Here is a 115,343-nt window from a genome sequence, read left to right as displayed (position 1 = left end):
TAGAATCTCTTTTTTGTTAACGCTTGGTTGAAAGTTGAAATCAAATTCTTCAAGTGATGTCCGTTTGGGAAAGTGTGCGCGCTGGATGACACGTTCCACAGTCTGATTCGTTTGAAAGTCTAATTCTTGATTAGTTAATTCTAGAAGAGCTTCTGTTAAAGAAAGCTCATCCCGATTGGCAATTTCAATATAGTTTGGCACATATTCTCTCATATGTTTTAAATTCAAGGCCTCTAGATTATTTAATAGCTTTTGATAGTTACTGCTCATTCGAAGGCACCTCCAGTAAATCATATTGCTTTAAACTTCGTTTAATATGTTCTTGGATGTCATCTTCTTCTTTGTGGCTCATGACATCTGATTTAAGTATCTGAACCAAATCTTCTTGGTTATAGTTCAATCTTTTTGTGGTAAGTGGGTGCGAACGAATCTGTTCTCCGTTATAATAAATGTGCACGTACTCTTCGTTTTCGGAAAGATCCAAGTCAACTTCTTTTCCGATATAACGAGGGTCTACAGAGTACCTACATTTGCGGAAAATGACCATTGCTTCCTTTGTGACTTTACGGCGAATAGAGTCTTCAAAATAAGGATTTAACAAGTCATCTTTTAGCTTATGGAGGTGCTCTTTTTCATTAATTTTCCAAAGTATATCAGGAATCTCGTCCGTTGCTTGAGACACTTCCGAATTTAATTCATCACAAAGTTCGTCAACGATTCGAATGAGGTCTGTCGAATCATAAAATTCATGATTGTAAACCCGTAACCGGTCCATTGTTCTGGCGAGAGCTTCTACGCTGCCTTTTGTTTGGGGGCGAAAAGGACGACAGACCATTGTTCTGAACCCTGCATCTTTACTAAAAGAATAGAAGCGATCGTTTAAATGAACCTGAGAGAATTGAGTTCGTGACCGGTCGACGACAGTTTTCATATTATCGAACCATATTTCTTCTGGAACACCACCGGTGTGATAAAAGGCATCATTCATGCACTCAAACAATGTATCTTGTTTACGATCAAAGGTAAGCGTAATAAATTTCTTCTTTGAGTAGGGCAATATATAAAGGAAAATATTAAAGCGGAAGACTTCTCCCTGACTGCTTATCAGTCGCATTTCTTCTTTCCAATCGATTTGTGCTGAAAGACCAGGCGTATATTCGACGCGTACCGTTGCTTTCTGTATCCGTTCTTTTTTCACTTCTCGGCAATAGTCTCTAACAAGACTGTAACTCCCATCGAACCCTTTCTTTTGTATGAATTTGAAGATACTTTTAGCGGTACATTGATCTTCTAACTTAATATCTATGATTTGTTTGAATGAATCTAATTTACTCGGATATGTCCTCCTTGTTTTAGGTTTATTACCTTGTAACGCTTCTTCATACGCTGCTTTAACCGTACGATAGTCACATCCGTATTGTTCCGCTAACGCAGTATAATTGGGCTTTATGCCATCAATCATATGTTTTTTCACTCCTTCTCTGATATCTCTTCTCATTCCTATTCCACTCCAATTCTATAGGGGATAAGAAGAGTATATAAAAAATGTAGGAAAACCAACAATTTTACATTGTCATTTTCCTACATTTTATAACTGTTCTTTACACATAACTACAGGGTGATAATATGAAACAACCAACTATAAGCAGACTAGCCGGGTTGCTTTTGATCATTGTCTTCTTTTTAAGTGCGTGTCACTCTCAAGAGGATGAGGCGGCACCAAGCGAAGATGGCGAAACAGGGAGCAACTTTATTTTTGAACAAATTCCTCTAGACAAAGAGGAATTTCGAAAAATAATTGGATGGAAATCAACTGAAGAAGTAATCGTTCAAGCAGGCGGTGTAGAAGGAGACTCATTGTATTCTTTTAACATTCTGACCGGCGATTTTGATTTGTTTTACGAAGTAGATTCTTTTATCCTAGCCTCCAGAATCGTGATGGAGGAAGAAAAAGTCATTATCCAATTGGTAAAAGACGCCAACTCCTCCTTGATCGTCGTGAACTTCAAAGGAGACGTTTTACAAGAATTGGAAATTCAATCCAGCGGATTTGTTGATATCAACGTCAATGCCCAAAATCCTTCTTTAGCTTTTATCTCTTACTATGAGGGTGAAAACAATACAGCGGTCTATAATTGGAATATGACCACTAATGAATATACAGAAGTCGAGTCAGCTTCTTTAGAGCCTAAATGGTACTCGGAAAATCTGTATCTGTTTATTGATAACGGAGAAGATTTCTCTTTAGAAACCGGAGAACTGTATATGGGAGACATCCGAAGCGATGAAATTTTATTGTTGGATTCCTATGCCTCTGATTTTTATTTGCATGAGGATTCTTTTATCAAATTTACCCCCTCAGACTTCAATGAGCAGGAAATTATGTTGACCTACCAGTATCCGTTTTTGGTAGATGCCGGGTTCATGGTTGTTCCTAAAGTAACGATGAATGAGAGGATTATATTCCCTTATTTGACACAAGCTGTGAGGGATTCAGCTATCTACGGTATTTTTGCACAAGAGGCTGTTTCATTGGAAGAAGAAGCAGGGAAGTTTATGTTTTCAGAAATCGATTTTGAGAATGGGAAATTGAATGAAATCGTTAAAGTACCGGAAAATGCACCAATATTGATTTCTGAAAATGGCAAATATTGTTTATTTGGATGGAGCTATGAAATGCTGATTGATATCGAAAATCAACAATTGTATGAAATGCTGTCTCTTTAATGGAAAGGTTCTCTTTTGGAATCAAAAAACCTCTAGTAAATTCATTCATTCTTGTGTAAAATCATAAGTGAACAAGGATGTGTAAAGAAAGGGGTTCATTAGATTTTGGATACAAGTACAGTGATTAATTATATTTTATGGGGATTTGTCATCGTTTGGGCAATTTATGAATTGGTTCAATACTGGAGACGCAAAAAAGCCTCTGTAGAGCTGGATCAAGAAGATTTCAGCAAACGATTGAGAAAAGTCCAATTGGTCGATGTTCGGGAGAAAGATGAATTTGATGCAGGACATATTCTTGGAGCACGGAATATTCCTTACTCAACGTTCAAGCAACGAATCAATGATTTCCGTCGCGATCAACCGATCTACCTTTACGATGAAAATCAAGTAGTCAGCAAGCGTGCTGCTTTGAAATTGCGCAAAGCTGGTTACACAGACATTTACACCTTAAAAGGCGGATACAAAAAATGGACTGGAAAAATCAAACGCAAAGCTAGATAAAATAGACTTAAAAATGAATCTTGATAGTGTTATGGAGTTAGGGCATTTTGTCCTGACTCCTTTTTATTCATACCAGCCTTGATGTCCTGAAATCAAATGGCTTCTTCTGATAGCTGTTCCCCCGGGAGTCAAGCTGCTGGCATGAATCAGAGAAGTATAGCCGTATTTGTTTCGTATCCGATCGATGGTCAGTTCCAACTGTTCTTGCTGAAGAGTCTTCTCCGGGTTCTCAAATAAGCTTAACTGTAAATGAGATTTGAATTGGATTTTCCCGCATTGAATAGCAAGAGTACGAACGGGCTGATTTCGATAATGCGTTCGAAATAAATACAAGCAGGTATCGATGATTTTTTTACTTGCCGCTGTAGGATAGATGGTAGTTTGGTGACTAAAGCCTTTTTCTAAAATGTCTCTAGAGAACCCTACTGTCAAATGCACCATCCCGGTTTCAGCATGGTATTTTCTAAGCCGAGCAGCCACTTGGTCAGCCATTTCGCGAATGACAACTTCAATTTCATAAGTTGCAGTATAATCTCGGTCCAGAATCTGGCTCTTTCCGTAAGAATTAGAAAGAGGGATATATTTTTCAGATAAAACACTGTGGTCCACACCATGAGCATGGTAAAAAAGCTGTTCGCCAATAACTCCGTGGATTCGTTTAAGAGACTTTACGTTATATTGAGATAATCCGTAAACCGATTCGATCCCTAACCGGTACAAATTTTTAGCTGTGCGATTTCCGATACCCCACATATCTGTAATGGGGCTGATTTTCCATACGGTGTGAGGGACATCCTCGTACCGCCATTCTGTTATGTACGGTGAAAAGTCTTTAGCTTTAGTGTCTAAAGCTAATTTAGCTAAAAGGGGATTGTCTCCAATACCTATAGCTACTACAAGTCGAAAACGATCCCAAATCTTACGTTGGATTTTTTCAGCGATCTCCATGGCAGTTCCATGCAAAGCATGAGAGAAACTAACGTCTAAAAAGGATTCATCTATACTGTAAATATGTAAGTCGGATTCCGCCACAAATTCTTTGTAGACTTCATTGATCAATCCATGTTTATGGCAAGATAAAAATACATAAGAGGAGGTGCGGATGTTTTTTTGGACTTTTTCAAGCAATTAAACCTAGTTTCTTTCTGTAATCAATCGGACTGAGACCGCCTAGAGACAATTTTATTCTTTTGTTATTGTACCAATGCAGGTAATCATCAAGTAGTTCAATGAATGCGTCAATTGAAATATTGTCCCATTTAAAGCCATAGAAGAACTCATTTTTAAGTCTACCGAAAAACCCTTCGCAAGCCGAGTTATCCGGTGAACATCCTTTTTTAGACATGGACTGTGTCAAACCGTTGGTTTTAATCCTTTCAATCCAACCTGGCCATCTGTAGTGAGCTCCGCGATCAGAGTGTATGATTGGCTTTGAATTATCAGCGAGTGTATCAAGTGCCTGATCAAACATACTATTAACGAGCTCCGCATTTGGTTGTGTACTGATAGTCCAACTAACTAAGGCCCCGTCAAAACAATCGATAATGGGCGATAGATAGACTTTTCCGGCGGGAATACGAAATTCTGTAATGTCTGTCAACCACTTTTTGTCAGGTGCTTCAGCTTTGAAATTTCGTTGAATAAGGTTAGGTGTCGCGGGAGTAATTTCACCTGCATATGAACTATATTTCTTTTTAGTTACTGAATGAACAATGAGTTTTTCTTCCTTCATAAGCCGTCTAACAACTTTCTCGGAAACAACAATATTTTGCTTTTTTAGAACGTCATGCATACGACGATAGCCATACGTACGACGACTTTCAATAAAAATATCTTTAAGCATTACCCTTAGATCAGCATATTTATCCGGAAGCTTAGCCTGACTTCTGTGGTAATAATAACTACTCTTAACTAAATCCAAATTCTCTAGTAAAAGTGCCAATGGATAAAAGGTTTTTAATGCATCAATCACTCTTGTTTTTTCCTTGTTGGAGAAATGTTTTGGATTGATGCCCCATTCTTTTTTACAAGTTCGGCAGACTTTTCCAAGATATCTTTTTCCATTCGTAGTCGATAAACTTCTTGTTTTAAAACATCAACTTCATTTTTCAACCCTTCTAGTTGAGGGCTATCAGGCATATTCGTCATATTAGGTGGAAGCTCCTCTCCGATGAGCTCCTCTTTCCAATCATAGAGCGTTTTACGGGTGACCTGCAGGCGCTCAGCAATTTTGTGGACAGAGGTTTCTCGGCTCACAAGATGGATAACGGCCTCTTTTTTCTGCTCTTGAGAATAGTTTAACTTACTTCGCCTGATTTTACGAGCTTCAGGTGCAAGTTCTTTACACCAATCGCTAAGAATGTTTCTATCTGGATAACCCAACATGCGAACAGTTCTAGAATAATTGCGACCGTATTCGATATAGTGATTAACAGCAAACTGCTTTTCTTCTTGCGTAAATTCACGTTTTCTTTTTGAAGTCTTAGAAAGATCACCATTCTCTTCATATTCCTTAAACCATTTGTATAAAGCTTTTGAAGAAGGATAGCCTAATTCATGAATGACTGACGCCAAAGAGTGTTCGTATTTGATGTAAAGTTTTACAGCTTTCATTCTTTCTTCGTAAGAGTACATGGACATTCTCCTGACTTATAGTTGTCCAAGATTATGTCCGCACCTCCAGATTGCAGGGTGAAAGTACACAACTCTGCGGACGGCAAAATGCAATATAAAAAGCCATTGCAAGGCACCTGAAAATCCTCTAAAGTTAGAGTTCCTACACTTTAACTGGAGGTATGAAAGGTATGCTCACAATGACTGATATTAATACTATCAAAAATTTAAGGAATAATCACGATAAATCGATTGATCACATAAGAAAAGAACTTGGAGTGAATTGGCGTACAGCTAAAAAATACGCTGATGGCAATAACTTTCCAAAGAAGAAGAAAATAGAAAAAACAGGCATGATGTATGAAGAAAAATGGGGAGATATTTTAACCTTATGGCTGGACGAAGATGCCAAGTTGCCGAAGAAAAAACGACGTACTAACGTAGCTTATCACCGTGAATTGAAAGAACTTGATTTCCCGGGGTCCTATCGGACTGTTTGTGTATTTGTTCAAGACTGGCGTTCTACTCACAACGATAAAGGCGCTGTAGATAAAGGATTTGAACGTCTGGAACATCCCCCAGCAGATGCACAGCTGGACTTTGGAACGATGGAAGTCGAACATGAGGGGGCATTTAAAGATGTCAAAACCTTGGTAATGACCTTCCCGTTTAGTAATGTAGGTTTTGCGGTTGCGTTACCTGCAGAGAATCAGGAGTGTTTATTTGAAGGCATGACTCAATTGTTTCATCAAATCGGGGGTGTGCCGAAAGTCATTCGAATTGATAATATGTCAACGGCCGTAACGGAGAGAAAATCTAAATATAAACCTGCTGTACTAACTGAGGCTTATCTTCGATTCGCCACTCATTACCGTTTCAACACGCAAGTATGTAATCCGCGCAGCGGAAATGAAAAAGGAAGTGTTGAAAACAAAGTTGGGTATATACGCTATAACTTTTTCCCTACAAGCCCGTCAATGAAAGATTATGCTTCTTTAAATGAGAAATTGAGAACACAACTAATTGAAGATAGAGATCGAAATCATTATGAAAAAAATGTCTCCATCATTGAGCTATGGGAAGAAGAAAAAACTGAACTACTGGCTCTTCCGGATGTACCTTATCCCGTCTTTAAAGAGATCGAATGCAAGGCAAACAAGTATAACGAAATCAAACTCGATCAAACACTCATTCACGTGCCTAAGGCACGAAATCACACTAAGATATTTGGTGTATTAACAGCTGAGACTTACACATTCTACAGTGGATCTGGTGACATAATAGCTGAAGGTGATCGCCCTTATATGTTTAAAAAACGACCGATTGACTGGTTATCTATCTTATTAGACTGGCGTAAAAAACTCCGTTCAATGGAGTACTCACGTTACTGGAAATATTTACCGGAGCGGATCAAATTATACTTAACTCATAATGACTGGAAAGTCCAAGCTGAACGTGTCGATATCCTTATTAATTTACTCGTCACTAAAGATATGAAACAAATCAACGAAAGATTCTATGAATTAATAGGGGTCGAACCGAGTTCGGATTCTTACAATGTGGATTGGAACAGTTATGACGCATTAGGAATTTTTCCCAAGGAGGTAGTATAAGTAATGGATCAAGCTTACTTAGAAGAACTGTGTAAAAGCCTCCGGCTCTCTCATATACCAAAAGTCATTGATACGGATGGATTTGATTCTAAAGAGGACTGGTTACTTTTTCTTTTGAAAAATGAACTTCGAAGTCGTGAAGAAGCGAAAACGATACGGCTCTATAAACAATCAAAGCTGCCCTGTAGGCGGACGCTATCCACTTATGAATGGCACAACCAGATATCGCTTCCCAGTCCGACAACTAAAGAGGAACTGACTAGTCTGTCTTTTATCAAACAATGCCAAAACGCTGTTTTCGTAGGAACACCTGGTACAGGAAAAACTCACTTGGCATGTGCCTTAGGCACATTAGCTACAGAAAACGGCATAGATACACGCTTCTGGCGCGTATCTGACCTAGTCAGCGAACTAGAACGTCAATGGAAAAATAACACACTAGATGCTTTTAAAAAACGTTTTGACAAGGTTAAACTGATTATTTTAGATGAAATGGGGTATGTTCCGTTTACGAAAGAAGGAGCGGAACTTCTATTTCAGCTAATTAGTGATTGGTATGAGACGAAAAGCGTCATCATCACCAGTAATCTAGAATTTAGTCAATGGAATAAAGTGTTCATTGACGCTCGTCTGACAGCCGCATTGGTTGATCGACTGATTCACCATGCTCACATATTAAGCTTTACCGGAGAGAGTTTTCGACTAAAGAATGCACTATCCAAACACAAATAACTAAAAGAATCTTTCAGGTGCAAAATTGTGTAGTTTATCGCTGCAATGTGGAGGTGCGGATGTTTTTTTGGACTTTTTCAAGCAATTAAACCTAGTTTCTTTCTGTAATCAATCGGACTGAGACCGCCTAGAGACAATTTTATTCTTTTGTTATTGTACCAATGCAGGTAATCATCAAGTAGTTCAATGAATGCGTCAATTGAAATATTGTCCCATTTAAAGCCATAGAAGAACTCATTTTTAAGTCTACCGAAAAACCCTTCGCAAGCCGAGTTATCCGGTGAACATCCTTTTTTAGACATGGACTGTGTCAAACCGTTGGTTTTAATCCTTTCAATCCAACCTGGCCATCTGTAGTGAGCTCCGCGATCAGAGTGTATGATTGGCTTTGAATTATCAGCGAGTGTATCAAGTGCCTGATCAAACATACTATTAACGAGCTCCGCATTTGGTTGTGTACTGATAGTCCAACTAACTAAGGCCCCGTCAAAACAATCGATAATGGGCGATAGATAGACTTTTCCGGCGGGAATACGAAATTCTGTAATGTCTGTCAACCACTTTTTGTCAGGTGCTTCAGCTTTGAAATTTCGTTGAATAAGGTTAGGTGTCGCGGGAGTAATTTCACCTGCATATGAACTATATTTCTTTTTAGTTACTGAATGAACAATGAGTTTTTCTTCCTTCATAAGCCGTCTAACAACTTTCTCGGAAACAACAATATTTTGCTTTTTTAGAACGTCATGCATACGACGATAGCCATACGTACGACGACTTTCAATAAAAATATCTTTAAGCATTACCCTTAGATCAGCATATTTATCCGGAAGCTTAGCCTGACTTCTGTGGTAATAATAACTACTCTTAACTAAATCCAAATTCTCTAGTAAAAGTGCCAATGGATAAAAGGTTTTTAATGCATCAATCACTCTTGTTTTTTCCTTGTTGGAGAAATGTTTTGGATTGATGCCCCATTCTTTTTTACAAGTTCGGCAGACTTTTCCAAGATATCTTTTTCCATTCGTAGTCGATAAACTTCTTGTTTTAAAACATCAACTTCATTTTTCAACCCTTCTAGTTGAGGGCTATCAGGCATATTCGTCATATTAGGTGGAAGCTCCTCTCCGATGAGCTCCTCTTTCCAATCATAGAGCGTTTTACGGGTGACCTGCAGGCGCTCAGCAATTTTGTGGACAGAGGTTTCTCGGCTCACAAGATGGATAACGGCCTCTTTTTTCTGCTCTTGAGAATAGTTTAACTTACTTCGCCTGATTTTACGAGCTTCAGGTGCAAGTTCTTTACACCAATCGCTAAGAATGTTTCTATCTGGATAACCCAACATGCGAACAGTTCTAGAATAATTGCGACCGTATTCGATATAGTGATTAACAGCAAACTGCTTTTCTTCTTGCGTAAATTCACGTTTTCTTTTTGAAGTCTTAGAAAGATCACCATTCTCTTCATATTCCTTAAACCATTTGTATAAAGCTTTTGAAGAAGGATAGCCTAATTCATGAATGACTGACGCCAAAGAGTGTTCGTATTTGATGTAAAGTTTTACAGCTTTCATTCTTTCTTCGTAAGAGTACATGGACATTCTCCTGACTTATAGTTGTCCAAGATTATGTCCGCACCTCCTGTTGTGTAGAAAAGTCTTGCAAAATACAAATCCATTCACTTTTAAATACAAACCCATTCTAGGTTCCACGATTTGGATAGGAGAATGTTTAGGAGTCTCAAACCGACGAGATCCTGTCTTAATGCGGTATTCTTGTTTTACACGAGGTGAAGCAGCTAAAACTAATCCGCCGTTCTCTTCAGGTTTACTCATGACGAAAATATAAGCTGTTAAGGGGTGCATTCCTCGTTTAACGGCCTCTACGGAAGCAAAAAAGGATTTGACGTCAATACATAAGATGTCTCGCCGCGGCTCTTTTGAATAATCGATGGTAATCATTAAACACACCTCTTTATGTATTTTAGAGAGAAAGGGTAAACTCAAATTTCCAAAGAACGTTTATTTTATTATACGAACATGTGTTCGTTTTGTAAAGAGAAGAAATACGCTTAGAAAGAACAGTTGGGAATTTATTCTTTTACGGATAAGCATTCGAGGAGATTATTTTTTTAAACTGAACGAATCAAATCAGTTTTTTCGTTGATAGACAAGCTGGTGACAGGTTATTCGAGGGTAAATCATAGTGGATATATGGTATAATTGTGTAGAAAATAGAAATGAAACAATATTCAACATCAAAGATAAACATAAAGCAGATAAGAGAAAGGTTATTGAGTTTCCTCATTTGACCGTTACATTGTTTTTCTGGAAGAAAATTGAGTATTGAAGTACAAAGGAGTGTTACTCATAAAGACTAAGATACTTGTTATTGCGGGACCGACAGCAGTAGGGAAAACGAGTCTGAGTATTGAAATGGCCAAGGCTTTAGACGGAGAAATCATCAGTGGGGATTCCATGCAGATCTATAAAGGATTGGATATTGGAACAGCTAAAGTTATGCCAGACGAGATGGAAGGAATCCCTCATTATCTCATTGATGAAGTAGATCCCAGCGAGAGTTATACGGTCACCGATTTTCAAAAAAGAGCTAAAGGTTTGATTGCAGATATCACATCTCGAGGGAAGATCCCGATCATTGCAGGAGGTACGGGGCTGTACATTGAATCCCTGCTTTATGACGTGAGTTATGGAGGAGAAGGAAAGACCGACGCATCTTTCAGGAAAGAACAAGAAGCTCTAGCGCAGCAGAAAGGGAATCTTTATCTGTGGGAAACGTTAAATGAAATAGATCCTGAAGCGGCTAAAAAAATTCACTTTAATAATCAACGCAGAGTAATCCGAGCTTTAGAAGTGTATCATGTTACGGGGCAGCCTTTTTCTGCTTACCAAAATGAACGGGAAATAAAAGAAGCTGTTTATGACGCGAAAATCATCGGCTTAGATACTGACAGATCTGTTCTTTATGAACGCATTAATTTGAGAGTAGACCAAATGAATGATGCTGGATTAGAAAAAGAAGCACGTTTTTTATATGATGCCAACTTACAAGATACACAAGCTGCTAAAGGAATCGGCTACAAAGAGTGGTTTCCCTTCTTTGAAGGTCAACAGACAGAACAAGAAGTCATTGAGCAAATCAAGCAGAATTCTAGACGTTATGCAAAAAGACAGTTAACCTGGTTTAGAAATCGAATGGAAAAGGTTAGTTGGTGGGATTTGGTAAAACATCCAACAGATTTGGAAAAAGTTCTTGCAGAAGCTGAAACTTTTTTACGAACTACCTAGTCAGATCAGTTGAAATTATAAAAGGAGTGTTTATATGGAGACGCAAGAGAAAGCTGAGCGAGTCATATTAGTTGGTGTCCAGACTACTGAAGCAGATTACAGTTTTAATTATTCGCTAAAAGAATTAGAACAATTAACAGAGACTGCTCAAGGGATAGTTGTCGGACAAATCACTCAAAAAAGAAGCCGTGCTGATTCACGTACTTATTTGGGGAAAGGAAAAATAGAAGAACTGATGCAGCTGGTGGAAGAGTTAGAAGCAGATACAGTCATTTTCAACCATGAATTGACTCCAGCTCAAACAAGAAATATCCAAGATGCGGTAGATACAAAAGTTATCGATCGCGTGCAGCTGATTCTAGATATTTTTGCGATGCACGCCCAGAGTAAAGAGGGTAAATTGCAAGTAGAGCTGGCTCAATTGCAGTACCTCTTACCAAGATTGGCTGGTCAAGGGGTCAATTTGTCCAGATTAGGTGGGGGAATCGGAACGAGAGGTCCAGGGGAAACGAAATTAGAAACGGACAGACGTTACATCCGCAACCAAATCACAGATATTCGTCGAGAGCTTTCTGAAACGGAAAAGCATCGTGCTCGGACAAGAAAACAGCGACAAGAAAGCAATGTATTCCAAATCGGATTGATTGGTTATACCAACGCGGGGAAATCGACCTTACTGAATAAACTGACGAATGCAGAAACCTATGAAGAAAACAAATTGTTTGCTACTTTGGACCCGTTGACAAGACAACTGAAATTGCCAAGCGGCTTGAACGTGACGATAACAGATACCGTTGGGTTTATCCAAGATCTGCCCACGCAATTGATTGAAGCTTTCCATTCAACGCTTGAAGAAACCAGGGGAGTCGATTTATTGCTGCATGTGGTAGATGCATCAGCTGAAAATATGGTGGAACATGAACGAACAGTCATGAACTTACTGATTGATCTGGAAATGGATCATTTGCCGCTGTTAACAATCTACAACAAAAGCGATTTGATTACTGAGCCATTTTATCCAGATTATTTCCCTAGCATTGTGATGTCAGCTAAAAATGAAGCCGATATTCATTTGTTGTTGGATCAATTGATGGAGAAAATTGAAGAAATCATGGAGCCGTATCGTGTAGAAGTCCCGGCAGATGAGGGAGATACGTTGATCCAGCTGAAACAAGAAACTCAAATAGCTACGCAAGTTTATGATGAAGAGAAAAATGTATATGTGGTAAAAGGCTACGCTAAAGCGAAGTCTAAATGGATAGGAGAATAGAAAAGAGAATGAGTTGGAAGAATCAATTTGCGCCAGAATTGCAAGAACGAGTCAAAGAAGTGGAAGAAAAAATTCAACCTATCTTAGCTCAAATACACGAAACAGCTTTAAGCAATCAAAAGAAAGTCTTAGACAGTTTCCGTAAAAAACAAGTATCCGATCACCATTTCACTCCTTCAACAGGATATGGTTACGATGATTTTGGTCGTGACACGCTCGAGGAAGTGTACGCTGATGTATTCAAAGCTGAAGCAGGTATCGTTCGACCGCAGCTTATTTCAGGGACCCATGCGATCAGCACGGCTTTATTTGGAGTTATGCGCCCAGGGGATGACTTACTGTATATCACTGGCCAGCCGTACGATACTTTGTTAGAAGTTGTTGGTGTAACAGGGAACGGTATCGGGTCTTTTAAAGAATACAACATGGGTTACGATGCTGTGAATCTTTTAGAAGATGGCAGTGTTGATTTTGAAATGGTGAAAGAAAAAATTACGCCTGCTACAAAAGTTATTGCGATCCAACGTTCACGCGGGTATGCCAGTCGACCTTCATTTACTGTCGCTCAAATTGAAGAAATGATTCAATTTGTTCGGGGTATTGCTCCAGATGCGATCATTTTTGTGGACAATTGTTATGGAGAATTCGTAGAAGAAAAAGAACCCATAGAAGTGGGCGCAGATTTAATGGCCGGTTCGTTGATTAAAAATCCGGGAGGCGGATTGGCTAAAATCGGCGGGTATATAGTGGGACGTTTAGACTTGGTAGAAGCATGCGGCTATCGATTGACTTCTCCGGGTATCGGTCGTGAAGCGGGTGCTTCTTTATACAGCTTGCCTGAAATGTACCAAGGGTTTTTCATGGCCCCGCATACGGTAGGTGAATCGTTGAAAGGTGCTGTTTATACAGCGGCTTTATTAGAGACCTGCAACGTTTCATCCACTCCTAGATGGGATGAAAAACGTACGGATCTGATTCAAATGATTTCACTAGGTGAAAAAGAAAAGATGGTTCAATTTGCTCAAACGATTCAAAAGTACTCCCCAATCAATGCTCATGTAACACCGATTGGAGCTTACATGCCTGGCTATGAAGACGACGTGATCATGGCGGCTGGTACTTTTGTTCAAGGTTCAAGCATTGAATTGACTGCGGACGGTCCGATTCGTGCGCCATACACATTGTATGTCCAAGGCGGGCTGACTTATGAGCACGTCAAATTGGCTGTAACAGCAGCTGTTTCTGAATTGTACTTTGAAAAATAAGTCAAGTAAAAGACTGGTCGCTTTTGACCAGTCTTTTTTTGTCGTCAGTGCTTATTCCATGACAGATCCGTCTTATCTATGTTAGGTTAATAATAGAGAAAAAACAGGAAACAGCAACAAAAAACACAAAAAATAATAAGGAGTTTGTTTACAAACCAATGAAAAATCATACAAAACAAGAAATCATGGAAATTGCAAAAGAAGAAAACGTCCGCTTTTTACGTCTAATGTTCACGGATATTGATGGAGTTATCAAAAACGTGGAAGTGCCTATCAGTCAATTGGAAAAAGCGTTGGACAATAAGATGATGTTCGATGGTTCTTCAATTGATGGATTTGTGGCGGTTGAAGAGAGTGATATGCAATTACGACCAGATTTATCGACTTGGCTTATTTTTCCGTGGGATACAGAATATGGGAAAATTGCTCGGTTGATTTGTGATGTATACAACCCAGATGGCACACCGTTTTCTGGAGACCCGCGTTCTAATTTAAAGCGTGTGTTAAAAGAGATGGAGAACGAAGGGTTCACAGAATTCAATTTAGGACCAGAGCCTGAATTTTTCTTATTCAAGTTGGATGAAAATGGAGAGCCGTCTCATCGATTGAATGACCATGGAGGCTATTTTGACTTAGCACCTACTGATTTAGGCGAAAATTGTCGTCGAGACATCGTGTTGCAGTTGGAAGAGTTAGGCTTTGAGATTGAAGCTAGTCACCATGAAGCAGCTCCTGGACAACATGAGATCGACTGGAAATACGCAGATGCTGTAGAAGCATGCGACAACATTCAAACTTTTAAATTAGTGGTAAAAACTATTGCGCGTAAGCATGGACTTCATGCATCCTTTATGCCAAAACCGATTAATGGTGTGCATGGATCGGGAATGCACTTCAATATGTCTTTATTCAATAAAGACGGGAATTCTTTCTATGATGAAGCAGATGAAATGGGACTCAGCAAAACAGCTCATGAATTTATTGCAGGTCTTTTAAAGCATGCTAAAGCCTATACAGCTATTTGCAATCCTACAGTGAATTCGTATAAACGATTGACACCAGGGTTTGAAGCTCCGGTTCATATTGCTTGGAGTGCGAGCAACCGCACACCATTGGTACGTGTCCCAACTTCAAGAGGAATGTCTACACGAGTAGAATTGCGCAGCGTTGATCCAAGTGCCAATCCTTATCTTGCGCTGGCTGTTTTGTTAAAAGCAGGTCTAAGCGGTATCCAAGAAAATAAAGTCGTGGCAGATCCAATCGGGAAAAACATTTACCAAATGAGCTCGACAGAACTTGGAGAACAAGACATTGAACGACTACCGGCGACTTTATATGAAGCTGTCAGTCATTTGAAAAAAGATTCATTGATGAGAGAAGCGATGGGAGAGCATATGTACAACAACTTCATTACCATTAGAACGCAAGAATGGATAGAGTACAATGAGCAAGTCTCTCCATGGGAACAAAAGAAATACTTTAAACGATAAATGTTGATTAAATAAGCTTTACTAAAACAAGTTGTTTTAGTGAAGCTTATTTTTTTGCCGTTTTTCCCTAGTTTTTAGTTAGAAAATTGAGGTTTGGGATATTTGACGCCTAATCTTATTTGGTAACTCACAACAACGCTGTAACACTTAAAGTGGTATAGCTAATAAAAAGGAAGCTAGATTCGGAACTAAAAATCCTTTATCATTATTTAAGTTCGTTATTCCATGTCAGAAAACCTTACATAAAATAAAAAAAGTTGTTGACATGAGCTTTTCGAACTGTTAATCTGTTAAAGTAATTGAGAGGAGGACAAAAATGAAAGAAAAAGAATTACGCAGGTCGATGTCTGTTTTTCCAATTGGTACAGTTATAAAACTGACTGATTTGTCTGCCAGGCAGATACGGTATTATGAAGAGCAAGATTTGATTCATCCTCAAAGGAGCGAGGGGAACAGACGGATGTATTCTTTGAATGACATTGATGTACTCCTCGAGATCAAGGATTATTTGGCTGAAGGAATTAATATGGCAGGTATCAAGCGCATTTATGAACTACAAGAGAAAGAAAAAGAAGAGAAATCGAGACAAAGTGAAAAAACATTAACAGATGATGATGTAAGAAAAATTTTATACTCTGAATTTTTATCCATTAGCGGCTTGTCTCCTAAAGATAAAAATAAATTGATGAACAACCCATTCCGGAATCAACACTAAAAAATAACCTTTATAAGGAGAGAAGCTATTATGGTAAAAATAACGAAAGAACACATTGAACAAACTGCAAAAGAAGAGGATGTACGATTTTTACGTTTGATGTTTACAGACATTTTAGGAACGATCAAAAACGTAGAAGTTCCCATCAGTCAATTAGAAAAAGTCTTAGACAATAAAATGATGTTTGATGGTTCTTCTATTGAAGGATTTGTACGTATCGAAGAAAGTGATATGTATTTACGTCCAGACTTAGATACTTGGTTGATTTTCCCTTGGGGAGCTGGAGAAGGAAAAGGAAAAGTTGCTCGTTTGATTTGTGATATTTACAATCCAGATGGCGAACCTTTTCTAGGGGACCCGCGTGCGAACTTGAAACGCGTATTAAAAGAGATGGAAGAGTTAGGATTTACTGAATTCAATCTTGGGCCAGAACCAGAATTTTTCTTGTTTAAATTAGATGAAAATAATGAACCAACGCTGGAGTTAAATGATCATGGCGGCTATTTCGATTTAGCGCCAGTAGACTTAGGAGAAAATTGCCGTCGTGATATCGTATTGCAATTGGAAGAATTAGGATTTGAAATTGAAGCCAGCCATCATGAAGTGGCCCCAGGACAACATGAAATCGATTGGAAATTCGCTAATGCTGTTGAAGCTTGTGACAACATTCAAACCTTTAAGTTGATTGTAAAAACAGTCGCTCGTAAACATGGTCTGCATGCAACCTTTATGCCAAAACCTTTATTTGGAGTTAATGGTTCAGGGATGCATTTCAACTTATCTCTTTTTACAGAAGAAGGAAACGCCTTTTACGATAAAGATGGTGATATGGAACTGAGCGACACAGCTCGTGGATTCATTGCCGGCGTCTTAAAACATGCTCGGGCATTTACGGCTGTCTGCAACCCAACAGTCAACTCATACAAACGTTTGGTCCCGGGTTATGAAGCTCCAGTTTACATTGCGTGGAGCGGACGCAATCGCTCACCATTGATCCGTATACCGGGTTCTCGAGGAATGTCTACACGAATCGAAGTGCGCAGTGTTGATCCAAGTGCTAATCCTTACTTAGCTATGGCTGCTTTATTGAAAGCTGGATTAGATGGAATCAAAAATGATTTAGAGTTGCCAGCACCGATTGACAGAAATATTTATGCTATGGATGAAGAAGATCGTCACGATAATGGTATTTATGACTTGCCATCTACCTTGATGGAAGCTGTTAAAGAACTATCGAAAGATGAGATTATCAAAGATGGTTTAGGAGAACACATCTACAACAATTTCGTAGATGCGAAAAGAGTAGAGTGGGATGCATTTCGTATTCAAGTTTCACAATGGGAAAGAGAACAATACTTAAAATTGTATTAAACAAAAAGCGTACGAATGATTATCATTCGTACGCTTTTTAGATGGAAATGATTATTTTCCTAAAACTGCCAAAGCCAGCGCTTGTTGGATCGTTTCGATGTGTTTATCCTTTGTGAACTGCAAACTGACAGCAGGTTCAGCTGCGCTAGAAATGAAAATATTCAATTCAGCGTCTAGATCAAAATGTCCTGAAGTTTCTACCGAAAAACGACTAATGGATTGATAAGGCAGTGAATTATAAGTTGTTTTTTTACCGGTCATTCCTTGTTTATCGACAATAATCAATCGTTTGTCGGTAAAGACAATTAAATCACGCACTAATTTAAACGCTAAATCAATATCTTCGGAATCTAAGATCACACTGCCTAATTTCTTGCGCGCATCCTCCGCACTGACGTTGCTCGCATTGCCCATTATTCCACCAATTAATCCCATTTCAACACACTCCTTCAATAATAGTCTCTCTTAAAGTGTATTATAACAAAAGACGTCAAAGAAAAGGAGAATAAAAAGAAGCTTCTATATCGACAGAAGCTTCTTTTGGTATATCGAGTTAGTTATAGAAAGAGATGATCAAATGGTCCATTCTATTTAAGGCGGTTATTATGTCATCGTATTGATAGATATGTATTTCATCACCAAAGTGTAAACTCACGCAAAAGCCTAAACTATTATAAGTCAATTCCAATTTGTATCCGTTGAGTTTCATGCTGTATATCGTCAATTCCATGTAGAAGCTCCTTACTTTATAATTATTTTCCTATTATACACATAAATGTGTCCCAATTATTTTAAGTATTTGTTAAGTAATCATGTACGTATGATTATAAGGATAATTAAGCAAATGAAGAAAAGAACTCATTTTAAACTAGGAGTGCTTTTCTGATTACTATAAGTCAATAAAGGAGACCCTAGCTTAATAAAAACTAGGGTCTATTTTTATTTTGTCTTATGTTTAGATTTTGAAGCATCTATGCTTGAACCTACAGCTATACCAAGTGCTATGCCTAGAGCGATCCCGATAGCCAAATTGTCGAATACTAAACCTAAAGCAGCTCCGATAGAAATACCCAGCGACAGACCTATGGCAAGAAAAGAGCTCTCATCTTTTCCAGTATCGTGATTTTTTGACTCATCATTTTTAGGATCTTTCATAGACAACCACTCCTTATAGTGTATAGTCTTATTTTACCATGTTGGCGAGTGTAGTCTATTAATACACTTACAGCATAACTTTCTTATGAGGCATCTTTCTACCTTTATACTCAAAAAGCGAGTTGAAGGGAGTCGGGGTCTTTAAAACCTTAAATTTTTGTACGACTAATTGATTACGATCATTGTTAGTGAACTGAATGGCGATATCTGTGTGCAAAGATACTTCATAAAGAAAATTAAAAGATTTCTTTCCGGCAATCAAACAATTGAACTTTTGTTGATTGGACAGCAAAGTAAATCTGCAGAAGGGATGGCCGTTTTTAGTATTGATGATTTTAATGTCAGATACGACTTTTCCTGTAATAATAGAAGTGTTCAAATGAGACGCCTCCTTTTCGATTTTATTATACGAACGTTTGTTCTGTTTGTAAAGGAGATGATGTTAAAAAAGCTATTAAAATAGATAGTCTGTTCACATTTTATAACTATTCTTAATTCACTCATTGAGGCGAAGAATAAAATAAAAAACATTTTTTACATATTTATAAGTTTTTTGTGTCAATGATAAATGAAAATGTCCCGATTTTATTCAAATTTGAGTTAGGTTCACTGTCATTATTTCGTTGATCCTATTCCTGGCAAAACTACCGCGCTACGCTTGGTAAAGTTGATTCAGGAAATGGCTTCGAAAACCACGAAGCCATTTTCTGAATCAACTGAAATTAGCGTTCTAAATCTATTTTCTAGTTAAAAACTTGTATTCATGTTCTAGAATTGGTTTTCAGAGCTTCCTTTTGGTTTTTCTTCCGAAGATAGCGATCATAAGATGCTTTTTTCCAAGGATGGCTCATTGGAGGGATATGCACCTGCATCTTTTTACGTTCGATTGGCTTATCGAATTCTTTTGAAACTTTTTCGTGAAGCGGAATTTCTTTTAACATGAAAAGTGAATCCTGATGACTAGCATACAGTTGATTTTCTTTAGTATGAATAATCATTAACTTCGTTTTTGGGGCCAATAAGACGTGCTGATTTTGATTATATAAATGATATAACTTGTTCTGATATTTGAGTGCGTGTCCCTTCTGGACAACTCGGTGTGAAAAGCGAGCCAGTATATAATCTAAATGGATATCTTTTGGTAGCTTTTCAAAAACACTTTTGGTATCGTTTAGCTGTAAAGCAAATTTGGCGTTATATGTAGGAATATAATGTTTCAAAAATTGGTTTGCTTCTTCAATGGATTGGATATTTTTTAAGGCCATTTCATTTAGGAGACGATCTTGGAGGGTATTCCATAATCGTTCAATTCTTCCTTTTGCTTGAGGAATACTTGTTGTGGTTAACTCTATTCCCAAGTTATGGCAGGCATATCCATATTGTGTAAAAGTGTCCTTCTCTTCTGAAGGGCTCTTTTCTTGTTTATAGTGAAAGATGGTTCGATTATCCGTCAAAATATTATACGGAATACCGTAGGTAGTCAGACACTGATGTGTTACTTCGTAATAGGCATCTAATGTTTCTTCTTTATCAAAGTAAGCCCCAACCACGATTCCAGTGGCGTCATCTATAGCAGCGTGGAGATGCGCATATTTTCCGTTTTGAAACCAATCGTGTCTTGAAGCGTCCATTTGAAGCTGTTCACCTTTATATTTCTTTCGTGAGCGGCTAGGATGAGCTTTCACAGGATCTACGTATTCTAATTCATTTAAAACTTGGCTCTCTTTCTTTGTTAGTAGTTGGTCAGACCGTTCTTTCTCTTTTAATTCTTTGCGCTTCGTTCGTTGTGTTTTTTTAGAAGCACGAGGAGAAAGAATATGTTTTTGATATAATAAATTGCGAACGGTCGTATAAGAGACGGTTACTTGTTCTTCCTCCTGCAGTTTTTCTGTAAAATGGAACAAATTAAAACCATCATATTTCTTTCTGTAGAGTCGAATAATCTTTTGTTGGGTTTCTTTTGACAACGTTGTAGCGGGAGTTCGTCCCTTGTTCCCATGCTTAAAACCTTTTTTTCCTTGCGTTTTATAGCGATTAACCAATCGGTTAATCTGCCTACGGGATAAATCTAGTTCAATCTCTGCCCGCTCCTTTGAACACTGACCATTACATACTTTTTTTATGACTTCATATTTTTTGTTTTCAAACATAGTTAATTCTGCTCCCATTCTATCTCTCCAATCCAATAAGATTAGAGTAACGTAGTTATGGGACATTTTCATTTGTTATTTATTAAGACATTATCATTTGTTAATGACAATTTTTTACATATTTATAAGTTTTTTGTTGACTTTTTATTCATTATTGCCTATAATAAATCTTGTCGCTGGTTAAACAACTTGTCTCAGTAGCTCAGCAGGATAGAGCATTCGCCTTCTAAGCGAACGGTCGGGGGTTCGAATCCCTCCTGAGACGTACTAATGGGTCGATACATAATGTTAAACAAAATTCAGCCCGAAATAACCGTAAAACAACCATGCGTTTAAGAACCTCACTTATGAGGTTCTTTTTTTTTATTTATATGTCATCTCATGTTCTAAGCAGCCGGTGCTTTAGTAATGAGTTAAACGTTTATAAGCCGAATTAATTGGAAATACACCCTTTTTTTGATATGATAAAAGTGAATTAAAAGAAAATCCGTTGAAGAAACTAGGGGGATGGTTTTATGGGATATAAGGCAATAGATGGTTTTTTATCGGCAGAAGAAGCAGTAGATAAAATAAAAGATTTAGTAGATTTGGGGTACGATGAAAAAGATATTACCGTTTTGACCAAAGAAGAAAATAAAGAACAATTAGAAAGAAGAACATCAGCAAAGATAGATACAGTTACGAAGAATGAAGACAAAGGTATGTTGGATAAAATAAAAGAGACTTTTGGAAGTAGCAGCAGTGATAAGAAAGATCCATTAGGGGCATACGATTTGGATGAACCTTCTCGCATAGAGTATAACGAGGTTATTTATGATAACGGATTCGTCCTTCTTGTAGAAGATAAGACAAGTTTTACAATGGGAAGAGAAACTCAGACAACTCAACCTTCTGAAAATACTAGTATGACCAGTGGGGAAACAGGAGACTTCAATGAGACTCCCGGAGGCGTCAATCCGCTTATTCCAGGTACAGGAATGGCTGCGGATAACGCCATTACTAGAAGCTCAAACGACATTCATGCTTCAAGTAAAGGAACATCAGATGTTCAAGATAAGTTCAATCATACATCTGATGAAAGAAACCGAGATGCTGACGAGGAAGTACGTGATATCGAAAATCACGAAGTTACGCAAGCTAACGAGAAGTTGAATCGCGAGGGATTGACTGATAATTCTGTTGACTCCAATACGCCGGGTGCCAGCATCGACCCTAAAATTCCGCCTCAAAGCTTAGAACCGATGGATATAGACAGTAATCCTCTTCAAAATGATCAGACAACTGCATCAGAGTATAAAGATAAATAAAAGAAAGGAAAGCAGGTGAGGAAGATGATCAGGATGATCATGGTATTTACTTTCAGCTATATCGGCGTTTATTTTTCTCTGCTGTTATCTTTAATTTACTTTTTAAGACCGAAAAAAAGAACTAAAAAAAAGAAACAACGACATCGTTAAGGAAAATAGTGTACTGAAAAGGAATTCTTTTGAATCATCACTTCAAGAATTCCTTTTTTTGGTATAATAAAACCAATACATAAATAAAAAACAAGAAGGTAATTATTGGAGGAGTAGTTATGACAAATAAAGAAATCAAACGAGAAGCAAAAGCACGATTATCAGGCAATTGGAAAATAGCCATATTGAATTTATTTGTAGTAGGAATTTTAACAACGATTATTAACGAGGTATTACTTGGTGTAACAGGTATCGGAGGAGGTTTTGCTGATATAATGTCAAGTATATCTGATCCATACGCTATCGGAACTGAAACTATATCGCCTGCAGCAAGTATTTTTGCGTCTTTTGGTTCAATAGCAGTAAGTTTTATTTCCGCTGTATTTGCAGTGGGATATGATTGGGCATTATTGGATATGGTCGATGGGGAAAAGCTGACGGTAGAAGGAATATTCCAAACAGCCAATTCGAAACGTTTTTTTAAAGTTATTGGAATTTCTATTGTTACAGGATTATTCGTGTTCTTTTGGAGTTTATTACTTGTGATTCCCGGAATTGTTAAAGCTTATAGTTACAGCCAAGCTTACAATATTTATAAAGATGACCCTGAAGTAGATGTTGTTGGGGCTATCAATCGAAGCAAAGAATTGATGAAGGGCAAGAAATGGAAATTTTTCATTTTACAATTTTCGTTTATCGTGTGGTACCTTATTCCTGTAGCATTATTTTTAGCCTTTATTTTAGGCAGTGTCAATACGATCAGGTATCAATTTCAAGAAGTCAGTATATATGCGAATGATGAATTCGTTGGCTTTTTATTAGGTATGCTTTTAGTCGTACTGGCTTTTGGTTTAGCCATGTTTCTTATATCACTGTACGTTGAACCTTACCGTAGAACAGCTGCCCAAATTTTCTATCGGGATTTAGTAGGGTACCCAGAGTTGGATGCAGACGAAGGGATCTACGAGGAACAAAAGACATATGCAACAGAACAAATTGACCCTTATGAAGAAACAGAAGAATCTTCTTCATCAGATGATCGGTTAGATCGATTTTAAACTAAAAAAGTCAGCTCAAAGGGGAGTTTAGAACCTTTGAGCTGACTTTTTAGCTAGTTGGTTGTGTCTTAGTTCATACTTAGAAACGGATGGAAGATAAGGGATTTGAACCCTTGCACGACATAAATCGCCTAACGGTTTTCGAGACCGTCCCCTTCAGCCGGACTTGGGTAATCTTCCGAAATTTTTTTACAAATCGATTATAACGTGAAGAAAAAAAGTTGACAATAAGCTAGAGGGTATTTTATTTTGAAGATCAAATAATCTAAGGTATAATCAGTTTGAAGTAAAAAGAGAACCATTGTTTCTTGATTGATAAGCTTTTATCTGGAGAGGGGCAGCATACTTTAGGAGGAGATTAGAATGAAAAAGTGGTTATTATTATTGGGGGCGTCGGCATTCCTTGCAGGATGCGACATGATGGGTGGCGCGACTGAAGAATCACAGCCAAGCTAATCTTCAGAGTCAAGTGCAGAAACTTCTGAATCGGCTAGTACAGAAGAAAGTTCGCAAGCATCTTCGTCTGAAGCGTCATCAGAATCCAGTTCATCAGAAAGTGCAAGTGCGTCAGGAGAAGAGGTTACTACACAGTTTCCGCTAGTTCCGCAAAAATCTGAAATCGACAAAGGGTTCACACTAGAAAATGATAAACTATTGCAAGAAATTCAATTGAGAATGAGTCAAACACCTGAATTGGGTATTGAAAATGACGTAGCCATTCACTTTACAGGATTGTTTTTAGGCGAACAAGGACAAGATAACGTCCAAGCGGTATTTATTGTTGTAAATCGTACAGATATGGCAATGACAAACATTGATTTAACTGTCAGCATGAGTACTACTGATGGGGCCGTTATTCTAGACAAAGCTCCGTTTACTCTGACAGAAGATTCATTTGGTATTTTGGAACCAGATACAGTAATGCCTGCTTACTTTACAGTTCCGATGGAAAATCAAGAAACATTCTTTAGTGTCAACGATTTATCAAAAGTTACTTACTCAATCGATTCGTTCGATTTTGATGAAAGATAATCGTTCAAGAAAAGTAAAAGTCTGGAAGATAATTTTCCAGACTTTTTTTGTGTAAAAAGCTATACATACGGGTAAATGAGACAGGTAAGTGAGAAGTTTTTTGTAAAAAGGCGAGTAATAGTGTACTATTGAAGTATATGATTTATAAACACATTGTTTGGGGGAAAATAAATGACTTTTAAGTGGAAAGAAATATGGACCATTCCGAACCTATTGTCCATTATTCGTTTGATATTAGTTCCAGTATTTATTTCTTATTATTTAAACGCTGAAACTATAAATGATTACAGAATTGCTGGACTGATCATCCTTTTCTCTGGTGTAACAGATTTAATAGACGGTATTATTGCGAGAAAGTTTAATCAGATAACAGATCTAGGGAAATTGATTGATCCAGTAGCAGACAAAGTAACTCAAGCAGCCATTGTATTTTGTTTGATGGTTCGATATGAATACATGTGGATTATTGTATTGTTATTTGTGATAAAAGAATTGTCTATGCTGGCATGGAATATCGTGTTGATTAAGCAGCATAAAAAATTGGATGGGGCATTATGGTACGGGAAGGTATCTACAGCTGTTTTTTATGCATGCATGACGATTTTAGTGGCATTTCCAGATTTAAGCGCAGCTTTCGCGAACAGTTTAATGCTGATTACTGGATTTTTCTTACTGCTTTCTTTTGTGCTCTATACAAAAATATTTCTGCACATGCATCGTACAAACATAAATGAATAAGAAAAACGACTGAGACGTTTGAACTGCCCCCTGTCTACTTGAGAGGGGGCAGTTGAGTTAACGTTCCAGTCGTTTTTTTATCTCTCTACGATTTCACCGGTTTCAGCATTTAACACGATATCATCATCGTCTTCTTGAGAATCCTCTATACTGATTTCATAAACGGTCATCCCATTGTCTGTTTCCAGTTGCCATTCGTCTACGTATCCCGAATTCACTTCTTCTAAAGCTGCGGTCATGGCTTCTTGAGGAGTTAAAATGTTGTCTAGTGTTAAGGCTTCGTTAGAATCACTATCGTCTTCGCTATCTGATTCACTGTCAGAAACTTCTCCTGTAGCAGCATCTACTGTTAGTCCATATTCACTGGTGTCATCGAAACCGTCAAAATCGTACTCGTATTTGCCGGAATCTTCGTCAAAAGTAATGGATTCAATTGAAGTATTAGGGTGATTTTCATTGTAAATAGCTACAGCATCATCTAAAGAAACGTCAAATTCTTGTTCATTGATTCCTTGCCCAGTTGCTGAATTAAAAGATGTTTCTTCAGAAGAAGCTGCAGATTCAGAGCTTGACTCTTCTGTTTCAGTGGTCTCACTAGAAACTTGTGAAGAACTGCTTTGTTCCTCATCAGCTGTTTGGGAACCACATGCGCCTAGAATTCCTGTGCTGACCAACGCTAAAAATGTAAGCTTTGTTTTGTTTGTCAATGTCCTCATCCTTTCGTTTATCATAGAAATATACGCTTCTTTATACAGAGTATAACAAGAACACTTATCTCTGAACATTTAACTGCTTCAAACATTTTTGAGCCATTAGATAAGCAGCAAAAGTGAAATCAGACAAAAGTAGGAGTGCATACTGCGTGTTTTTATCGTACAATCATTGTAAGATAATAGATAAGGCATTTAGAAAAAGAGGTTTGATGTATGAATTACGTAAAAAACTTCCGCTTAAATTGGTTTGATTTATTAACGGTGGCGGGATTGGTAGTAACAGGTTTATTCATTTATTTAGGGTATCACAATGGGATATTTGATTCTCGTGAAAGTTTAATTGAATATGTAGAAAGTTTTGGGGCGCAAGCCATCATCGTTTTTATCTTCATTCAATTTTTGCAAGTGATTCTCCCGATATTGCCTGCAGCAGTAACCTGTGTAGCAGGAGTGATTCTGTTTGGTCCCGTATGGGGAATATTTTATAATTATGTAGGGATCTGCATAGGGTCTTTCGGAGCTTTTTTGATTTCTAAACGGTACGGACAGCCGCTAGTAGAAAAAATGCTGAACGAAAAGATTTTCAAAAAATATTCCAAATGGTTGAATGACAGTAAAGTTTTTGACAGAGTTTTTGCGATCGGGATTTTTGGTCCGTTAGCACCAGATGATGCTTTATGTTATTTAGCTGGACTGACTCAGATGTCCTTAAAGAAATTTGGGTTGATTATTTTATTTGGTAAACCCATTCCGATAGCATTGTATAGTTTAGGATGGTCTACCATCGTGAACTGGCTTGATTTTTTCTAAAGCAAGTTTAAAAGAAGGAGGGTACAAATGGAAAATGCAGAACGTTTTCTGGCAAGTTTCAATCGTATTCACAATCATCTAAGCTTTTTGAGCAAAGAAAATGAATACAAAAAGCCTTTCTATCATTTATTGGATGAAAATGAGCACCGAAACAGCGGAGTAAAAACGTATAAGAATGATTTGCAGATATTTGCCGACTTGAGAAATGTTTTGGTACATAAGAAGCTGACTGTCAATGAATATTTAGCAGTACCGACAGATAAAGTCGTTGAGCGAATCGAGATGATTGAAGCAGAAATCAAAAGTCCGCCTAAAGTGTATCCTGCTTTCAAAAGAGAAGTTGTTTATTTCCAAGCAGACGATTTGTTTACTACAGTGTTGGAAACGATCAAAAACCAAAGAATCACCCACTTCCCTGTCTATAAAAAAGGGAAACTATTAGGATTATTGACTGAAAATGGAATAGCTTATTGGTTAGCCAATCATTCGGAGCTGTTGACGACGGATCTGCGGCAGAGCACCACAGAAGAAATTTTGATAGAAGATTCAAAAAGTAATAATTACTTGTTTATTAGAAAAGATATGAGTGTAGACGTTGCTGCTGATCTGTTAAAAAATGATCGCAAACTAGACGCCTTGTTGATCACTGAAAATGGAAAAGTTTCTGAACATCCGATAGGGATCATTACACCGTCCGATTTGTAAAATTATTCCAGGTCGTGAAGGGTTTTATTTGTGCTTTTCCTTTTAGTGAGATACAGTTACTTTATGGAGGAGAATTAAGCAAGTGTTTTTCTTACATAAAATAATGTATTGATTCGAGGAGGAATGGAGAATGAATAAAATTGGTATCATCACAGGCAGTACACGTCAAAATCGAGTGAGTCCGCAAGTTGCAGAATGGGTAAAACAAATCGGAGATCAGCGCGGTGATGCGGAATATGAGATTGTTGATATCAAGGATTTTAATTTACCTCTATATAATGAACCGATATCAGCTGCCTATAGTACAGATTATCAAACGCCCGAGGCAAAACCTTGGTCCGAAAAAATTGCTAGTCTAGATGGGTTTGTTTTTATCACTCCAGAATACAATCATGGCATCACGTCAGCATTAAAAAACGCAATCGACTATTTGTATACTGAATACAATAACAAAGCTGCAGGAATTGTCAGCTATGGCTCATCTGGCGGGGTTCGTGCAGCTGAGGCTTTACGAATCGTTTTGGCAGAACTTCAAGTAGCAACTGTTCGTACACATCCAGCGTTATCTTTATTTACGGATTTCGAGAATATGTCAGTGTTTAAACCTCAAGAATTACATGTTGAGACTGTAAATACGATGTTGGGACAAGTTAATGCCTGGTCCGGAGCTTTAAAAACACTTAGAGGATAAAGTTAAAAAGTATAAAAAAGCAGATTCGTCTGCTTTTTTATACTTTTTTTATATAGAAAGAAAATAGAAATAAGTATTATTTGAATAGAGAAGAGAGATGTGATATATTTATCTCGAATTAAAGATAAATAATTTTTAACTATTTAGTTAAAGGTGATTTGACTAAAAGGAGAGAGTGAAATGACCAGAGAAGAATTATCCTTAAAAGCTCTTACGGTAATGCTGAAAGCTTTCCAAAGCACACAAGATGTCATTAAACAAGATATGACAAAGTATGGATTGAATCCTACAGAATTTGCAGTATTGGAATTGCTTTATTCAAAAGGAGAACAACAAATCCAGCACATTGGAAAAAGAATCTTGCTGTCCAGCAGCAGTATGACCTATGTCATTGATAAACTAGAACAAAAAGGGCATATCGAACGCAAGCCGTGTGCAACAGATCGAAGAGTGATCTTTGCACACATTACTGAAAAAGGAAAAAACTTTATGGAAGAAGCTTTTCCACTACACGAAAAAATGATCACCGAATTGTTTTCTGTCCTTACGGAAGAAGAATTGGAGACGGTTATTCCTTTAGTCAAAAAAGTAGGGATAGCAGCAGCGGGACAAAGCACAAAAAATAAGTAAACTTGATACTATGAAATAGATAGGAGAGGTTATATTGGCCAAACAAACAATGGGCATTCATCACATCACAGCTATTGTAGGACATCCGCAAGATAACCTTGATTTTTATGGATCAGTTTTAGGATTAAGGCTGATCAAAAAAACTGTCAATTTTGACGACCCAGGGACTTATCACTTGTATTTTGGAAATGAAGGTGGAGAACCTGGGACGATCATTACTTTCTTTCCGTGGGAAAATTCGCGTCAAGGAAAAATAGGCGACGGACAAGTAGGCGTAACAGCTTATCTTGTACCAGAAGGTTCGCTGGAATTTTGGGAAAATAGATTGACAGACTTTGAAATTGAGGTTAAAAAGACGACACGTTTTGGGGAAGAATATTTAACCTTCCAAGATCCTCACGGCTTAGAATTAGAACTAGTGGCGAGAAAAGGCGGAGTTGAGAATCCTTATGTCTTTAACGACATTACAAAAGATGTAGCCATCAAAGGTTTCGCAGGAGCTACACTTTATTCTTCGACACCATCTGAAACAGCTGCTACATTAAAAACGGTTATGGGGCTTGAGAAAGCAGGAGAAGAAAATGGGCTGGTTCGATTTACAGCTCCTGGAGAGATCGGAAATGTGATTGATTTGAAGAATGTTTCTGTCGGAAAAGGCGAAACAGGAGTTGGAATGGTGCACCATATTGCCTGGAGAGCCAAAGATGATGATGAATTGTTAGAGTGGCGAAAGTGGGTAAGTGAAAATGGTTTTTATCCTACCGAAGTAAAAGACCGCAATTATTTTAATGCTGTTTATTATAGAGAAAGCGGCGGGATCTTATTTGAAATCGCGACTGATGGGCCCGGATTTGCTCATGATGAGTCATACGAAACGATGGGTCAAGGATTGATGCTTCCTGCACAATACGAAAATCACCGCGACCAGTTAGAAACCCATCTCACTCCGATTCAATTACGTGAGATCAATCCTAAATAGAGTAAAGAAAGGAAGAGGACATGAAACATTTATTTAAAGAAAGAGTTAGTCCTTCTAAACCAACGTTTTTGTTGTTGCATGGAACTGGTGGAAATGAGCAGGATCTATTGCCTCTAGCACAAATGATCGATCCTGAAGCTGCAGTTTTGAGTGTGCGAGGAAACATTCTTGAAAATGGCATGCCTCGATTCTTTAGACGACTGGCTGAAGGAGTTTTTGATGAGCAAAATCTGGAAGAAGAAACAAAACATTTAGCAGATTTTATCGATGAAGCTGCTGCACAATATGGATTTGATCGTTCAAATGTGATAGCCATTGGATATTCAAATGGAGCTAATATTGCTGGAAGTTTACTGTTCCGTTATCAAAATGTATTAAAAGGAGCTATTCTGCATCACCCTATGGTGCCTGTTCGAGGATTGTCTTTACCAGATTTGAAACAAGTGCCTGTTTTCATCGGGGCGGGAGAAAATGACCCTATCTGTCCTGCTGAAGAAAGTAAAGAACTAAAAGAACTATTAGAATCAGCAGGAGCTGAGGTTGAAATTGATTGGGGACAAAACGGTCATTCACTGACTCAGTCAGAAATAGAAGCTGCTCGTTATTGGTACATGAAGGAATTTTAATCGTAAATATAAAAACTGAAAAAATGCAACAACGAACAAAAAACACTGCAGCTGTAGAAATGACTCTACACTAGCAGTGTATTTTCTATATTTTGAAACAAAGAATGGAATAATTTAAGCGGTAAATGAGGGTTTAATATTAGAGAAACGAACGTTATTTTGTAAAAAATTAAAATTGTGTTATAATAAAAGAGGAAATCAATAAAAGTAATTTATTTTTTTGAGTTACGTTCTTAGAGTTGAAGAAATGAGGGGATTAAATGGGTAATAAAATTACCAAAGAAATTCAATCGTTAGTCGAAGTGGAACTTAGAAAAGGAGCCAGCAATTCTAGGATTGCAACGCTTCTAGGCGTGCCTTATAACGAAGCCGTTGAGATGATTGAAGAAATCAAGTTGTCTTTCAAGCCGGATGTTGGAGATAAAATTATTTTTACTTTCCGAGATGAAAAAATGGCAGGCGTCATCATCAAGTTATTAAAAAATAGTGCAGTGGTCGACATTTCGTGGGATCTTTCTTCTGAAAAGATGAAAGACTTAATGGAAGACAGAACCATCGTAAACTTTAAAGATATCGAACAAACGGTTTTATAAAATATGCAAGAAGTTGAATGGATCACATTCAACTTCTTTTTTTGTATTCTAAAAAATGTGAAAAAAGGCTTTGCTAACTGCTTTACATCAGACTTTTGCTAAAAAGAAAACATCTGAAAAAGTAGTTTGTGAACAAAAAGTTTCGGTTTATTGTTGACAGGCTATCTAAAATAGATTAATATTTTGATTGTCAAACAGTTTGATGTTCAAACTAAAATTTAAAACTGAATAACATTAGATGGGGGGAGCGATGTGGACAAAATAGTCAACGAGATAAATCCGTACTTGGTCAGTATCTTCAACGAAATATTGATTATCGAAGAGAATGCTTTAAGAGGCAGCCGGTTCAATGATTTATCCATTAAAGAAATGCACACAATCGAAGCCATAGGAATGTATGGAGAACATACTACTTCTGAAGTAGCTAAGAAAACTTACGTAACTGTCGGGACATTAACAGTCTCTATAAATAACCTAGTGAAAAAAGGCTATGTTGAACGTTTAAGAAGTGAAGAAGACAGAAGAGTCGTACGACTTGGATTGACAAAAAAAGGGCGTCTACTTTATCGCCTGCATGATAAGTTCCATCGTGACATGGTCAGAGAAACACTTACTGACTTGAGCGATGAAGAGGCTCAAGTACTAGTGAAAGGTTTGAGAAATTTACATTTATTCTTGAACCGGATAAAAGAATCCTTATGAGAACAGAGTTGAGTGGAATGGGAACAAAAATAGTCGGTACTGGAAGTTATGTACCCGAAAGAGTCATTTCCAACGAACAATTAGAATTGTTTTTAGAAACTTCTGATGAATGGATCCAAAGTCGAACAGGCATTAAAGAACGCCGGATCAGCGATACAGAAGATACTTCAGATTTGTGCGCTAAAGCAGCTAAACAAATTTTGGCGAATGCTGGAGTTGATGCAAAAGAAATTGGTTTTGTTATCGTTGCAACGATGTCGCCGGATTATCTTAGTCCTTCTACAGCAAGCTTGGTACAAGACAAGATAGGTGCTCATAGTGTGATGTCATTTGATGTCAATGCGGCTTGTTCTGGATTTATTTATGCTTTGTCTATAGCGGAAAAGCTGATGCAATCTGGTAGTTTTCGTTATGGTTTAGTTTTAGGCGGAGAAGTGATGTCTAAAATTGTAGATTGGAATGATCGTAGTACAGCTGTCTTGTTCGGAGATGGAGCAGGCGGGGTATTGCTTGAACATACTTCAGAAGAATCCTTTGTATTAGGGGAAGACATCCATGCAGATGGAAGTCGTGGAGAAGCACTCACTGCTGGAAAAGTTGCATTTTCCGAAAAGTGGGGGCCACAGACTGCAACGCCGCTTGATTTGTTGCAAATGGACGGCAGAAGCATATTCGACTTTGCTATTCGCAGTGTTCCTAAAAGTATTATGGATTTAACTGAAAAAACAGGTACTCAGTTTGAAGAGGTAGAATGCATTATCGCTCATCAAGCTAATTACCGTATCTTAAAAGCGATCGCTAAAAAACTAAAAGTTCCAGTGGAATTATTTGCATCAAATATCCACAAATATGGGAACACCTCAGCAGCAAGTATTCCGATTTTGTTAGACGAATTGGTCGCTGGAGGCGAATTAGTTCTTGGAAGCAAGAAGAAAGTGATTTTAACTGGTTTTGGAGGCGGATTGACATGGGGCTCTATGTTGATTCAGCTATAAAAAAATAAAAAAAACATACATTAATGGAGGAAACAAAAATGACATTTTCAAAAATTCAAGAAATTATTATGGACCAATTAGACAAAGACGAGGAAGAAGTACAATTAACTACTAACTTCCGTGAAGATTTAGAAGCAGATAGTTTAGATTTATTCCAAATCATCAACGACATCGAAGATGAATTTGACATCAAAATCGAATCAGAAGAAGGATTGAACACTGTTCAAGATATCGTAAACTTCGTAGAAGCAGAAACAGCTAAAAAATAAACTCTACATATAGAAAGAAGGAAGTATCTGTATGCAGACAGAATTAATTGAAAAACTGGGTATCAAATACCCAATCATTCAAGGCGCAATGTCTTGGGTAGCTAATCCTAGTTTGGTAAGTGCTGTTTCAAATGCTGGAGGTTTAGGAATTCTTGCATGTGGTCATGCTACAGGAGAGACTGTTCGTGAATTGATTCATGAAACGAAAGCCTTGACTGATAAACCATTCGGGATAAACGTATTACTCCTTTCGCCATATGTAGAAGACGTTGTAAAAATCGTGTGTGAAGAAGGTATAAAAGTGGTTACTACTGGTGCAGGTTCGCCAGGCAGATATATAGCACAATTCAAAGCAGCTGGGACCGTTGTTATTCCTGTAGTCGCTTCAGTAGCATTAGCGAGACGTATGGAAAACGAAGGAGCAGATGCCATCATTTGTGAAGGTATGGAAGCTGGGGGTCACATCGGTAAAACGACGACCATGAACTTGGTTCCTCAAGTAGTAGATGCTGTGAGTATTCCAGTCATTGCTGCTGGAGGAATTGCAGATGGACGAGGCGTTGCGGCTGCTTTTATGTTAGGCGCATCAGCGGTTCAATTAGGGACACGTTTTGTAGTAGCACATGAAAGTACAGTTCACCAAAATTTCAAAGATGCTATTCTAAAAGCAAAAGATATCGACACCGTAATTACGGGACAGATAACAGGGCACCCTGTACGTGTTTTGCGTAATAAATTGACGCGTCAATATCTAAAAGTAGAAAAAGAAATAACAAGTGATGAAAAGCCTGATTTTGATCGTTTGGAAGCGATGGGTAAAGGGGCTCTGAAAAGAGCTGTTATCGATGGCGACAAAGACACTGGTTCATTCATGTCTGGTCAAAGTGCGGGATTAGTGAAAAGAGAACAAAGTTGTCATGACATCATTCAAGAATTGATGAACGATTACAAACAAATCATTATGAGTCAAGTAAGTATGTTATCTAATTAAAAATGGTTTTACCTATAGAATCATGATCATATTAGCTAGAAAGCTAAAAGGAGTTCTTTTTGCTTCCCTTAGTTTTCTAGTTCTTTTTTTAGGGAGCGAAACGAATGAAAACAGCAATCGTGTATAGTGGACAAGGAGCTCAGTATGCTGGCATGGGAAAAGACTTGTATGAACAGTATGACAGCGTCAAAGAAGTGTTTGCACAAGCTAGTGATACTTTACAGTTGGATATGGCGGCTCTTTGTTTTGAAGAAAATAATTTATTGAATCAAACCATGTATACTCAACCAGCCATTTTGACTGTCAGCATGGCGATTGATGCGTTGTTGGCTGAAAATGGAGTCAAACCGGATATCGTTGCGGGATTAAGTCTAGGGGAATACAGCGCTTTTGTTAAAGCGGGTGTGCTGTCTTTTCCTGAAGCATTGAAACTGGTTAAAAAACGAGGTCAATACATGACAGAAGCTATCCCTTTAGGTGAAGGAGCAATGGCGGCTGTTATGGGATTGGACCGCAAAATTATTGAAGAAATTTGCCAGGAAGTGGCTTTAGAGCATGGAGTAGTTTCTCCGGCTAACTACAATATGCCTGGTCAAATAGCTATTGCTGGCTTAAAAGTCCCTGTAGAGATAGCGAGCCAACGATTGAGTGAAGCGGGCGCTAAAAGAGTTGTTCCTTTAACCGTCAGTGGACCTTTCCATACAAGTTTATTGGAACCAGCGGCTAAGCAATTGGAAAAAGAGATTCAATCTTATCAAATCAATGATCCTTCGATGCCGGTCATCAGCAACACTACAGCTAGGCCGTTTGAAGATGCTGCTCACATAAAAGGTTTGATGGTCAAACAAGTGATGTCTCCAGTTTATTGGGAGGACAGCGTTCAAAAAATGATCGAACTAGGGGTCGATACATTTATTGAAGTTGGTCCTGGCAAGACACTAAGCAGTTTCATCAAAAAAATCGATCGATCAGTGAATACGATGAACGTTGAAAACATCAAATCATTTGAAAAAACACTGCAAAAATTGACCTAAATCAATGATTGCAGAAAAAGGATGAGAATATGGAATTAAAAGACAAAACAGTCATTGTTACGGGGAGTTCTAGAGGAATCGGGAAAGCTATTGCTTTAGAATTTGCAAAAAAAGGCGCTAACATCGTATTAAACGGTCGTAAGCCTATTGAAGAAAGTTTAATAGAAGAATTGAAAAGTTTTGGAGTAAAGGTTCACTCTATTTTAGGGGATGTGAGTGATTTTGAATTTGCTCAACAACTGATTCAAGAAACGAAAGAAGTTTTCGGCAGTGTGGATGTACTGGTCAATAACGCTGGAATCACAAAAGATATGTTATTGATGCGAATGACGGAAGAAGATTTCGATCAAACTATCGACATTAATTTAAAAGGTACTTTTAATACAATACGTCACGCTTCAAAAGTTATGCTGAAGCAAAAAAGTGGCACCATTATTAACATGTCCAGTGTTGTCGGGTTAGTTGGAAATGTTGGACAAGCAAATTATGCAGCAAGTAAAGCAGGGGTTGTAGGGCTGACAAAATCAGCGGCACGCGAATTAGCAGCTAGAGGAATCTCAGTTAATGCAATCGCTCCTGGCTTTATCGAAACAGAAATGACGGAAGTCCTTTCTGAAAAAATGAAAGAACAAGCTATCAATCAAATTCCATTAAAACATTTTGGAAGCGTAGAAGAAGTTGCTAGAGTAGCAGTCTTTTTAAGCGAAAATCGTTACATTACTGGTCAAGTCATCAATGTTGATGGTGGAATGGTAATGAACGGTTAATAAAAAGGAGGACAAATACTTATGAATCGTGTAGTGATTACAGGAATGGGTGCAGTTACTCCATTAGGAAACTCTGCAGATGCTTTTTGGGAAGGTCTAAAAGCAGGGAAAAATGGAATTAAAGCCATCACAAAGTTTGACGCTAGTGAAACTGGAATTTCAGTAGCCGGTGAATTGAAAGATTTTGATCCGAAAGAATTTATGGACCGCAAAGTAGCAAAACGAATGGACGAGTATTCTCAATTTGGTGTAGCCGCAGCTGTACAAGCCGTTGAAATGAGTGGAATCGACACAGAAAAAACGAACATGGACCGTTTTGGTGTTATCGTAGGTTCTGGTATCGGTGGTTTGAACGCGATGGAACAACAAATCATTAAAATGCATGATAAAGGACCTCAACGCGTAGCTCCTTTGTTTGTACCAATGGCTATCGGTAATATGGTTGCTGGAAATATCTCTATCGCTATAGGTGCTAGAGGAATCAATACTTCAATCGTAACGGCTTGTGCATCTGGAAACAACTCTATCGGTGAAGCATTCCGTAACATCAAACATGGATATTCAGATGTTATTATTGCAGGTGGAGCAGAAGGTACGATCAATGAAATCGGAATCGCAGGATTCGCTGCTTTAAAAGCATTATCAACAAGTTCAGATCCAGATCGTGCTTCTATTCCTTTTGATAAAGAACGCCATGGATTTGTTATGGGTGAAGGTGCCGGAGTATTGATGTTGGAAAGTCTTGATCACGCACTAGAACGCGGAGCAACCATTTACGGTGAGATCGTAGGTTACGGAGCGACTGGTGATGGCTACCATATGACAGCCCCCTCTCCAGACGGAAGCGGCGCAGGTCGAGCAATGAAATTGGCTATGGAAGAAGCAGGCATCACGCCAGCAGATATCGGCTATATCAACGCTCACGGAACCAGTACACCAGCTAACGATTCATCAGAAACTCAAGCCATCAAATATGCTTTTGGTGACGCTGCTAAAGACGTGGCTATTTCAAGCACGAAGAGTATGACAGGCCACTTATTGGGTGCAGCCGGCGGAATTGAAGCAGTAGCTTGTGTGAAAGCTCTTCAAGAAAATTTCCTACCTCCAACGATCGGATTACAAGTGCCAGACGAAGATTGCGATCTGGACTACATTCCAAATGTTGGAAAAGAAAAAGAAATCCAATATGCCTTGAATAATTCACTAGGGTTTGGCGGGCACAATGCAGTCACACTCTTCAAAAAGTGGGAGGGCAAGTAAATGGATTTTAACCAAGTAAAAGAATTAATACATTTGATTGATCAATCATCTTTAAAAGAATTCCATTTGCAAATGGATAACGTAAACGTACAAATGAGTAAAAACTCGCATGCGCCTGCAGCACAACCAGCAGTTGCTGAGCCGAAATCAGAATGGACACAATCAGCTCCATCTGTAAACATCAGCTCTTCCATCGAGAGCAGCGAGACTTCTGCGCTTTCATCTTCTTCCAATGCACAACCAGAAGTTACTGCAGGAGAAGCAGTATTGTCTCCTATCGTAGGAGTTGTATATTTATCACCTGAACCAGGCAAACCCAACTTTAAAAAAGTTGGAGACACGGTTCAAATTGGTGAAACGCTTTGTATTGTAGAAGCAATGAAAGTAATGAACGAAATCAAGAGCGAAGTAGAAGGTACGATTACTGAAATAATGGTGGAAGACAGCCAAGTTGTAGAATACAACCAGCCATTATTCAAAATCGGATAAGACAGACAACCATAAAGCTGTATTCTTAGGAGGAAAAAAACATGACTAAATTGAACATTGCAGAAATTCAAGAATTGATTCCAAACCGTTACCCAATTTACTTCATCGACAGAGTTGACGAAATGACTCCAGGGGAACATGTATTAGCATTAAAAAACGTGACTATCAACGAAGAAGTTTTCCAAGGCCATTTTCCAGGAGAGCCTGTATTACCAGGAGTTTACATCTTAGAGGCATTAGCTCAAGCAGGTTCGATTCCTCTATTGACATTGGACAAATTTAAAGGACAAACAGCGTATTTAGGCGGAATGAATAAAGTTAAATTCCGTAAAAAAGTTCAGCCGGGTGACCAATTGATGTTGGAAGTCCACATTGTGAAACTTAAAGATTATGCAGGAATCGGTAAAGGTGTAGCTTATGTAGACGGCAAAAAAGTTTGTGAAGCTGAATTAACTTTCATCATAGGACGTTAAGCCTATGTTGAATAAAATTCTAATTGCAAATAGAGGCGAGATCGCAGTACGTGTCATTCGTGCGTGTCAGGAAATGGGAATCAAAACTGTTGCTGTCTACTCAGAGGCGGATCGTGATGCTTTACATATGCAATTAGCTGATGAAGCGATTTGTATTGGACCGGCTAAAGCAACTGATTCTTACTTGGATATGCAATCCATATTGAGCGCTGCTGTCGTAACAAAAGCGCAAGCTATCCACCCTGGATTTGGTTTCTTATCTGAAAACAGCACGTTTGCTACGATGTGTGAAGAAATGAATATTATTTTTATTGGACCAAAACCCGTTACCATCCATCAAATGGGAGACAAAGCAAATGCTCGTGAGTTAATGATTGAGGCAGGAGTTCCTGTCATCCCTGGAAGCGATGGATTTATTCGTACGATAGAAGAAGCAAAATCCGCAGCTGAAAAATTGGGTTATCCAGTTATGTTGAAAGCCAGTGCGGGTGGTGGAGGAAAAGGCATGCGTCGAGTCGCTGATCCAAGTGAATTAGAGACCGCTTATGTCAATGCCAAATCCGAAGCGAAAGCAGCCTTTGGAAATGACGACATGTATATGGAAAAAATCATCGAACACGCACGACACATAGAAGTACAGATTCTAGCCGACAACCATGGGAATGTGATTCATTTAGGGGAACGTGATTGCTCTTTGCAACGTAAAAACCAAAAAGTCATCGAAGAGGCTCCTTCAGTGGCAATCAATGAAGAACAAAGACAGTTGCTGGGTGAAACGGCTGTTAGAGCTGCGAAATACGTAGGTTATCAGAACGCAGGAACGATAGAGTTCCTATTAGATGTAGATGGCAACTATTATTTCATGGAAATGAATACGCGTATCCAAGTAGAGCATCCCGTTACTGAAATGGCAACTGAAGTCGATATTGTTAAACAACAAATTTTGATTGCCTCAGGAGAAGTCTTGTCTCTCCAACAAAAAGATGTTAGATTAACAGGGCATACAATTGAATGTCGAATCAATGCGGAAAACCCTGCTTTTAACTTCGCTCCATCTCCTGGCAGATTAGATTATTTGCTGGTTCCGTCAGGTGGTTTGGGACTGCGAGTGGAAAGTGCCATGTATCAAGGAGCAGAGATTCCTCCATATTATGATGCCATGATCGCAAAAATCATTACCAAAGGGTCAAATCGAGAAGAAGCGATTGCAAAAATGAAACGAGCATTAGGGGAATTAGTTATCGAAGGAATCATCACAAATCAGTTTTTCCAAGAAGATTTGTTGAACGATGAGAAGTTTGTCCGTGGAGAATACGATACAAGTTATTTAGAAACTGACTTTCTGAAGCATTGGGTTCCGCGTATAGAATAAAAAACGAACCGAAGAGAGCAAGAATTTTTCCAGAGGTGATAATGTGAAACTGTTTAAAAAGAAACGAGTGTATATCCCCATTCATGTGGATCGAACACAACAAGAAGATACAACAGTTCCTGTTGTACCAAATGGAATGTTCACTAAGTGTCCTCAATGTCAAAAATCTATTTATACAAAAGATTTAGGTCATGATAAAATTTGTCCTGAATGTGGATATTCTTTTAGAATATGCGCAACAGAACGGATTGAATTGATTGCTGACGAAGGAAGTTTTGAAGAGTGGGACAAAGAAATGGCGTTATCAAACCCGCTAGATTTTCCAGGATATGAAGAAAAATGGAAACAAGCACAAGTAAAGGCGAACACAAATGAAGCCGTGGTCACAGGTAAAGCAACTATAGATGGGCATCAGACCGTTATTTGTGTAATGGATTCAACTTTCATCATGGGAAGTATGGGACAGATCGTTGGTGAAAAAATCACTCGAGCTGTAGAGCGCGCAACCGCAGAAGAACTGCCGGTAGTGATTTTTACGGCTTCCGGTGGTGCTAGAATGCAAGAAGGGATCATTTCTTTGATGCAAATGGCTAAAATCAGTGGAGCAATCGCTCAACACAATAAAGCTGGTCTGCTGTACATTACCGTCTTGACTGATCCGACTACCGGAGGAGTTACAGCTAGTTTTGCCATGCAAGGAGACATTATTTTGTCTGAACCTAGAGCATTGGTTGGATTTGCCGGAAAACGAGTGATTGAGCAAACAATCAAAGAAACTCTACCAGATGAATTCCAATTAGCTGAATCGGTTATGGAAAACGGGTTTATTGATAAAATCGTTCCACGAAACGAATTAAAAAACACGTTAGGTAAATTGTTAAAATTACACGAAAAATAAAGCTTTTAGACAGCGTTGACAAAGAAGGTGCACTTAGAAAATGAAAAAAGCTATTGATATCGTAGAACGCTCACGAAGAACCTCTCGACTAAACACTTTAGAGATCATTGCTGAGGTTTTCGAGGATTTTTTAGAGTTTCATGGAGATCGGTTATTTCGTGATGACAAAGCTATTGTTGGTGGAATCGCCACACTGAACGGTCAAGCTGTGACGGTGATCGGAAATCAAAAAGAACATGATTTGAAGGAAAATATTCGAAGAAATTTTGGTTCTGCTCATCCTGAGGGTTACCGTAAGTCCTTGCGTTTGATGAAACAAGCAGAGAAGTTCAATCGTCCAGTTATCAACTTCGTCAATACTGCAGGAGCATATTGTGGAGTGGAGGCTGAAGACAGGGGACAAGGCGAAGCTATCGCTCGAAATCTGCTTGAAATGAGCCAGTTAAAAGTACCTATTCTTTCTATTATATTGGGAGAAGGCGGCAGTGGCGGAGCCCTTGCATTAGCCATGGGAAACGAAGTATGGATGATGGAAAATTCTATGTATTCAGTATTGTCTCCTGAAGGTTTTTCTTCTATATTATGGAAAAACGCATCAAGAGCTAAAGAAGCTGCAGAAGTTATGAAATTGACGCCAGAAAATTTAATGGAGTTGTCAGTTATTGATAAGATCCTTCCAGAGTCTGAAAATGAAATCGACTTATCTAATGAAGAGATCTTGTTGACGATGAAAAAAGAGATCACAGACTTTTTAAAGAAAATGGCTCCAAAGACTTCTGAAGAATTGATTCAAGAAAGATATGAAAAATTCAGAGCTTTTTAATTGTATAGCTTATCCTATTGAGGTCAAGACAGTCGTCTTGGCCTTATCTTTTGATTTAAAATCCTTACATATGGATTAACGGAAAGATTTTTGTGTGTTAAACTGAGACTATTGAATTGAAAGTTTCTTTCAGTCATTTATACTATGATTCGGATAGACCATATAGTATTGAAAAGTAGGTGAAATATGGGAGAACGAATAGACTTTCCAAAAAATTATGAATTGTATCTGAGAAAAGCTGTCCACAAATTCCAAGAAGGAAATATGGTAGAAGCTTGCACGTATTTTGAAGAAGCTTATGCAATCAAACAAGAGTCAAGTATCAATGCCATGTATGTCTCTGCACTTTTTCAACTAGAACGATATAAAGAAGCACAAGAAATTGCAGAAGATAAACTTGAACTATATGAGAGTGATGATAGTTTATACAGCTTATATACGACTATTTTAATCAAAAACCATTCCTTTAAAGAAGCTGAACTCATTATTCAGCGAAAATTATCGCAACTGAACCAAACTGCTAACAAAGAAGTATGGCATACTGCTAAATATGTTTTAGAACACGAACAAAATAGGCACAAGCAAAATGAGAAAAAGAGAAACCAAGAGTTGTTGAAAGAAATTTTAGCGATGGGAGACAAATCTTTTGAACATCAGGCTGCTTTAATCAAACAAATGCAGGAAATGAGTAATGAGTGGTATACGCTAGGTGCTAGAAGTGTTTTGCGCAACCCTTTTGTAAATGAAATCGTAAAAACGACTGTTTTAGAGCATTTAGTAAGAGAAGGTGTCACTGAAGAATTTGAAATGTATTGGTTTGATCAACGTCGATTTGTTGTTCCAGCAGATCAATCGTCTTTAGAGGAAAATAGGCGATTTAAAGAAGTCGTTCATTTATTGAAAGAAAAGTTTGAAGATGATAATCCGACTATGTATCAAGCACTGCTGCAAGAAGTAAATCTGCATTTTCTGATGTTGTATCCTTACATTGAAGAGGTGGTAACAGACGCCAGCAAATGGTTAGGGACATGTTTTAATCAGTATGATGCTTATTTCTTGAATTTGGTCGAAAATGACCCAGATAACCAAATCATGAAAACGTGGATTCAACGATTAAATGAAGACATCGCTGCAATGATGATGGAATAACAAGGTTGATAAAAAGGTGTCGAAAGAAAGAATGAAATTTAGAAAACGTAATGTATAGCAGTTTTTATTTACAAAACCGCTTAAGTGGTGTAATATGGAAAAGTATGCAAGTCTTCAAAAGACTGTGAAAATAGAATATTTCGGAGGGTAATTTACATGACTGCAAAATGGGAAAAAAAAGGAATCAATGATGGCGTATTGTCATTTGAAATTTCAGAAGAACAAGTAAAACAAGGTATCGAAACAGCTTTCAACAAAGTGAAAGGCACTTTATCAGTACCAGGATTCCGTAAAGGGAAAGTTCCTCGCAAAGTTTTCAACAAAATGTACGGAGAAGAAGCTTTATACGAAGATGCATTGAATGCAATCTTACCAGAAGCTTACGCTGCAGCACTTGAAGAAGCAGGAATTGAACCAGTAGACCAACCAGAAATCGATGTTAAGAGCATGGAAACTGGAAAACCTTGGGAAATCGAAGCTAAAGTTACTGTTAGACCTGAAGTAACATTAGGCGACTACACTGGCCTTGAAGTACCAAAACAAGACCGTGAAGTAACTGACGAAGACGTTGTAGAAAACTTAGAAAGCAAACGCAGCGCTCAAGCAGAATTAGTTTTAAAAGAAGAAGCTGCTGAAAATGGCGATACTGTTGTTATCGATTTTGAAGGATTCAAAGACGGCGAAGCTTTTGAAGGTGGAAAAGGCGACAACTTCTCACTTGAATTAGGATCAAACTCATTTATTCCAGGATTCGAAGAGCAATTAGTAGGAACAAAAGCTGGAGACGAAGTTGAAGTTAACGTAACTTTCCCAGAAGATTACCAAGCTGAAGACTTAAAAGGTCAAGATGCTGTATTCAAAGTTAAAGTTCACAAAGTTAAAGCAAAAGAACTTCCAGAATTAGATGATGAATTTGCTAAAGATATCGACGACGAAGTTGAATCACTTGATGAATTAAAAGAAAAAGTGAAAAAACAATTAACAGAAGCTAAAAGTGCTTCAGCAGACGAAGCTGTAGAAGATGCAGCTATCCGTAAAGCTGTAGAAAACGCAACTATCGAAGAAATCCCTCATGCAATGGTTCATGACGAAGTTCACCGTCAAATGGAATCATTCTTGAACAACATGCAACAACAAGGTGTATCTCCTGAAATGTACTACCAAATTACTGGTACTACAGAACAAGATCTACACAAACAAATGGAAGTTGATGCAGAATTCAGAACTAAAACAAACTTAGTTTTAGAAGCTATCGTTGAAAAAGAAAACTTTGATCCTTCAGAAGAAGAAGTTGAAGAAGAAATCAAGAACTTAGCTGAAGAATATGGTATGGAAGCAGATGCTGTAAGAAATGCTTTGACTCCTGACATGTTAAAACACGACATTTCATTGAAAAAAGCGATCGACTTGATCACTTCTACAGCAGTAGAAAAATAATTGCTTTAATCAGCCAGGCTCAACAAAAATGAATTGTAAAAAATAACATTTTGTTGAACAAGTCCGACTTTAGCAACGATCTAAGTAAAGTAAACTTGGTAGGTTAAGGGGCTAGACCATAAGTATTGTGGTCTGGTCCCTTTCTTACTTAAAAGAGTCCATTAGGTAGCAATATTTTGATATATATGCTATCATTTAACAAGTTTGAATGTTATATTATGAAGAAAATAGTAACAGGAAACAGAATAGAGGTGTATGGTAACATGTTTAATGATGAAGAAACAAGTGGTGTAGTTAGTTGTTCATTCTGTGGGAAAACTCAAGATCAAGTGAAGAAAATCGTTGCAGGACCTGGAGTATACATCTGTAATGAATGTATTGACTTATGTAAAGAAATCATAGACGAAGAATTTAGTGAAACAGGTTATGGGGAATTTTTAGAAGTTCCAAAACCTCAAGAAATTCAACAAATTTTAAACGAATATGTGATTGGACAGGAACAAGCGAAAAAATCGTTGTCTGTTGCAGTATACAATCACTATAAACGTGTCAATCATATGGGCGAAAGCGAAGAAGGCGGAGTTGAGCTTCAAAAGAGCAATATCAGCTTGATTGGTCCTACTGGATCAGGGAAAACATTCCTTGCTCAAACACTGGCTCGTATTTTAAATGTTCCATTTGCTATCGCGGACGCAACTAGTCTAACTGAAGCAGGATATGTTGGAGAAGATGTGGAAAATATTCTACTGAAACTTTTGCAGTCTGCAGACTTTGATGTAGAACGTGCTGAAAAAGGAATCATTTATATCGATGAAATCGATAAAATAGCTCGTAAGAGTGAAAACGTGTCTATTACGCGTGATGTGTCAGGTGAAGGTGTACAACAAGCCTTGCTGAAAATCTTGGAAGGTACGGTAGCAAGTATTCCTCCTCAAGGTGGAAGAAAACACCCTCAACAAGAATTCATCCAATTAGATACTACAAACATTTTATTCATCGTTGGTGGAGCGTTTGATGGAATTGAATCAATCGTTAAAAATCGTTTAGGCGAAAAAGTAATCGGTTTTGGTTCTTCTAAGAAAAAATTTGATGAATCTAAATCTGTGATGCAACAAATCATTCCTGAAGACTTATTGAAATTTGGGTTGATTCCTGAATTTATTGGTCGTTTGCCTATCATGGCAGCACTTGAGAAGTTGACAGAAGATGATTTGATCCACATTCTAACAGAACCTAAAAACGCTTTGGTAAAACAATACAAGAAATTACTAGAGTTGGATGATGTTGAGCTTGAATTCGAGCCTGAAGCTTTACGTGAGATCGCTAAATTAGCTATTGAACGCAACACAGGTGCTCGTGGTTTACGTTCAATTATCGAAACACTTATGTTAGAGATCATGTTTGACTTACCAAGTCGTCCAGAAGTATCTAAATGTGTCATCACTAAGGGCGCAGTTGAAGACACTTCAAACGCTGTTTTTTATGATGTCGAAGGAAAAAAAGTCGTTTAAAAATGAACTAAGTGCATGAAAAGAGACTCGGCCGAAAAGAGGCAGAGTCTCTTCTTTTTTTGAAGATTTGAAAGAAATATACATACTGGATATTTTACAATTGTGTTACAAATATCTCTTTTTTGTGTTCGCAAAAACGAAAACAGAGATTTAACCGTTATATTTTAATATCAGTTATGTTAGAATAGAAAATGGATTTAAGAAAGAATTCGTTTAGTCAGTTGCTAACTGGCTTTATAAACCCAATAGACAAGTGAAATTGCTAAACCCTTTTTGAGTGGAATAAATGGACTAGCCCCTAAAAAGTTATTACAGTGATTTAAAAAGAGGACGTGGAAAACACTATGAAAGTAAATCGTGCGGAATTTATCATCAGCGCAGTTTCACCAGCGCAATACCCGAATACCAATCTTCCAGAAATTGCTTTAGCAGGAAGATCAAACGTAGGAAAATCTTCATTCATCAATAAAATGACTAACAGAAAGAATCTTGCACGAACTTCAAGTAAACCAGGAAAAACTCAGACATTGAACTACTATAAAATTGAAGATAAATTTTATTTTGTAGATGTACCTGGATATGGTTATGCAAAAGTTTCTAAAACAGAAAGAGCTAAGTGGGGAGAAATGCTGGAAACCTACTTTACTAAAAGAGAAACATTAAAAGCGGCTGTTTGTGTAGTCGACTTCAGACACCCGCCAACACAAGACGATATCCAAATGTACAACTTCTTGAAATACTACAATGTGCCTGTTTTAGTTTTAGCAACAAAAGCAGATAAGATACCAAAAAGCAAATGGAATAAACATGAAAAAATTGCAAGAGAAGCATTAGATCTAGATCCTTCTGACAGGTTGATTGTTTTTTCTTCAGAATTAGGTACGGGAATAGACAAAGTATGGAACTATATAGAATCTATTATTTAACTAAGTCGATTTGAGTTTACCGGCTTAAACCTGCAACTAACAGTAACTCACGAACTAGGGATAAAAGAACAAAAGGATGATAAACATTGAAAATCTTACTTTATGGTGTTAGTCATCATTATGCACCAATTGAAATTAGAGAAAATTATGCAGTGGAAGATATTAGTGTGGCTAAACAGCTGGCTGATATCCACGCTTTCTCTGGCGTAGAAGAAGTGGCTATATTAACAACTTGTAATCGTACAGAATATTATATGTATGTAGATCCTGATTCATTTAAACATGGCGAGTTACTTCACTACTTAGCAGATTACACAGGATACGATGTTACTGAAGTGATCTCTACGACGTATGGTAAATCAAATTTAAGTGCAGCGACGCATTTATTTAACGTTACTTCAGGTTTGGATTCCTCTATTATTGGAGAAAGCCAAATCCTTGGGCAAGTCAAATCGGCTTACCAAACTGCACAAGAGTCTGAGACCGTTGGACCTATTTTGAGTTCGTTATTCAATAAAGCTATTGCGTTCTCTAAAAAGATGCATACGGAAACTAAAATTGATCAAGTATCACGCGACGCAGCATCAGCTGCAGTGCAGTTGTTTAAACAAGAATGGAAAGATTTCTCTGACAGACGCTTTTTGATCATCGGTGCTGGCAAAATGGCGCAATCAGCTGCAAGAGCTTTGGTTTATCAAGGAGCTGAATCGATTACACTAGCGAGTCGTGATTACGACAAAACAAGTGAAGTGGTTGGGAAGTTGAATGAATGGGCAAATGCTTTAAAAACGAATGAAATGAGCATACGTACTTTCCACACGGGAGATTACGCTCATTTACCAATGTATTTAGCGAAAGCAGACGGAGTCATCGCGGCCACTAAGTCCACTGAAGTCATCGTGACGGAAGATGTTATCAAAAAAATGAATGATATTCGTTTTTCAAAGAAAAAACAATTGATGATGGATCTTGCTGTTCCTCGAAACATAGAGATGGACTTGGAGAAAGATGAGCATATCCTTCTTTTTGATATGGATCGAATTGGTAACGAATTAAAATCGACTACCAAACTGCAAGAGAAAGAATTGAATCACATCAAAACGGAAATGGAAGAAGCTATCTACCAATTCAACTTTTGGTTTAAAGAGCGCAAATCGGTTCCGTATCTTGAAGAGTTCAGCAAGAAAAACAGCCAGTTAAGAGAAACGGTCATGCAAAGTTTAGTGAACAAATTGCCTGAATTGACGGAGCGCGAAACAGCGGTCATTGAAAAACACATGCAAAGTATCGTCAATCAAATGGCTAAAAAACCGATTCAGGCTTTAAAAGACATCACTAAAACCGATTCATCAGAAAAAGCAGATAGAGAATTGAAACAATTTGCTGTTCAAATGGGAATTATTGAAAAAGAGGTCCCAGCTGAAGAAGCAACACCAGAAGAAAATGAACTACCTGCTAGTACAAAGTTTAGTTTTGAGAGAAAAGAGGTTTTTCAGTATGAGAAACACCACTAAATCAGAATCCATCTTTCAAAAGTCGATTGATTTAATGCCAGGAGGCGTCAGCAGCCCTGTTAGAGCATTCAAATCAGTCGATGTTCCGCCTATTGTAATGGAAAAAGGAAAAGGCAGCCATATTTTTGATGTTGACGGCAATGAATACATTGATTATGTATTGTCTTGGGGTCCATTGATCTTAGGTCATGCAAATCCAACTGTGGTTAAAAGTATCCAAGAGGCTGCTGCATTAGGAACTAGTTTTGGAACATTGACGGAAATGGAAACGACCCTTGCTGAGCTGGTGATTGAAAGAGTTCCTTCTATCGAGATGGTCCGATTCGTAAACTCTGGTACAGAAGCTACCATGAGTGCATTGCGCTTGGCTCGAGGGTACACTAAGCGAGATAAAATCATTAAATTAGAAGGCAGCTACCACGGGCATGATGATTCTCTATTGGTAAAAGTTGGTTCAGGAGTTGCTACGCTGGGGCTGCCTGATTCACCAGGTGTTCCAAAAAATACAACTTCTAATACTTATGTAGCGCCTTATAACGATTTAAATGCCATTAAAGAGTTGTTTGCTGCATATCCGGGAGAATTTGCGGCTGTCATCATGGAGCCTGTCGCTGGAAATATGGGTGTCATTCCTCCTGTAGATGGATTTCTTGAAGGGTTGCGTGAAATCACTCTTCAAGGTGGGGCATTGTTGATCTTTGATGAAGTCATGTCTGGATTCCGTGTCGGTTACCATAGTGCACAAGGTCATTATGGAGTTACTCCAGACATTACTTGTCTTGGGAAAGTAATTGGCGGAGGCGTACCTGTAGGAGCTTATGGCGGGAGAAAAGAAATCATGGAACACATGGCTCCAGCCGGACAAATCTATCAGGCAGGCACTTTATCAGGAAATCCAATTGCCATGGCATCGGGCATTGCTACATTATCTCAACTCAAAAAAGCAGATTATGCACATTTTGAAAGTTTAAGCAATCAACTAAAAGAAGGCATAGAAGCTTTAAGTGAAAAATACTGTATTGATATTACAGTCAATCAAGCAGGAAGTATGATTGGAATGTTCTTTACAAAAGGTCCTGTAACAAACTATCAACAAAGTAAAGCCAGCGATACAGTTTTCTTTTCCAACTATTATAGAGAAATGGCGGACAGAGGTGTTTTCTTGCCTCCTTCTCAATTTGAAGGATTGTTCTTGTCTACAGAACATACAAAAATGGATATTGAAAAGACATTGGCAGCAATGGATGAAAGTTTTGCAGTTTTAACTCAATAATGAACTTCGCTTAAAAAAAGCATGGAGAAATCTCCATGCTTTTTTTATACACATTTTTTTATACATTAATAAGCAAAATAAAGTGTATAAAAACGTTTTTATATGTATAAATTGCAAATATTTTAAATAAATATTGCATAAATATCCTCCGTTTGTTAAGATATCTATAATATTTATGAATAAGTTATTCAGGAGGAAAATAATGAAGAATAAAAAAGGTTTATTGATGTTGTTTTACATACTCACTATGTTTTTATCTTTAGGCTTGAACGCAAGCTCAGCTCATGCGGAAGAAGTCGTGAGCGACTCTTCACTAGAAGAAATCAAAGAAAAAGGTGTACTGGTCATTGGGACAAGTGCAGACTTTCCGCCTTATGAATTCCATGCAACGATTGATGGAAAAGATACAATCGTTGGGATGGATATTGAAATCGCTAAGAAAATCGCAGAGGATATTGGAGTAGAACTGGAAATCAAAGATATGCAATTTGATAGTTTGATTCCGGCGTTGGAAACCAATAATATCGATATGATTTTAGCAGGAATGTCGGCTACAAAAGAAAGACAAGTCAGTGTCGACTTCAGCGATCCCTATTATTTTGCTACACAAAACATTGTGATAAGAGCAGAAGACGAAGAGTTGTATGCATCGAAAAAGGACTTCAGCGGAAAAGTGATCGGCGCTCAAATGGGAAGCTTGCAAGAAACACTGGCCAAAAGTGAAATGACGGATTCGGAATTGATCACATTAGGGCAAACAACTGAGCTATTGTTATCATTAAAAACGGGGAAATTGGATGCTGTAGTTATGGAAGGGCCTAATGCTTTGGCTTTTACAGGAAACGATGAGTCGCTAATTACTTTCGAAGGTGGTTTTGAAGGCGGCGAGACAGATGGAACAGCTATCGCAATGCGAAAAGGCGCAGATACACTAGTTGCAGCGGTGAATGAGTCATTGGCAGAAATCAAAGAACAAGACTTGATTCCGGGTTATTTAGCAGAAATAGGGAAACACCTTGAGACCGCTCCAACAGAAGGGGAAACTGAAGCAGAAAAAGGTTCTATTTTAGACTATTGGTCTTATTTTTTAGAGGGTACAGGGAATACGATTTTTATTTCTGTCGTTAGTGTATTGTTTGGTTCGTTGATTGGCGGATTGTTGGCGCTGATCAGAATTGGAGATAACAAGTTCTTGCGTTTCTTCGCTACAGCTTACGTAGAATTTGTGCGTGGGACACCGATGTTGATTCAAGTGATGTTCATTTATTTTGCGGTTGGTTACCTGATCAATATCCCAGCATTATTGGCAGGGATCATTGCTGTTTCTTTAAACAGCGGAGCCTATGTGTGTGAAATCATCCGGTCAGGATTGGCCTCAGTTCCAAAAGGACAAATTGAAGCTGCTCGAAGCTTAGGGATGAGTAAAAAGACAGCTATGAGACACATTATTTTCCCTCAAGCATTGAAAAATATTTGGCCGGCTTTAGGAAGTGAATTTGTAACGATCATTAAAGAAAGTTCTATTGTATCAGTTATCGGAGTCAGTGAATTGATTTTCCAAACTCGTGTAGTAACATCGGTATCTTATAGAGGGATTGCTCCGTTAGCGGTCAGTATGGTCATTTACTTTATTTTGACGTTCAGCTTAACGAAACTATTGAATTACTATGAAGGGAAGATGGCGCATGATTAAGATCCAGCATTTAGCTAAATCGTTTAAAGACAACGAAGTATTAAAAGATATCAATGAAGAAATTAAACAAGGGGAGGTCGTTGTGATTATTGGACCTTCCGGTTCTGGCAAAAGCACGTTGCTACGTTGTTTGAATTTGCTGGAAATGCCTTCTAAAGGAGAAGTCGTCTTTGAAGGAACTTCCCTGACTGGATTGAAAGAAGAAAAACTGAATCATTTGAGAGAAAAAATGGGGATGGTTTTTCAAAACTTCAACTTATTTCCGCACAAGACGGTATTGGAGAACATGAAAATCGCTCCTATGAAAGTCAAAAATGAAGCAGAGCCTGTTGCAGAGTCGACAGCCATCAAGTTATTGAGAAAAGTTGGATTGGAAGAGAAAGCTCATATGTATCCAAACAGTCTATCAGGCGGTCAGCAGCAACGAGTCGCTATCGCTCGAGCATTAGCAATGGACCCTGATGTAATGCTTTTTGACGAACCGACCAGTGCACTTGACCCAGAAATGGTTGGGGAAGTGTTAGGTGTTATTCAAGATTTAGCTGAATCAGGCATGACCATGGTAGTTGTCACGCACGAAATGGGTTTTGCAAAAAAAGTAGCCGACCGTGTTTTATTTATGGATGCAGGTTACATTGTAGAACAAGGAACGCCGGAACAAATCTTTAATTCTCCGGTTAATGAACGGACACAAGACTTTCTAGCAAAAGTTTTATAAAAAAAGATTTATGGGTCTTATGATAAACGTCCTCTGATGTAACAGATCAGAGGACGTTTATTTGTCGAATGAAGCTTTATCTCACTTGTTTGATGGACAAAATGGTAAAATCAAAGTACAATTAAGCGTGAATGTAGAAGAATCTTTCAAAGTTGGTTAAGGTTCAAACAGAGAATCCAGAAGTTTTTCAGAAAAAAAGAAAAACTTCATCAATATATAGAATTATTCTAGTCTCAATCAATTGAGGAGGAAATTAAGTATGTCAATGTTTTTAGATCAAGTCAAAATTAATGTTAAAGCCGGTGACGGCGGGAATGGAATGGTTTCGTTCCGTCGTGAAAAATATGTGCCGGATGGTGGACCTTCAGGTGGTGACGGCGGGAATGGCGGAAACATCATTTTTATCGTCGATGAAGGATTACGTACCTTATTAGATTTTCGTTTTAATCGTCATTTTAAAGCTCCACATGGAGAAAACGGAATGACTAAAGGAATGCACGGTAGAGGAGCAAAAGATCTAACCGTTAAAGTTCCACCAGGTACTGTAGTGAAAAATGCTGAAACGGGAAGAGTATTAGGCGATTTGATTGAAGATGGCCAAACATTAGTAGTCGCTAAAGGTGGGCGTGGAGGACGTGGGAATATCCGTTTTGCTACTCCTAGAAACCCAGCTCCAGAAATTGCTGAAAATGGCGAACCTGGACAAGAATTCGAAATTGAAATGGAATTAAAAGTACTGGCTGACGTAGGGTTAGTTGGTTTCCCTTCAGTAGGTAAATCAACATTGCTTTCCGTTGTTTCTTCAGCTAGACCAAAAATTGGCGCTTACCACTTTACAACCCTGGTTCCTAATTTAGGGATGGTTCGTACAGAAGATGGTCGCAGTTTTGTTATGGCAGATATGCCTGGTCTGATTGAAGGTGCTTCTCAAGGTGTCGGTCTGGGAATCCAGTTCTTAAGACATATTGAAAGAACGCGTGTGTTGCTGCATATCATAGATATGAGCGGAAGTGAAGGACGCGACCCTTACGACGATTTCCAAGTGATTAATAAAGAATTGGAATCATATAACTTGCGCCTGTTAGAACGACCACAAATCATTGTAGCAAACAAAATGGATATGCCTGAATCCGAAGAGAATTTAAAAGCATTCAGAAAAAAAATCCAAGAGTTGAAAGAAAATGAATATGACGAAGATATCGCTATTTTCCCAATTTCATCTGTAACCCACAAAGGGATCAACGCGTTGATGAGCAAAACAGCTGATCTGCTGGAAAATACACAACCATTCCCTGTTTACGATGAGATCGAGGAAGAGGAAGAATCTGTTCTTTACAAATATACACCAGAAGAGAAACCATATACCTTGACGAGAGAGCCGGACGCATCTTGGACATTAGGCGGAGCTAAATTAATCAAACTCTTCCAAATGACCAACTTTGATCACGATGAATCAGCATTGCGTTTTGCCCGTCAGTTAAGATCTATGGGTGTGGATGCTGAGTTAAGAGAGCGTGGCGCTAAAAATGGCGATATCGTTCGCATGAAAGATCAAGAATTTGAATTTGAGTACTTGGAATAAGACTGGTTGATATTGAGGGTCAGATTTTCATAGCTCAAAAAGATTAGGATGGACGATATGGAATTATTATTTTTAGGAACAGGTTCAGGGGTTCCTTCAAAACAACGCAACGTGACCAGTATTGCTTTAAAGTTGTTGGATGAAAGAAATTCAGTATGGTTGTTTGATTGTGGAGAAGGTACTCAACAACAAATATTAAACACAACATTAAAACCTAGAAAAATAGAAAAGATTTTTATTACCCACTTACACGGAGACCATATTTATGGTCTCCCGGGTTTGTTGGCGAGCAGAGCGTTTCAAGGAGGAGACGGACCTTTAACGATTTATGGTCCTCCAGGAATTGAGCGGTTTGTGCGGACAACGTTAAAAATCAGCGGGACCTATTTAAAGTATGCCTTGAAATTTCATGAAATTCAGCAAGAAGGCATCGTTTTTCAAGATAAACAATTTACTGTCAGCTGCAAGGAATTGAATCACGGAATCCAATCTTTCGGATACAGAATTGAAGAAGCCAGTCACCAAGGTACGCTTCAAGCGGATAAACTGAAAGAAGCAGGTATTCCATTTGGTCCGCTTTTTGGAAAATTAAAAAATGGCGAAACGGTTACTTTAGAAGATGGTCGCGTTTTTAATGGAAAAGATTTTATTGGAGAACCTCACGAAGGAAGAATCGTAACGATTTTAGGGGATACCAAAAAAACAAAAAACAGCGTACTTTTGGCTGAGAACGCGGATGTATTGGTGCATGAAAGTACTTTTGACCATAAAAGCCGCCAATTAGCAAAAGAGTATAATCATTCTACCAATGTTGAGGCTGCAGAAACAGCTAAAGAAGCAAACGTTAAACGTCTGTTGCTGACTCACATCAGTGCTCGCTTTTTAGCGAATGATGTTCATTTATTGGAAAAAGAAGCTCAAAAGATTTTTCCTCACACTAAAGTCATGAAAGATTTTAGCGAAGTAGAAATACCGCTTAAGAAAGACCAAAATCAAGTGTAAAGGGGCTATTGATGTGAAAACTACTAACCATTTACAAGATAAGGTTGTTTTTATTACGGGGGCATCTTCCGGATTGGGAGAACAAATCGCCTATGAAGCAGCTTTAAAAGGCGCGACTGTTGTAGTTGCTGCTCGTAGTTTAGATAAACTAAAGGTAGTGAAAGAAAATTGTGAAAAAATTTCTGGGAAAAAAGCGTATTTATTTTCTTTAGATATTGCAGATCCAGAAGAAATCGAAGCTACGTTCAATGAGATCATTGAAACAGTTGGACCCATAGATGTGTTGATCAACAACGCTGGATTTGGACATTTTGAAAGTGTATTGACAACGGATATGAGCATTGCTGAAGATATGTTCCGCGTAAATGTGCTAGGATTAATGTATACTTCTCAATTAGCCGCTATACATATGGCTGATCGTAAAACAGGACACATCATAAACATCGCTTCAATGGCAGGCAAAATGGCTACACCTAAATCGACTATTTATTCAGCCAGCAAGTTTGCTGTTATCGGATACACGAACGCTTTACGTTTAGAGTTGAAACCTTTATCTATTCAAGTAACTACTGTCAATTTGGGTCCAGTTAAAACATCTTTCTTCGATAAAGCGGATAAAAATGGAGATTATTTGGAAAAAGTAGATAAGTTAGTGTTAGATCCTAAAGAAGTCGCTTATAAAGTGGTAAAAATGATTGGATCCTCTAAGCGTGAATTGAACCTTCCGAAATCAATGGAGATTGCTAGTCGTTTTTACACTTTATTCCCAACAGCTGGAGATTATTTGGCTACAACGTTGTTTGATAAAAAATAAAAAACTTTAATGTGAGGAGTTTTTGCAGATGAAAAGACAATGGACAACAATCATAGCGTTAGTATTGGTCATTTTGATTGCTGCTTTTGCAGTTATGAATACGGAATTGGTACCAGTAAATTTTGCGTTCGCTGTAGCTTCTTGGCCGCTTATTATGGTCATTTTAGGTTCACTGCTGATTGGTGCTTTGATTGCCGTTTTGATTTCTACAGGCACGATTATGCATGATCGTAAGGAAATCAAGCAGTTGAAAAAAGAAATTGAGGCTTCAAAGTCTAAACAACAAGAAGAAATCTCACAAATCCATAAAGAGCATGAAAAAGAATTAAGTGAAAAAAACAATCAGATCCAACAATTGAAAGCCCAGTTAACGGCAACAGATGCTCAAACAGTCAAAATAGACTAGGCTATTGAGCTTTTTAAAAGCAGGGGTATCAGTGAATTGAAAACTACTTTGAAAGTTAGCAAGGAATCCAAAATTCAAAGTAGTTTTTTCACTTTCATCATCTAGTTCTAATAACTAATTTGTCTAGTTATATAGAATGTGTTAAAATAAATTATCTTTTAAAAAAGGATATGAAAAAATGACGTATAATGAAGAGTTAATGCAGTGGACTGCGGACGTTGAAAAGTATCATTTGCCTAGATGGGATGATTTACCGGATATTGATTTATACATGGATCAAGTGATTACGTTGATTGAAAATTATTTGATGATTTTTAATCCGACACACGATAAGAAGATCATTACGTCTTCAATGGTGAACAACTATGTAAAATTAAAAGTGATTCCTAAGCCCGTTAAGAAAAAGTATACTAAGAAGCACTTGGCGTACTTGATTGCGATCTCCATTCTTAAACAAGTCATCACCATTCCTGAAGTGAGAGACGGAATTGTTTATCAAGCTTCCGTGAGCGGCATCAGGGAAGCTTATAATTTATTCTGCTGCGAACAAGAATATGCTTTAAAAGCGGTTGCATCTCGTATTGGAGAAACAGAGCTGTTACCGTTGATGAAAGATGATACCGACGAAAAAACGATGCTGGTACGAAATGCCACGCTAGCAGTTGCTACAAAAATTGCTACAGAAAAATTGGTAGCTTCGTTAAGCGTTGTCAACAGTCAAGAAAGTCAAAATAAGTAATTAATGGAGGACGATTAGAAAAATGAAGAATGAAAAAATTGCTTTTCTAGTTGATTCAGGATCAGATGTTCCGCAAAATGTTTTGGAACAAGGAAATATGAAAGTGATCCCGTTGAAAATCATTTATAAAGACGGCGAATACACCGATAAAGTGGATATTCAACCGGAAGAGTTATACGACCGCTTAAAAGAAGAGATCCCTAAAACGTCTTTACCTGATGGGGAAACCATTAAAAATATGCTAAACGAGATTAAAGCAGAGGGATATACTAAAGTTATCGCTATTACGATTTCAAGCGGATTAAGCGGAACAAACAACATGGTGCGCTTAATGGCTGAAGAAGTAGAGGATTTAGATGTATTTGTCCTAGACACGAAAAACGTAGGGATCGGCAGCGGTCTGCACGCTGTACAAGCGTTGTCTTACGTGGAAGCAGGGATGGATTGGGAAACCATTAAACAAAAACTTCAAGATGGAATCGAAAAAATCAAGATTCATTTCTATGTCGATACGTTAGAGTATTTGCAAAAGGGTGGAAGAATTGGTTTGGTTTCATCACTTGTTGGAAACCTATTGAATCTAAAACCGGTTATTTCGTGTAATGATGATGGAATTTATTATACTGTAACTAAAGCTAGAGGAAGTAAAAAAGGGATTCAAAAAACGATCGACTGCTCTATCGAGTTCGCGAACAAAGCTAAAAAGTACGATGTAGCTGTTTGCTATGCTGGAACAGAAACGAAAAAAATTATCGATACAATCGCTGAAACAATGAAAGAAATGTTGCCGAATATCCGTGATTTTTACTATGAAACCCTCAGTCCTGCATTGGGTGTGCATACAGGACCTGGATTGATCGGTATTGCGATAAGTCAATTAGAAGATTAAGCAGTGTCAAGACTGTAAAGAGACAGGGAGTAGCCTTGTTCTTTTTACAGTTTTTTTATTTGATCGTAAAGCTTTCCTGCTCACTCTTCTATCAATCAAACCGCTAATTTGATATACTGATAGAGTTGGGAGTGAAGACTGTGATTAAAGCTCGTATGAAATGGAAATTAGTAAATGAAGAACAACATAAACCGCTCATTAAAGAACTAGCTGAACAACTGTCTTATTCGCCGTTGTTTATTTCGCTGTGTCTGCAAAGAGGGTTAGACACCGAAGAGAAAATAAAAAGTTTTATTCAACCTACAGAAGAAGGCATACACGATCCTTTTTTGATGCATGACATGGAACGGGCAGTTGAACGCATCATGATGGCAGTAGAAAACGGAGATAAAATCATTATTTATGGAGATTATGATGCAGATGGTGTGACAAGTACGTCTGTATTGTTGGAAACTCTTGAAATGATTGGGGCAAACGTGGATTTCTATATTCCGAATCGCTTTACAGATGGATATGGGCCTAACACAAAAGCTTTTAAAAAGTTGATCCAAGAAGGCTGCCAGTTGATTGTTACTTGCGACAATGGGGTCTCAGGACATGAAGCGATTCAAAAAGCGAATGAATTGGGTGTAGATGTCATCGTGACGGATCACCATGAATTACCTGAGCAGCTGCCACAAGCATTTGCTGTGGTTCATCCGCGTCACCCTGAAGGCCATTATCCATTTGGAGACTTAGCAGGTGTAGGAGTGGCTTTTAAAGTAGCTACTGCTTTGCTGGGTGAAATGCCTGTAGAGTTATTGGATTTGGTCGCTATAGGAACGATTGCCGATTTAGTTTCTTTACGAGACGAGAACAGAGTCCTAGCTATGCAAGGAATCGAAGCATTGAAACAAACACAACGCATAGGCTTAAATGCGTTGTATGAGATCGCTAATGTGAATAAAAACGATTTAAGTGAAGAATCCGTCGGGTTTATTATAGGACCTAGACTAAATGCACCTGGACGACTAGGCGATGCTTCGCCGGCTGTAAAATTATTGACCACATTTGATGACAGTGAAGCCCAATCGATTGCTCAGTTCATTCAATCAAAAAATGAAGAGCGACAAAAATACGTTAAGCAAATCACCGATGAAGCGTTTGACATGTTGGAAGAAATCGATACAGAAACCAATGTTTATGTACTAGCGAAAGAAGGATGGCATGAAGGCGTATTAGGAATCGTAGCCAGCAAAGTTGTTGGGAAGACCGGTAAGCCTACGATTGTTTTAAACATCGATCAAGCAAATGGAACGGCTAAAGGTTCGGGCAGAAGTGTACAAGCCTTTCATCTGTATGAAGCATTAGATACTGTGCGCCCATTAACAGCAGCTTTTGGCGGTCATCACATGGCTGCAGGACTAACTGTACCGCTGGAAAACATTGAGAAAATTCAAGCGAAATTAAATGAATATGCAGTTACACAGCAAGTGGCTGGAGAAATGGGAGAAGAAGTCCAAATCGATAAGGTGCTTGAGATAAGTGATTTAACGGTTGATGCAATTGAAGAAATCAATCAGTTAGCCCCATTTGGCACCGATAATCCAAAACCGACTTTTTTATTGGATGATGTTGAAGTTCAATCGATTCGAAAAATCGGAGCGGATGGTACGCATTTGAAGATGTCTGTGCAACTTGATCAATACCTTTTAGACAGTATTGGTTTCGGGTTTGGGGAGTTAGTAGATAAGATTCCTGAGAAAACCATGTTGTCTACTATCGGAAAATTGGAGATCAATGAGTGGAACGGAGCAAGAAAATTGCAATTCCGAGTGGAAGATGTAGCTGTAAAAGGGATTCAATGCTTTGATTATCGTGGAACTCAGATACCGGAAACTCTATGGAAGAATGAGCAAGCAGATTTTGTGTTTTTTGATCCTGAAAATCATATGCGTTTCAAGGATAAAATCCATCATTCCAGTAAGAGCCACAATGTTCAAACTCGAAAAGAAGCTAAAGAATTCAAAATGGAAAATAAACATCTTGTACTGGTCGACTGTCCACCATCTATGACGATGCTTTCGTTAGTGCTGGAAGACAATCAGCTGGAGAATATTTCCTATTCTTTTTATAGTTCATCTAATGACTATTTAGAAGGAATGCCGAGTAGAGAAAAGTTCGCTGAAACGTATAAGTTTATTCGTTCTCATCAAAACATTGATGTAAAAAATCAACTGTCAATTTTAGCGAAGACATTAAATATCAAAGAAAATCGATTAATTTTCATTATACAGGTGTTTTTTGAAGTCGGATTTGTTAAAATAGACAATGGACTTTTAAATCAAATCGAAAACCCTGAGAAAAAAGATTTGACTCAAGCCCTAACTTATCAAAAGAAATTGCAACGAATTAGTGCAGAAGAAAAATTAGTGTATAGTCACTCCTGGGAAGTAGATAAGTGGCTATTGCAACAATTATCCACTGGCGAATAATATACTTATTCGACTAGTGAACGGAGGACAAACGAAAATGGATTTAAAAAATTATATTGCTGATGTAGAAAACTTTCCTGAAGAAGGAATCATCTTCAGAGATATCTCACCACTAATGGCGGATGGCGAAGCTTATCGTTACGCAACTAACGAAATCGTGAAATACGCTAAAGATAAAGGCGTAGAAATGATTGTTGGACCTGAAGCACGTGGATTTATCGTAGGATGCCCAGTTGCTTATGAACTAGGAATCGGATTTGCTCCTGCTAGAAAAAAAGGGAAACTTCCTCGCGAAACAGTAGAAGTGAACTATGGTTTAGAATATGGACAAGATACATTACAATTACACAAAGACAGCATTCGACCTGGACAAAAAGTTTTAGTGTGTGATGATTTATTGGCTACAGGCGGAACGATTGCTGCTACTATTGAATTGATCGAGTCATTAGGCGGAGTAGTTGTAGGAACAGCGTTCATCGTTGAATTGAAAGACTTGAAAGGCCGCGATAAAATCAAAGGCTATGATATTTTAGCACTTGCTGAATATTAAGATAAAAACAAAAAAATAACCTCGAGAGCTGTTCAAACAGTTCTCGAGGTAATTTTTTTAGAAAATGGATTAAGATACATGGCTGCGGTATAAACCAACCACTTTTCCTAAAATGGTTACTTCATCCAATAGAATAGGGCTCATAGAATCGTTTTCTGGTTGAAGTCTGTAATGATCTTTCTCTACGAAAAATCGTTTGCAGGTTGCTTCATCTTCAGTAGTCATTGCGATAACGATGTCTCCGTTGTCTGCACTGGACTGCTTTCTGACGATCACTTCGTCTCCATCAAGAATACCTGCATTGATCATGCTTTCTCCTCGAATGGTCAACATAAACAATGCGCCATTTTCGTATTCTAAGCTTGGAGGGATAGGGAAGAAGTCTGTTGCCTCTTCTACAGCTAAAATAGGTTCACCGGCTGTAACCGTTCCTAATAGCGGAATTTTATTCATTCCCACTCCTAATTGAGTCAATCCTTCAACGGTTAATTCGATTGTTCTTGGTTTACTAGGGTCACGTTGGATGTAACCATTTTTTTCCAAACGAGATAAATGTCCATGGACTGTTGATGTTGAAGACAATGAAACGGCTTGTCCTATTTCTCGAACTGTTGGCGGGAAGCCTTTTTCTTTTACTTGTTCATAAATATATTGCAGTACTTCTAGTTGTCTGGATGCTGGCGTTTTTTTCATAATAGGATACACCTCAATTCTTATTTACTCTTGTTGATAGAATAGCACAAATAGAAACGTTTTTCAAACAAACGTTCGCCTTTTAAACAAAGAAATGAAATAAAAGACAAAAAAATCTGCGCATTGTTTTTATAAAGCTCTTTTTCATACACAAATAGGACAATAAAGGCTGAAATATAGCTGTGTTTTTGGTATATTGGGTAAGTAAAAGAAAGGATGAATAAAATGTTGCCAAAAGATCAAATCAAACGAATCAATGAATTAGCAAAAAAATCTAAAACTTCTGAAGGGTTGACCATGTCAGAACAAGTAGAGCAAAAACAATTACGTGAAGCTTATCTAGAAGCTTTTAGAGGCGGTATGAGAAACCACATAGAAGGTATGAAAGTCATGGATGAAGAAGGAAATGATGTAACGCCTGAAAAAGTGAAAAAAATTCAAAAAGACAAAGGTTTGCACGGCAGATAAATTTAATGCAAAAAGTTCACCATTTAAGTGTAAAAAATGGTATGATATAAAAGTAATGTAAGCATTTTATTTAGTTTGAAAATTGAAAGGAATGATATTTTTTGTTCGATAAAGTAGATCAATTAGCTGTAGATACCATTCGTACGTTAAGTATTGACGGAGTGCAAAAAGCCAACTCCGGACACCCTGGTTTACCAATGGGTGCTGCACCAATGACATATGTTTTATGGAGCAGACATTTAAAAGCAAATCCTAAAAATTCTCACTGGGTAGATCGTGACCGTTTTGTTCTTTCTGCTGGACACGGTTCTATGATGTTATACAGCATGCTTCACTTAGCTGGATACAAAGTGTCGATTGATGATTTGAAAAATTTCCGTCAGTGGGAAAGCAACACTCCAGGACATCCTGAAGTTCATTATACTGATGGTGTTGAAGCTACAACTGGTCCACTTGGACAAGGTATCGCAAATAGTGTAGGTATGGCGATGGCTGAAGCTCATTTAGCGGCTACTTACAATAAAGAAAATCATACGATTGTTGACCATTATACTTACGCTTTATGCGGTGATGGCGACTTGATGGAAGGTGTTTCTGCTGAAGCAGCAAGTTTAGCAGGACACCTTAAATTAGGTAAATTGATCGTTTTATATGATTCCAATGACATCTCATTAGATGGACCGACATCTAAATCATTTACAGAAAACGTTGGTCAACGATTTGAAGCTTACGGATGGGAACACATCTTGGTAAAAGATGGAAACGATTTGGAAGAAGTTAATGCAGCTATAGAGAAAGCAAAAGCTAATCCTGATCAACCATCATTGATTGAAGTGAAAACTGTTATCGGCTTCGGTTCTCCGGGCGCTGGTTCACATAAAGTCCATGGTGCTCCATTAGGTATCGAAGGCGTTGAAGCAACGAAAAAGGCTTACGGATGGGAAGGCGAGGACTTCTATGTACCAATGGAAGCACAAGCTCGTTTTGAAGAAATGATCGTAGATCCTGGTGCGGAAGCTGAAGAAAAATGGAATAAAGCATTCGAAGCTTATCGTCAAGAATTCCCTGAACTAGCTCAACAATTTGAAGCTGGATTCAATGGCGAGTTACCAGAAGGATGGGACAAAGATTTACCTGTATATGAAGAAGGAGACGCAGCAGCAGCTTCTCGTAAAACAAGCAGTCAAGTATTGAATGCAATCGCTAAAAATGTTCCTAACTTATGGGGCGGTTCAGCAGACTTGTCTTCTTCAAACAACACAATGATTGATGGAGTAGCCGATTACGAAGCTGGTCAATACGAAGGACGCAATATCTGGTATGGTGTTCGTGAATTCGCTATGACGGCAGCGGCAAATGGAATCCAACTTCACGGAGGAACGAAGACTTATGTAGGAACGTTCTTCGTCTTTACAGACTACTTGAGAGCAGCAGTTCGTTTAGCAGCGATTTCTAAATTGCCTGTAACTTACGTGTTTACACATGATTCTGTAGCTGTTGGAGAAGATGGCCCAACTCATGAACCAGTTGAGCACTTGTCAAGCTTACGCAGTATGCCTAACTTAACTGTTCTTCGTCCAGCTGATGGAAATGAAGTAGCAGCGGCTTGGGAAATTGCGATGAAATCAACAGATCACCCGACAATGCTTGTGTTGAGTCGTCAAGACTTGCCAGTATTGCCAAAAACGAAAGAATTAGCTCGCGAGAACATCCAAAAAGGTGCTTATGTCCTTTCTCCTCAAGATGGTGAAAAACCTGAAGGTATCTTGATTGCTACAGGTTCTGAAGTTGCCTTAGCTTTGGAAGCTCAAAAAGAGTTGAAAGCACAAGGAAAAGACGTTTCAGTTGTATCTATGCCAAGTATGGATCTATTTGAAAAACAAAGTGCTGAATACAAAGAAAGTGTTCTTCCAAGAGAAATCCGTAAACGTGTATCAATTGAAATGGGAGCTACATTTGGTTGGGAACGTTATGTAGGTCTTGACGGAGCTACAATCGGTATCGACAAATATGGAGCTAGTGCTCCAGGCGCAACTGTAATCAAAAACTACGGTTTTACTACGCAAAACGTTGTAGAAACATTTAATAATCTATAAAATTAAATGAATTTGGGACGGAAGCTATACAGAATAATTGTATAGCTTTTCCCTTTTTCATAAACCGATGAAAGAAAAATAAAAAAGCGTGGGTTTTTAAATCTGCGAAAGCCTATTTATTTTTCGGTCAATATTTAGTACAATTAACAACTGAGAGGTTTTTGAAAGGAGTGAAGAAAGAATGAACTTAGGATTAGCAATTTTATTAATTGTGCTTGCTTTAATTGCAGGATTAGTTGGAGGATTTTTCATCTCTAGAAAATACATGATGGATTATTTTGAAAAAAATCCACCAGTAAACGAAGACATGCTACGTATGATGATGATGCAAATGGGCCAAAAACCATCTGAAAAGAAAATCAAACAAATGATGGCGTCTATGAAAGTACAATCTGAGAAAAAAAACAAAAAAAAATAAACTAATCATGGTTAGTTGAATAGTATTTTCGAACAGGAAGACATTTCTGTTCGTTTTTTTATCTTTTTTAGTAGGATAGAGAGTATACGAAAAGGGTATAAAATTAGGGGTAGGTGACGACGTAAATGGGGATATTCAAGAAATTAGGGTGGTTTTTTAAACAAGAGAAAAAGGCTTATATCTCTGGAGTAATAGCGCTTTTTATAGTTTCAATTATAGCGTTGCTGCCTCCAAGGATTATTGGGATCATCGTTGACCAAATCGCTTCACAGACGATAACGATGCAGTCTTTAATCATGTGGGTCTCTCTCTTGGGGGCTACTGCTGTAGCCCAGTATTTGTTAAGGTACATATGGCGAATCAACATATTCGGGACGGCATCAAAGTTGGAACGAATCATTAGAACGCAGTTGTACCAGCACTTTACTGAAATGGATAAGCACTTTTTCCAACGCTATCGAACTGGGGATTTGATGGCACATGCTACAAACGATCTACGGGCTATTCGAATGGTTGCCGCAGGAGGGATTTTGACCTTAGCAGACTCTGTTTCTACAGGAAGTGCGACAATCATTGCGATGTTTTTAGTAGTGGACTGGCGGCTGGCATTATTGGCTTTAATTCCACTGCCATTATTAGCGCTATGTTCGCGTATTTTAGGAACAAAAATTCATAAATCGTTCAGAGAAGCTCAAGCTGCTTTTTCGCACTTAAACGACAAAACACAAGAAAGTGTTTCAGGAATGAAAGTGATCAAAACTTTTGGACAAGAAACAGAAGATATCCAAGAGTTTAAGGAAAAAACAGCACAAGTGGTAAAAGAAAACAAAAAAGTTTATATTGTAGATTCTTTATTTGATCCTGTCATTACGATCATAACGGGTATGTCCTATGTGCTGACGATGATTTTAGGTGGATCTTTTGTCATTAATGAGGTGATTTCTATTGGAGAATTTGTTACGTTCTTTACTTACATCTCTATGTTGACGTGGCCGATGTTAGCAGTTGGACGCTTGTTTAATATTTTGGAAAGAGGAAGTGCAAGTTATGATCGAATCAGAGAACTATTGAACAATAAATCTTCTATCCAAGAAAACACCCGCCCCGTGACAACTCCTATATCAGGAAACGTAGATGTAACGATTCAAAAATTTACTTATCCTTCGTCTGAAAAAGCCGTATTAAGTGATGTACATTTCCACTTAGATAAGGGTCAGACTTTAGGGATCGTTGGTAAAACCGGATCAGGTAAGACTTCGCTTTTTGAATTGATGTTAAGGGAATATGACCATTATGAAGGAACGATTCTCTACGGTGGAAAGGATATCCGTGATTATTCACTGGATGCGTTGTTGAAACGGATTGGGTATGTTCCTCAAGACAACTTTTTATTTTCGGATACTATAGCAGGCAATATCCGATTCGCTGATCCAAACCTGAGTATGGCTGAGGTCAAGCGTGCAGCGAAGTTGACGGCTATTCACCAAGATATTCTCGAGATGCCTCAGCAATACGAAACAGAAGTTGGAGAACGTGGTGTTTCTCTATCAGGAGGTCAAAAACAGCGGATATCGATCGCACGAGCATTGATCACCAATCCTGAATTGTTGATATTGGATGATGCTTTGTCTGCTGTAGATGCTAAGACAGAAGAAAAAATTCTTTCCGCCTTAAAAGATGAGCGTTCTGATCAAACGACAATCATAGCAGCCCATCGAATCAGCAGCGTAATGCATGCTCAAGAAATCCTGGTGTTAGAAGATGGTCGTGTGATCGAAAGAGGTACGCATGAACAACTATTGGCAAACAATGGCTGGTATAAAGAGATGTATGAGCAACAGCAACTCGAACAACAAATCGAAGGAGGGGCTGTAAAATGAAAAACACTCAATCAGCTTGGTCACGAGAAATTCCTTTGAGAGAACAACTAACTACTATGAAGCGGATTTTCTCGTTTGCAAAACCTTTTTTAGGACAATTTGCAGCTTCGATTGTTTTTGCTGGTTTACTCGCTGTGACCAATGCGTTATTGCCTCGAATCGTTCAAACATTGATTGATGGCTATTTTACGCAAGGGACAGCTACAGTGCAAGTCGTTCTTTTATTTGGAAGTTTGTATGCCGGGGCAACGTTATTGAAAGCTGTTATTTGGTATTTTAATTTGTACCATTACAACATGGCCTCTGAAAAAACGGTCGCTGTAATCCGAAATGCAGTCTACACTAAATTGCATAAATTAGGAATGAATTATTTTGACCGGACTCCTGCAGGTTCAATTGTTTCAAAAGTCACCAATGATACCGAGACGATAAAAGAGTTTTGGACAGTATTTTTAACTGTCATAGAAGGAATCTTAGGTCTAAGTATTTCCTTTATTGCGATGTATACGCTAAATGCAGAAGTCACGTTATGGATCATGACGTTTTTGCCGATTTTGATTGTAGTCATTTGGCTGTACCAGAAAAAGAGCTCGTTCCTTTATAGAAGTATGAGGGAAAAGCTTGGAATTCTAAATGCTAAGCTGGCGGAATCGATCACTGGCATGAGTATCATTCAACAGTTTAGACAAGAAAAAAGATTCCAAGAAGACTTTGAAGAAACGAATATGTCTTATTTCCGTTCAAGATACCAAATGACTAAAATCAATACATTGTTGTTAAGTCCAATCATCGATTTGCTGTATACATCGGCTTTAGTGTTCATTCTTTCCTTTTTTGGATTCGATGCACTAAACGGATTTGTTGAAGTTGGTGTGATCTATGCCTTTACATCCTACGTCCGCAACTTTTTTCAACCGATGACGAGAATGATGGACAGTCTAAGTATATTTCAAGATGGAATCGTTTCGAGCAGTCGGGTACTGGAGGTATTGGATAACGAAGAATATGCACCTGAACAAAATGAGCAGTCAGATGCAAAAATCACTTTCGCAAATATCGAGTTTAAAGATGTCTCTTTTTCTTACGATGGAAAACATAAGGTGCTGAAGAATATCAGCTTTACAGCTTATCCTGGACAGACCGTAGCTCTGGTGGGGCATACAGGCAGCGGGAAGAGTTCGATCATTAATTTGATCATGCGTTTCTATGAGTTTTATGAAGGGGATATTTTAATCGATGGGGTCTCCATCAAAGATTACCCGCTTAGCGAGTTGCGTTCTAACATGGGGCTGGTTCTGCAAGATTCTTTCTTGTTTTATGGGACTATCAAAGACAACATTCGATTAAAGAATAAAGCGATTACCGATGCTGAAATTAGAAAAGCGGCAGAATTTGTCCAAGCAGATAAATTTATTGAAGCACTGCCTCACAAATACAATGCTAAAGTAATTGAAAGGGGAGCTAGTTATTCCAGCGGTCAAAAGCAATTGATCTCTTTCGCCAGCACGATTGTGACGGATCCTAAAATACTGATTCTTGATGAAGCTACCGCTAATATCGATACGGAAACGGAAGTGCTGATTCAAGAAGGTTTGGAAAAAATGCGAAAAGGCCGTACAACGTTGGCAATTGCTCACAGGTTGTCGACCATTCGCGATGCTGATTTGATTTTAGTATTGGACCATGGTGAAATTGTTGAGCAAGGTACACATGATGAATTACTAAATCAAAAAGGCGTTTATTACGGCATGTATGAACTACAAAAAAGCGGATTGACAGAATAACTATGACAAGCAACACAAAAAAGCTATGGCTCCATATAGGACCATAGCTTTTTTGTGTTTTATTTGTATTCGTAACGGTAATTTCGATCTATTTCTCTATCCAATTGATCGAAAGCAGCTTGTACGTCTTTTTCGATAACTGCAAGACTTTCTTTCGTCAATCTTGTTTTTCGATCTACATAGATAGGATCTCCAAAACGAACGACGATTTTTTTGCGTTTCAACAGATCTTTAAACGTTAATGGACCTTGGTAGACTGCTGGAACCATTGGCACCCCGCTTAATTTTGCAATAGTTGGGGCTCCTCCTTTAAGTTCAGCTGAATGTCTTGTTCCAGTTGGGAACATCACTAAACTCAACTTGCCTTCTTTTAGAATTTTTACAGGCGTTTTGATAGCACTTGGACCAGGGTTCAGTCTGTCTACTGGAAAAGCATTGGCTTTACGAATGATCCAACCAAAAATAGGGTTCTTAAACAATTCTTTCTTAGCCATAAAAGCAAAATCTTTCGGTTTAGCTCCTAAAGCCAAATATATCGGATCAATCCAAGAACGATGAGGAGCAATTAAAATATAAGATTCATTTTGAGGTAATTTTTCTCTTTGTTGGTAGTGTGCATTTCCATTCAAAATGAAAACAAGAACTCCCACGAAATCACGTAAAATTCTAAAAAACACTATTGTTCAATCCTTTCGCTAAATACATCTTCATACTTACTTTTATTAGTATGAGCGATAAGACAGATTTTCGCAACAACTTTATTTCGAACTTCAAAGTTTTGGTGCGGTATCGTTCAATGACTTAAAAGATGCAAAAGTTTCGCTTGTTTTCTAAAAAAAGCTTTTCGCCTCTCTTTGTTTCTTTGTTATACTAGATGAATGGAAGACGAACGGGAGGGTTTTTAAAATGAAGTTTTTACATACTGGAGATTGGCATATTGGAAAAAAACTTCACGGGTTTCAACTGCTGCAAGAGCAGCAAGAAGTTTTCCAGCAATTGCTGGACACAGCTAAAAAAGAAGAGGTAGAGGCAATTGTTATTGCAGGAGACCTCTTCGATCGTTCTGTACCGCCGGCTGAAGCCGTCAGCGTATTGAATCAAATGTTTATAGACATGAATTTAACAGAAAAAATACCGGTGCTGGCTATTTCTGGGAATCATGACTCGGCTACTCGTTTAGAAACAGGTAGTGAATGGTTCAAACAAGCCAACCTTTACTTGCAAACAAAAATCAATGAGTTTACTTTTCAGCCGATCACTTTAGGGAACACGCAATTTTTTCTGTTGCCTTATTTTGATCCTATTGATGCTCGGCTTTACTTTAGTGATGATACATTAACTACACATGAAAAAGCTGTTGAAAGAGTCGTTGAAAAAATGAAAGAACAATTCGAAGAAACGAAACATCAAGTATTGATCTCTCACTTTTTCGTGACAGGAAGTTTGAGAAGTGAATCGGAAACCGGCTCTACAGTTGGCGGGTTGGACAACGTTTCGGCGAGAGTGTTCCAAGACTTCACGTACGTGGCTTTAGGTCACCTGCACCATCCAGAAGCTCTAAAAAGTGAGGCGGTTCTCTATTCAGGTAGTTTGTTGAAATATTCTGTCTCGGAAGCTGATCAACAAAAAGGATTCCGAATTATTGAAATCGATGACGAAGGATTGCTGACGCAACAATTTCATCCAGTTCAACCTTCACGGGACATCATTGTGTTAGAAGAACATTTCAGCACATTAACAGAGGAAGAATTTTACTTGACGATCAAGCGAGATCAATTTATTTACATCAAATTAAAAGATACGGTCATGCTGCCAAATGCAATGAATCGATTAAGAGAAATTTACCCTTATGTCATCGGGATGGAAAGAGTAAATCAAAGTGGTCTGCTGCCGGGTATTCATCAAACCAAAAAAGAAGTACCGACTACTTTGGCGCCGCATAAGCTGTTCAGCCATTATTTTGAAGAGCTCACTGAAAATCCATTGACGAAGCAGCAAGAACAATTGATAGCGTCATTATTTGAAGATTTGCAAAAGGAGGTCCGGTAAATGCGTCCACAGTCTTTAACACTTAAAGCGTTTGGTCCGTATATGGATGAGACGATCGATTTTTCCGCTTTTTATGAAAACAACATCTTCTTGATCGCCGGGAAAACAGGATCTGGTAAAACCACATTGTTCGATGGAATCTGTTTTGCATTATTTGGCAAAACGAATGGCTCGAATCGGGAGCCGAAAGAAATGCGTTCTACATTTGCGGATGCTAAGCAGCAAACGAGTGTCACATTTACTTTCCGCGCCCAAAACAAGCTGTATGAAATCGTCAGAAGCCCAGCTCAAGTACTGTTGAAACAAAAAGGCGAAGGTACTCGAGACGTACCGGCAAAAGCTTCACTTCGTGTATTTGGAGAAGATGGAGCAGAATTGCAGCATGTCACTAAAATCAGTGAAGTAGATGAAGTCATTGAAGAAGTGGTGCAATTGAACTGCGATCAGTTTAGACAAATCGTTATGATTCCTCAAGGAGAGTTCAGACGATTTTTAAACGCGGACAGCGGAGAAAAAGAAACGATTTTAAGAAAACTTTTTGGAACAGATATTTATCGTCAATTGAGTGAAAAGTTGAAAGAAAAGAAAAAAGAGATGCACTATAAATTGGTGGAGAAAGAAAAAGAGTTGGAATCAACCCTTAGTAAAGCGCATTGGACCAGTATGAAACCTGAAATCGAGTTTACGGGCTTCGCGGCCATGAAAGTGGAGTTAAATCTTCTGCAAGAAGAACAGCAAACCATGGAAAAAGTATTGGAGCAATTAGGCACTTCGATTACTGAATTGACACGAGAAGCTGATGAAGCGAATGTTTTTTTAAGTGAACAGCAAACCATCCAGCAATTATTGGATGAAAAGGCAGCTTTACTGCAGGCTTTAGAATCTTTAAAAGAAGAACAAAGCAACATAACCGCGTTAAAACAGCAAGTGAAAAAATACGAAGAAGCTCAGCAATTTGAGACATTATTGTTTAAATTGTCTGAGAATGAAAAGTCTTTAACGGAATTACAAGAAAAAGAACTGCAAACCCGTGAACAATTGCAAGAAGAGAAAGAACAATTAAAGAAAGCAAAAACTAAAAAACAGGCTGTTGACAAAGAACTCTTGGGACAAGAAAGTCGTAAAGAACAGCTGGTCTCTTTGAACCAACTGAAAGAAGCCATCGCTGCTTACAAAACTAGTCAGCATGAAAATGAGGAACAGGAGCGAGTCGTACAACGACTAGAAAAAGAATTAACGGATTGCCGGAAACAAAAACAGCAATTGCTGGAGCAAAAAGAAGAGATGGATCGACTATTGGCAGAGTTGGCTGCCAAACAAAAGAATGTATACTCTGCCAAAGATCAATTGCACAGTTGGAGCCACGCTGAAGACCTATTGAATCAAGCCATCACAGCTGAAGACCAAGAAAAAAGACTCATCGATCTGCTGACGGAGAAAAAAGAAAGCCTGCAAACAACTATCAGTGAACTGGAAACGGTCTCTAATGAACATCGCAAAGCAAAAAGCGACTGGGCAAAAGTGCAGATCCAAAAGTTGTCTGAGGAATTGATTGATGGAGAACCTTGCCCTGTGTGTGGTTCTATTGAGCATCCACTCCATGCAGTTGTTGAAATCACATCGACTAAAAGTGCTGCAGAATTAGAACTTTTGGTGGAACAAACAGAAACCGAGCTGCATACCCTTAAAGCTAAAAAAGAGGTCTTGGAACAACAAGGATTGGATCTAGAACAGCAATTGTCTGAGCAAAAAGCCTTTCTTGAACAAAAACGTCTCGATTGGACAAATCATCAGCTTTATTCGGAGGTAGAAACGGGTACTCTGAAGGGAAATCGTGAAGTCGTTTCTCAAGAAAAAAACAAGTTGGAAAATCAAATCAATGAGTTGAATCGTTCACTGACTGAACAACAAAAACACGAAGAAAAACTTTTAGACATTGAAGCTGAGTATCGAGAAAGTCAAATAGCTTTGGACAGATTAACGACTAACCATCAAACTGAACAAAATCATTTGAGTCAGTTGAAAGGCCAGTTGTCTCATTTGAGTCAAACCATACCTGAACAGTACTTGGATATCCCATACTATGAAGCAGAGGTAGCAGCGTTAGAGCAACGCATCCAACAATGGCAGCAGGCTTATGAAGAGATTTTAGAACAGACTCTTGCAGCTGAAAAAGTTGTGGAACAGACCCAGTACCGATTGGATTCAGTTACTGAATCGCTAGCTGAAGAACATGCGAAGAAAGTAGAACTGAAAGAGGAAGCGGACAAAGTGTTATCCGGCTCTAGTTTCTTAAGTATCTTAGAAGTGGAAGAAACCTTAGAAAACAAAGAACAAGTAGCTTCATGGAAAGAGATGATTGATCAATATGAAAAATCTCAATACAATGCTCAGCAAAACTTGACCTTAAATACGCAAAAACTTGAAGGAAAACCAGCTCCTCAATTGGAACTGGCTAAAGAGACCTATAATTCAATAGTGGACCAAAAAACGAAAAAGACAGAAGAAAAAGCGGTGTTGCAAGACCACTCCTTGCAAAATCAAGGAATCATAGCCAACTGTCAAACAATATTGGATCTGCATCAAAAAAATATGGATGTGTTCACTGAAATATCGACGTTATCTGATGTGGCTAACGGAGACAGCGGCATTAGTAAATTAGGGTTTGAACGGTACGTGCTGTCTTACTTCTTAGAAGAAGTCTTGAGCCTAGCCAATCAGCGATTGCAAAAATTGTCTAATCACCGCTATTTGTTTGATTTGAACCGAGAAGACGGTTCTTATAAAAACAAGACTGGATTAGAGATCAACATCTATGACGACCATGCTGGGGGTGTCCGCAATGTAGGGACTCTTTCGGGAGGAGAAAGTTTTATAGCTGCTCTTTCATTGGCTTTATCGTTATCCGATGTTGTTCAACGACAAGCCGGAGGGATTCAGATAGAGGCGATCTTTATCGACGAAGGATTTGGTTCGTTAGACGAAGATGCTTTGGATCAAGCTATCGAAGCGTTGATGCAAATAGACGGAGACGGAAAATTGGTAGGGATCATCAGTCATGTTAAAGAATTGAAAGATCGCATCCCAGACAAAGTCCTTGTTCATGCCTTAGGAACTGGGAAAAGTCAATTATCTGCCAGTCATGGCTAGATAAAATGAGAATAAACAGTAAAGCATAACATTAAAGTTTCTTTTTCTTTGAAGATAACGTAAAATAGAAAGATGGAGAATTTTGTTTACCAAAAAAACCATTTGATTTTTTGGAAAAAGGCAAGAAAGTAGGTTGGTTTTGTGAAGTGGAGTATACCTGAACGATTGATTGAAGAGGGAAGAAGCTTAGTAGATGAAAAGCGTGTTCTTTCCATCAATGCTTCAATCGAGGAAAAAATTTGGACAGCTGATGTGTTGGATGATGATCGTTACCGTATAGAACTGGACGGTACAACACGAGAACAGGATTTTTGCGAGTGTGATTATTGGAAAAATCATGGTTTTTGCAAGCATACTGTTGCAGTTGAATTGGAATTGAAAGACCGGGAGATTAGTCGTGTCATGACCCCGGAAAATGCGGAGAAAGTGGCCAAAAATTCCATTAACCCTGGAAAAGAACTGACTTTATTGTTTTCAAGACAATTTCTTGAAGATACCAACAGTTTGTATACCGGCGGAAAAAAACAACTTCAAACACTTAAATTAGAATATAAAATTGAACACAAACCAGAAAGTACAGCCTTGATTCGTCATTCAGGCGAGGTACTGGTTGTCAGTATTAGAGCTGGATTGGATAAATTGTACGTCATTAAAGATTTGCATGGTTTTCTAACCGCTTTTAGCAACAAGGATAAATTCGAGTATAAAAGAAATCAATGGATCGATTTTAGTGAAGTCGATGTAGAAAAAACGGACGCTGCACTGTTGCAAGAATTGTATGTGCAAATGGAATCGCAAAACTTTGTCAGAGGGAGCTTTGTAGAGGCTAAGTCTATTTTTAACAATAAACGGTATTTCGTTTTGACGCCTTCATTTGCTAAAACCTTTATTGATAAGTTTCAAGAAGAAGCCGATTTTAGTTTTGATGTTAATGGGGCTAATTTCAAAACAGTCGCTTTTATTGAAGGACGTTTGCCATTTGGATTCGAATTGAACAGCCAAGAGGGCGCCGTAAAATTAAACATTGACAACAATACAGATGTGTATCTGAAAGATTACCATTGGTTTTTGGTAGAGGATAAAATTTATCAACCGACTCGAGAACAATTAAAGGCTATTCAACCGTTGCAGTCTTTCTTGCAACGACATGAGGGGAATCGGATCGACATTCAGCCGGAAGACATGCCTGATTTCACAGCATATGTGCTGCCTATGATTTCTAAGTTAGCCACTGTTCACATGTCTGAAAAAGTAGAAAATACGTTTATTCATGAACCGTTGAAAACGTGTATTTATTTTACTTATGCAAATGAACAGTTGCATGCCGTTGTCGAATTCAACTACCGTCATATGGTTTTGTCTACCAATCCAGAAGAAAATCAAATGCCGGAAGAAAACATCCAAGTTATCAGAGACAGTAAAAAAGAGATCCAAACGCTGAATTTATTGAATGAACTTGGGTACCAACGAGAAGAAACAGATTACACAAAACGATTGGTAAAAGATGAAAAGTTCTATGAATTTTTCACTAAAGAGATTCCGTTACTCGAGCAAACAGCTGAAGTATACGTGAATGACAGTCTAGACAGCATCTTTTTAGATCAAATTGATCCTGATACGACTGTAGACATTCAACAAGAAGGCGGATTACTGGACATTCGTTTCGATATCAAAGGCATCAGCAGAGATGAAATCAATCGAGTGCTGCAAAGTTTGATGGAACGAAAAAGCTTCCACAAATTGGATAACGGCAAGTTGTTGTCATTAGAATCAGAAGAACTGCAGCAAATCAGTCGTGTATTAAGCGAATTGCGCAGTTCGAAAGAATTTGAAAATGGCGGCATCAGTATTCCGAGCTACCGAGGACTTGAACTGTCTCATTTACTAGAGAACGAGTCAGGTGTTCAGCCAGTATTATCCAGCAAATTCCAAAAAATGGTGTTGGATTTGAATCAACCGCATTCGATTGAAGCTGAATTGCCTAAAGGAATAAACGGCGAATTGAGAGGATACCAAGTTACTGGATTTAAATGGCTTAAAATGTTGTCTCAATATGGATTTGGCGGAATACTTGCGGATGACATGGGGCTGGGAAAAACGCTGCAAGTGATCACTTATATCCAATCTGAGATCGAAGAAGGCGAAGAAAAACCCTTCTTAATCATTGCACCGGCTTCATTGACCTATAACTGGCATCATGAATTGAAAAAGTTTGCTCCGAATATTCGTGCAACAGTTGTTTCAGGAAGCAGTGAAGAAAGAGAAGCTCAGTTCAATGATGTGGTGAACAACAATGTGTTGATCACTTCTTATCAGAGCTTCCGTCAAGATGTAGACTTGTATAAACAGCAAGCCTTCAGTACACTAGTACTGGATGAATCTCAAATGGTAAAAAATTACCACACAAAAACGTCTCAAGCTTTAAGAAGTTTGTCAGTGCCTAAGAAGTTTGCATTAAGTGGTACACCGATCGAAAACAAGATAGAAGAACTGTGGGCTATTTTCCAATTGATCATGCCAGGATTTTTCCCGTCGATCAAAAAATTTAAAACGTTGACGAATGAAAAGATTGCAAAAATGATTCAACCGTTTGTGCTGCGAAGAGTGAAAAAAGATGTTCTTCAAGAGCTTCCGGAAAAAATCGAGACCAACATGTTCAGTACGCTGACCAAAGACCAAAAAACGGTTTACTTGGCTTACTTGCAACAGATCCAAGAAACAGTTCAAGGAATGAGCGGAGACGATTTCAGGAAAAACCGCATCGCCATTTTAGCTTCTCTGACAAGATTACGTCAGATTTGTTGTGATCCTCGATTATTCTTGGATGACTACGAGGGAGAATCAGGCAAGTTGCTGCAATTGAAAGAAATTGTTTCGACAGCGTTAGAGAACAACAAGCGCATTTTGATTTTCTCTCAATTCACTTCGATGTTGGACATCATTCAAGCTGAATTGGAAAAAGAGGATATCTCTAGTTTCTATTTAAGCGGAAAAACCAAACCGATCGAACGGATCAATATGGTCAATAAATTTAATGATGGAGAGAAGTCTATTTTCTTGATCTCATTAAAAGCGGGAGGAACCGGATTGAATCTTACAGGGGCAGATACTGTTATCCTATATGATTTGTGGTGGAACCCAGCTGTAGAAGAACAAGCAGCCGGAAGAGCTCACCGTCTTGGCCAAAAGAACGTCGTAGAAGTATGGCGCTTGATCGCTGAAGGAACGATTGAAGAAAAAATCAATGCCTTGCAGCAAGAGAAAAAATCGCTATTTGATCAAGTCATTACGGAAGATCATGGGGAAACCAGAACGATCAACCAATTGACCGAAGAAGATATCCGAGAGATTTTAAGTATGGGTATGGAATCAGTCTAAGAATTGTTTTTTGTAAACTGATCTTGTCGTAGAAATTTCTTACAGAATTGAGTTTGCTTTGTAAGAGCCATGGGAACGCTTGGAGCCAAGGTCTCCAAGCTTGCAAGCTACAAACAAACCCTAAGTGCTGAAGCACCAAGGGCTTGTAATTTACATTGCATCCTTTGCGTGGCTAATAGCAACTCAATTCTTCCAGAAATTAAAAGGTTTATATTTTAAACCATTCAAGTTTCATCGACTCTAGATAATGAAGAATCAAAATCGACAATACTTTTCATGAGTATTGTCGATTTTTTTGTTGCATTATTTAAAAAACGACTGTATAATATAAGACGGTGCAAAAAGCACTAACTATATCACACCTCGAAGGATGCAATAGAAGGTGCTTAAGGTTACTTAAGTCTCTTTGCAGTTGATTTTGAGGGAGGGATAAATACAAAACCAAATGGAGGAACACAATCATGGCAGTAATTTCTATGAAACAATTGCTAGAAGCAGGAGTTCATTTTGGACACCAAACACGTCGTTGGAACCCAAAAATGAAAAAATACATCTTTACAGAAAGAAACGGTATCTACATCATTGACTTGCAAAAAACAGTCAAATTAGCAGATACTGCTTACAAATATGTAAGAGATGTAGCTGAAAACGGCGGAATCGCTCTTTTCGTAGGTACTAAAAAACAAGCTCAAGAATCAGTTAAAGAAGAAGCACAACGTGCTGGTCAATTCTACGTTAACCACCGTTGGTTAGGTGGAACTTTAACTAACTGGGATACTATCCAAAAACGTATTCAACGTTTGAAAAACATCGACAAAATGGAAGCAGATGGAACTTTCGAAGTACTTCCTAAAAAAGAAGTAGGTATTTTGATCAAAGAGCGCGACCGTTTAGAAAAATTCTTAGGCGGAATCAAAGATATGCCTAGAATTCCTGACGTGATGTTCGTAGTTGACCCTCGTAAAGAACGTATCGCAATTCAAGAAGCTCACAAATTAAACATTCCTATCGTTGCAATGGTTGATACTAACTGTGATCCAGATGAAATCGATGTAGTAATCCCATCTAACGATGATGCTATTCGTGCAGTTAAATTGATTACTTCAAAAATGGCTGACGCTATGATCGAAGGAAACCAAGGTGAAGACGAAGTAGTTGAAGAAACTTTCACTGCTGAAGCTCCAGAATCAACTGAAACTTCTTCTATCGAAGAAATCGTAGAAGTTGTTGAAGGCGACAACGCTGAATAATAACTAGAACATTATAAAAGCTGTCTCGATAAAAGTGAGAAGTGAATAGCGACTTTTTACAAAGCGGCGTCATTTCATTTTTAGAGGCAGCTTTTTATATAAAATTAAACAGACCTCAAAAACTTTTAAAAAGATTTGAACAAGTAAATAGGAGGAATAAAAATGGCAAAAGTAACAGCTGCTTTAGTAAAAGAATTACGTGATATGACTGGTGTTGGAATGATGGATGCTAAAAAAGCATTAGTAGCCGTTGATGGAGACATGGACGCTGCAGTAGACTACCTAAGAGAAAAAGGTATGGCAAAAGCTGCTAAAAAAGCTGACCGTATCGCTGCTGAAGGTTTAACAGGTATTTACGCAGAAGGCAACATTGCTGCTTTAACAGAAATCAACTCAGAAACAGACTTTGTTTCTAAAAACGAGCAATTCCAAACTTTAGTAGGTAACATTACTGAAGCAATTGCTAAAGAAAACCCAGCAACTTTAGAAGATGCTAACAAATTAAACTCTGGTGAAGGTACGATTGAATCAGAAATCATTTCTGCTACAACTACTATCGGAGAAAAAATCAGCTTACGTCGTTTCGTGCGCTTTGAAAAAACTGAAGGCGAAACTTTCGGTTCTTACTTGCACATGGGCGGACGTATCGGTGTATTGGTACATTTAGATGCTGCTGATAAAGAAGATGTAGCACGTGACGTTGCAATGCATATCGCTGCTATCAACCCTCTATACATCACTCGTGATGAAGTACCTGCTGATAAAATTGAACATGAAACAAAAGTTTTAACTGAACAAGCTTTGAACGAAGGAAAACCAGCTAACATCGTTGAAAAAATGATCAAAGGTCGTTTAAGCAAATGGTTGTCTGAAATTAGTTTAGTAGACCAACCATTCGTTAAAGATCCAGACCAAACTGTTGGTGACTACTTGAAAGCTCACGGTGCTTCTGTAAAAAAATTTGCTCGTTTTGAAGTTGGCGAAGGAATCGAAAAACGTCAAGAAAACTTTGCTGACGAAGTAATGAGTCAAGTTAAAAAATAAACCATTTTTATAGAGAGGAGTACTTTTATCCTCTCTATTTTTTGTATCATTTTGTCTGCTGAGGCGTTTCCATTATTGAAAAATCTTTTTAATCAATGAGAAACTCGTCTCTTAGTTGAATCTTAATGAAGTTTCCAACTGAGTATGATAAAATACTAATGTAAATAGCCAATGGAGGTAATGACTGTGATGAAGCAACCGAAGTATAAGAGAATTGTACTTAAATTAAGTGGTGAAGCATTGGCTGGAGATTCTGGATTTGGAATTAAACCGCCGACTATTCAAGAAATCTGTAAAGAAATCAAAGAAGTACATGAATTAGGCATTGAAATAGCTATCGTTGTTGGCGGTGGAAATATTTGGCGCGGTAAAATAGGGGAAGAAATGGGTATGGAACGTGCTCAAGCAGACTACATGGGTATGCTGGCAACAGTGATGAATGCTTTAGCATTACAAGACTGTTTAGAGAACGAAGGCGTTCCAACGCGTGTTCAAACATCTATTGAAATGCGTCAAATCGCTGAACCGTATATCCGCAGAAAAGCGATGCGTCATTTAGAAAAAGGACGCGTGGTGATTTTTGCCGGTGGTACTGGAAATCCGTATTTTTCAACAGATACAACATCAGCATTGCGTGCTGCAGAAATTGAAGCAGACGTTATCTTGATGGCGAAAAACAATGTTGACGGAGTGTATTCAGCAGATCCGAAACTAGATAAAACAGCTGTGAAATTTGATGAGCTGACTCACTTAGATGTTATCAGCAAAGGCTTACAAGTAATGGATACAACAGCCAGCTCATTGAGCATGGATAATGACATTCCATTAGTAGTGTTTAATTTGAATGAAACAGGAAATATTAAACGAGTAGTACAAGGAGAAGTCATTGGAACTACTGTTAGGGGGAAAGAACATGACTGAGCAAATTTTAAAAGAAACAAAAGAAAGAATGACAAAAGCAGAACAGTCTTTACAACGTGAATTAGGTTCTATTCGTGCAGGACGTGCAAATCCTAGCTTATTGGACCGTATCCAAGTAGAATATTATGGAATTCCTACTCCATTGAACCAATTAGCGCAAATCGGTGTACCTGAACCGCGCGTATTGATGATCACACCTTTTGACAAATCTTCTATCAAAGATGTTGAACGTGCATTATTGCAAAGCGATATCGGAATCAGCCCATCGAATGACGGTAACGTGATTCGTTTAGTGATTCCTCAATTGACTACTGAGCGTCGTAAAGAATTAGCGAAACAAGTAGGAAAAGAAGCTGAAAATGCTAAAATCTCAGTACGTAACATTCGTCGTGATGCCATTGATGATTTGAAGAAAGCTGAAAAGAATAACGAGATTACTGAAGACGATCTACGTTATTTTGAAGGCGAAGTTCAAAAATTGACTGACAACAGCGTAAAAGAATTGGATAAAATCGCAGCTGAGAAAGAAAAAGAATTGATCGAAGGTTAATTCTTTTTTCTGAGCCGGATAGTAAAAAGCAGCATGCCTCTTTCGACCTTTACGGTAAGAGCGGCATACTGCTTTTTTTATTTTATGGCCAGCGATTAAAACTTGGCTGTTTTAGGTTTCTTTTTAGAGTCATCACCTAGAATCAGTGATGTCACTTTAGTTGCGATAGCGGAAATAACTAATCCCACGATAAATTGAACAAGTCTACGTTTCATAGAACAGCCTCCTTAATAGTTTAAACATGTCTTTCAATACATATAGTATACCACTGCATGAAGGGATAATCGAAAAATATACTCAGTGGATAAGAGAAACTTAGCTCCTCATGCAGCGTTTTTATCATTTGAAGGAGTGTAAAATAAGTTTTTAATGCGTCAGTTCGATTGGTTCTAAATATTATATTTTCTTTAAATCATAGGATTTTAAAGAATGATTTGCTACAATAGAAGGGGTAAAGTTTGATAGTGAAGGGCGGTCAATCGTAATGAGTGATCAAGAAAGAGAAGATAATCAAGAAGTGTATCACTTCTTGCCAGATGAAAGTGTGCCGAATCATGTGGCCATTATTATGGATGGAAATGGACGATGGGCAAAAAATCGCGGTTTCAAGCGGTCAGCAGGCCATCGAGCTGGTATGGATCAAGTAAAAATAATTGCGCGGCATGCCAATAAAAGAGGTGTCAAAGCGTTAACCGTTTATGCTTTTTCAACAGAAAATTGGAAACGGCCATTAGATGAAGTGAACTATCTAATGCAGTTGCCGATAGAATTTTTTGATGAGTTTATGCCGGAAATTATGGAGGCTGGAATACGAGTGACCATGATAGGGCTCCATGAAAAATTACCTAGAAAAACAAAAAAAGTTATGGAACGTGCCATAAAAGAAACGGCCCATAATACAGGTATGATTTTAAATTTTGCGGTCAATTACGGTGGCCGGAACGAAATAGTGGAAGCAGCGAAAGCAATGGCAGAAGATATCAGTGCAGGTAAACTAAAACCGCAAAAATTAACAGAAGAAGATTTTGAAGACTATTTAATGACATCCGTATTAGGAGCTTATCAAAATGTTGATTACATGATACGGACGAGCGGAGAAGAAAGAATCAGCAATTTTATGCTTTGGCAAAATGCTTATAGCGAATTCTATTTTTCATCTCTTGCATGGCCTGATTTTGACGAAAAAGCTTTTGATGAAGCGTTAGCTGTCTATCAAAAACGACAACGCCGATTTGGAGGGCTTTAAAAATTCTCATTGAATATTAGGAGGAAATAGTGTGAAAGAAAGAATAATCACTGCTTTAGTGATGGCAGCTATCTTTATACCTGTAGTGTATACTGGCGGCTGGTTATTAGGAAGTATTATTGCAATTTTAGCTATTATTGGATTAAGCGAATTATTTAAAATGAAAGGCAATAACATCCTCTCGATAGAAGGTGTCATTTCCATTATTGCTTTGATGGGGTTTATTTTTTCGGCAGAACTGAGAGACATTCTTCCGCAAAACTTTAATTCAGACGCGTGGATTCATTTAGCAGCTATTATATTACTTATTCAAACGGTTTTCTCAAAAAATAATTTCTCTTTCGATGATGCTGCAGTATCTATCTTAGGCATTATCTATATTGGTTTTGGATTCAAATCATTACTAGAGACAAGAGAAATCGGATTAGAATTGTTGATTTTAGTATTGATCACGATTTGGACGACCGATATTTGCGCTTATTTATTCGGACGCAAAATCGGCAAACATAAGCTGGCTCCAAACATCAGTCCGAATAAGACGATAGAAGGTTCAGTGGCAGGAACAGTCAGTGCCATATTAGTGGCTGGCATCTACTTGTATTTCATCGAAGTAGCAGGAGCGACTACATGGACATTAGTCTTGATGGCATTGCTGTCTATGGCAGGACAATTTGGCGACTTAGTAGAATCAGCATTCAAACGCTATTACAATACAAAAGATTCAGGAAATATTTTCCCAGGGCATGGGGGAGTGTTGGATCGATTTGACAGCATTTTATTTGTATTCCCCATTTTAAATCTTGTCGGCTTAGTGTAATAGAGCGGACGAGTTTAAACGAAATGGAAGTTTAGAGCAGAGGAGCAATTTGATGATAACGACAATTCTTACATTCATTCTTGTGTTTAGTATATTAGTTGTATTTCATGAATACGGGCATTACTATTTTGCAAAAAAATCAGGTATCTTAGTCCGAGAATTTGCTATTGGATTTGGACCTAAAATCTTTTCGTATCGAAAAAATGAAACAACCTATACTGTTCGATTACTGCCGGTTGGCGGATATGTACGTATGGCCGGTTATGAGGAAGACATCGAGATCAAACCAGGAACTCCAATCAGCTTAGTACTGGATGCGAATGGGAAAGTCAAAACGATCAATACGTCTAAAAAGAAACAACTGGTCAATGCTACTCCAATTGAAGTGTCTGCTGTAGATTTAGAAAAAGACTTATTTATTGAAGGGTTTGTCAATGGCGAATCCGAACAAGCAACTCGTTTTTCTGTAAACAGAGATGCCTTATTGATTGAAGAAGATGGAACGGAAGTCCAAATTGCACCACTGGATGTTCAATTTCAATCAGCCAGCTTGCCTCAGCGAATGATGACTAATTTCGCTGGTCCGATGAATAATATTATTTTAGCTATTGTGGCGTTCATTATCTTGGCATTCATCCAAGGCGGCGTGCCTTCTTATGTAAATGAAATAGGAGAAGTTCTGCCGGACAGTACAGCAGAACAGGCTGGATTAGTCGAAGGAGACAAAGTATCTGCTATTGATGGAGAGAAAGTTTCCGATTGGAACGAGATGGTCCAAATCATCCAAGCAAATCCAGAAGAAGAATTGGTCTTATCGGTTCAGCATGAAGATGGATCCGAGGAAGACATAACGATTGTGCCCGATACAACCAAAGCAACCGATGGCACTGAACATGGCGCTATTGGGATTCAAGTTCCTATGGATACCAGCTTCTGGGCCAAAATCGGTTCAGGATTTACACAAACATGGGCAGTAGCCACTCAAATCGTTGCGGCGCTAGCTTCTATATTTACTTCTGGTTTTTCAGTAGATATGTTTGGGGGACCCGTAGCTATTTACGCTACTACAGAAGCTGTTGTAGCTACTGGATTTATAGGAGTCTTGAATTGGTTGGCGTTTTTAAGTGTCAACTTGGGAATCATCAATTTAATGCCGATTCCTGCTTTAGACGGCGGGAAATTAGTGTTGAATATCATTGAAGGTGTACGCGGAAAACCACTCAGTGAAGAAAAAGAAGGGGTCGTTACATTGATTGGGGTAGGGTTGCTGCTTTTATTGATGTTGGCTGTAACTTGGAATGACATTCAACGTTATTTCCTGTAAACTGAGAAGTAGGTTTTTGCCGCAGATGTAAAAGAACTATAGAATAAAAAATAGAAATGATAGAAAACAGATTACATCACTTGTGGTGTTGCTTGAATTCTATCATTTTTCTATGGTTACATACCTCGAAGGTTTGAAAGAGGAAGGGATGGACTTATGAGTTTAGAACAAGAAAAGTTGTTTCGCCAATTATTAGAACAAATTGGCTTGCACCATAAAGAAGAGTATTTCCCTTATTTTGAAAAAGGGAAAGTACAAAAAGTAACGGTGCATAGAGCATCGAAAATGTGGCAGTTTGATTTTCAATTCGAAGATATCTTGCCTTTTGAAGTGTATCAAAATTTAGAGGAATCTTTGCGAATATCGTTTGCTTCGATTGCAACGATCAAAATGACTATTCAAACAGTAAATCCCAAGCTGACGACAGAAAAGTTGGAACACTATTGGTCTTCGGCTGTAAAAAACAGCCAAGTGTCTTCCCCTATCTGTGATCAGCCGTTTAGAGATCAATTTCCGATCGTCAATGATCGCAAAATTCACTTTATCGTAGAAAATAATATTGTAAAAGAACATTTAAAGAATATGTATTTGCCCCCAGTAGAAGAAGCTTACCAAAAAATGGGGTTCCCGGCTTTTAGAATCGAACCTATGGTAGACCAAGAAGCTTACGAACAAAAATTGCATGAGTTCAAAGCAAAAAAAGAAGAAGCAGATGAATTGCTTGCTCAAAGAGCAGCCGTTAACATCCAAAAGGCTGAAAAAGAAAGAGAAGCCAATAAAGAACTTCAACCGATTTCTGGTCCTATCGTTTTAGGAAGAAAGATTGCCGATTCTGAAGAAATCAAACAAATGAGCGAAATCGTCGAAGAAGAAAGACGAGTGACGATTGAAGGATATGTCTTTGATGCAGAGATTCGTGAATTGCGCTCTGGAAGACAATTGTTGACGATGAAAATAACAGACTACACGTCTTCTTTTTCGATCAAGAAGTTTTCAAATGGTCCAGAAGATGAAGCAGCATTTGCGGCTATCAAAAAAGGCATGTGGTTCCGTGCCCGTGGAAGTATTCAAGAAGATACGTACATGAGAGATTTAGTCATGAACGGACAAGATTTGACTCAAGTCACGCATGAAGACCGAAAAGATACTGCACCAGAAAATGAAAAAAGGGTAGAACTGCATTTGCATGGCAACATGAGCACAATGGATGCGACTAATAATGTAGCCGATTATGTAGCCCAAGCTGCAAAATGGGGACATAAAGCTATTGCTTTAACCGATCATGCTGGAGCTCAAGGTTTTCCTGATGCATTTAATGCTGGACAAAAGCACAATATCAAAGTCTTATACGGAATCGAAGCGAATGTGGTCGATGATGGAGTAGATATTGCTTATAATCCTGCTGATATCGAACTGTCTGACGCAACCTATGTCGTATTTGACGTGGAGACGACAGGTCTTTCAGCGGTATACGATAAGATTATTGAGCTGGCTGGTGTCAAGATGCATAAAGGAAATGTGATCGACACATTTGAGCATTTTATTGATCCAGGACACCGTCTGTCTCAAACGACTGTTAACTTAACGGGTATAACGGATGAGATGGTACGAGGTTCTAAATCGGAAGAAGAAGTATTGAGATTGTTCCACGAATTCGCTGAAGGAACTATTTTAGTAGCTCACAATGCCAGTTTCGATATGGGATTTTTGAATACAGGTTATACCAGACACAATATTCCAGAAGCCACCAATCCCGTTATCGATACATTAGAATTGTCTCGCTTTTTACACCCTCAGTTTAAGGGACATCGATTAAACACGTTGGCTAAAAAATATGGAGTCGCTTTGGAACAACATCACCGTGCTATTTATGACTCTGAAACAACAGGAGCTTTGTGTTGGATATTTTTGAAAGAGGCTGAAGAAGAACATGGAATAACGAACCATAACCAGTTGAATAGCAAAATTGGCGAAGGGGATGCTTATAAAAGAGCACGTCCTTTCCATGCGACTATTTTAGCCACCACCCAAGCAGGATTGAAAAACTTGTTTAAATTGGTTTCTTTATCGAATACGGATTATTTTTTCCGTGTACCAAGGATTCCGCGTTCGGAATTGACGCGTTATAGAGAAGGACTGATTATTGGTTCTGCCTGCAGCAATGGGGAAGTTTTTGAAGCGATGATGCAAAAAGGGTATGACGTAGCAAAAAACAAAGCTCGTTTCTACGACTATTTAGAAGTTATGCCTAAAGAAGTCTATGCACCTTTGATTGAAAGAGAACTTGTACGCGACAACAAAGATTTAGAAGAAATCATTCGCAACATGATTCAAATCGGTGAGGAATTGAATAAACCTGTTGTAGCGACAGGCAATGTGCATTATCTAAACCCTGAAGATGCTGTTTATCGGAAAATACTGGTGCATTCTCTGGGCGGAGCGTCTGAATTGAACCGAGCTGAATTGCCGCTTGTTCATTTTAGGACTACTACTGAAATGCTCGATGCTTTTTCTTTCCTTGGAAAAGAGAAGGCTCATGAAATAGTGGTAACGACCCCTAATCAAATTGCAGATTTAGTGGATGAAGATATCACTCCTGTTAAAACGGATCTGTATACACCTAAGATACCTGGTTCAGAAGAAGAAATTCGGAAATTAAGTTATGCCGAAGCACATCGCTTATATGGAAGTCCACTTCCAGAAGTGATTGAAAAACGGTTAGAAAAAGAACTGACCAGTATCATTGGAAATGGATTCTCCGTTATCTATTTGATTTCACAAAAATTAGTGCACAAAAGTGTTTCAGAAGGTTATTTAGTTGGATCTCGTGGTTCGGTTGGGTCAAGCTTTGTGGCAACAATGACAGGTATTACAGAAGTAAATCCGATGCCGCCTCATTACCGTTGTCCAGAGTGTAAATACTCTGAGTTTTTTGAAGATGGTTCAGTAGGTTCAGGGTTTGATTTGCCTGAAAAAGCTTGTCCTGGTTGTGGAGCCCGCTTGCATAAAGACGGACATGATATCCCATTTGAAACGTTTCTTGGATTCAACGGGGATAAAGTTCCCGATATCGATTTGAACTTTTCAGGAGATTACCAAGCCAAAGCCCATGATTATACTAAAGTGTTGTTTGGAGAAGACTATGTTTATCGTGCAGGTACGATCAGTACGGTAGCTGACAGAACAGCGTATGGTTATGTTAAGGGGTATGAAAGAGATACCAATCAAAACTTGCGTGCAGCTGAGATCGATCGTTTGGCTAAGGGAGCAACAGGAGTGAAGAAAACAACTGGACAACATCCTGGGGGGATTATTGTTATCCCGGATTATATGGATGTTTTCGACTTTACACCTGTACAATATCCGGCTGATGATCAAGCGGCTGAATGGAAAACAACGCATTTTGATTTCCACTCGATTCATGATAATGTTTTGAAATTAGATATTCTAGGGCACGATGATCCAACGGTTATTCGGATGCTGCAAGATTTATCTGGAATCGATCCTAAGACGATTCCAACAGATGATCCAGAGGTTATGAAAATTTTCCAAGGTACTGACATACTAGGGGTTACACCTGAACAAATTTTATCTAAAACTGGTACGTTGGGTATTCCTGAATTTGGAACACGTTTCGTACGAGGGATGTTGGAAGAGACTAGACCAAACACCTTTGCTGAATTGCTGCAGATTTCAGGATTGTCACATGGGACAGATGTTTGGTTGGGGAATGCGGAAGAATTGATTCGTAACCACGGTATTCCTTTGTCAGAAGTAATCGGTTGTCGTGATGATATCATGGTGTACTTGATCTATAACGGATTAGAAGCTGGGTTGGCCTTTAAAATCATGGAGCACGTTCGTAAAGGAAAAGGGATTCCAGATGATTGGCAACAAGTCATGCGTGATGAAGGGATCGCTGAGTGGTATATCGAATCATGCTTGAAAATCAAATACATGTTCCCTAAAGCCCATGCGGCAGCATATGTATTGATGGCGTTAAGGGTAGCCTATTATAAAGTTCACTTCCCAATACTGTATTATGCAGCGTACTTCTCTGTTCGAGCAAGTGATTTTGATTTGGTGGCAATGACTCAAGGAAAAGAAGCTATCAAAGTAAAAATCAAAGAAATCACGGATAAAGGTCTAGATGCTTCGGCAAAAGATAAGAGTTTGCTGACAGTATTAGAGTTAGCCAATGAAATGGTCGAACGCGGTTTTGATTTTAAAATGGTCGATTTAGAAAAATCAGATGCGAAGGACTTTATCATTGAGGGCAACACACTGATTGCGCCATTCAGAGCTATTCCAAGTTTGGGAACGAGTGTAGCGCAGCAAATAGTTGAAGCTAGAAAAGAAAAACCGTTCCTTTCTAAAGAGGATTTGGCCAAAAGAGGGAAAGTTTCTAAGACTGTTATTGAATATATGAATGAAAATGGTGTGTTAAAAGGATTACCGGATGAAAACCAACTATCATTATTCGATTTATTCTAAACTGGACACTGTAATCTCTTTAAAAATCGCTCAATAAAAAGTGGTTGTTTTTGCTTGCAGATATGCTGAGATAGAGGGATGATTGTTTGCGTATTCCTTGATTTTATGGTATTATTTCAAGTGTGTTTAGATATTCAGTTAGAGTGAGCGGAAACGCTCACTCTTTTTAAGCGATTATATACGTCTAAAGATAGGAGGCGAAAAGATGAGTAACATAGTAACAATGGTTTCTGATATGATTCAGCCATTAGTGGAAGATTTGAGTTATGAATTGGTAGATGTAGAATACGTAAAAGAGGGTAAAAACTGGTTTTTGCGTGTGTATATTGATCAGCCGCAAGGAGTAACGTTAGAAGATTGTGCGTTAGTCAGCGAAAAAGTGAGTGAACGTTTGGATAAAATTAATCCAGACCCGTTTCCTCATGCTTATTTCTTGGAGGTTTCATCCCCAGGAGCTGAAAGACCGATCAAAACAGAAGCAGACTTCCAGAATGCGGTAGAAAAATACATTCATATTTCTTTATACGAACCCGTTGATGGAGAAAAAGTTTATGAAGGTATTTTAAAAGAATTAACAGAAGAAACATTAACGTTAACTGTCAAAATTAAAACTCGTACAAAAGATATCGAATTTGATCGATCAAAGATTGCAAAAGCTAGATTGGCAATACAGTTTTAAATAGACTACAATTGAATAGGAGAGAAAAGAATGAGCAAAGAATTGTTAAATGCTCTTGATGACTTAGAAACAGAAAAAGGCATATCCAAAGAATTGGTTTTAGATGCTTTGGAAGCTGCACTGGTTTCTGCGTATAAAAGAAATTATAGCCAAGCACAAAATGTAGAGGTTGAATTCAATCACAAAACAGGCAAAATCAGCGTATATGCTGTTAAAGATGTCGTAGAAACTGTTTATGATTCTCGTTTAGAAGTAAGTTTGGAAGAGGCTGTTAAGATCAATTCCGCTTATGAGATTGGCGATAAAATTCGTTTCGAAGTAACTCCAAAAAACTTTGGACGTATTGCGGCACAAACTGCTAAACAAGTCATCATGCAACGTATGCGTGAAGCAGAAAGAAACATTATTTACAATGAATTCATCGCTTACGAGAATGATATCATGCAAGGGATAGTGGAACGTCAAGACAATCGCTACATTTATGTAAACCTTGGCAAAATCGAAGCTGTATTATCTAAACAAGAGCAAATTCCAAACGAAGTCTACAAACCTCATGACCGCATCAAAGTGTATGTGACTAAAGTAGAAAACACTTCAAAAGGGCCTCAAATTTTTGTAAGTCGAAGCCATCCTGATTTGTTGAAACGTTTATTCGAGCAAGAAGTTCCTGAGATTTATGATGGAGTGGTGGAGATCGTTTCTATCGCTCGTGAAGCTGGAGACCGTGCTAAAGTTGCTGTTGTGTCTAGAGACGAACATATCGATCCAGTTGGAACATGTGTTGGACCTAAAGGCCAACGTGTACAAGCTATCGTAAACGAATTAAAAGGCGAAAACATGGATATTGTAGAATGGAGCGAAGATCCTTCTACTTATATCGCTAACGCGTTGAATCCTGCTAAAGTTATCGACGTAGTCTTCAATGAGCAGACAAACAGCTGTCTAGTCGTTGTACCAGACTACCAATTGTCGCTTGCTATTGGTAAACGTGGACAAAATGCTCGTTTAGCTGCGAAATTAACAGGTTTCAAAATCGACATCAAGTCTGAATCAGATATGATCGCTGCTGAAGAAGCTGAAGAAGAAGTTGGCTTAGTAAGTACAGACGATTTGGTAGATGGAGCATTAGTTGATGAACCAATCGAAGCAATCGTAGATGCTGAAGAAGTGGCAGCTCCATTAGTAGAAGATCCTGAAGTAACGGAGACTCTTGAAGCAGACGATGAAACCATCGAAGAATCGATAAATGGTGACGAAAAGGACGAAGAATTGGAAGAGCAAGATACTACTGAAGATTAGTGAGGTGATTTCAGTGCCGAAGAAAAAAATTCCATTACGCAAATGCGTCGTTTCAAATGAAATGAAACCGAAAAAAGAAATGATCCGTGTTGTGAAAAACAAAGAAGACCATGTAGATATCGATCCTAGCGGAAGAATGCCGGGACGTGGAGCTTATGTATCTATTGAACCGGAAATCGTTCAGACAGCCTGGGATCAACGAGTATTGGATCGTGTACTTGGAACAAAATTAGACGATGCTTTTTATCAGTCTTTATTAGACTATGTAAAACATCAGAAAGCACGGATGAGTTTATGACAAATGAACAAAAAGCTTTAAACTTACTAGGATTGGCTACTCGAGCGGGAAAATTGATTTCTGGAGAAGATTTAACGCTTAAACAAGTCCGTTCTCAGCAAGCTAAAGTGGTGCTCATAGCGAAAGATGCTAGTGAAAACACGCAAAAGAAAATTTCGGATAAATGTCAATACTACAACATTCCTTACACTGTTCAGTATTCGAAAGCGGAATTAAGTCAAGCGATTGGAAAGGAACGTACAATCCTTTGTCTTACGGATAGTGGCTTTGCGAAAAAAATCCGAGAATTATTATCAATTTAATGGAGGGTGATTGCATGGCTAAGAAACGTGTATATGAGTACGCAAAAGAAAAAAATGTTTCAAGTAAAGATGTTATTACCAAAGCTAAAGAGCTTGGAATTGAGTATCAGACTCACATGTCATCTATGGAAGACAATCAAGTAGAAAAGCTGAATAACGCATTTGCTTCAAATAAAAAAAATCAACAAACAATTCAGAAAAAAGAGAATAATGCTCATTCAACTAGGAATCAGCAGAACCATAAGGGAGATCATACTATAGAAAACCAACAAAACAATCCAAAGAAGAACCAATCGCAACAAAATAAAAAAGAGCAAGGATCAGCAAACAAAGCAGGCTCGACGAAAAAAGTCGTTCCGCGTACTGCTGCTGAAAAAACTAAAACTGACAACCGAGCTCCTAAAAAAGATACTGCTGCAAAGAAACCTGCTGCCTCTAAACCAGCCAGCACAACTTCAAGCAGTCAAGGTTCGTCATCGAACAGTTTTGGGAAAAACAAAACTGCCAACAAACCTTACCGTAACCGTGGAAGCATGGGAACACATGGCGGATACAACAAACGTAAGAAAAAAGGAAGAAAAGGCGAAACTAAACCTGTAGCACCACCAGTACCAAGAAAAGAAAGAGAATTGCCAGGAGTATTGGTTTATACGGATGGGATGACGGTAGCGGAAATTTCTAAGAAAATTTACCGTGAGCCAGCAGAAATCATCAAAAAATTGTTCTTGCTGGGTGTTATAGCGACACAAAATCAAAGCTTAAGTAAAGAAGCTATTGAACTATTAGCTGCTGAATATGGAATTGAAGCAGAAGAAAAAGTTCAAGTCGATATTTCTGATTTAGATGTATACTTCAACCAAGAAGTTGCAGAAGACCACTTGGAAGAGCGTCCGCCGGTTGTAACGATCATGGGACACGTTGACCACGGTAAAACGACTTTACTAGATACTTTGAGAAACTCAAAAGTCAGTGAAGGAGAAGCTGGTGGGATCACTCAACATATCGGAGCTTACCAAATCACTAAAAACGGCAAAAAAATCACTTTCTTGGATACTCCAGGACATGCGGCGTTTACAACGATGCGTGCACGTGGAGCAGATGTAACAGATATCGTTATTATCGTTGTCGCAGCTGATGACGGTGTAATGCCTCAAACAGTTGAAGCAATCAACCATGCTAAAGCAGCAGATGTTCCAATCATCGTGGCTGTGAATAAAGTGGACAAGCCAACTGCTAATCCAGATCGAGTGATGCAAGAATTAACAGAATACGGTTTGATTCCAGAAGCTTGGGGCGGAGATACGATCTTTGTAAACATTTCTGCTAAATTCGGTGAAAACATCGAAGAATTATTGGAAATGATCCTATTGGTTTCAGAAGTTCAAGAATTAAAAGCTGATCCAAAACGTATGGCTATCGGAAGTGTGGTAGAAGCACGATTAGATAAAGCCAAAGGACCAATCGCTACTTTACTGATCAAAGAAGGTACACTAAAAGTTGGAGACCCAATCGTTGTAGGATCTACATTTGGCCGTGTCCGTGTAATGGTCAACGAGTTAGGCCGTCGCTTGAAGACTGCAGGACCTTCAGCACCAGTAGAAATCACTGGGTTGAACAATGCACCTTTAGCAGGTGACCAATTTGTTGTGTTTGAAGATGAAAAAACAGCTCGTTCAGTCGGAGAAGCTCGAGAAAAACAACTTCTTTCTGAACAACGTGCAACTACAAACCGTGTAACTTTAGACAACTTGTTCTCTAGTTTACAAGAGGGCGAATTGAAAGAAGTTAATGTTATCATCAAAGCTGACGTTCAAGGTTCAACAGAAGCTTTAGCAGCAAGTTTGAGAAAAATTGAAGTAGAAGGCGTTCGAGTGAAAATCATTCATACAGGCGTTGGAGCGATCAATGAAAGTGATATTACATTAGCAGCAGCAAGTAATGCAATCATCATTGGATTTAACGTTCGTCCTACTCCTCAAGCTAAATCACAAGCAGATCAAGAAAAAGTGGACATTCGTCTACACCGTATCATTTATAACGCTATTGATGAAATCGAAACAGCTATGAAAGGTCTATTAGACCCAGAATACGAAGAAAAAGTAACTGGTCAAGCTATCATTCGTGAAACATTCAATGTTTCTAAAGTAGGAACGATTGCCGGTGCATTTGTTACCGATGGCGTTGTTAAACGTAACAGCGGCGTGCGCTTGATTCGTGACAATATTGTCATTCATGAAGGCGAATTAGCCAGCTTGAAACGTTTCAAAGATGATGCAAAAGAAGTGAAAAACGGCTTTGAATGTGGTTTAATGATTAAAGACTACAATGATATCAAGGTCGATGATGTTGTTGAAGCCTATGAAATGGTCCAAATCGAACCTAAATAAGAGAGTATAGAAAGGTGCTCAGCTTACCGTTTATAAAAAAACTGACCAATTAGGTGTTTTCCTAACCGGACAGATTTGACTTATAGATGGGGAGCTGCCTTTCACAACTCGTCTAAAAGAAAGTAGGGAGACATTATGGCGAATTATAGAGTAGGAAGAGTTGCTCAAGAAATTCAAAGAGAAGTAAACGATATTATCCGTAAACGAGTAAGAGATCCTAGAGTTCAAGGAATCAACATTACAGACGTGCGTGTAACCGGAGACTTGCAACAAGCAACTATTTTTTACAGCACATTGTCTGATGAAGAAAAAGACGTCGAAAATGCTCAATTAGGATTGGATAAAGCTACAGGCTTGATTCGTAAAGAATTAGGTCAACGATTATCTATTTATAAAACACCTGAATTGACTTTTGAAAGAGACGAGTCTGTTGCTTACGGTAATCGTATCGATGAATTACTAAGAGATTTAAATAAAGACTAACTCAAAATGAAAACAGGAAAAGAGATTAAATTCTCTTTTCCTGTTTTTTTGTTCTTACATTCATAAGAAGTAAATGCAACTCGCACAGGCCGCTGAGGTGTGATATTTTAAAATGAGGTATATTTTTGTTACAGTAAATAAAAAGGAGGCGCGGAAAATGTTAAGTTGGTTTTCAAGTTTTTTTACACAAATAGAAAATTTTTTTGGAACGCCTAAATTACTATTTGATGGGTGGCAGTCAACTGCACGAATCACCTTAACAACCATTTTTTTATACCTTATCTTAATTGTCCTGTTAAAAATCTTTGGCAGCAGAAGCGTATCTAGCTTCAGTGTGTATGACATGATCGCTACGATCACTATAGGGTCAGTGATTTCATCTACGTTGGTATTAAAAGAAATTAATTTAATCAATGGAATGGTTGCAATCGTTGTATTACTGATTCTGCAATTTTTACTGTCCAAAGTGGTAGCAAAATGGGAAGGATTGTACCCTTTTGCTAATCCAACGCCAAAAGTAATTTATTATAAAGGCGAATTTAAAACAGATAGTATGAAAAAGGTGCGTGTCAATAAAGAGGAAATCTATTCTGCTATCCGAAGAGAAGCTGGGACAACTTCAGATAATGTTGAGGCTGTTTTATTGGAACCTAATGGAGATTTATCCGTCATCAAAAACATTAGTCCAGAATATGAAAACGAAATAACCAAATACATGTAAGGTTTGTTTGAATGACAGACCAAAAGAACACCTCACCAATTCCATAGTGAGGTGTTCTTTTGGTTATCTTGCTTGGTACATAACAGCAAACGCGCCTTTTCCTGCGTGAGCCATCAATGTTGGGCTGGCATAATTAATATGGAAAGTTGCTGATGGGAAGGCTGCGTTTAAATCAGCAATGATCTCTTCCGTAAAATCAGTCAGCCCCACATGAGTGATACCAATTTGTTCTATAGCTTCAAATTGGTTCATTTCCTCAATAATCTCGTTTACTTTCTTTTTCAAGCTTTTCAATCCGCGCCCCTTAGTTTCGGGTTCTAATCCTTTGCTGGTTACTTTCAGCATGATTTTCATATTCAGCATCGTAGAAACGCGGCCTAATATTCTCCCGATACGTCCGCCTTTAATTAGATTATCTAAATTAACGATACCGACATAAAGAGCACTTTTTTCTTTGATACGGTCTAGTTCAGTTAGGATTTCATCCATAGTTGCATGATTTTGAGCTATTTTAGCAGCAGCTAATACTTGAAAAGCCATAGCACGATCCACTGTTTCACTGTCGATGACCGTAACTTTAGATTTTGTCAGATGACTGGCCTGTACAGCAGCGGAATATGTGCCGCTAAGGTATCCGGCGACGTGTATCGATAGAATCTCGCTGCCGTCTTTTCCGAGTTGGTTGTATAATTCAACATATTGTCCAACAGCTGGCTGAGACGTTTTTGGCAAGACTGCACTGTTGTTCATCATTTGTAAAAATTCCGCTTTGCTGATGGTTTGATTGTCGTAATACATAACGTTGTTTAACATAGCCGATAAAGGAATCACTGTTATACCATACTGTTTTTGTTCTTCATGAGACAACTGTACGGTTGAGTCGGTCAATATTTTAATGTCTTTCATTACAAATCCTCCTGAAAATAAAACTGGTCTATCTGTATGATTATACCAAAATATTTCAAGAAAATGGAGAATGAGCGCTTTATTTAGTGTTCTCTCACTAAAAACCCTGTGGGAATAGTTAAGCCGGTAAAAAAAATATGGTATACTGGTTACTGGCTAATACAGAAAGTAGGGATAGGCAATGGAAGGCATCTTGCCATTATGGAAAGAACGCGGCATGACGAGTCATGACTGTGTCTTTAAACTTAGAAAAATACTGAAAACTAAAAAAATCGGACATACAGGAACTCTTGATCCAGATGTAGACGGAGTTTTGCCTATTTGTATCGGTAAAGCGACTAAAGTTGTCGAATACATGATGGAGACGGGGAAAGCTTATGTCGGAGAAGTTACTATTGGGTACAGTACCACAACTGAAGACAGCAGTGGAGAAGTGGTTGACTCTAAACCCGTAACGGTCATTCCTTCTGTTGAAGAAATTGATCAAGCAATGGAAGATTTCTCAGGAGATATTGTTCAAATACCTCCTATGTATTCAGCGATCAAAGTAAATGGACGTAAATTATACGAATATGCCAGAGCTGGACAAGAAGTAGAACGTCCAAAAAGAACGGTTTCGATTCATAAATTCAAACGAACTTCAGAACCTATTTTAAATGAAGAAACACAAACGGTCTCATGGAGATTTGAAGTGGACTGCGGAAAAGGCACTTATGTCCGTACTCTAGCAGTAGATCTTGGAGAAAAGTTGGGCTACCCGGCTCATATGTCAGATTTGACACGAGTGAAAAGCGGAACATTTACCGTAAAAGATTGTCTGACATTAGAACAAGTAGCTGCACTGATGGCAGAAGAAACCATTGAGGAACGATTGTTTCCGTTAGAGTACGCCTTAGACGAAATGGAAAAAATCGACATCAACGAAGACTTGTGGGATAAAGTGAAGAATGGAGCTGTACTTCCTATTGATACGTTCCAACAGTCGATCACGTACCCGTTAGTCTTGATGTATGAGGGCAGAGCACGCAGTATCTATGATGTGCACCCTACAAAAGGTCATTTGTTGAAACCTATTAAAGTGTTGCGGACATCAGCTTAAAGAGGAGACTTGAACATGGAAATCATAAAAATTCATCACCCGTATCACGAAGACAGTATCCCGAAACAACCGGTTGTTTTAGCACTTGGTTTTTTCGATGGTGTTCATAAGGGGCATAGAACGGTCATCAATACAGCTAAACGAATCGCAAAAGAAAAAAACGCTCGTTTAGCCTTAATGACATTCAACCAACACCCGTCAATCGTTTTTAAAAAAGTGAAACCTGAAGCGATCACGTATTTATCTACTATTGAAAGAAAAGAAGAGTTCATGGAAGAATTAGGTGTAGATTATTTGTATGAAGTAGACTTCACTTCTGCTTTTGCTTCTTTGAGTCCTCAAGAATTTGTCGATCAATATATTGTCGGGTTGAACGCGGTCGCAGTGGTTGCTGGATTTGACTACACTTACGGCAAAAAAGAAGTGGCTTCGATGGAGCATTTGCCAGGTTATGCAAAAGATCGCTTCGAAGTGATCGAAGTTGGAAAAGTGACTGGTGAAGGCGAAAAAATCAGTTCGACTCGCATCCGTCAAGCACTAAGCGATGGAGAAATCATGGAAGCAAACGATATGTTGGGCTATGTGTACCAAACTCCAGGTATCGTTATTCATGGAGACGCACGCGGAAGAACGTTAGGCTATCCTACAGCTAATATCGATGTAAAACCGAATATCCGATTGCCTAAAGTGGGTGTTTACGCTGTAAGAATAAAAGTGGGCGAGGAATGGTACGAAGGTATGGCGTCTATTGGGTATAACATTACTTTCGAAGCAGATCGTCAATTGTCTGTAGAAGTAAATATCTTTGATTTTAACCGCGATATTTATGGTGAAACTGTGGCCGTAGAATGGCATAAGTATCTTAGAGAAGAAATGAAATTCTCGAATATCGAAGCTCTTATTGAACAGTTGGATCAAGACGAAGTCGATGCACGTCAATATTTTGCTGAATTGAAATAAGCAACACTGTGAAAAAAACAAACCTTTATCATCCGATTAAGCGATGGTAAAGGTTTGTTTTTGTTGATACAGCAAGGAAAAGAAAATAGTCAAAAATAGTCAGAAAATTCCGCTATATACATTGACAAATTTTTTAATCTTTGGTAAATTATTAATTGTGTTAGCACTCATTTGTTTAAAGTGCTAAAAAAAGAGGTGAGGCTTTATGTTAACGGAAAGGCAAATTTTGATCCTCAAATCAATCGTAATCTTATTTACGAAATATGGTCATCCAGTAGGATCTAAAACGTTATTAGATGAAACGGATATTGACGCGAGTTCAGCAACCGTCCGGAATGAAATGGTACGTTTAGAAGAAATGGGTTATCTTCAAAAAACGCATTCGTCATCAGGCAGAGTACCGTCTAAAAAAGGCTATCGTTTTTATGTGGATTACTTGTTACACCCTACAACAGTTGATCACGATAAAGTGGAAACAATACAGAAAGCTTTTGATAATCCATTTTTCCAAATTGATGAAATTGTGGTGAAATCAGCCGAAGTATTATCTAATTTGACTAGTTATACAGCTATATCCTTAGGACCTGAGATCAAGGAAAGCAAATTGACCGGGTTCCGTTTAATTCCATTAAACGAACGAAGAGTTATGGCCATACTAGTAACAGATAAAGGTCATATCGAAGAACAAATTTTCACCGTACCAAAAGGTTTTGATTTGAATAATTTGGAAAAAATCGTAGCTTTGTTCAATGATCAATTGATTGGACATTCTTTGGTAGAAGTATTCAAAATGCTTCAAGAAGATGTGCCTTTATTGATTCATAAGTATATGCGGACTGCTGAAGGGATGATGGAACTCATCAATGGGCTATTCGTGAAAGCTGTCAGAGAACGAATGCACATTGGCGGAAAAATGAATATGTTGGATTATTCAGACAATATGGACATCCACCAATTCAAATCCATTTATTCATTTATGGAAGGCAACCAAGACTTAGCTTCACTCTTGGGGCAGCAAAAACAAGACATCGAGGTTCGGATCGGCAACGAATTGAATATCGAATTCTTGGCAAATTTCAGTTTGATCTCTGCTACGTATGATGTAGAAGAGTTGGGAACTGGAACCATTGCGATTTTAGGTCCTACGAATATGCCGTATTCCAAAATGATTGGGCTTATGGATGTTTTCAGGAATGAATTATCAAAAAAAATAATAGATCATCACCATTCGATGGATGACTATTAAAAGGAGTTTTGTATTGTGGAAAAGAAAGATTCTCATTTAGAGGAACAAGAATCAGCAGATGTGACATCAACTGAAGAAACGGAAACTGCGGTTGAAGAAACTGTAGAAGAAGTACACACAGAGGATGCAGCAACTGATGAAGTGGCAGCTTTAAAAGCTCAGCTGGAAGAAAAAGAAGATGCTTATCTTCGTTTGCAAGCTGAATTAGCCAACATCCAAAAAAGAAATCGCAAAGAAAGAGAAACGGATGCTAAATACCGTTCTCAATCATTAGCGAAAGAATTGATCAACGTTTTAGACAATCTGGAACGTGCACTAGCTATTGAAACGACAGAAGAAAACCAAACCTTCAAAAAAGGGATTGAAATGGTTTATGAGAGTTTCAAACAAGCTTTACAAAACGAAGATATCCAAGTGGTAGATCCATTGAATGAGCCTTTTGACCCTAATTACCATCAAGCAGTTCAAACTGTTGAAGTGGAAGACGGTCAAGAAGCTGGAACTGTTGTGACTGTTCACCAAAAAGGATATACTCTGCATGAACGCGTATTGCGTCCTGCAATGGTTGTAGTAGCACAATAAAAACAGCGTAATGCATAAAATAATGAAACTAAAACTTTAAAGAATGAGGGATTATATATGGCAAAAATTATTGGTATTGATTTAGGAACAACTAACTCTGCTGTAGCAGTATTAGAAGGTGGAGAAGCAAAAATCATTCCTAACCCAGAAGGTAACCGTACAACTCCTTCTGTTGTAGCTTTCAAAAATGGTGAAATCCAAGTAGGGGAAGTTGCTAAACGCCAAGCTATTACGAACCCAAATACAATTGCTTCTATCAAACGTCATATGGGTGAAGATTATACAGTAGAAGTTGAAGGCAAAAAATACACTCCGCAAGAAATTTCAGCAAATATTCTACAATACATCAAAGGATATGCTGAAGCTTATCTAGGCGAAGAAGTGACTAAAGCTGTTGTTACTGTACCGGCTTACTTCAACGATGCACAACGTCAAGCAACTAAAGACGCTGGTAAAATCGCTGGTCTAGAAGTAGAACGTATCGTTAACGAGCCAACTGCTGCTGCATTAGCATATGGTTTAGACAAAACAGATAAAGAAGAAAAAGTTTTAGTATTTGACCTTGGTGGTGGTACGTTTGACGTTTCTATCCTTGAATTAGGAGACGGAGTATTTGACGTATTATCTACATCTGGAGACAACGAACTTGGTGGAGATGACTTTGACAACAAAATCATCGACTACTTGGTAGCTGAATTCAAAAAAGAAAACGGCATTGACTTGTCTAAAGACAAAATGGCTGTACAACGTTTGAAAGATGCTGCTGAAAAAGCTAAAAAAGACTTGTCAGGTGTTACTTCAACTCAAATCAGCTTGCCATTTATCACTGCTGGAGAAGCTGGTCCATTGCACTTGGAAACAACTTTATCACGTGCAAAATTCGATGAATTGACTTACGACTTAGTAGAACGTACTAAAAAACCAGTTCAACAAGCTCTTAAAGATGCTGGATTGAATAAATCTGATATCGACGAAGTTATCTTGGTTGGTGGATCAACACGTATTCCAGCTGTAGTAGAAGCTGTTCGTGTTGAATCAGGTAAAGAACCAAACAAATCAGTTAACCCGGATGAAGTTGTAGCAATGGGAGCTGCGATCCAAGGTGGAGTTATCTCTGGTGATGTTAAAGATATCGTCTTACTAGACGTTACTCCTTTATCATTAGGTATCGAAACAATGGGTGGCGTGTTCACTAAATTGATCGACCGCAACACAACGATCCCTACAAGCAAATCACAAGTCTTCTCAACTGCTGCTGACAACCAACCAGCTGTTGATGTACATGTATTGCAAGGTGAACGTCCAATGGCTGCAGACAACAAAACTTTAGGTCGTTTCCAATTAACTGACATTCCAGCTGCACCACGTGGTGTTCCTCAAATCGAAGTTAAATTTGATATCGACAAAAACGGTATTGTTAACGTAAGTGCAAAAGACTTAGGTACAAACAAAGAACAAACGATCACGATCAAATCTTCTTCAGGTTTAACAGACGAAGAAATTGAACGTATGGTAAAAGACGCTGAAGCAAATGCTGAAGCAGATAAAACTCGTAAAGAAGAAGTAGAATTGCGCAACGAAATCGATCAATTATTGTTCCAAGTTGACAAAACATTGAAAGATCTTGAAGGAAAAGTTGACGCAGACGAAGTGAAAAAAGCAGAAGACGCTCGTGACGAATTGAAAGCTGCTGTTGAAGCCAATAATCTTGAAGACATGAAAACTAAACGTGATGCGTTGAATGAAGTTGTTCAAGCATTGACAGTTAAGTTATACGAACAAGCTGCTGCCGCTCAACAAGGTGAAAACCCAGAAGGCGAAGCAACGGATACTGCTTCTGATGACACTGTTGTAGATGCAGACTTTGAAGAAGTAGAAGACGACAAATAAGCACGAACATTTTAGATTTGAGAAAAAGCCAGGGCAAACTTGCTTTTGGCTTTTTCTTATCATTATGATATGCTCTTAAAGCAGGTTTAGTACGAAACTTGAAAGCAGCTGAATGGTTGCTGGCAGGTAGAGTTAAAACAGTATAATGTGTTAGAGCATGTGCTATTGGAGGGAAAGTATGGCAAAGAGAGATTATTATGAAGTTCTTGGTGTGTCTAAAGGGGCATCTGACGATGAGATAAAAAAAGCTTATCGAAAGTTGTCGAAAAAATACCATCCGGACATCAACAAAGAAGCTGATGCAGATGAAAAGTTTAAAGAGATTGCTGAAGCTTATGAAGTCTTAAGCGACGCTAACAAACGAGCTGCATACGATCAATACGGTCATGCCAGCACAGATCCTAACTTTGGAGCTGGTGGCGGATTTGGCGGAGGCGGCTTCGGAGGCAGTGGATTTGGCGGTTTTGAAGATATTTTTGATTCGTTCTTCGGTGGCGGAGGTCGTGCAAGATACAATCCGAACGCACCTCGTCAAGGGGAAGATCTGCAATATACTTTAGATCTGGAATTTGAAGAAGCTGTTTTCGGAAAACAGTCAACGATTCGCTACAATCGCAAGCAAGAATGTGAAACGTGTCATGGAGACGGTGCTAAACCAGGTACGTCACCAGTAACGTGTTCAAAATGTTCTGGTACAGGTTCGATCAACGTGGAAAGAAACACTCCACTTGGAAGAATCCAAACTCGTTCAGTTTGTGATGTATGTAATGGTACTGGTCAAGAAATCAAAGAAAAATGCCCAACATGTGTGGGTGCTGGACACGTGAAAGACCGTCACACGGTTAAAGTCACTGTTCCTGCCGGAGTAGAAGACGGCGATCAAATGCGTCTAAGCGGACAAGGTGAAGCTGGTAAAAACGGAGGACCTTACGGAGATCTATACGTGATTTTCCGCGTCAAACCAAGCAAACAATTCCAACGCCGAGGTGCTGAAATTTATTACGAAGCACCAATTCATTTCGTGCAAGCTGCTTTAGGAGACGAAATCCAAGTCCCTACTGTCCACGGAAAAGTGAAATTGAAAATCCCAGCTGGTACACAAACAGGAACGACTTTCCGTATCAAAGGAAAAGGAGCTCCAAGGTTGAGAGGTACCGGTCAAGGAGATCAACACGTTAAAGTAAACATCGTTACACCGAAGAACCTAAACTCTAAACAAGCCGAATTATTGAGAGAATTCGCTAAAGCCAGCGACATTTCTATCATAGAAGAAGACGGCTCATTCTTCAACAAAGTAAAAGACGTCTTTAAAAAAGACTAGAGAGTGCAGCAAACCGTTTAGACTCCTGTAGAGTTCGCAGCTCACTTTTAGTCGGGTGTTTTCCCCGACAAAAAGTGAGTAGTGAAATCATAAGGAGTCTGGTTTGCGGAACTCGTTTTAGACCAGAGAGTGGAGAAAAGCGATTAGCCTATCGACAATAAGAAAATTCCAACAGGCATGAGCTCTTTACCTGACAGTTGGAATTGGCTTATAGGCGCATAGGCTGCTTTTCGCAACTCGTTTTAAAGCAGAGAGCGTAACAAAATCTTCAATTTGTAAAGTTGGTATAGAAATTTCTTCCAGAATCATGGCTGCTTTTGAGAGCCACGGGAGCGATTGGAGCCATGGTCTCCAATCTTGCAAGCTTCAAACAAAACCTATGCACTAAAGTGCCAAGGTTTTGTAATTCACATTGCATCCTTTACGTGGCTCCTAGCACCACGATTCTTCCAGAAATTTTTAGGAGTCAGGCTTAAGTGACCGAGTATTTTAACTGACGCTCTAAAATGAAGATTTAAATAGTATAGAGTTTTTACTAAGGTCTATACGTTAAAATATAACCCCCGAAAGTTGGAAAGTTTTCTAATTTTCAGGGGTATTTTTATAGTACGGCTTGTTCAAAGATTATTCAGAATAGTGAACAGGAAAAACAGAATTTGTATGAGTAGATTAGGCAGGTATTCGGGGAAATGTTGTAATTTAGCCCTTAGACTGTTATAATTCATTAGAATACTCATGGAATACTTGAATGAAAGCAGGAAATAACCAATGAATAAAAACGACTATTTGGAACGCCAAAAGCGGATCCGGAATTTCTCGATCATCGCACATATTGATCACGGGAAATCAACATTAGCGGACCGTATTTTACAATTGACGCACACTGTAGCAGATAGAGAAATGCAAGAACAGTTACTAGATTCAATGGAACTGGAAAGAGAACGTGGAATCACGATCAAACTGAACGCTGTGGAGTTGAACTATACAGCAAAAGATGGAGAGACATATACCTTCCATTTGATTGATACACCAGGACACGTCGACTTCACGTATGAAGTATCTCGTAGTTTAGCAGCCTGTGAAGGGGCTATTCTAGTAGTAGATGCTGCTCAAGGTATCGAAGCTCAAACCATGGCTAATGTGTACCTTGCTTTGGACAACGACCTTGAAATCATTCCTGTCATCAATAAGATCGACTTGCCAGCCGCAGATCCTGAAAAAGTACGTACACAAATCGAAGATGTTATCGGTATTGATGCTAGCGACGCAGTATTAGCGAGCGCAAAATCTGGAATTGGTATTGAAGATATATTAGAACAAATCGTTGAACGTGTACCTGCTCCATCAGGCGATGTTGATAATCCATTGAAAGCAATGATTTTTGACTCAGCTTATGATGCTTACCGTGGGGTTGTTTTGAACATCCGTGTGATGGAAGGAATGATCAAACCAGGCGATACGATGCAAATGATGAGTAACGGTAAAACGTTTGAAGTTTCTGAAGTTGGAATCTTCTCACCAAAACCAATCAAACGCGATTACTTGATGGTTGGAGATGTTGGTTATGTAACAGCTAATATCAAAACAGTTCAAGATACACGTGTAGGGGATACGATCACATTAGCGAATAACCCTGCTGAAGAAGCTTTAGAAGGTTACCGTAAATTAACTCCGATGGTATTCTGTGGAATGTATCCGACAGAGTCATCACGTTTTGGAGATTTACGTGAAGCCCTTGAAAAACTAGAATTAAACGATGCTGCATTGCAATTCGAAACAGAAACCTCTCAAGCTCTAGGATTTGGTTTCCGTTGTGGATTCCTTGGAATGCTGCACATGGACGTTGTTCAAGAACGCTTGGAACGTGAATTCAATTTAGACTTAATCACTACAGCTCCGTCTGTTATTTACCATGTTAACTTAACAAATGGTGAAGAACTAGTAGTTTCTAACCCATCTGAAATGCCAGAACCGGTGAAAATTGAATCAATCGAAGAACCATATGTAAAAGCTAATATTATGGTGCCAAACGAATACGTTGGAGCGGTAATGGAAATTTGCCAACGCAAACGTGGAAACTTCCTGACAATGGATTATTTAGATGAAATCCGTGTCAACGTAATTTACGAACTGCCATTGTCTGAGATCGTCTTTGACTTCTTTGACCGATTGAAATCAAGCACTAAAGGATATGCTTCTTTAGACTACGAGATCATTGGATACAAACAAAGTAACTTATCTAAGATGGATATCTTATTGAACGGTGAACAAGTCGATGCGTTAAGCTTTATCGTCCACAAAGACTTTGCTTACACTCGTGGTAAAGGTATCGTAGAACAATTGAAAGGAACTATTCCTCGTCAAATGTTTGAGATCCCAGTTCAAGCTGCTATCGGACAAAAAATCGTTGCCCGTTCAACCATTAAAGCTTTCCGTAAAGACGTTACGGCTAAATTATATGGTGGAGACCCGACAAGACGCCAAAAACTGTTGAACAAACAGAAAAAAGGTAAGAAACGTATGAAACAAGTGGGATCAGTAGAGATTCCTCAAGAGGCCTTCATGTCTGTATTGAATATTGATGAAGACTAGAAAGCTTGTTTTAACAACGTTTATGCCGTGAATTAAAACTGTAATCTAAATAAATAATAGATGTTTTCCTACATTTTGCCTACCAAAATCATTTTTTCATGATTTTGGTAGGCAATTTTTGTTATAAATGTTGGAAAATAGTTTATTCATTCTGTAGATAGTTTTCAAAAATAGCAACAGTTTCTCGTTTCGATTTTTTAGTGATGTGAGAGTAGATGTCCATAGTAGTTGAAATACGAGAGTGACCCAGACGATCTTTGACATCTTTCATTTTAGCACCGTTTTCTAAAAGCATAGTAGCATGTGTGTGTCTAAAAGAATGGAAAGTGAAGTCTATATCAGTTTCTGTTCGAATTCGCTCGCAATGCCATTTTATGATCGATGGAGTGATTGGATTTCCATTGGGTTTAGTACATACGAAATTCGATTCATGATACTGCTTGCCGTAGAACAGTCTATTTTCTGATTGTTTTAGTTTATGTTTTTTTAAAATATTAATCAAGGTTTGTCCGATGCTAATAGTTCTATAAGAACTTTGAGTTTTTGGGGTATCGATACTGTACTTAGTCCCGCGTTTCATAATCATGATTTTTTCGATTTTAATTGTTTCATCCTCAAAACTGATATCATCCCACGTCAATCCGCAGACTTCACCACGTCTCATCCCAGTGTGAAAGGCGATATGCATAGGAATATAAAAGTCACTAGCTTGAACCACATGCTCATTCATCTTTTTAAAGTCTTCTAAGCTGAAAATTTTTAAACTGTCACGAGTCTTACCAACTCGAACATCATATTTCGGCACTTTTATATATTGAGTAGGGGATTGCTTAATAAACTGATAAGGGTAAACAGCATGTTTAAAAGCTGTATTCAAAACAGTTTTTATAATTTGGACAGTTGATTTGGCAAAACCTTTCTCAAATTCACTATCTAATATTCTTTGGAGGTTAGCGGGAGTGATTGCTTTTAATTTGTATTTACCGATATAAGGCAATATATGCAGTTCCATTGTATGGCGATAATTTTCTTGCGTATTATATTTCAAATTCCTAACAACATAATCTTCATACCAAAAATTAAAATAATCATGAACCGATGCTTCAGTAGGGTCGAATACATTTCCAGCTTCTTCGAACTCGTTCAAAGCTTTCCTTAATGCGTCAAGGGCTTTTTGTTTAGTATAACCACCAACGCGTTCATACCTTTTGCGTTTACCATTTATTTTAGGTCCCTCGAATGAGTAATACCATTTGCTACCTTTTCTTCTTACAGATCCTTCCATATAAATCACTCCTTAATATTTACTGTATTGGTTAATTGCTGCATGTAAAATAGTGCAATCTTCGTTCATCTAGACGTTTTCCTGCTCAGTTAAAGGGATATCTGGGTAAATCATCTTAGTCTTTTTCAAATCGAACCAGACATCGTATATTCAAAATCAATCTCAAAGATACGAAGTTGTTGGGCATCCATGAATTCCGAAGTTTTTTGGCAAAAATCCATTTCTTGGGCTGAACTGTCGATAATTATCATGGAAAACACTCCTTTTACTGGATTTTGTTAATTATAATACGAACTGATGTTCTTTTTTAGTGGTAAATAAAAGCCTGTATAGGCTTTTATTTATAAATACATTAATTTTTTATTTATATCAAAATGATATAAATGAGTGACACAAAAATATTAACAGACTTGATTTTGCTTGTAAAAAATGAAGTGAGAATGTAAAATAGAACTGAAGTTAAAGGTCAATCTTCTATTGAAGCAAACCTTTTACTTGATCAGTTAAGAGTCTTCATCCATATTAAATGGATTTGAAGACTTTTTTATATTAACTCTAAGTCTCCGTTAAGAAGAAGATCGTACGCAAAAAATAGTTTTCTCAATGAACTTCTAAGATTGGTTTTTTCTTTGCTACTTTTTACGAAATTAGGAAAAGCGTCTTCCCGAATATATTTCTGCAGTTCTTTCAATTCAATATTTTTTATATTATTTATTACTACGTCAACTTCTTTCGAAGCAGGATATTTTTGTTCTTTAATTTCTTGAATTGTATTAATATTTATATTTTTTCACTAGTGTTGCATGAAACATCGTATGTTTCACGAGCTTGCGTGTTCTATTCCAATATACAAAAAAATCCTTTATACTGAACTCGGATGACTTATCCAAGACCAATAAAAAGGACCTACGTATGGATAAGTATAACTTAAATTCTGCTTTTAATAAATGGCTTTCGGCAATTAAATTAGAACAATTACCGATTGCTATTCGTGAAAAGATTCTTACCTTTGATAAATACCAGAAGAAACTTAGTTTCTTTCGAGCTCTACAACTATTTCTTCATGCTATCAATGAAGAGAAAGAAAGCTTTAGAGATATCGATACTGCTTTTGTTTCCGAAGAACTGCAGAAAGAGATTGGGATTGACAGTATTAGTTATTCTCAGCTTTCCAGAGTTCTCTCCAAAATGGACACAGAAATTCTATTAGCTATTTTTTACCAGCTTCTTAGTCAGATTAAAAAGAACCGCCCGGTGGATAAACGAAATAGTCTCTATCTTATTGACTCTTCAACCTTTTCACTGAATCAAAATCTTTATCAATGGGCTGATTTTCGTAGAACAAAATCAGGAGTCAAACTTCACTTAAAACTCTGTTTTATGGACAATGAGCATCTTTATCCAGACGATTTTACGATAACGAATGCGATTGAACATGATACAAATCAATTAGAAGTGTTAGTCAATCAACCTGAAGCAACTTATGTATTCGATCGTGGATACCTAGATTTTGAACGAATGGATAAGATGCATTGGCAGGGCTACTTTTTTGTGACAAGAATCAAAAAAAATACGAAATTTCATGTTCTGGAAACATTCGCAGACTCTAAAAAGGATTTTATTCTCAGCGACCAAATGGTCGCATTAGGTGCTCAAAATTACCTAACTTCCCGCTTTCGGTTAGTGACTATTCAAGATCAAAAAGGGAAAATTCTTTCATTTATCACCAATCGTTTTGACTGCTCAGCTACTGAAATTGCAGAGATGTATAAAGCTCGTTGGCAAATAGAACTGTTTTTTAAACACATTAAGCAGCACATGACAATCAAAAAGTTTTTTTCAAGAAGCGAACAAGGAGTCAAGAATCAATTGATTTTAGCCATGATTGCCAGCTTATTAACCTATTTAATTCAATTAGAAACCCAAACGAATCAGTCTATTTTCCAAATCAAACGTCTTTTTCGCTATCTCATATTTCAGCCTGCAGAGAAATGGATTGAACTTTTAGTGCCTAGTTGACACACAATAAACTGTTGTCGACTGCTCATTGAATCAGCTAAATAAGCAAAATTTTTCTGGAAATAGCCATCCTTTGCGCAAGCACTTGTCTTTTTTTTATTTTTTTCCAAAAAACAACAATACAGAATATTCTGACTACTTTTATGCAACACTAGTGATATTTTTTATTGAATTAGTTAAAGAATCGAGGACTGCATTCAAAGAGCCCATGTTGGAGATTTTATTGTTCAATTTTATAATCAACTCATCATCCAGATTTAATGATAAAACATCGTTTTCTTTAAGATACCTAGAGAAAGGAGTTTTGGTAAGCTTATTCCCATCCTTTGCGGCAAATTTTAAAGCAATTGAAGGTAAAATGTCGTTTTCTTCAAAAAGATAATCTTTTAAGTAGCTAACAATATCGGGATATACAAACATATATTTTTTGTTTCCCAAAGCTACAACTATAGGTTTACCAGCAGCTATTTGTTCTTCTAAGTCATTAAGTTGATTAGGCGATACTAATACAGCATCTAAAGCTCCTTTAGTTCCAGCTGCTAGTACTATTTCTTTAATGGCACTTTGATATCTTAGTACTTCGTATGGAGTTAGGCCTTCATTAATTTTAGATATTTCTTCATATAATTTTCCATAGTTATCAGTAGAAATGTGAATATAACCAATATCTAAAGCTTCGTCTCTACTCATTTGTTCGATAAGATCACTTTCATTTTTTAAATATTCGACAATTACTATTCTGTTGGACGATTTGCGTATGTCTTCTTTGGGAAGTTGAGATGAAAAATCTGTTAGCAATTTTCTAACGTTTCTATCGGTTAAAGAGTAACCTAAAAAGATAATCGGAGATTCTAATAGAGTTGATAATATTTTTGCACTGATTAAAACAGAGTTAGAATCATACCTTTTATAATCATTCTCGTTAATGATTATACTATCTGGATAGTTTACATCACCATGTATTTTATAAAGTTCCGCCCAATCCAACGTTCTATCAAAGAATCCGTTCTGACCAATATATATTTTGGGTTTAGCATTTAATTCTCCAAGCAAATTCTCTGTTAACATATCGTAGTTTGTTGTCACAATAACTCTAGCCTTAGAAAGAAACTTTTTATACGACTTAAGTTCTTCTTCCATACCATCAATAAATTCATAAGTTTTAAACTTTTGAGATAGATCATATTTGAAGGGGGAAACATGATTTTTATATGCTTCATCAATTGTTAGGCCATCTAAAATGATTTTTTCTTTATAGAATAGGCCTTCAAATTTTCCATCTATATAAGAAGCTATTTTTGTACTAGCAATAAAATCTTTTTCTTCGTTAGTCAAACTTTTATCCAAAGTAGTCTTTACATCTCTTAAGTATGAGTAAAAATTATTATCCTCGCCAATTGCTGTCCAATATTCTTTTAGTAATTCTTCCCAAGTTGGAAAGTCTTTTAAGTATCTTTTAGAAATACCTGAACCTATAAAAACAACAGGGTAACTATTATCGTCAATTATGTCCTGAAGCATTTTTTTCCTCCGTTCTATGATAGAGTAGACAAAGATTTTTGCGTATAGACTGTTTATTTTTTTAAGCACTCCTTATCATACAAAGTGGGGTTATTTTTTTATTTAAGCAAAAATTCTTTAGATCCAATAACATCTCCAAGCTCGTCAATAAAGTCTAGTGTTAATGGAGCAGAAGAATCGTTCAATGTTATTCCATAAGCTGCAGGCACGGTTGCGCCAGGATTCACTTCCACTTGGGTATTATAGTATTCATCGTAGTAAGGATCTTCCTCATACATTATTAAATAACCAGTCGGTTCAGTAGTATTTTCGAAAACTTGTTTACCGTCAAAATGATTCCAAATTACAGACTCGATATTTTGATTCTCATCTGTCGTATTTTTGTAGTCAAATCGAACAATAACAGTAGGCGAGCTATCAGCAACTTCTACGTATTTTGATTCTTTGAATTCGAAAGTACCGTACTCCGTAGTCAAAATATCATTTTCGTATGTAACGGTGAAAAATTCGGATTCCGGAACATTTTGTTCAATCCATTCTGCCTGTGTAAGCTCGCTGGATGATTCAGAAGAAGATTTATCAGGTATATCAACTGACTCAACAGATCCACTTTCACAAGCACTAACTAGAAAGAAGAGAGGGACAATCAACAACTTATTTAATCTCATTTTGGCAAACGTCCAAATTAATATATGCGGTCATTTAAGCACTCTTCAGATAAATCCTCTGGAAACCTTAATTCCAATTAAAGCGCTTTCGTATAACTAGACAATTGATCGTATAATTCATTATAGTACCAAACTAACAAAGCAGCAGCGAAAGCATTAGCCTCATTTTCCAATTTACCTCTAGTAACGTTATTTTGTACATAGTACCCAGATCACTCTTTATGTACTATAGCATGGTGCAATTCATGAGCGACTAAAAAGTAACGGTGATTATGTTCCCCGTACTTTTCATTCACTGCCATCATTTCGTTTACGTTTTCCAATTTTTCCCCAGAATATACCTGTCAACACATCCTTAACACGTTGTTTTTCTTCTTCTGTTAATCTTTTTCCGCCATAAGCCATATTAACGTTACTATTTAACATATCTTCTAGATCCATCATATCTTTTTCTGTTGCCCATTGAGGGACATTATGATCAAGAAGGTGATCAGTAGTTACATTGTAATATGACGCTAATCTTTTTAATGTTTCTCCATCAGGCTCATTCCGGTTATTTTCAATATGAGAATAAGCCGGTCTAGAAAGACCGAACGAAATTAAAAATTTGCTTCAAGTTAATATGAAAATCTTGAAGCAAATTTCCAGATTCCTAAGATTTTTAGTAGTTTTAAACATTTCAACTAGTTCTTATATAACAATCAAATTGATAGAAATGTTAATTAATCATTAATTGAGTATATGCGAACTGGGTCACCAATACGAATTGTTAAATCTTGCTCTTCAAAACCACCAGAAATATCTTCTGGATTAATTCTTATTTTTTGAGGATTTGAAATGGTTTGTCCAGCAAAAGCTTGACTTATGCTTGTCATAGTTGCCCCCACTTGGGTAATTTTTTTTTCTTTTTCACAGATTGACATATTAGGATAAACTATGGTGACTAGTAATTCGTCTTTAATTATATCCATTGTACCTAAGGAATCCCCAGTGGATGGGTCAGTAACTTCTTCACCGATAGCGAAAATTTCTGCAATATCTCCTTTTTTTACATCGTGGTTTGATCCTGTATTAATAACTAACTTGTATTCATCAATTATTTTTACTACGGAAGCCTCTGTTAATAAAATTCTAGAATTCAATTGTTATTCCTCCTTTGATTTATTACTAAACTCAATAATTAGGTTTAGTAAGTTCTGATATCGTTCATTCTCTTGCTTTTTCGTATAAGGAGGAGACGTAAAAGAAAGAGCTTGAATAATAAAAGTAGACAAATAATTAAAGTAATTGGTTGCATTGTCTAGTTTTTCACTTTTTTTTGTGAATTGCTCAGATAAAGCTTTATGCTTTTGAGATAAATTATTGATTTCAGTTTGTTGAGTGTCAATTAAATTTGACTTCTTTTCAATTTGTTTATCTTGAAAATCTAAGTAGGTGTTAACTTCATTAACGTACTTATATAGAGCTGACCCAAGCGAAATAAGTAAAATTGATATTGTAACAATAATTATAGAGGTTATAGAAGTAGGAACAAAGTAGAAAGATACGATACCTGCAACTGTTGAAAAGACTGTTCCACCATTAGCTATTAATTTTAATTTAGGCTTGTCAATTGCTTTCACACCTCCTTATTACTTCAATATGTAATTATAATGCAAGAATTAGAATTAAACAACAGTGGTTAAAAAAATGAAAAGAGGAATATCGTTCGAACGTGATAATGTCCTAAGTAGGTCGAAGCATAAAATGTCCCAAAATGATAAAATAAAATCATGAAAAGGATAATACTAACGATGAATGAAGATAAGAAATATAAAGTAATAAAAGCTGTGGCAGAAAAAAGAAAGGAAAAAAAGAGAGCTTGTGTTGAACTTGGGCTCTCGATGAGGCAAGTCAACAGATTGATTCAAGACTATCAAGAAGGAGGAAAAGCTGTTTTTTCACACGGCAACAGAGGAAAAACAGCTAGGCACGCCGTGCCAGAGGAAATAAAAAGACAAGTGATCGAGCTCTATCAAAGTTTTAAGATAAAGCCTAACGTGAAGCATTTTACTGAAATTTTGAAGGAGGATCATGCTATCTGTTACACCGATACGACCATTCGTCATATTTTATATCATGCTGATATTCTATCACCTAAGGCTCAAAGAAAAACACGTAAGAAAATAAATGCTCGAATCAAAGCTAAATCAATGAAAGGTAAAAAAGGGTCTTATAACCCACTGGTTCCAAGAGCCGAAGATCAAATGGAGTTACCCGAAAAAAGTCACCCTAGCCGTCCTAGAAAGAAATATCAGGGGGAGCTTATTCAAATGGATGCCAGCTCCTATAACTGGTTTGGTAAAGAGGTGACACATCTCCATTTAGCTATTGATGACGCTTCTGGTAATATCGTCGGGGCTTATTTCGATATGCAAGAAACACTCAATGGCTATTATCATGTGCTCAATCAGATCCTAACGAAACAAGGCATCCCTTTAGCTTTTTTAACAGATAAACGAACGGTTTTCGAATACACATCAAAAGCCATGAAAGCGGTCGAAGAAGATACCTTTACCCAGTTTGGTTTTGCCTGTCATCAACTCGGTATTGAGATTAAAACCTCCTCTATTCCACAAGCTAAAGGCCGCGTAGAGCGCTTAAACGGGACTGTTCAATCACGACTTCCTGTAGATTTAGACTTAGCTGGAATACAATCTATGGAGGAAGCCAATCACTTTTTAACGAAATGGATTAGGACTTTCAATAAGAAGTTTGGCAATAAAACGAAGGAATCCATCTATGAAAACGCACCAACTAAATCAGAAATCAATTTATTATTAGCACGAGTAGCGAATAGAAAAGTGGATAGTGGGCATCATATTCGGTATCAAAACAACTACTACCTGCCTACGGAAGGCAGTGAAGAGCACTACTTCACGCGAAGATCAAAGGTGTTGGTTATCGAAGCGTTTAACGGAGATATCTATGTAAATATAGCTGAAAAAATATACACAACAAGGAGACTGAAAGAACATGACTACTACTCACAAGAGTTTGATCCGATTCCAGAGCAAAAAAAAGAAAGACGCCAGTATATTCCCCCACAATCTCACCCGTGGAAACTAGAATCTTTCAAAAGATATCTTCGCAGTGTCGGAAAAACACTCGAAGAGTACGAAGCTGAACAAACAGCTTAAGACTAATTTTAACAAATTCGGTCACATTAATGCAAGCTTTTGCGAAGTAAAAGCTTGCATTAATGTGAGCCTTGGTTTTAGGACATTTTAACTTTCGCTTGACACAGTGGTTAAAAAAATGAAAAGAGGAAACTAAATGAACGCAGTACACCTATTAGGAAGATTAACGAAAGAATTAGAAGTTAGATACACCAGTAATGGTAAAGCAGTCGCTAATGGAACCTTAGCAACTGCTCGTTACAGTAAAGGCGAGAAGAAAGCAGATTTTATCCCATTTGTGATTTGGGATAAGCAAGCTGAGAACCTAGCGAACTTCACTAAAAAAGGTTCGAAAATTGCTATCAACGGTTCAATCCAAACGAGAAGCTATGACAATACAATAGCGAAGGAAAGAAAGTGTTTGTAGTTGAGGTTCTAGTAGATGGCTTTAACGGGTTCGAACTGTTAGATAGCAAAAACAGCTCAAATAACGCCAATAAAGCTCCAGAAAGAGACGGGTTAGTAAAAAATACTCAAAACAACTATTCAAACCAATCAAGCAGCACATATGGCAATACAGGAACAAGTTCTAACTTAACGGAAGGTGCGTCTTCTTACGCAATCGATGATGAAGATTTTCCGTTCTAACATAGCTTTAAAGAGGGGGTAAGAAAGATTAGATTTTACTCGATTAGAAATAGAAGATATTAAGCAGAAAAATATAAAAAATGGTATACTAGTCATAACAAATGGAGTTGCCTGGTTCAAAGAACTGCCCGATTACGGGGGCATGAAAGTAAGCCTTGGTACCCATAATGGCAGAGTTACTTATATCGAAGAAGAAACAAGTAAAAAATACAAATTATAGTTCGACTTGACACCCAAGAGAACACAGATTATTGCTCATTGATGAGCAGTAATTTTGTGTTCTCTTTTTTTGTTTTAGAAAACACTATTGAGGAGGAGGACCATGGATAAGTTTATAGATGTGATCACTAATATAGGGATGATTGTCATTGTTATTGCTGTTACCGCAATCATCATAGGTATAGCATTGATGATCGTTGGATGGATATGGTTAGGTGTAGATAGTGTGTGGAACATAATATTCTAGGAGGATGACAGAATGATAAAAGAACTCACAAAAAATCAGCTAAAGATCATCACAGAAGTTGCAGCCCAAGAAGCGATCCGAGCATATGAAAAAAATCAGACGAAGATCCAAAAGGAAGAACGTGATTCCCGTTTAATGAATATAGAACTTTTACTTAAGAATTATCGCAAATTAAAGGACCATTGTAGCGAAATAGATTCAGAAGCGGAAGAGTTAGAAGGCACAGTATTTGATCTGACTGAATTGACATTAGAGTTATTGATGAAATGCCGATTCAAAACAGCTAAAATGCTTAGACATGTTGATCGGATGCTTTATGCTTATGAGTGGGATTGCAGACATGGCAGTGCTGAAGAAGAAAGACGGGTTAACATTCTCCAAAAAAGGTATCTCACGGAAAACAGAGTCACAGTTAAAGATCTGTGTTACGAATTGAATGTAGAGCAAGCCACTGTGTATAGAGATACCAAGAGAGCCATCAATGATGTAGCAGTTTTGTTATTTGGCTTTGATGCTCTAAAGCTAAGTATTTAACTGATGATAAAAATCTGGTAAAAAGTGCAAGTCTTTATATGATATTATGATAGCGTAAAAATAATATCCTCCTTTACTTAACTCCTGTATTTAATTACAGGAGTTTTTTGTTATAATAATTGTAACGAAAGGAGATGAAGTATTGGAAGTTGTTACATTTTGTATATTTTATTTAATAGGACTGATTTTTGTGAAATTTATAAATAAAATTAACTCACAAGTAAATAATCATTCAAACTATAAAAAAGGAATCATTCTATTAGTAATGTTTAGTACTTCGACGCAAATACTAATTATATTTTGTCTTTTAGTTCCTTCATTGTCTCTACCTAATAATATTGCGGTTTATATCTTAATATCTATAATAGGAATCGTTTTTTCTTTATATACATACTATGAATATAAAAATACGATCGCAGAAGATTATGAAGAACTGAAAATTCCTGACAGAAATCAAAAAAATCATCTAGATATTATAACTAATTATGGTGACGGAATAATAAAGGAAAAAGATTTTTTGTGTAGTGTAGAAGCAATAAAAGAAGATGAGTATAAAGCACTAAAAAATATATCAGCTTCTGAATTGAGAAAGATAATAAAGAATTGCAATTTGATTATCAGTCAAATTACAAGTAAAGATGTCGAATTTTTAGTCGCAATAATTTCTGCTGTTTACATACCTTATATCTTGGAAAACATATTCAATATGATTCAAGTTACAGATAAGAATATTTTTATTTATAAAGTTATAATTTATGGATTACTATTGCTAGGAATTACAAAAATATACTTTGGAAGAATTAAGTCTGATAGTAATAGAAACAAAAATTTGACGGAATTAATTTATTATTGCGAAGAAGTTTTGATCAAGATAAAAGAGACCAGCTAAGGGTCTTTTTTTATACATAAAATTACAAAACAAACACTTGTGTGTGGAGGTGGTGAACATGAAAGTTGGATAAACGCGAACAGGCCGAGTAGATTACCTGCTTAGGATGAAATACAAAGATATTGCAGAAAAATATG

The 115,343-nt window shown here is 37.9% G+C and carries 109 protein-coding genes, 2 tRNA genes and 2 pseudogenes (2 of these 113 cut by a window edge); 88 read left to right on the top strand and 25 right to left on the bottom strand.

The features are described 5' to 3' along the window. Positions 1 to 270: the start of an IS21-like element helper ATPase IstB gene (gene istB / locus LMF32_RS12855; RefSeq protein ID WP_047927680.1), read on the bottom strand. 468 nt of this gene lie to the left of the window's left edge; the window shows 270 of its 738 coding nt (coding positions 1–270); it begins with the start codon at positions 268 to 270; the stop codon falls past the left edge of the window. Beyond that, entirely contained in the window at positions 260 to 1,498 is a 1,239-nt protein-coding gene (gene istA, locus LMF32_RS12850; RefSeq protein ID WP_230523700.1) for an IS21 family transposase, read from the bottom strand. The genes istB (LMF32_RS12855) and istA (LMF32_RS12850) overlap by 11 nt, the downstream gene beginning before the upstream one ends. 128 nt (positions 1,499 to 1,626) lie before the next feature. Here istA (LMF32_RS12850) and LMF32_RS12845 point away from each other — a divergent pair, with 128 nt between their 5' ends. Both LMF32_RS12845 and LMF32_RS12840 read left to right on the top strand, forming a co-directional pair. Further along, positions 1,627 to 2,727: a hypothetical protein gene (locus LMF32_RS12845; protein ID WP_230524990.1), complete on the top strand. Its 1,101-nt coding sequence runs from the start codon at positions 1,627 to 1,629 to the stop codon at positions 2,725 to 2,727. 105 nt (positions 2,728 to 2,832) lie between these two features. Next, entirely contained in the window at positions 2,833 to 3,231 is a 399-nt protein-coding gene (locus LMF32_RS12840) for a rhodanese-like domain-containing protein (RefSeq protein ID WP_092481011.1), read from the top strand. A 63-nt stretch (positions 3,232 to 3,294) separates the two neighbouring features. On the opposite strand, the gene LMF32_RS12835 is transcribed toward LMF32_RS12840, so the two are convergent. After that, positions 3,295 to 4,359 (bottom strand): excinuclease ABC subunit A, encoded by a 1,065-nt coding sequence (locus tag LMF32_RS12835; RefSeq protein WP_230524989.1) that lies wholly within the window; start codon positions 4,357 to 4,359, stop codon positions 3,295 to 3,297. Beyond that, positions 4,352 to 5,865 (bottom strand): IS3 family transposase gene (locus LMF32_RS12830; RefSeq protein WP_230523472.1). Its coding sequence is split into 2 segments (ribosomal slippage): positions 4,352 to 5,247 and positions 5,247 to 5,865, totalling 1,515 coding nucleotides; the frame shifts between segments, so codons are not numbered across the junction. The genes LMF32_RS12835 and LMF32_RS12830 overlap by 8 nt, the downstream gene beginning before the upstream one ends. 170 nt (positions 5,866 to 6,035) lie before the next feature. Between LMF32_RS12830 and istA (LMF32_RS12825) the strand changes: the two genes are divergently transcribed. Together istA (LMF32_RS12825) and istB (LMF32_RS12820) are read left to right on the top strand one after the other, a co-directional pair. Continuing rightward, entirely contained in the window at positions 6,036 to 7,457 is a 1,422-nt protein-coding gene (istA, locus tag LMF32_RS12825) for an IS21 family transposase (protein WP_230523980.1), read from the top strand. A gap of 3 nt (positions 7,458 to 7,460) precedes the next feature. Next, positions 7,461 to 8,189 (top strand): IS21-like element helper ATPase IstB, encoded by a 729-nt coding sequence (gene istB / locus LMF32_RS12820; RefSeq protein WP_188205306.1) that lies wholly within the window; start codon positions 7,461 to 7,463, stop codon positions 8,187 to 8,189. Positions 8,190 to 8,266: 77 nt separating this feature from the next. Here the strand turns inward: istB (LMF32_RS12820) and LMF32_RS12815 are convergent. Continuing rightward, positions 8,267 to 9,780 (bottom strand): IS3 family transposase gene (locus LMF32_RS12815; protein WP_230523472.1). Its coding sequence is split into 2 segments (ribosomal slippage): positions 8,267 to 9,162 and positions 9,162 to 9,780, totalling 1,515 coding nucleotides; the frame shifts between segments, so codons are not numbered across the junction. 15 nt (positions 9,781 to 9,795) lie between these two features. After that, the gene (locus LMF32_RS12810) at positions 9,796 to 10,146 is read right to left on the bottom strand and encodes a hypothetical protein (RefSeq protein WP_230524988.1); all 351 of its coding nucleotides are present in this window, start codon (positions 10,144 to 10,146) and stop codon (positions 9,796 to 9,798) included. A 384-nt stretch (positions 10,147 to 10,530) separates the two neighbouring features. Between LMF32_RS12810 and miaA the strand changes: the two genes are divergently transcribed. From miaA to glnA (LMF32_RS12780), 6 genes are all read left to right on the top strand, one after another. After that, positions 10,531 to 11,493, top strand: a complete 963-nt coding sequence (gene miaA / locus LMF32_RS12805; protein ID WP_230524987.1) for a tRNA (adenosine(37)-N6)-dimethylallyltransferase MiaA — start codon at positions 10,531 to 10,533, stop codon at positions 11,491 to 11,493. 34 nt (positions 11,494 to 11,527) lie between these two features. Beyond that, positions 11,528 to 12,763 carry a GTPase HflX gene (gene hflX, locus LMF32_RS12800; RefSeq protein WP_230524986.1) on the top strand — a complete coding sequence of 412 codons (1,236 nt, stop codon included), beginning with the start codon at positions 11,528 to 11,530 and terminating at the stop codon, positions 12,761 to 12,763. Between the two features lie 8 nt (positions 12,764 to 12,771). Next, positions 12,772 to 14,028: a methionine gamma-lyase family protein gene (locus tag LMF32_RS12795; RefSeq protein WP_188204903.1), complete on the top strand. Its 1,257-nt coding sequence runs from the start codon at positions 12,772 to 12,774 to the stop codon at positions 14,026 to 14,028. A gap of 158 nt (positions 14,029 to 14,186) precedes the next feature. After that, positions 14,187 to 15,518, top strand: coding sequence for a type I glutamate--ammonia ligase (gene glnA, locus LMF32_RS12790; RefSeq protein ID WP_230524985.1), 1,332 nt, complete (start codon positions 14,187 to 14,189; stop codon positions 15,516 to 15,518). Positions 15,519 to 15,834: 316 nt separating this feature from the next. Continuing rightward, positions 15,835 to 16,233: a MerR family transcriptional regulator gene (locus LMF32_RS12785; RefSeq protein WP_092481006.1), complete on the top strand. Its 399-nt coding sequence runs from the start codon at positions 15,835 to 15,837 to the stop codon at positions 16,231 to 16,233. Between the two features lie 30 nt (positions 16,234 to 16,263). Next, the gene (gene glnA / locus LMF32_RS12780) at positions 16,264 to 17,604 is read left to right on the top strand and encodes a type I glutamate--ammonia ligase (protein WP_092481005.1); all 1,341 of its coding nucleotides are present in this window, start codon (positions 16,264 to 16,266) and stop codon (positions 17,602 to 17,604) included. Positions 17,605 to 17,655: 51 nt separating this feature from the next. On the opposite strand, the gene LMF32_RS12775 is transcribed toward glnA (LMF32_RS12780), so the two are convergent. The 5 genes from LMF32_RS12775 to LMF32_RS12755 all read right to left on the bottom strand — a co-directional run bounded on the left by LMF32_RS12775 (position 17,656) and on the right by LMF32_RS12755 (position 20,927). Then, on the bottom strand, positions 17,656 to 18,039 hold the full coding sequence (locus LMF32_RS12775) for a PH domain-containing protein (RefSeq protein ID WP_188205499.1): 384 nt from the start codon (positions 18,037 to 18,039) through the stop codon (positions 17,656 to 17,658). 118 nt (positions 18,040 to 18,157) lie between these two features. Then, positions 18,158 to 18,334 carry a hypothetical protein gene (locus tag LMF32_RS12770; protein ID WP_230524984.1) on the bottom strand — a complete coding sequence of 59 codons (177 nt, stop codon included), beginning with the start codon at positions 18,332 to 18,334 and terminating at the stop codon, positions 18,158 to 18,160. 209 nt (positions 18,335 to 18,543) lie between these two features. Continuing rightward, on the bottom strand, positions 18,544 to 18,759 hold the full coding sequence (locus LMF32_RS12765) for a glycine zipper family protein (RefSeq protein ID WP_230524983.1): 216 nt from the start codon (positions 18,757 to 18,759) through the stop codon (positions 18,544 to 18,546). A gap of 67 nt (positions 18,760 to 18,826) precedes the next feature. Further along, on the bottom strand, positions 18,827 to 19,138 hold the full coding sequence (locus LMF32_RS12760) for an ssDNA-binding protein (protein ID WP_092481002.1): 312 nt from the start codon (positions 19,136 to 19,138) through the stop codon (positions 18,827 to 18,829). Positions 19,139 to 19,520: 382 nt separating this feature from the next. Further along, positions 19,521 to 20,927 (bottom strand): ISNCY family transposase, encoded by a 1,407-nt coding sequence (locus LMF32_RS12755; RefSeq protein ID WP_230523607.1) that lies wholly within the window; start codon positions 20,925 to 20,927, stop codon positions 19,521 to 19,523. Positions 20,928 to 21,100: 173 nt separating this feature from the next. On the opposite strand from LMF32_RS12755, the gene LMF32_RS12750 reads away from it, so the two are divergent. From LMF32_RS12750 to LMF32_RS12740, 3 genes are all read left to right on the top strand, one after another. Continuing rightward, positions 21,101 to 21,174 (top strand) — tRNA-Arg (locus tag LMF32_RS12750). Positions 21,175 to 21,424: 250 nt separating this feature from the next. Beyond that, a complete protein-coding gene (locus tag LMF32_RS12745) occupies positions 21,425 to 22,216 on the top strand; it encodes a general stress protein (protein ID WP_230524982.1) in 792 nt (263 codons plus the stop codon). A gap of 269 nt (positions 22,217 to 22,485) precedes the next feature. Further along, positions 22,486 to 23,424 carry a DUF975 family protein gene (locus LMF32_RS12740; RefSeq protein WP_188204723.1) on the top strand — a complete coding sequence of 313 codons (939 nt, stop codon included), beginning with the start codon at positions 22,486 to 22,488 and terminating at the stop codon, positions 23,422 to 23,424. A gap of 90 nt (positions 23,425 to 23,514) precedes the next feature. On the opposite strand, the gene LMF32_RS12735 is transcribed toward LMF32_RS12740, so the two are convergent. After that, positions 23,515 to 23,604, bottom strand: a tRNA-Ser gene (locus LMF32_RS12735). 272 nt (positions 23,605 to 23,876) lie between these two features. Beyond that, entirely contained in the window at positions 23,877 to 24,050 is a 174-nt protein-coding gene (locus tag LMF32_RS12730; RefSeq protein WP_230524981.1) for a hypothetical protein, read from the bottom strand. Positions 24,051 to 24,099: 49 nt separating this feature from the next. Between LMF32_RS12730 and LMF32_RS12725 the strand changes: the two genes are divergently transcribed. Together LMF32_RS12725 and LMF32_RS12720 are read left to right on the top strand one after the other, a co-directional pair. Then, positions 24,100 to 24,456, top strand: a complete 357-nt coding sequence (locus LMF32_RS12725; protein ID WP_230524980.1) for a hypothetical protein — start codon at positions 24,100 to 24,102, stop codon at positions 24,454 to 24,456. Positions 24,457 to 24,627: 171 nt separating this feature from the next. Then, positions 24,628 to 25,194: a CDP-alcohol phosphatidyltransferase family protein gene (locus LMF32_RS12720; RefSeq protein WP_092480998.1), complete on the top strand. Its 567-nt coding sequence runs from the start codon at positions 24,628 to 24,630 to the stop codon at positions 25,192 to 25,194. Positions 25,195 to 25,271: 77 nt separating this feature from the next. Here the strand turns inward: LMF32_RS12720 and LMF32_RS12715 are convergent, their stop codons facing one another. Further along, a complete protein-coding gene (locus LMF32_RS12715) occupies positions 25,272 to 25,901 on the bottom strand; it encodes a PepSY domain-containing protein (RefSeq protein WP_230524979.1) in 630 nt (209 codons plus the stop codon). Positions 25,902 to 26,120: 219 nt separating this feature from the next. Between LMF32_RS12715 and LMF32_RS12710 the strand changes: the two genes are divergently transcribed. The 35 genes from LMF32_RS12710 (at position 26,121) to LMF32_RS12540 (ending at position 59,691) form a co-directional block, all read left to right on the top strand. Beyond that, positions 26,121 to 26,717, top strand: a complete 597-nt coding sequence (locus LMF32_RS12710) for a TVP38/TMEM64 family protein (RefSeq protein ID WP_092480996.1) — start codon at positions 26,121 to 26,123, stop codon at positions 26,715 to 26,717. 27 nt (positions 26,718 to 26,744) lie between these two features. Then, positions 26,745 to 27,422 (top strand): CBS domain-containing protein, encoded by a 678-nt coding sequence (locus LMF32_RS12705; RefSeq protein WP_188204726.1) that lies wholly within the window; start codon positions 26,745 to 26,747, stop codon positions 27,420 to 27,422. Between the two features lie 130 nt (positions 27,423 to 27,552). Then, positions 27,553 to 28,113, top strand: a complete 561-nt coding sequence (locus LMF32_RS12700; protein WP_092480994.1) for an NAD(P)H-dependent oxidoreductase — start codon at positions 27,553 to 27,555, stop codon at positions 28,111 to 28,113. A 180-nt stretch (positions 28,114 to 28,293) separates the two neighbouring features. After that, positions 28,294 to 28,743: a MarR family transcriptional regulator gene (locus tag LMF32_RS12695; protein WP_092480993.1), complete on the top strand. Its 450-nt coding sequence runs from the start codon at positions 28,294 to 28,296 to the stop codon at positions 28,741 to 28,743. Positions 28,744 to 28,777: 34 nt separating this feature from the next. Beyond that, positions 28,778 to 29,722: a ring-cleaving dioxygenase gene (locus LMF32_RS12690; RefSeq protein ID WP_230524978.1), complete on the top strand. Its 945-nt coding sequence runs from the start codon at positions 28,778 to 28,780 to the stop codon at positions 29,720 to 29,722. A 20-nt stretch (positions 29,723 to 29,742) separates the two neighbouring features. Further along, positions 29,743 to 30,348, top strand: coding sequence for an alpha/beta hydrolase (locus tag LMF32_RS12685; RefSeq protein ID WP_230524977.1), 606 nt, complete (start codon positions 29,743 to 29,745; stop codon positions 30,346 to 30,348). A gap of 260 nt (positions 30,349 to 30,608) precedes the next feature. Then, a complete protein-coding gene (locus LMF32_RS12680) occupies positions 30,609 to 30,941 on the top strand; it encodes a DUF2187 family protein (RefSeq protein ID WP_092480990.1) in 333 nt (110 codons plus the stop codon). 252 nt (positions 30,942 to 31,193) lie between these two features. Then, on the top strand, positions 31,194 to 31,643 hold the full coding sequence (locus tag LMF32_RS12675; protein ID WP_092480989.1) for a MarR family winged helix-turn-helix transcriptional regulator: 450 nt from the start codon (positions 31,194 to 31,196) through the stop codon (positions 31,641 to 31,643). 17 nt (positions 31,644 to 31,660) lie between these two features. Beyond that, positions 31,661 to 32,638, top strand: a complete 978-nt coding sequence (locus LMF32_RS12670) for a beta-ketoacyl-ACP synthase III (RefSeq protein ID WP_230524976.1) — start codon at positions 31,661 to 31,663, stop codon at positions 32,636 to 32,638. A gap of 38 nt (positions 32,639 to 32,676) precedes the next feature. Beyond that, positions 32,677 to 32,907, top strand: coding sequence for an acyl carrier protein (locus tag LMF32_RS12665; RefSeq protein ID WP_092480988.1), 231 nt, complete (start codon positions 32,677 to 32,679; stop codon positions 32,905 to 32,907). A gap of 31 nt (positions 32,908 to 32,938) precedes the next feature. Continuing rightward, positions 32,939 to 33,898 (top strand): enoyl-[acyl-carrier-protein] reductase FabK, encoded by a 960-nt coding sequence (gene fabK / locus LMF32_RS12660; RefSeq protein ID WP_230524975.1) that lies wholly within the window; start codon positions 32,939 to 32,941, stop codon positions 33,896 to 33,898. Positions 33,899 to 34,002: 104 nt separating this feature from the next. After that, positions 34,003 to 34,932, top strand: a complete 930-nt coding sequence (gene fabD, locus LMF32_RS12655) for an ACP S-malonyltransferase (protein ID WP_230524974.1) — start codon at positions 34,003 to 34,005, stop codon at positions 34,930 to 34,932. A 29-nt stretch (positions 34,933 to 34,961) separates the two neighbouring features. Next, positions 34,962 to 35,699, top strand: a complete 738-nt coding sequence (fabG, locus tag LMF32_RS12650; protein WP_230524973.1) for a 3-oxoacyl-[acyl-carrier-protein] reductase — start codon at positions 34,962 to 34,964, stop codon at positions 35,697 to 35,699. 21 nt (positions 35,700 to 35,720) lie between these two features. Further along, positions 35,721 to 36,959: a beta-ketoacyl-ACP synthase II gene (gene fabF / locus LMF32_RS12645; RefSeq protein WP_230524972.1), complete on the top strand. Its 1,239-nt coding sequence runs from the start codon at positions 35,721 to 35,723 to the stop codon at positions 36,957 to 36,959. Then, positions 36,960 to 37,448: an acetyl-CoA carboxylase biotin carboxyl carrier protein gene (gene accB / locus LMF32_RS12640; RefSeq protein WP_092480983.1), complete on the top strand. Its 489-nt coding sequence runs from the start codon at positions 36,960 to 36,962 to the stop codon at positions 37,446 to 37,448. 50 nt (positions 37,449 to 37,498) lie between these two features. Then, positions 37,499 to 37,921 carry a 3-hydroxyacyl-ACP dehydratase FabZ gene (fabZ, locus tag LMF32_RS12635; protein ID WP_188204759.1) on the top strand — a complete coding sequence of 141 codons (423 nt, stop codon included), beginning with the start codon at positions 37,499 to 37,501 and terminating at the stop codon, positions 37,919 to 37,921. Between the two features lie 4 nt (positions 37,922 to 37,925). Further along, positions 37,926 to 39,293: an acetyl-CoA carboxylase biotin carboxylase subunit gene (locus LMF32_RS12630; RefSeq protein WP_230524971.1), complete on the top strand. Its 1,368-nt coding sequence runs from the start codon at positions 37,926 to 37,928 to the stop codon at positions 39,291 to 39,293. Between the two features lie 43 nt (positions 39,294 to 39,336). After that, positions 39,337 to 40,191, top strand: coding sequence for an acetyl-CoA carboxylase, carboxyltransferase subunit beta (gene accD, locus LMF32_RS12625; protein ID WP_230524970.1), 855 nt, complete (start codon positions 39,337 to 39,339; stop codon positions 40,189 to 40,191). A gap of 40 nt (positions 40,192 to 40,231) precedes the next feature. Then, a complete protein-coding gene (locus LMF32_RS12620; RefSeq protein WP_230524969.1) occupies positions 40,232 to 41,014 on the top strand; it encodes an acetyl-CoA carboxylase carboxyltransferase subunit alpha in 783 nt (260 codons plus the stop codon). Between the two features lie 186 nt (positions 41,015 to 41,200). Next, a complete protein-coding gene (locus LMF32_RS12615; RefSeq protein WP_230524968.1) occupies positions 41,201 to 42,163 on the top strand; it encodes a tetratricopeptide repeat protein in 963 nt (320 codons plus the stop codon). A 156-nt stretch (positions 42,164 to 42,319) separates the two neighbouring features. Beyond that, a complete protein-coding gene (gene tig, locus LMF32_RS12610) occupies positions 42,320 to 43,600 on the top strand; it encodes a trigger factor (RefSeq protein WP_230524967.1) in 1,281 nt (426 codons plus the stop codon). Positions 43,601 to 43,863: 263 nt separating this feature from the next. After that, complete coding sequence (clpX, locus tag LMF32_RS12605) at positions 43,864 to 45,111, top strand: ATP-dependent protease ATP-binding subunit ClpX (RefSeq protein WP_092480976.1); 1,248 nt, start codon at positions 43,864 to 43,866, stop codon at positions 45,109 to 45,111. 344 nt (positions 45,112 to 45,455) lie between these two features. After that, entirely contained in the window at positions 45,456 to 46,037 is a 582-nt protein-coding gene (gene yihA, locus LMF32_RS12600) for a ribosome biogenesis GTP-binding protein YihA/YsxC (RefSeq protein ID WP_188204734.1), read from the top strand. Between the two features lie 86 nt (positions 46,038 to 46,123). Beyond that, positions 46,124 to 47,551 (top strand): glutamyl-tRNA reductase, encoded by a 1,428-nt coding sequence (gene hemA, locus LMF32_RS12595; protein WP_230524966.1) that lies wholly within the window; start codon positions 46,124 to 46,126, stop codon positions 47,549 to 47,551. Further along, positions 47,535 to 48,824, top strand: a complete 1,290-nt coding sequence (gene hemL, locus LMF32_RS12590) for a glutamate-1-semialdehyde 2,1-aminomutase (RefSeq protein ID WP_230524965.1) — start codon at positions 47,535 to 47,537, stop codon at positions 48,822 to 48,824. Before hemA ends, hemL begins: the two co-directional genes overlap by 17 nt. Positions 48,825 to 49,026: 202 nt before the next feature. Beyond that, on the top strand, positions 49,027 to 50,517 hold the full coding sequence (locus tag LMF32_RS12585) for an ABC transporter substrate-binding protein/permease (protein ID WP_230524964.1): 1,491 nt from the start codon (positions 49,027 to 49,029) through the stop codon (positions 50,515 to 50,517). After that, on the top strand, positions 50,510 to 51,235 hold the full coding sequence (locus tag LMF32_RS12580; protein WP_092479915.1) for an amino acid ABC transporter ATP-binding protein: 726 nt from the start codon (positions 50,510 to 50,512) through the stop codon (positions 51,233 to 51,235). The genes LMF32_RS12585 and LMF32_RS12580 overlap by 8 nt, the downstream gene beginning before the upstream one ends. A gap of 259 nt (positions 51,236 to 51,494) precedes the next feature. Then, positions 51,495 to 52,817, top strand: a complete 1,323-nt coding sequence (obgE, locus tag LMF32_RS12575; protein WP_317450558.1) for a GTPase ObgE — start codon at positions 51,495 to 51,497, stop codon at positions 52,815 to 52,817. Positions 52,818 to 52,874: 57 nt separating this feature from the next. Further along, entirely contained in the window at positions 52,875 to 53,819 is a 945-nt protein-coding gene (gene rnz, locus LMF32_RS12570; protein ID WP_092479916.1) for a ribonuclease Z, read from the top strand. 13 nt (positions 53,820 to 53,832) lie between these two features. Further along, positions 53,833 to 54,633 carry an SDR family oxidoreductase gene (locus LMF32_RS12565; RefSeq protein ID WP_230524963.1) on the top strand — a complete coding sequence of 267 codons (801 nt, stop codon included), beginning with the start codon at positions 53,833 to 53,835 and terminating at the stop codon, positions 54,631 to 54,633. A 28-nt stretch (positions 54,634 to 54,661) separates the two neighbouring features. Further along, positions 54,662 to 55,039: a lipopolysaccharide assembly protein LapA domain-containing protein gene (locus tag LMF32_RS12560; RefSeq protein WP_230524962.1), complete on the top strand. Its 378-nt coding sequence runs from the start codon at positions 54,662 to 54,664 to the stop codon at positions 55,037 to 55,039. Positions 55,040 to 55,217: 178 nt separating this feature from the next. Next, on the top strand, positions 55,218 to 55,778 hold the full coding sequence (locus LMF32_RS12555) for a DUF1836 domain-containing protein (protein WP_230524961.1): 561 nt from the start codon (positions 55,218 to 55,220) through the stop codon (positions 55,776 to 55,778). A gap of 22 nt (positions 55,779 to 55,800) precedes the next feature. Next, positions 55,801 to 56,667 carry a DegV family protein gene (locus LMF32_RS12550; protein WP_230524960.1) on the top strand — a complete coding sequence of 289 codons (867 nt, stop codon included), beginning with the start codon at positions 55,801 to 55,803 and terminating at the stop codon, positions 56,665 to 56,667. Positions 56,668 to 56,807: 140 nt separating this feature from the next. Beyond that, entirely contained in the window at positions 56,808 to 59,141 is a 2,334-nt protein-coding gene (gene recJ, locus LMF32_RS12545; RefSeq protein ID WP_230524959.1) for a single-stranded-DNA-specific exonuclease RecJ, read from the top strand. A gap of 37 nt (positions 59,142 to 59,178) precedes the next feature. Continuing rightward, positions 59,179 to 59,691: an adenine phosphoribosyltransferase gene (locus tag LMF32_RS12540; RefSeq protein ID WP_188204741.1), complete on the top strand. Its 513-nt coding sequence runs from the start codon at positions 59,179 to 59,181 to the stop codon at positions 59,689 to 59,691. Positions 59,692 to 59,760: 69 nt separating this feature from the next. On the opposite strand, the gene lexA is transcribed toward LMF32_RS12540, so the two are convergent. After that, positions 59,761 to 60,384: a transcriptional repressor LexA gene (lexA, locus tag LMF32_RS12535; protein ID WP_230524958.1), complete on the bottom strand. Its 624-nt coding sequence runs from the start codon at positions 60,382 to 60,384 to the stop codon at positions 59,761 to 59,763. Between the two features lie 225 nt (positions 60,385 to 60,609). Here lexA and LMF32_RS12530 point away from each other — a divergent pair, with 225 nt between their 5' ends. The 5 genes from LMF32_RS12530 to LMF32_RS12510 all read left to right on the top strand — a co-directional run bounded on the left by LMF32_RS12530 (position 60,610) and on the right by LMF32_RS12510 (position 67,030). Further along, positions 60,610 to 60,852 (top strand): DUF896 family protein, encoded by a 243-nt coding sequence (locus LMF32_RS12530; protein WP_092479924.1) that lies wholly within the window; start codon positions 60,610 to 60,612, stop codon positions 60,850 to 60,852. Between the two features lie 101 nt (positions 60,853 to 60,953). Continuing rightward, complete coding sequence (tkt, locus tag LMF32_RS12525) at positions 60,954 to 62,948, top strand: transketolase (RefSeq protein ID WP_230524957.1); 1,995 nt, start codon at positions 60,954 to 60,956, stop codon at positions 62,946 to 62,948. A gap of 181 nt (positions 62,949 to 63,129) precedes the next feature. Further along, positions 63,130 to 63,366, top strand: coding sequence for a YneF family protein (locus tag LMF32_RS12520; protein ID WP_092479926.1), 237 nt, complete (start codon positions 63,130 to 63,132; stop codon positions 63,364 to 63,366). A 125-nt stretch (positions 63,367 to 63,491) separates the two neighbouring features. Continuing rightward, positions 63,492 to 65,246: an ABC transporter transmembrane domain-containing protein gene (locus LMF32_RS12515; RefSeq protein WP_230524956.1), complete on the top strand. Its 1,755-nt coding sequence runs from the start codon at positions 63,492 to 63,494 to the stop codon at positions 65,244 to 65,246. Further along, the gene (locus LMF32_RS12510) at positions 65,243 to 67,030 is read left to right on the top strand and encodes an ABC transporter ATP-binding protein (RefSeq protein ID WP_230524955.1); all 1,788 of its coding nucleotides are present in this window, start codon (positions 65,243 to 65,245) and stop codon (positions 67,028 to 67,030) included. The genes LMF32_RS12515 and LMF32_RS12510 overlap by 4 nt, the downstream gene beginning before the upstream one ends. Before the next feature lie 59 nt (positions 67,031 to 67,089). On the opposite strand, the gene LMF32_RS12505 is transcribed toward LMF32_RS12510, so the two are convergent. Further along, a complete protein-coding gene (locus LMF32_RS12505) occupies positions 67,090 to 67,707 on the bottom strand; it encodes a 1-acyl-sn-glycerol-3-phosphate acyltransferase (protein ID WP_230524954.1) in 618 nt (205 codons plus the stop codon). Positions 67,708 to 67,936: 229 nt separating this feature from the next. Here LMF32_RS12505 and LMF32_RS12500 point away from each other — a divergent pair, with 229 nt between their 5' ends. The 18 genes from LMF32_RS12500 (at position 67,937) to LMF32_RS12415 (ending at position 93,422) form a co-directional block, all read left to right on the top strand. Then, complete coding sequence (locus LMF32_RS12500; RefSeq protein WP_230524953.1) at positions 67,937 to 69,079, top strand: exonuclease SbcCD subunit D; 1,143 nt, start codon at positions 67,937 to 67,939, stop codon at positions 69,077 to 69,079. Beyond that, entirely contained in the window at positions 69,080 to 72,229 is a 3,150-nt protein-coding gene (locus LMF32_RS12495) for an SMC family ATPase (RefSeq protein WP_230524952.1), read from the top strand. Positions 72,230 to 72,370: 141 nt separating this feature from the next. After that, complete coding sequence (locus LMF32_RS12490; protein ID WP_230524951.1) at positions 72,371 to 75,607, top strand: DEAD/DEAH box helicase; 3,237 nt, start codon at positions 72,371 to 72,373, stop codon at positions 75,605 to 75,607. Positions 75,608 to 76,068: 461 nt separating this feature from the next. Beyond that, a complete protein-coding gene (gene rpsB / locus LMF32_RS12485) occupies positions 76,069 to 76,857 on the top strand; it encodes a 30S ribosomal protein S2 (protein WP_092479933.1) in 789 nt (262 codons plus the stop codon). A gap of 162 nt (positions 76,858 to 77,019) precedes the next feature. Continuing rightward, a complete protein-coding gene (gene tsf, locus LMF32_RS12480; RefSeq protein ID WP_230524950.1) occupies positions 77,020 to 77,901 on the top strand; it encodes a translation elongation factor Ts in 882 nt (293 codons plus the stop codon). Positions 77,902 to 78,090: 189 nt separating this feature from the next. Beyond that, complete coding sequence (pyrH, locus tag LMF32_RS12475) at positions 78,091 to 78,822, top strand: UMP kinase (protein ID WP_230524949.1); 732 nt, start codon at positions 78,091 to 78,093, stop codon at positions 78,820 to 78,822. Continuing rightward, positions 78,815 to 79,372: a ribosome recycling factor gene (gene frr / locus LMF32_RS12470; RefSeq protein ID WP_092479935.1), complete on the top strand. Its 558-nt coding sequence runs from the start codon at positions 78,815 to 78,817 to the stop codon at positions 79,370 to 79,372. Before pyrH ends, frr begins: the two co-directional genes overlap by 8 nt. 484 nt (positions 79,373 to 79,856) lie before the next feature. After that, complete coding sequence (locus LMF32_RS12465; protein ID WP_230524948.1) at positions 79,857 to 80,618, top strand: isoprenyl transferase; 762 nt, start codon at positions 79,857 to 79,859, stop codon at positions 80,616 to 80,618. Between the two features lie 31 nt (positions 80,619 to 80,649). Continuing rightward, on the top strand, positions 80,650 to 81,435 hold the full coding sequence (locus LMF32_RS12460; protein WP_230524947.1) for a phosphatidate cytidylyltransferase: 786 nt from the start codon (positions 80,650 to 80,652) through the stop codon (positions 81,433 to 81,435). 52 nt (positions 81,436 to 81,487) lie between these two features. Continuing rightward, the gene (gene rseP, locus LMF32_RS12455; protein WP_092479938.1) at positions 81,488 to 82,759 is read left to right on the top strand and encodes an RIP metalloprotease RseP; all 1,272 of its coding nucleotides are present in this window, start codon (positions 81,488 to 81,490) and stop codon (positions 82,757 to 82,759) included. A gap of 156 nt (positions 82,760 to 82,915) precedes the next feature. Beyond that, positions 82,916 to 87,253 carry a PolC-type DNA polymerase III gene (locus LMF32_RS12450; RefSeq protein WP_230524946.1) on the top strand — a complete coding sequence of 1,446 codons (4,338 nt, stop codon included), beginning with the start codon at positions 82,916 to 82,918 and terminating at the stop codon, positions 87,251 to 87,253. Between the two features lie 205 nt (positions 87,254 to 87,458). Further along, the gene (gene rimP, locus LMF32_RS12445; RefSeq protein ID WP_230524945.1) at positions 87,459 to 87,932 is read left to right on the top strand and encodes a ribosome maturation factor RimP; all 474 of its coding nucleotides are present in this window, start codon (positions 87,459 to 87,461) and stop codon (positions 87,930 to 87,932) included. A 30-nt stretch (positions 87,933 to 87,962) separates the two neighbouring features. Further along, a complete protein-coding gene (gene nusA, locus LMF32_RS12440; protein ID WP_230524944.1) occupies positions 87,963 to 89,231 on the top strand; it encodes a transcription termination factor NusA in 1,269 nt (422 codons plus the stop codon). A gap of 13 nt (positions 89,232 to 89,244) precedes the next feature. Beyond that, a complete protein-coding gene (locus LMF32_RS12435; protein WP_188204756.1) occupies positions 89,245 to 89,529 on the top strand; it encodes a YlxR family protein in 285 nt (94 codons plus the stop codon). Next, the gene (locus LMF32_RS12430; RefSeq protein ID WP_230524943.1) at positions 89,526 to 89,831 is read left to right on the top strand and encodes a YlxQ-related RNA-binding protein; all 306 of its coding nucleotides are present in this window, start codon (positions 89,526 to 89,528) and stop codon (positions 89,829 to 89,831) included. Before LMF32_RS12435 ends, LMF32_RS12430 begins: the two co-directional genes overlap by 4 nt. 14 nt (positions 89,832 to 89,845) lie before the next feature. Next, positions 89,846 to 92,218: a translation initiation factor IF-2 gene (gene infB / locus LMF32_RS12425; RefSeq protein WP_230524942.1), complete on the top strand. Its 2,373-nt coding sequence runs from the start codon at positions 89,846 to 89,848 to the stop codon at positions 92,216 to 92,218. A 135-nt stretch (positions 92,219 to 92,353) separates the two neighbouring features. Further along, positions 92,354 to 92,701 carry a 30S ribosome-binding factor RbfA gene (rbfA, locus tag LMF32_RS12420; RefSeq protein ID WP_188204758.1) on the top strand — a complete coding sequence of 116 codons (348 nt, stop codon included), beginning with the start codon at positions 92,354 to 92,356 and terminating at the stop codon, positions 92,699 to 92,701. Between the two features lie 157 nt (positions 92,702 to 92,858). Further along, positions 92,859 to 93,422, top strand: a complete 564-nt coding sequence (locus tag LMF32_RS12415; protein WP_230524941.1) for a YetF domain-containing protein — start codon at positions 92,859 to 92,861, stop codon at positions 93,420 to 93,422. 63 nt (positions 93,423 to 93,485) lie between these two features. Here LMF32_RS12415 and LMF32_RS12410 read toward each other — a convergent pair whose 3' ends face one another. Continuing rightward, complete coding sequence (locus tag LMF32_RS12410; RefSeq protein WP_230524940.1) at positions 93,486 to 94,328, bottom strand: DegV family protein; 843 nt, start codon at positions 94,326 to 94,328, stop codon at positions 93,486 to 93,488. Between the two features lie 181 nt (positions 94,329 to 94,509). Here LMF32_RS12410 and truB point away from each other — a divergent pair, with 181 nt between their 5' ends. From truB to lepA, 7 genes are all read left to right on the top strand, one after another. Beyond that, entirely contained in the window at positions 94,510 to 95,427 is a 918-nt protein-coding gene (gene truB / locus LMF32_RS12405; RefSeq protein ID WP_230524939.1) for a tRNA pseudouridine(55) synthase TruB, read from the top strand. Between the two features lie 15 nt (positions 95,428 to 95,442). Continuing rightward, complete coding sequence (ribF, locus tag LMF32_RS12400; protein ID WP_230524938.1) at positions 95,443 to 96,387, top strand: riboflavin biosynthesis protein RibF; 945 nt, start codon at positions 95,443 to 95,445, stop codon at positions 96,385 to 96,387. 205 nt (positions 96,388 to 96,592) lie between these two features. Continuing rightward, positions 96,593 to 97,633, top strand: a complete 1,041-nt coding sequence (gene hrcA / locus LMF32_RS12395) for a heat-inducible transcriptional repressor HrcA (RefSeq protein WP_230524937.1) — start codon at positions 96,593 to 96,595, stop codon at positions 97,631 to 97,633. A gap of 15 nt (positions 97,634 to 97,648) precedes the next feature. Next, positions 97,649 to 98,215, top strand: coding sequence for a nucleotide exchange factor GrpE (gene grpE / locus LMF32_RS12390; RefSeq protein WP_230524936.1), 567 nt, complete (start codon positions 97,649 to 97,651; stop codon positions 98,213 to 98,215). 57 nt (positions 98,216 to 98,272) lie between these two features. Beyond that, positions 98,273 to 100,105 carry a molecular chaperone DnaK gene (gene dnaK / locus LMF32_RS12385; protein WP_092479951.1) on the top strand — a complete coding sequence of 611 codons (1,833 nt, stop codon included), beginning with the start codon at positions 98,273 to 98,275 and terminating at the stop codon, positions 100,103 to 100,105. Between the two features lie 178 nt (positions 100,106 to 100,283). Further along, the gene (dnaJ, locus tag LMF32_RS12380) at positions 100,284 to 101,426 is read left to right on the top strand and encodes a molecular chaperone DnaJ (protein ID WP_230524935.1); all 1,143 of its coding nucleotides are present in this window, start codon (positions 100,284 to 100,286) and stop codon (positions 101,424 to 101,426) included. 768 nt (positions 101,427 to 102,194) lie between these two features. Continuing rightward, positions 102,195 to 104,018, top strand: coding sequence for a translation elongation factor 4 (gene lepA, locus LMF32_RS12375; RefSeq protein WP_230524934.1), 1,824 nt, complete (start codon positions 102,195 to 102,197; stop codon positions 104,016 to 104,018). Between the two features lie 142 nt (positions 104,019 to 104,160). Here lepA and LMF32_RS12370 read toward each other — a convergent pair whose 3' ends face one another. Both LMF32_RS12370 and LMF32_RS13645 read right to left on the bottom strand, forming a co-directional pair. After that, positions 104,161 to 105,303, bottom strand: a complete 1,143-nt coding sequence (locus LMF32_RS12370; protein ID WP_230524933.1) for a site-specific integrase — start codon at positions 105,301 to 105,303, stop codon at positions 104,161 to 104,163. A gap of 125 nt (positions 105,304 to 105,428) precedes the next feature. Then, positions 105,429 to 105,554, bottom strand: a complete 126-nt coding sequence (locus LMF32_RS13645; RefSeq protein WP_278046304.1) for a hypothetical protein — start codon at positions 105,552 to 105,554, stop codon at positions 105,429 to 105,431. Positions 105,555 to 106,215: 661 nt separating this feature from the next. Here LMF32_RS13645 and LMF32_RS12365 point away from each other — a divergent pair. Further along, entirely contained in the window at positions 106,216 to 107,322 is a 1,107-nt protein-coding gene (locus tag LMF32_RS12365; RefSeq protein ID WP_230524403.1) for an IS4 family transposase, read from the top strand. Positions 107,323 to 107,463: 141 nt separating this feature from the next. Here the strand turns inward: LMF32_RS12365 and LMF32_RS12360 are convergent, their stop codons facing one another. From LMF32_RS12360 to LMF32_RS12335, 6 genes and pseudogenes are all read right to left on the bottom strand, one after another. After that, positions 107,464 to 108,843, bottom strand: a complete 1,380-nt coding sequence (locus LMF32_RS12360) for an SIR2 family protein (protein WP_230524932.1) — start codon at positions 108,841 to 108,843, stop codon at positions 107,464 to 107,466. 98 nt (positions 108,844 to 108,941) lie between these two features. Beyond that, positions 108,942 to 109,511: a DUF5067 domain-containing protein gene (locus tag LMF32_RS12355; protein WP_230524931.1), complete on the bottom strand. Its 570-nt coding sequence runs from the start codon at positions 109,509 to 109,511 to the stop codon at positions 108,942 to 108,944. Between the two features lie 288 nt (positions 109,512 to 109,799). Further along, positions 109,800 to 109,955: a hypothetical protein gene (locus LMF32_RS12350; protein WP_230524930.1), complete on the bottom strand. Its 156-nt coding sequence runs from the start codon at positions 109,953 to 109,955 to the stop codon at positions 109,800 to 109,802. Between the two features lie 51 nt (positions 109,956 to 110,006). Beyond that, positions 110,007 to 110,111, bottom strand: a pseudogene (locus LMF32_RS13640) (helix-turn-helix transcriptional regulator); the annotation flags it as partial. A 122-nt stretch (positions 110,112 to 110,233) separates the two neighbouring features. Next, positions 110,234 to 110,653 carry a hypothetical protein gene (locus tag LMF32_RS12340; RefSeq protein WP_230524929.1) on the bottom strand — a complete coding sequence of 140 codons (420 nt, stop codon included), beginning with the start codon at positions 110,651 to 110,653 and terminating at the stop codon, positions 110,234 to 110,236. A 3-nt stretch (positions 110,654 to 110,656) separates the two neighbouring features. Further along, a complete protein-coding gene (locus LMF32_RS12335; protein WP_230524928.1) occupies positions 110,657 to 111,133 on the bottom strand; it encodes a hypothetical protein in 477 nt (158 codons plus the stop codon). A gap of 171 nt (positions 111,134 to 111,304) precedes the next feature. Between LMF32_RS12335 and LMF32_RS12330 the strand changes: the two genes are divergently transcribed. From LMF32_RS12330 to LMF32_RS12300, 7 genes and pseudogenes are all read left to right on the top strand, one after another. Further along, positions 111,305 to 112,690, top strand: coding sequence for an ISNCY family transposase (locus LMF32_RS12330; protein WP_230523879.1), 1,386 nt, complete (start codon positions 111,305 to 111,307; stop codon positions 112,688 to 112,690). 136 nt (positions 112,691 to 112,826) lie between these two features. Further along, positions 112,827 to 113,096, top strand: a complete 270-nt coding sequence (gene ssb / locus LMF32_RS12325; RefSeq protein WP_230524927.1) for a single-stranded DNA-binding protein — start codon at positions 112,827 to 112,829, stop codon at positions 113,094 to 113,096. Beyond that, positions 113,087 to 113,317 (top strand): hypothetical protein, encoded by a 231-nt coding sequence (locus tag LMF32_RS12320; RefSeq protein ID WP_230524926.1) that lies wholly within the window; start codon positions 113,087 to 113,089, stop codon positions 113,315 to 113,317. The genes ssb and LMF32_RS12320 overlap by 10 nt, the downstream gene beginning before the upstream one ends. A 322-nt stretch (positions 113,318 to 113,639) precedes the next feature. After that, positions 113,640 to 113,783 (top strand): hypothetical protein, encoded by a 144-nt coding sequence (locus tag LMF32_RS12315; protein WP_230524925.1) that lies wholly within the window; start codon positions 113,640 to 113,642, stop codon positions 113,781 to 113,783. Between the two features lie 12 nt (positions 113,784 to 113,795). Next, positions 113,796 to 114,317 (top strand): hypothetical protein, encoded by a 522-nt coding sequence (locus LMF32_RS12310; protein WP_230524924.1) that lies wholly within the window; start codon positions 113,796 to 113,798, stop codon positions 114,315 to 114,317. 142 nt (positions 114,318 to 114,459) lie between these two features. Continuing rightward, the gene (locus LMF32_RS12305; RefSeq protein ID WP_230524923.1) at positions 114,460 to 115,206 is read left to right on the top strand and encodes a hypothetical protein; all 747 of its coding nucleotides are present in this window, start codon (positions 114,460 to 114,462) and stop codon (positions 115,204 to 115,206) included. Positions 115,207 to 115,312: 106 nt separating this feature from the next. Beyond that, positions 115,313 to 115,343 (top strand): annotated as a pseudogene (locus LMF32_RS12300) (terminase); its annotated part runs 53 nt beyond the window's last position; the annotation flags it as partial.

The sequence above is a fragment of the Desemzia sp. C1 genome (assembly GCF_020882875.1).
GTDB classification, from domain to species: Bacteria; Bacillota; Bacilli; order Lactobacillales; family Carnobacteriaceae; genus Desemzia; species Desemzia incerta.
Note: the sequence above shows the minus strand (reverse complement) of the source record. Positions and strands in the feature narration are given on the sequence as shown.

Bases quoted from the DNA above. Each gene is read 5' to 3' on its own strand.
- istA (WP_230523700.1), bottom strand. From the start codon at position 1,498: ATGAGAAGAGATATCAGAGAAGGAGTGAAAAAACATATGATTGATGGC.
- LMF32_RS12845 (WP_230524990.1), top strand. From the start codon at position 1,627: ATGAAACAACCAACTATAAGCAGACTAGCCGGGTTGCTTTTGATCATT.
- istA (WP_230523980.1), top strand. From the start codon at position 6,036: ATGCTCACAATGACTGATATTAATACTATCAAAAATTTAAGGAATAAT.
- istB (WP_188205306.1), top strand. From the start codon at position 7,461: ATGGATCAAGCTTACTTAGAAGAACTGTGTAAAAGCCTCCGGCTCTCT.
- LMF32_RS12810 (WP_230524988.1), bottom strand. From the start codon at position 10,146: ATGATTACCATCGATTATTCAAAAGAGCCGCGGCGAGACATCTTATGT.
- hflX (WP_230524986.1), top strand. From the start codon at position 11,528: ATGGAGACGCAAGAGAAAGCTGAGCGAGTCATATTAGTTGGTGTCCAG.
- LMF32_RS12795 (WP_188204903.1), top strand. From the start codon at position 12,772: ATGAGTTGGAAGAATCAATTTGCGCCAGAATTGCAAGAACGAGTCAAA.
- glnA (WP_230524985.1), top strand. From the start codon at position 14,187: ATGAAAAATCATACAAAACAAGAAATCATGGAAATTGCAAAAGAAGAA.
- LMF32_RS12785 (WP_092481006.1), top strand. From the start codon at position 15,835: ATGAAAGAAAAAGAATTACGCAGGTCGATGTCTGTTTTTCCAATTGGT.
- glnA (WP_092481005.1), top strand. From the start codon at position 16,264: ATGGTAAAAATAACGAAAGAACACATTGAACAAACTGCAAAAGAAGAG.
- LMF32_RS12775 (WP_188205499.1), bottom strand. From the start codon at position 18,039: ATGGGATTAATTGGTGGAATAATGGGCAATGCGAGCAACGTCAGTGCG.
- LMF32_RS12770 (WP_230524984.1), bottom strand. From the start codon at position 18,334: ATGGAATTGACGATATACAGCATGAAACTCAACGGATACAAATTGGAA.
- LMF32_RS12765 (WP_230524983.1), bottom strand. From the start codon at position 18,759: ATGAAAGATCCTAAAAATGATGAGTCAAAAAATCACGATACTGGAAAA.
- LMF32_RS12755 (WP_230523607.1), bottom strand. From the start codon at position 20,927: ATGGGAGCAGAATTAACTATGTTTGAAAACAAAAAATATGAAGTCATA.
- LMF32_RS12745 (WP_230524982.1), top strand. From the start codon at position 21,425: ATGGGATATAAGGCAATAGATGGTTTTTTATCGGCAGAAGAAGCAGTA.
- LMF32_RS12740 (WP_188204723.1), top strand. From the start codon at position 22,486: ATGACAAATAAAGAAATCAAACGAGAAGCAAAAGCACGATTATCAGGC.
- LMF32_RS12725 (WP_230524980.1), top strand. From the start codon at position 24,100: ATGAGTCAAACACCTGAATTGGGTATTGAAAATGACGTAGCCATTCAC.
- LMF32_RS12720 (WP_092480998.1), top strand. From the start codon at position 24,628: ATGACTTTTAAGTGGAAAGAAATATGGACCATTCCGAACCTATTGTCC.
- LMF32_RS12710 (WP_092480996.1), top strand. From the start codon at position 26,121: ATGAATTACGTAAAAAACTTCCGCTTAAATTGGTTTGATTTATTAACG.
- LMF32_RS12705 (WP_188204726.1), top strand. From the start codon at position 26,745: ATGGAAAATGCAGAACGTTTTCTGGCAAGTTTCAATCGTATTCACAAT.
- LMF32_RS12700 (WP_092480994.1), top strand. From the start codon at position 27,553: ATGAATAAAATTGGTATCATCACAGGCAGTACACGTCAAAATCGAGTG.
- LMF32_RS12695 (WP_092480993.1), top strand. From the start codon at position 28,294: ATGACCAGAGAAGAATTATCCTTAAAAGCTCTTACGGTAATGCTGAAA.
- LMF32_RS12685 (WP_230524977.1), top strand. From the start codon at position 29,743: ATGAAACATTTATTTAAAGAAAGAGTTAGTCCTTCTAAACCAACGTTT.
- LMF32_RS12680 (WP_092480990.1), top strand. From the start codon at position 30,609: ATGGGTAATAAAATTACCAAAGAAATTCAATCGTTAGTCGAAGTGGAA.
- LMF32_RS12670 (WP_230524976.1), top strand. From the start codon at position 31,661: ATGGGAACAAAAATAGTCGGTACTGGAAGTTATGTACCCGAAAGAGTC.
- LMF32_RS12665 (WP_092480988.1), top strand. From the start codon at position 32,677: ATGACATTTTCAAAAATTCAAGAAATTATTATGGACCAATTAGACAAA.
- fabK (WP_230524975.1), top strand. From the start codon at position 32,939: ATGCAGACAGAATTAATTGAAAAACTGGGTATCAAATACCCAATCATT.
- fabD (WP_230524974.1), top strand. From the start codon at position 34,003: ATGAAAACAGCAATCGTGTATAGTGGACAAGGAGCTCAGTATGCTGGC.
- fabG (WP_230524973.1), top strand. From the start codon at position 34,962: ATGGAATTAAAAGACAAAACAGTCATTGTTACGGGGAGTTCTAGAGGA.
- fabF (WP_230524972.1), top strand. From the start codon at position 35,721: ATGAATCGTGTAGTGATTACAGGAATGGGTGCAGTTACTCCATTAGGA.
- accB (WP_092480983.1), top strand. From the start codon at position 36,960: ATGGATTTTAACCAAGTAAAAGAATTAATACATTTGATTGATCAATCA.
- LMF32_RS12630 (WP_230524971.1), top strand. From the start codon at position 37,926: ATGTTGAATAAAATTCTAATTGCAAATAGAGGCGAGATCGCAGTACGT.
- LMF32_RS12620 (WP_230524969.1), top strand. From the start codon at position 40,232: ATGAAAAAAGCTATTGATATCGTAGAACGCTCACGAAGAACCTCTCGA.
- LMF32_RS12615 (WP_230524968.1), top strand. From the start codon at position 41,201: ATGGGAGAACGAATAGACTTTCCAAAAAATTATGAATTGTATCTGAGA.
- tig (WP_230524967.1), top strand. From the start codon at position 42,320: ATGACTGCAAAATGGGAAAAAAAAGGAATCAATGATGGCGTATTGTCA.
- clpX (WP_092480976.1), top strand. From the start codon at position 43,864: ATGTTTAATGATGAAGAAACAAGTGGTGTAGTTAGTTGTTCATTCTGT.
- yihA (WP_188204734.1), top strand. From the start codon at position 45,456: ATGAAAGTAAATCGTGCGGAATTTATCATCAGCGCAGTTTCACCAGCG.
- hemL (WP_230524965.1), top strand. From the start codon at position 47,535: ATGAGAAACACCACTAAATCAGAATCCATCTTTCAAAAGTCGATTGAT.
- LMF32_RS12585 (WP_230524964.1), top strand. From the start codon at position 49,027: ATGAAGAATAAAAAAGGTTTATTGATGTTGTTTTACATACTCACTATG.
- LMF32_RS12580 (WP_092479915.1), top strand. From the start codon at position 50,510: ATGATTAAGATCCAGCATTTAGCTAAATCGTTTAAAGACAACGAAGTA.
- obgE (WP_317450558.1), top strand. From the start codon at position 51,495: ATGTCAATGTTTTTAGATCAAGTCAAAATTAATGTTAAAGCCGGTGAC.
- rnz (WP_092479916.1), top strand. From the start codon at position 52,875: ATGGAATTATTATTTTTAGGAACAGGTTCAGGGGTTCCTTCAAAACAA.
- LMF32_RS12560 (WP_230524962.1), top strand. From the start codon at position 54,662: ATGAAAAGACAATGGACAACAATCATAGCGTTAGTATTGGTCATTTTG.
- LMF32_RS12555 (WP_230524961.1), top strand. From the start codon at position 55,218: ATGACGTATAATGAAGAGTTAATGCAGTGGACTGCGGACGTTGAAAAG.
- LMF32_RS12550 (WP_230524960.1), top strand. From the start codon at position 55,801: ATGAAGAATGAAAAAATTGCTTTTCTAGTTGATTCAGGATCAGATGTT.
- LMF32_RS12540 (WP_188204741.1), top strand. From the start codon at position 59,179: ATGGATTTAAAAAATTATATTGCTGATGTAGAAAACTTTCCTGAAGAA.
- lexA (WP_230524958.1), bottom strand. From the start codon at position 60,384: ATGAAAAAAACGCCAGCATCCAGACAACTAGAAGTACTGCAATATATT.
- LMF32_RS12530 (WP_092479924.1), top strand. From the start codon at position 60,610: ATGTTGCCAAAAGATCAAATCAAACGAATCAATGAATTAGCAAAAAAA.
- LMF32_RS12520 (WP_092479926.1), top strand. From the start codon at position 63,130: ATGAACTTAGGATTAGCAATTTTATTAATTGTGCTTGCTTTAATTGCA.
- LMF32_RS12515 (WP_230524956.1), top strand. From the start codon at position 63,492: ATGGGGATATTCAAGAAATTAGGGTGGTTTTTTAAACAAGAGAAAAAG.
- LMF32_RS12510 (WP_230524955.1), top strand. From the start codon at position 65,243: ATGAAAAACACTCAATCAGCTTGGTCACGAGAAATTCCTTTGAGAGAA.
- LMF32_RS12500 (WP_230524953.1), top strand. From the start codon at position 67,937: ATGAAGTTTTTACATACTGGAGATTGGCATATTGGAAAAAAACTTCAC.
- LMF32_RS12495 (WP_230524952.1), top strand. From the start codon at position 69,080: ATGCGTCCACAGTCTTTAACACTTAAAGCGTTTGGTCCGTATATGGAT.
- rpsB (WP_092479933.1), top strand. From the start codon at position 76,069: ATGGCAGTAATTTCTATGAAACAATTGCTAGAAGCAGGAGTTCATTTT.
- tsf (WP_230524950.1), top strand. From the start codon at position 77,020: ATGGCAAAAGTAACAGCTGCTTTAGTAAAAGAATTACGTGATATGACT.
- pyrH (WP_230524949.1), top strand. From the start codon at position 78,091: ATGAAGCAACCGAAGTATAAGAGAATTGTACTTAAATTAAGTGGTGAA.
- frr (WP_092479935.1), top strand. From the start codon at position 78,815: ATGACTGAGCAAATTTTAAAAGAAACAAAAGAAAGAATGACAAAAGCA.
- LMF32_RS12465 (WP_230524948.1), top strand. From the start codon at position 79,857: ATGAGTGATCAAGAAAGAGAAGATAATCAAGAAGTGTATCACTTCTTG.
- rseP (WP_092479938.1), top strand. From the start codon at position 81,488: ATGATAACGACAATTCTTACATTCATTCTTGTGTTTAGTATATTAGTT.
- LMF32_RS12450 (WP_230524946.1), top strand. From the start codon at position 82,916: ATGAGTTTAGAACAAGAAAAGTTGTTTCGCCAATTATTAGAACAAATT.
- rimP (WP_230524945.1), top strand. From the start codon at position 87,459: ATGAGTAACATAGTAACAATGGTTTCTGATATGATTCAGCCATTAGTG.
- nusA (WP_230524944.1), top strand. From the start codon at position 87,963: ATGAGCAAAGAATTGTTAAATGCTCTTGATGACTTAGAAACAGAAAAA.
- LMF32_RS12430 (WP_230524943.1), top strand. From the start codon at position 89,526: ATGACAAATGAACAAAAAGCTTTAAACTTACTAGGATTGGCTACTCGA.
- infB (WP_230524942.1), top strand. From the start codon at position 89,846: ATGGCTAAGAAACGTGTATATGAGTACGCAAAAGAAAAAAATGTTTCA.
- rbfA (WP_188204758.1), top strand. From the start codon at position 92,354: ATGGCGAATTATAGAGTAGGAAGAGTTGCTCAAGAAATTCAAAGAGAA.
- LMF32_RS12415 (WP_230524941.1), top strand. From the start codon at position 92,859: ATGTTAAGTTGGTTTTCAAGTTTTTTTACACAAATAGAAAATTTTTTT.
- LMF32_RS12410 (WP_230524940.1), bottom strand. From the start codon at position 94,328: ATGAAAGACATTAAAATATTGACCGACTCAACCGTACAGTTGTCTCAT.
- truB (WP_230524939.1), top strand. From the start codon at position 94,510: ATGGAAGGCATCTTGCCATTATGGAAAGAACGCGGCATGACGAGTCAT.
- ribF (WP_230524938.1), top strand. From the start codon at position 95,443: ATGGAAATCATAAAAATTCATCACCCGTATCACGAAGACAGTATCCCG.
- hrcA (WP_230524937.1), top strand. From the start codon at position 96,593: ATGTTAACGGAAAGGCAAATTTTGATCCTCAAATCAATCGTAATCTTA.
- dnaK (WP_092479951.1), top strand. From the start codon at position 98,273: ATGGCAAAAATTATTGGTATTGATTTAGGAACAACTAACTCTGCTGTA.
- dnaJ (WP_230524935.1), top strand. From the start codon at position 100,284: ATGGCAAAGAGAGATTATTATGAAGTTCTTGGTGTGTCTAAAGGGGCA.
- lepA (WP_230524934.1), top strand. From the start codon at position 102,195: ATGAATAAAAACGACTATTTGGAACGCCAAAAGCGGATCCGGAATTTC.
- LMF32_RS12370 (WP_230524933.1), bottom strand. From the start codon at position 105,303: ATGGAAGGATCTGTAAGAAGAAAAGGTAGCAAATGGTATTACTCATTC.
- LMF32_RS13645 (WP_278046304.1), bottom strand. From the start codon at position 105,554: ATGATAATTATCGACAGTTCAGCCCAAGAAATGGATTTTTGCCAAAAA.
- LMF32_RS12365 (WP_230524403.1), top strand. From the start codon at position 106,216: ATGGATAAGTATAACTTAAATTCTGCTTTTAATAAATGGCTTTCGGCA.
- LMF32_RS12360 (WP_230524932.1), bottom strand. From the start codon at position 108,843: ATGCTTCAGGACATAATTGACGATAATAGTTACCCTGTTGTTTTTATA.
- LMF32_RS12355 (WP_230524931.1), bottom strand. From the start codon at position 109,511: ATGAGATTAAATAAGTTGTTGATTGTCCCTCTCTTCTTTCTAGTTAGT.
- LMF32_RS12350 (WP_230524930.1), bottom strand. From the start codon at position 109,955: ATGATGGATCTAGAAGATATGTTAAATAGTAACGTTAATATGGCTTAT.
- LMF32_RS12330 (WP_230523879.1), top strand. From the start codon at position 111,305: ATGAATGAAGATAAGAAATATAAAGTAATAAAAGCTGTGGCAGAAAAA.
- ssb (WP_230524927.1), top strand. From the start codon at position 112,827: ATGAACGCAGTACACCTATTAGGAAGATTAACGAAAGAATTAGAAGTT.
- LMF32_RS12315 (WP_230524925.1), top strand. From the start codon at position 113,640: ATGGATAAGTTTATAGATGTGATCACTAATATAGGGATGATTGTCATT.
- LMF32_RS12310 (WP_230524924.1), top strand. From the start codon at position 113,796: ATGATAAAAGAACTCACAAAAAATCAGCTAAAGATCATCACAGAAGTT.